This is a genomic window from Agromyces sp. NSFZ (assembly GCF_056156205.1).
Map to the genome: position 1 here is coordinate 3,768,245 of NZ_CM149585.1, position 109,924 is coordinate 3,878,168.

Consider the following 109,924-nt stretch of genomic DNA (forward strand, 5'->3'; position numbering starts at 1 on the left):
CCTCGTCGACGAGCACCTCGCCGCGAGCGGTGGGCACCCCGACGATCTCGGCTTCGAAGCGCCCGGCCTCGATGGCCGCGACCGCCCGCTGCTGCGAGAGCAGGGCGAACGCGTCGGCCTCCTCGCGGGTGATGCCGTCGAGCCGGGCGACCTCCTCGGCCGTCTCGGGCATGGAGTAGGTCGCCTTGTCGCGGGCCAGGAGCTTCGGGTTCGGGAAGCGCCAGCCGATCGACGTGTCGTACGCGGCGCCAGGCTTCGCCCACGCCTTCTCGGGCTTGGCCTGCACCCACGGCGCGCGAGTCATCGACTCGACGCCGCCGGCGACGATGAGGTCGGCATCGCCCGCGCGGATCGCCTGCGCGGCCATGGTGATCGCCGACATGCCCGAGGCGCAGAGGCGGTTCACCGTGATGCCGGGCACCGTGTCGGGAAGCCCAGCGAGCAGTACCGACATCCGGGCGACGTTGCGGTTGTCCTCGCCGGCCTGGTTCGCGGCGCCGAGGATGACCTCGTCGATCGCGCCGGACGCGATCTCATCGGTATCGAGGCCCGCGCGGCGCAGCGCCTCGCCGACGACGAGCGCCGCCAGGTCGTCTGGTCGCACGCTCGCGAGCACGCCGCCGTAGCGACCGACCGGAGTCCGCACTCCACCGACGAGGTAGGCCTCCGCCATGTTCCACTCCTGACCGCGTTGTCCGTGATGGATCGATCACGCCCAGACTAGGCGTTCGCCCGCAATCCGGGCAGGAATTAGTGACCGACCGTTCAGGAGGTAATTATGGCAAACGGATGCCCCGACCGCCACTCGGCCGGGGCATCCGTGTCATCCGTTCCGGTGGATCGCCGCGCCGCTCAGCCGGCGCTGGCCAGCCGCTCGTCGGCCGTGCCACGAACTGCGCCGCCCACCGCAGCGTCCCACACCGACGTCAGCGCAGCGTACTCCTCGGCGGTGAGTTCGGCCTCGAACGAACGCGCCAGCCCGGTCCACCACAACGCCGTGATGGCCGGGAGCTGCTCACCGCTGTACCCGCTGTCGCGGATCGACTCCAGCACCGCCTCGCGGATCATGATGCCGACGGCGCCGCCGTCGTCGAGGCGCGTGAGCTTCTCGCGCGCTGCCCGATACGCAGGATCGCGACGAAGCCGCCGCGTGTCGGTCTGCGCCTGGGCGAGTCGTGCGAAGTCGTCCGCGTCGAGCGTCCGCAGTTTCCGAAGGAATCCTTCCATCGTTGCGACCTTCCTTTCACGTGACCCACCAGAATAGCCCAGATCGGAGAAAATCTCCCGGTCAGGCAGGAAATGACTTTCCGGCGCGAGTGGGCTATGGTCGAGGGTTCATGTCGGACGAGCGGGCCGCGAAGCGCGAGAAGGCGCAGAAGCGAGAGAAGGCGCAGGAGGGCGTCCTCCGCCCCCGCGAGGGTGCCTGAGCCCGAGTGCCCGCTCCTCGGAGGAGCGGGCATTCGGACGATCAGCTGAGCGGATGCCTCAGACGGCGAGCTGCTCGTCGGCCGATGCGGCGACGGCGAAGGGGTCGTCGCCGAGCGCGACCCGCTCGAACGCCACATCGATCTCGGCCCGACCGAGCAGGTCGGTCATCCGGCGCTGGCGGTTGCCCGGGATGAGCGTCACGACACGACCCTCCTTGCCGGCGCGACCCGTGCGACCCGCGCGGTGCAGGTACGTCTTGTACTCGTCGGGCGCGTCGGCCTGGATGACGAGATCGATGTCATCGACGTGGATGCCGCGGGCCGCGACATCCGTGGCCACCAGCACGTTCACCCGACCGCTCGTGAGCTGCTGCAGGTTGCGCGTTCGGCGCGACTGGTTGAGGTCGCCGTGCAGGGCGACCGCACGGATGCCGTAGTCCTCGAGGTGCTCGGTGAGGTCCTCGGCGAAGGCGCGCGTGCGGCTGAAGACGAGCGTCTTGCCCTCGCGGTTCGCCAGCTGGGCGACGATGTCGCGCTTCTCGCGGTTCTCGATGATGAACACCCGGTGCTCGATCGTCGAGGACGCCTGGTCTTCGCCAGCGACCTCGTGCACCGCCGGGTCGACGAGGAACTCGTCGACGAGCTCGGCGACTCCCGTGTCGAGCGTGGCCGAGAAGAGCAGCTTCTGGCCGCCGTCGGCGGTGCGGCGCAGGATGCGCTGCACGGGCTCGAGGAAGCCGAGGTCGCACATGTGGTCGGCCTCGTCGACCACCGTGACGACGACCTCGGAGAGGTCGAGGCGGCGCTGCTCGATGAGGTCTTCGATGCGGCCGGGGGTGCCGATCACGATGTCGACGCCGCGCTGCAGTGCGCCCACCTGACGGCCCTGGGGCACGCCGCCGTAGATCTGCGTCGTGAAGAGGCCGACGCTCTGCGCGATCGGCTGCACCGTGCGATCGATCTGCAGCGCGAGCTCGCGGGTCGGCGCGAGGATGAGCGCCCGGGGCTTGCGGCCCATCTGGCGCTTCACGCGACCGCCCCCTGAGCCTGCCGAAGCGCCCGACTCGGCCCAGAGCTGCATGAGCCGCTCGACCGTGGGGGCGCCGAACGCGATGGTCTTGCCCGAACCGGTCCTGCCGCGACCGAGCACGTCACGACCCTCGAGAACGACGGGGATCGTGGCAGCCTGGATCGGGAACGGCGACTCCGCGCCGAGCTCCTTCAACGCGCGCACGACGTTGCCGCCGAGACCGAGGTCGGCGAACGTCACGCCGTCGACCTCTTCGGCCTGGATGGCCTCGGCCTCGAGGCGCTCGAGCACCACGTCGTCGGCGGGCGAGGAGCGGGCCTGGTCCTTGGCGGGGTAGAAGTCGGACGCGCGGCGGCCCGACTCGTTGAAGCCGGGACGGTCGAACTCGCGACGAGGCGCACGGTCGTCTCGGTCGTACCGACGGGCGGGGCGGTCGGTGCGAACGGGGCGGTCGGTACGAGCGGGGCGATCGTTCCGGTCGTACGAGCGCGCGGGGCGGTCGTCGCGGTCGCGACGGGGCGCACGGTCATCGCGGTCGAAGGAGCGGGTGGGCCGGTCCTCGCGGTAGTGCGGGCGCGCCGGGCGGTCACCGCGGTCGAACTCGCGGCGAGGGGCGCGATCGTCGCGGCCGTACGCGCGGGGGGCGCGGTCGCTCCGGTCGTTGCGGTCGTTGCGGTCGCCACGGGCCGCGCGGCCGTCACGGTCGTCGCGACGAGCGGGGCGCTCACCCGCACGGACGTCACGGCCGTCGCGATCGGCCCGGTGCGGCGTGCGGCCGGCGGCGACGCGCTCGTCACGCGTCCAGCGCTCCTTGCGCGGGACGTCCGTCTCCTCGGGGCGGTAGCCGCGGTGACCGGCGCTGCGCGAACCGGGCTTGGCCGATCCGGCGCGAGCCGGGCCGCCCTTCGAACCGCCCTTCGCGTACGAGGGGTCGAAGTTGCGGGCAGGGCGTCCGCCTGCGGGCTTCTTGTTCTTGGGCATGGTCGTGCTTCCTGGGTTGTACTCGTGTACATGGCAGTACCGCTGCGGGCGCAGCACACTGAGAACCCGGAACATCGTCGACCGGGGCCGTTCACATACGGTGACTATCCGAGGCCGCTGCCTCGGAACCGGCCCTTCAGACTCACAAACCCATCCGCGCACTGCGCGGTGTCCAGAACCGACTCGGCTACGATACCCGATCCCGGCTGGGAAAGCGCCCGGCGACCCGAACGTGAGGTAGCATCACTCCACCCCTGAACCCGGAGCCGGTGTGACCTCGACCCGAATCGCAGGCGGCACCGGCATCCGCGCCAGGCGGATCACGGCGGCCGCGCTCGCCGTCATCGCTGCCGTCGTCGGCATCGGCGCGCTCTCGGGATTCCACCTGCCGCTGCGCGAGATCGACCCGCAGGGCCCCGATGTCGCGAGCGAGATCGCGAGCGCGCAGACCATCGGCATCCGCACGTTCACCGCCCCGGCGGGGCTCGACGTGCAGGCCGACCTCGAGTACGGCGCTCGCCAGGACGGCACGCTCCTCACCCTCGACGTGTGCGCACCGCCGGCCGAGGCGCTCACGCCGTCGCGTCCTGCGGTGGTGTCGATCCACGGAGGCAGCTGGGCACGCGGCGACAAGGCGAACGCCGACTGGCGGAACGTCTGCCTGTGGCTGGCCAGCGAGGGCTTCGTCGCGGCATCCGTCAACTACCGGCTCGTGCCCGACGTGCGATTCCCGGCCGCGATCGAGGATGTCGCGCTGGCCGTGGAGTGGCTGCGGGCGCCCGAACAGGTCGAGCGGTTCGGCATCGACCCGGCGCATATCGGCGTGTTCGGGGGGTCAGCCGGAGGCAACCTCGCTGCGCTCCTCGGCACCACGGGCGAGGGACCCCTCGATGTGGGATCGCGCGTTGCCGCGGTCGCCGAACTCTCGGGCCCCGTCGGGCTCACTCCGGCCGAGCTCGTGGCCGACGGCGCCACGCCGTGGCTCCTCGGCATCGTCGGCGACTACCTCGACTGCGAGCCGGGCGCGAGCCTCGAGGTGTGCCCCCAGGCTGCGGATGCCTCGCCGTCGACGTTCCTCGATCCGACCGACCCGCCCGTCTTCATCGGGCACGCCGAGCAGGAGGCGGTGCCGATCGGGCAGTCGCAGCGCTTCGCGTCCGCCCTCGCACTCGCCGGTGTGCCGGTGGAGCTCGCGATCGTGCCGGGCGACGAGCACTCGATCGGCATCCTCGACGAGGCGCTCCGCGCACGGGTCGCCGCGTTCCTGCACGCGCACCTCGGCTGAGGCATCCGCAAGCCCTGCCGCAGAAGGCGACGACGGTCATAGGCTCACGTCAGGACCCACCCGGAGGCACCATGTCCGAACCCGATTCCCCGGTGCAGCTCTCGCGCGAGGACTGGCGGGTGATCCTCACCCGCACGCTGCACGAGTACCGCATCCACCAGGTGATCGACCTCGCGTCCGCGCTCACCTACTCGGTCGTACTGGCGACCTTCCCGGCGCTCATCGCGCTCCTCGCCCTGATCGGCATCGTGGGCAGTGCGGAGGAGGTCGCGTCCGAGGTGCTGAAGGTCATCGACACGCTGGCCGTCGCCTCCGCCATGGGGCCGCTCCGCGAGATCGTCGAGCAGCTGCTGGATGCCTCGCACGCGGCCACCGCGTTCGTGATCGGCGTGCTCGGCGCGGTGTGGGCGACCTCGGGCTTCATCGGGGCATTCGGACGCGGCATGAACCGCATCTACCGCGTCGAGGAGGGCCGGAGGTTCTGGCTCATGCAGCTCAAGATGGTCGGTGTCGCCGCGGTCGTGCTCGTGCTGATGACCGTCGTGGTGCTCGCCCTGCTGCTCACGGGCCCGGCCGCCGACTCCGCGGCCCGTGCGCTCGGCCTCGACGAGGGCATCGTGTTCTGGTGGGATCTCGGAAAGGTCCCGGTGCTCGCCGTCATCGGCATCGTCGTCATCGCACTGCTCTACTGGGCCGCCCCCAACGTGAAACGGGGTCACCTGCGCTGGTTCAGCGTCGGCGCGGGCGTGGCGCTCCTGTCATGGGTCGGCACGACGACCCTCTTCGGCGCCTTCGCGTTCACCTTCGGCACCTTCGAGGGCACCTACCGCGGCCTCGGCGTCGTGGTGGCGTTCCTGCTCTGGATCTGGCTCTCGAATCTCGCGCTGCTGTTCGGCGCCGTGCTCGACACCGAAGTCGAGCGCGCACGGCAGCTCCGTGCCGGCATCGCGGCGGAGGAACGGGTTCAGCTCCCGCTCCGGAGCGAGCGACGCATCGAGCGGAACCGCGCCCAACGAGCAGCGGACATCGCGGCATCCGCCGGGATGCGGGCCGCGGCCGAACGGGAAGCGGCGGAGGACGCCGGGCGGCCCGGCGGAACGGATGTCTCGCACCCCGTACCACGGTAGGGATCGCGGATGGCTCCGCAGGGGGATGCACCCGCGAGGCACGCGTGACAGGCTGCTGCCACCATGGACGACCAGCACCGGAACCAGGATCAGCGCGAGCGGGTGACACCTGCGCCCGTACCGCCCCCCGCGCCGCGGCCGGCACAGGCCTCACGGCCGAAGGCGCCGACGCCGGCGCCGACCCCTGCCGACGAGCGGCAGTTCCGCGCCTGGATGTGGGTCGCGACGTCGTTGCTCGCGGTCCTCCTCGTGGCGGTGTCGGTGCCCCTCGCGGCGACCCTGTACGGCGTGCACCTGCTCGCCGCGTTCGCCACGAGCCTCATGCTGGCCGGCGCACTGCCGCTCGCGGTGCGTTGGCCCTGGATCGCGGGAGCTGTGGCGACCGCCGGCCTGCTGTGGTTCGCGATCCTCTCGGCCGGCTCCGCGGGGGCCCCGTGGCCCTGGCCGGTGACCACGATCATCTCGCAGGGCGCACTGCTCATCGTGCTCGGCCTCATGCGCGCCTGGTGGGTGGGCCTCTCGGTCTGGATCGCCGGAGTCGTCGTCTCGACGCCGTTCGCCTTCGCCGACCTCGGCGCGGCAGCGAACCTCGTCACGGCCAGCGCGGTCACTGCGCTCGCCTTCGCGGTGGCGCTGCTCGTCGCCCAGCGCCGGCTCATCGGCGAGGAGCTCTTCCGCGCACGTGCCGACACCGCGTCCGAGCAGCAGCGGCGCGTGCTCGTCGAGGAGCGCAATCGCATCGCCCGGGAATTGCACGATGTCGTCGCGCACGGCCTGTCCATCATCCACGTGCAGGCGACGAGTGCGCCGTACCGCGTCGCCGGCCTGAACGACGCGGCGAAGTCGGAGTTCGCCGAGATCGCGGCCTCCGCCCGCTCGGCAATGACCGAGATGCGGCAACTCCTCGGGGTGCTCCGCAGTGCGGAGGCGGCACCTGACACCGCGCCGCAACCGGGCTTGCGGGAGCTGCCCGCGCTCGTGGCATCCGTCGAACGCGCCGGGGTCCCCGTGACGCTCGAGCTCGGCGGCGGGCTGCCCGAGTCGGGGCTCGCCGCGACGAGCGCCTACCGCATCGTGCAGGAGGCCCTCTCGAACGTCGTGCGCCACGCCCCCGGTGCGACCACCCACGTGACCGTCGAGGTGCTCGCCGACGACCTCGTCGTCGCGGTCGAGAACGAGCCGGCGACGGACGCTCCGGCGCCCGACGCGACCGGCGGAGGCCACGACCTCGTCGTCGCGGTCGAGAACGAGCCGGCGACGGAGGCTCCGGCGCCCGACGCGACCGGCGGAGGCCACGGCCTCGTCGGCATCGGCGAGCGCGCGACGCTCCTCGGCGGCAGCGCCGAGTACGGGCGTACGGCGGGTGGGGGTTACCGTGTTCTCGCGACCCTTCCACTCGGGCCGGACGGAGGTTCCACGTGACGATCACGGTGCTCGTCGCCGACGACCAGGCGATGGTGCGTGCCGGGTTCGCGGCGGTGCTGGCCGCCCAGCCCGGCATCGACGTCGTGGGGCAGGCCGGCGACGGCGCCGAGGCGGTGGCGCTCGCGCACGAGCTGCGTCCCGACGTCGTCGTCATGGACGTGCGGATGCCGCAGCTGAACGGCATCGAGGCGACCCGCGCCCTGCAGACGCCGCCGCGCAGGTCCGACTACGTGCCGCGCGTGCTCATGCTCACGACGTTCGACATCGACGAGTACGTGTACGAGGCGCTCCGCGCGGGTGCGAGCGGATTCCTGCTGAAGGACGCGACGCCCGAGGAGCTCACCGCGGCCGTGCGCGTCGTCGCGGCTGGCGACGCCCTGCTGGCGCCGAGCGTGACCCGGCGGCTCATCGAGGACTTCGCCCGATCGGCTCCGCGGCCTCGGCCGTCGACCACACGGCTGGGCGACCTGACCGAACGCGAACGCGAGGTGCTCACGCTCGTCGGCCGTGGCATGTCGAACAGCGAGATCGCCGCGGCGCTCTTCATCGCCGAGCAGACGGTGAAGACCCACGTCTCGAAGATCCTGCAGAAGCTCGGCCTGCGCGACCGCGTGCACGCCGTGGTGCTCGCGTACGACACCGGGCTCGTCCAGCCCGGCGGCTGATCCGTCCGCCGGGACCCGTACCCCGGTATGGGTCCGGAACGACCCCACCGGGTGATGTGCCGTCCGGAACCGCGTCCGTAACCTGCCCCCACATGGCGGAGGGACCGCCCGGATGGAGCACGATCATGACCGACACCCTGGCACGTCCGGCAGGGGCATCCGCTCGCGACGAGGCATCCGATCGGCCGCGTTCCGGAGTCGCGCGCGATGCGAGCGTCGACGCGATCCGCGTCGTGCTGCTCGTGGTCGTGTTCGCCCTGCACGCCATGATGTTCGGCGTGACCATGGGCCCCGACGGGCCCGTGCTCGAGAACGCCCTCGAGCGCCAGGCGTGGTTCGGCCCGGTGAGCTGGGTCGTCCAGATCATGCCGCTCTTCTTCATCGCCGGCGGCTTCTCGAGCTTCCACCACTGGCGATCGATGCGCTCGCGCGGTGCCACGCCGGCCGACTACGTGCGTGGCCGCCTGGGCCGGTTGGTGCGTCCGCTGATCGCGGTCGTGGTCGTGGTCGCGACGGGACTCGTCGCGCTCTCGCTCGCCGGGGTGCCGGCGGAGGTCGTGGCCACCGCGGGATTCCGCATCGGCCAGCCGCTGTGGTTCCTCGCCGTGTACGTCGCGATCTCGGCCTTGGTGCCGGTCATGGTGCGTGCCCACGAACGAGCGCGCGTGCTCACCCCGCTCGCGCTCCTCGCCGGGGTCGTCGCCGTCGACGTCGTGCGACTCTCGACGGGCATCGAGGCGATCGGCCTCGCGAACCTCCTTCTGGTGTGGCTGCTCGTGCAGCAGCTCGGGTTCCACCTCGCCGACGGCGGACTCGACGGGCTCGCGCGCGGCACGCTCTGGGGCATCGCGAGCGGTGCGCTCGCGCTCCTCGCCGTGCTCACGGTCGTCGGGCCCTACTCGGTCGACATGTACGAGAACCTCAACCCGCCGACCGTCGGTCTCGTCGTGCTCGGCGTCGCGCAACTCACGCTCTTCCAGCTGGCACGTCCGCGCATCCGTGCCTTCGTCGAGCGGGCGGATGCCTCGCGCGCCATCGCCGCGGTCGGCGAGCGTGCCATGACCGTGTACCTGTGGCACATGCCCGTGCTCGTGGCGCTGGCCGGTGTGCTGCTCATCTCGAACGCGACGTTCGGATTCGCGCTTCCCGAACCGCTGAGTTTCGCGTGGTGGGCGTCCCGTCCGCTCTGGCTCGGGGTGGGCGCGGCCGTCGTGGTGCCCGTGGTACTCGTGTTCGCGCGGTTCGAGCGGGGTCGGATGCCCCGGGCCCGGTCGACCGCGGCATCCGTCGTGTCGCCCGTGGCATCGGGGCCGACCGGCAACTCCGCGTGGTGGACCGCGCTCGACGCCATGTGCGGCGTAGCCGGCGTGGCCGTCGTCCTGGCCATGGGATTCGGGCCGCTGCAGGCGATCACCGCGCTCGTGCTGCTCACGATCGCGCTGCAGGGCAGCCGCGCGATGCTCACCGCGGTTCAGCGGAGGTCGCGCCGCAGCGGGATGGCGATGGCCAGCCACGCGGCCGCGGCAGCGTAGCCCAGGAGGACGAGCGCGCCACCGAGCGGCCCGATCGTCGCCGGATCGCCGACCGGGAGTTGTGAGGCGATCGCATCGCCGAGGAACGTGAAGTCCGTCAGCGCGGCGGTCGCACCGCCCGGGAGGAAGCCGTGGATCAGGTTGACGCCCGGGATGATCAGCAGCACATGCTCGAGGAAGTAGAAATATCCGAGCACGATGCCGACGGCGAGGAGCTGGTGCCGGGCGAGGGCGCCGATGGCGACGCCGAGGAGCATGTAGACGACGGCGGCCAGTGCCGATCGGGCGAGCAGCGCGACGACTGCGAGGACCGGGACGCCGAGTTCGACGCCCTGCACGGCCGCGCCGGCGACGACGGCGAGTCCGGCGAATGTCGATGCCACGAACCCGTAGGCAGCGCCGAGTGCGCCGAAGACGAGGAGCTTCGCGGCCAGCACGCGTCCGCGGCGCGGCGCGGCGAGGAAGGTCGTGCCGATGGTGCGATGCCGATACTCGCCGGTGACGGCGATGGTGCCGATCAGGGCCGGTACGAACAGCAGCAGGCCGCCCATGCCGACGATGATGCTGACGCCCTCGGCGGTGTCGAGTCCGGGCAGCGGCGGTGTCGCGTTCTCAGGTCCGACGAGCGCGAGCAGACCGGTGAGGCCGCCGCCGCAGCAGGCGGCGAGGATCAACGTCCGACCCGGCAGGCGGGTCGCGAAGAGCTTGGCGAACTCGCCGCGGATCAGCCGGGTCATGGGTGCGCTCCTTCGGCTCCGGTGGTCAGTTCGAGGAATGCGGCCTCGAGGCTCGCGCCGCGCTCGGTGAACTCGGTGAGGGGGCCGGTCCAGGTGACTCGCCCTCGGTCGATGAGCACCAGGTCGTCGATGCCGTGCTGCAGCTCGGTGAGGACGTGGCTCGAGAGGAGCACGGTGCCTCCGCGTGCCGCGAACTCGCGGAGGAACGTGCGCAGCCAGACGATCCCGGCCGGGTCGAGCCCGTTGGAGGGTTCGTCGAGCACGAGCGCGACGGGGTCGCCGAGCAGTGCCGTGGCGAGCGACAGCCGCTGCCGCATGCCGGTGGAGAACGAACCCACCCGGCGATCGAGGTACGCCGAGATTCCGGTGAGTTCGGCGACCCGGCTCACCCGGTGGCGGTCATGGCCGCCGAGGGCGCAGAAGGTGCCGAGGTGTCCACGGGCCGTCATCGCCGGGTGGGCCGCGGCGAGATCGAGTACCGCTCCGACCGTTCCGGTGGGGTCGGGGAGGTCGCGGTAGGGGATGCCGCCGATGAGCGCCGTCCCGGTATCGGGCCGCGTGAGTCCCAGCAGCATCCGGAGCGTCGTGGACTTGCCGGCGCCGTTCGGGCCGAGGAAGCCGGTGACCCTGCCCGCCCGCGCGACGAAGGTGACGTCACGCACGGCGTCGACGTCGCCGATCCGCTTGGCGAGACCGGCCGCCTCGATCGAGATGCCGGTCATCGGCGGGCCTCGCGCCCGAGCGCGCCGAGCACGGAATGCGGGTCGGCGACGCTCAGGAGCAGCTCGTCGAACTCCTCCCCGGCCGCGCGTCCCGTCAACCCGATGCGCAGCAGGGGAATGCCGCGGCGCATGGCGACGAGTCGATGCACACCCGACGGATGACGGAAGGTGCCGAGCTTGATGCTGCCCGAGACGACCAGCCCCGAGCGCAGGCCGAGCATCTCGGAGCTCCATCCGGGGAGGAGCTCGACGGCGGTGATGGCGCGGCGGTCGATGCTCAGGCGCGAGCGCCCGGTCATCCACGCCTCCCAGCCGGGGAAGTCGACGTGCACAGCGGAGGCGTCGACGTGGATCGTGGTCATGGAGACGGGTCCCTTCGGTGGCATACTCGGTACACCCATTGAGAATGTTCTCATCATGAGAATAGTCAGGACGGAGGACGATGCGCAAGTCATCACTGGTCGCCGACGTCGTCATGCACCCCGTGCGGCTGCGGATCATCCAACAGGTGGGCGCTGGTGAGGCCACCACATCGGAACTCCGTCGCGCACTGCCCGACGTGTCCCAGGCCACGCTCTATCGGCATGTCGCCGCACTCGTCGATGCCGGCATCCTCTCGGTCGTCGAGGAACGTCGGGTGCGCGGCGCCATCGAGCGCACCCTCGCCCTCGGCGAGCGCATGGCGCACGTGGATCATGCGGAGCTGAGCGCGATGGACGCCCGCAAACTGCAGCAGGCGTTCCTCACCTTCCTCGGGCACCTCGGCGAGACCTTCGATCGGGCGACCGCCGCCGGCGATCCGGCCTTCCGCGACTTCCTGGGCTTCGGGGCGGTGCAGTTGCGCGTCACGACCGAGGATCTCGCCGACATCCAGACGCGACTCGGCGAGTTGCTCGCTCCCTACATGGCCGCCGACGGCGACGAGCGGCGAACCGTCACCCTCGCCACCATCCTCATTCCGGAGGGGTGACGCGACCGGGTCGGCTCTGGAAGCCGTGCTCCCGGTCGGCTCAGGGAATGAGCACGATCTTCCCGCGCGGGTGACCCGCCTCGCTCTCGCGCTGCGCGTCGGCCGCCTGGGCGAGCGGGTACCTGGAGGAGATCTCGACGTAGAACCGGCCCTCGGCCGCGAGCCGTGCCGCCTCGGCGACCCCCTCGGCGCGCAGTCGCCGCTCCTCGGGGCCCATGGTGGAGGGGATCGCGCTCGACCAGGTGCGGATGCCGAGTGCGTCGGCGTCGGCCATGCGCACGATCGTCGCGATGCGCGAGTGGTCGGGAACGAGTTCGAGGCACGCCTCGATGGCCTCGTCCGTGCCGGCCGCGTCGAGTGCGACGTCGTAGCCGTCGAACGCGGACGAGCGCAGGCGGTCCAGCAGGCCCGGCCCGTAGGTCACGGGCACCGCGCCGAGCCGGCGCAGCAGCTCGTGGTTCGCGGGAGACGCCGTGGCCACGACGCTCGCCCCCCATTCCTGTGCGAACTGGATGGCCGCCATGCCGACCGCACCGGCTCCGGCGTGCAGGAGGAGCGTCTCGCCCTCGCGCAGCCCGAGCGAACGCAGCACCTGATAGGCGGTGCCCGCGGGGATGCCGAGCGCCGCGGCCTCCTCGAATCCGAGTCCCGACGGCATCGGCAGGAACTTCTCTGGCGTCACCACGACATGGCTCGCGTACGTGCCCGAGGCGCCGTGCACGACGACGGCATCGCCCACCTGCACCCCCTCGACACCGTCGCCGACCTCGACGACCACGCCTGCGGCGTCCGCTCCGATGCCGACCGGCTCGCTGAAGTCGAGGCTTCCGCGCGTGCCGCTGCGGATCTTGGAGTCGACCGGGTTCACGCCGGCGGCACGTACCTCGACGACCACGGCGCCGGCGGGCGCCTCGGGCACCGGACCCTCGACCAGGGTGAGCACCTCGGGACCACCGTGCTCGCTGAATCGGATGAACCGGGCCATCGTCGCCTCCTCGTCGTGTCGCCGTCGCGCCGTCGCGCCGGGTTTCAACGCTAGCCCGTTTCGCGCGCAGGGGCCGCCGTGCGGTGGGATGGACCCATGGGCGAACCGATCACCGTCTCGATCCGCCGCGAGGTCGACCCCGAGCGCATCGCCGAGGCGACGGCATGGGTGCAGACCGGGGTGAACCTCGCGAGCACGTACCCGGGCTTCCTCGGCTCGGGCTGGGTGCGCGCGGGCGAGACGTCGCACGTCTGGCACATGCTCTACCGCTTCGCGAACGAGCGCGCCCTCGAGTCGTGGGAGCAGTCGTCGGAACGCGCGTGGTGGCTCTCGATGGGCGAGGGCTTCGTGCGCTCCGAGCGCAGCCGTCGTCGCACCGGCATCGAGGGCTGGTTCGACGATCCCGCGACCGGATCGGTGCCCGCGACGGATGCCGCGGCATCCGGTTCAGCGGGCGGAACCGAGGTCTCGGCCGCGCCGCCGCGCTGGAAGCAGGCGATCACGATCTGGCTCGGATTCTTCCCCGCGAACCTGCTCTTCGCCTACCTCGTCGCCCCCGTGCCCGGATGGAGCGAGCTGCCGATCTGGCTGCGCGCGCTCGGGACGACGGTCGTGCTCACGCCGATCATGACGTACTGGGTGCTCCCGTGGATCACGCGGGCGCTGCGCGACTGGTTGCACCGGCCGCGCTGACGCTCCGGCCCCGATCGGGCGCGGATCGGGGGCGCTGCGCCACGCCGCGCTCTCGCGCGCCGAGGATCCGCTTCGAGAGGGCCGCCGCCGCCTCCTGCACGGCCGGCACGACGAGCGGCTGCAGCTCGGACGACGACTCCTCGGGATACGTCACCGCGATGGCCGCCGCGGGCCAGCCCAGGTGGTCGAGCACGGCGACGCCCACCGAGCCGAGCCCCTCGGTGACCTCGCCGTGCTCTCCGGCCCAGCCCTGCTCGCGCACCGTCGCGAGCACGCGCTTGAGCCGGCCGTAGCTCCACTCGTCCTCGGCGTCCGCCTCGGGCTGCGGATGCCGCGACGCGAACGCCGCCCGATCGGGATACAGCGCGCGCAGCTGGGCCGCGGGCAGGGCGGCGAGCATCGCGCGACCGGTCGCCGTGAGGTGAGCGGGCAGCCGCACCCCGACGTCGGTCACGAGCGACGGACGGCGGGGCGCTCGCTCCTCGACGAGGTAGAGCACGTCACGTCCGTGCAGCACCCCGAGGTGGCCGGACTCGCCCAACCGGTCGACGAGCCCGGCCACGAGCGGGCGCCCGAGCCGCGCGAGCGGTTGCTGACGGCTGAAGCCGCTCGAGAGCTCGAACGCGGCGATGCCGAGGCCGTACCGGCGCTCCTCGGGGAGGTGCACCACGAAGCCGCGGTCCTGCAGCACCGCGAGCAGGTGGTACACGGTCGAGCGGGGCAGGTCGAGCGCGCTCGCGATGGTCGCGGCGGGCACCGGCCCGCGCTGCGCCGAGAGGTGCGTGAGGATCGCGAGCGCCTGGTCGGCCGCCGGCACCTTGGACACCTGGGCCTCCTGTGCTTCCCCTCTCCGGCGCGGTCGTCCGTGCACGCGGTGGAGGGACGGGACCAGCCTACCCGCGTGGTCTGGGATCCCGGACGGATGCCTCGGGCGCGGCGTTCCCCGAGCGGTCGGCGCGGTGTGGAATCGGAGGCATGAGCACCAGCGCGCCCACGCCCGCCCGCGCCGTCGCGGCATCCCTTCGACAGGCTCAGGACATCGCCGTCACCGTCGGCACCGGGCCGCTCACGATCGACGACGTCGTCGCCGTGGCCCGGCACGGGGCATCCGTCACCCTCGACCCGGCCGCCCTCGACGGCGTCGCCGCCAGCCGCGCGATCATCGAGGGTCTGGCCGCCGACCCCGAACCGCACTACGGCATCTCGACCGGATTCGGGGCCCTCGCGACGACGTTCATCGCCGAGGACCGCCGCGCCCAGCTGCAGGCGAGCCTCGTGCGCTCGCACGCCGCCGGATCGGGCGCGGAGGTCGAGCGCGAGGTCGTCCGCGCCCTCATGCTGCTGCGGCTCTCGACGCTCATGACCGGCCGCACGGGCGTGCGCCGCGAGACGGCGGAGACGTACGCGGCGATCCTCAACGCCGGCATCACGCCGGTCGTTCGGGAGTACGGCTCGCTCGGCTGCTCGGGCGACCTCGCGCCGCTCGCGCACTGCGCGCTCGTGGCGATGGGCGAGGGCGAGGTGCGGGTGGCTTCGCTCCCAGAGCCCGTCGAAGGGAGCACCGGCGCTTCCCAGCCGGTCGCTTCGACAGGCTCAGCGACCGAGGCGACCGTCCCCGCGGCTGAGGCCCTCGCCGCCGCCGGCATCACGCCGCTGCGGCTCGGTGAGAAGGAGGGCCTCGCCCTCATCAACGGCACCGACGGGATGCTCGGCATGCTGGCGCTCGCGATCGACGACCTGCGAATGCTCCTCACGACCGCCGACGTCGCGGCCGCCATGAGCGTCGAGGGGCTGCTCGGCACCGACGCCGTGTTCGCCGAGGACCTGCATGCGCTCCGCCCGCAGCGCGGGCAGGCGGCATCCGCATCGAATCTCCGGCGGCTGCTCGCCGTGTCGCCCATCGTCGCGAGCCACAAGGGTCCGGAATGCACGCGTGTGCAGGACGCCTACTCGCTGCGGTGCGCGCCGCAGGTGCACGGCGCCGCGCGCGACACGCTCGCGCACGCGGCATCCGTCGCCGAGGCCGAGCTGGCGAGCGCGATCGACAACCCGGTGCTCACGCTCGACGGACGCGTCGAGTCCAACGGCAACTTCCACGGCGCACCGATCGGGTACGTGCTCGACTTCCTCGCGATCGCGGTGGCGGATGTCGCGAGCATGAGCGAGCGGCGCACCGACCGGTTCCTCGACCGCGGGCGCAACCAGGGGCTTCCGCCGTTCCTGGCGCACGAGGTCGGCGTCGACTCGGGGCTGATGATCGCGCAGTACACCGCGGCCGGGATCGTGTCGGAGCTGAAGCGACTGGCCGTGCCGGCCTCCGTCGACTCCATCCCCTCATCGGCGATGCAGGAGGACCACGTGTCCATGGGCTGGGCCGCGGCGCGCAAGCTGCGGCGGGCGATCGACGGACTCACGCGCGTGCTCGCGATCGAGGTGATGACGGCGGCGCGCGGGCTGCAGCTGCGGGCGCCGCTGTCGCCGGGCCGATCCACGGGCGCCGTCGTCTCGCTCGTCGAGGGGGTCGGCGGCGTGCCCGGCCCCGACCGATTCCTCGCGCCCGAGATCGAGGCGATCGGCGGACTGGTGGCATCCGGTGACGTGGTCGCGGCAGCGTCGGCAGCCGTCGGCGAGCTCGCCTGAGCGGTTCGCTCGAGCCCGCGTGCCCCGAAGAGGGGCCGGATTCCCCGGACGCTGGGGTGTTGTCTCGCTCGGGGCCCGGTGCAAGACTGGACGGGATCGACTCCCGGGTCGACCGCCGAACGGAATATATGACGCCCGATCGCATGCACTTCGCCCCACAACGCCCGTGGTACTCACGCGGCGCTCGGCGAGGCGCGGTCGTGGCCACCGTCACCGCGGTCGCACTGTTCGGCTTCTGCGGCGTGAGCCCCGCCTACGCCGAGGAAGTCCTGCCGACCGATCCTGCGGCCACCACGGAGCCCGCACCGACCACCGAGCCGACGCCGACCGAGGAGCCGACGCCGACTGAGGAGCCGACGCCGACCGAGCCCACGCCGACCACCGAGCCGACGCCCACCGAGGAGCCGCCGCCTCCCACCGAGGAGCCGCCACCGCCGACCGAGGAGCCGCCGCCGACGGAGCCTCCGCCGACCGAGCCGCCACCGACGGAGCCCCCGCCGACCGAGCCGCCACCGGCCACGGGCGAACCCACGCCACCGCCCGCGACGAGCACCCCGCTGCCGAGCGCGCCCCTGACCTTCTCCGGTGACGGACCAGTGGTTCGCGCGACCACGCGCGCCAGTGTCCCGAAGGTGGAGTCCGCGGCCCTCGCCGCCGCTCGCGCCAAGCTCGATCGCGCCGTGGCCGCGCTCCGCGAGGCGGAGGCCGCCCTCGCCGACGCACGCTCCACGCGGGAGGCCGCTCGCGCGGTGGCCGAGGTCCTGCAGGAGGCCGCCGACGAGGCGCAGCATCGAGCCGACGCCGCGGGCCGCGTGTACTTCGCCGCCGCGCAGGGCGACGGCACCACCATCTCGTCGATGGACGCCGTCTTCGGCGCCGGCAACGATCTGCTCGCCGGCCTCGGCGGAGTCGCACGCGTCGCCCAGGTGCACGGTGATGCCGAGAAGCTCCTCGAGATCGCGGAGTCACGCGCGAAGGAGGCCGACGCTGCGCAGGAGCGCGCCGACTCGGCCATGGCCGCGGTGGACGCGGTGCCGGTCGAAGCCCTCGAGGCCGAGGTGACGGAGGCCGAACGCGAGGTCGCCGAGGCCCGGCGGGCCCTCGCCCAGGCCCAGTCGCAGGTCGCCGACCAGAGCCGGCTCGCCTCGAGCGGCGACACGTCGCTGATCGCCTCCCTGCCGACCGACGCCGGGCAGCTCAGCGACCAGGGCTGGGCGCTTCCGGTCGCGGGCCGGTTGACCGACGGCTTCGGCCCGAGGCCGAACAAGCCGATCGCGGGCGTCAACGACTTCCACCGCGGCACGGACCTCTCGGCCTCGTGCGGCTCGCCGATCTTCGCCGCGACCAGCGGCACCGTCGTGCAGGCCGGTCGCAACGGCACCTACGGCAACTGGGTCCTGATCGACCACGGATCGAACGTCTCGACCGGGTACGCGCACCTCATCGAGGGCGGCATCGCCGTCTCCCCCGGCGAGAGCGTCGCGGCCGGGCAGTTGATCGGCGCCGTGGGGTCGACGGGCGCATCGACCGGATGCCACCTGCACTTCGAGGTGCGCCTCGGCGGCATCGCGGTCGACGCGATCCCGTTCATGGCCGCCCGCGGCATCACCCTCGGCTGAGCGCACCCCGCTGGTTGAGGAGCGCCGACGAAGCCGCGCGACTCGAAACCCGCGCGTCTCGGGCACGAGGTTTCGAGACGGCGCTGCGCGCCTCCTCAATCCGCGAGCGTCTGGGATCCCGGACGCCCCGCCCGCGACATCCGTTGTCGCCGGATGCCTCGTGCGATGTGATCGAGGCATGACCGACGCACCCACCGCACCCGCGCCCGCTCGCACCGAGCCACGGCGAAGCGTGCGCGCCGCCCGCGGCTCGCAGCTGACCGCGAAGAGCTGGCAGACCGAGGCTCCGCTGCGCATGCTCATGAACAACCTCGACCCCGAAGTGGCCGAGCGCCCCGAGGAGCTCATCGTCTACGGCGGCACCGGCAAGGCCGCCCGCAACTGGGAGGCGTACGACGCGATCGTGCGCACGCTCGAGGGACTCGAGCCCGACGAGACGCTGCTCGTGCAGTCGGGCAAGCCCGTCGGCGTGTTCCGCACGCACGAGTGGGCGCCGCGAGTGCTCATCGCGAACTCCAACCTCGTCGGCGACTGGGCGACGTGGCCCGAGTTCCGCCGGCTCGAGGCGCTCGGGCTCACGATGTACGGGCAGATGACCGCCGGCTCGTGGATCTACATCGGCACCCAGGGCATCCTGCAGGGCACCTACGAGACGTTCGGGGCCATCGCGCGCGCCCGCTTCGGCGGAAGCCTCCGCGGCACGCTCACGCTCACCGGCGGTTGCGGTGGCATGGGCGGGGCGCAGCCGCTCGCGGTCACCATGAACGAGGGCGTCGTGCTCATCGTCGACGTCGACGAGACCCGGCTCGCCCGCCGCGTCGACCACGGCTACCTCGACGAGATGACCCACGACCTCGATGACGCGGTCTCGCGGGTGCTCGCCGCGAAGGCCGACCGTCGTCCGCTCAGCGTGGGGCTCGTCGGCAACGCGGCGACGGTGTTCCCCGAGCTCCTCGCGCGAGGTGTCGCCGTCGACATCGTCACCGACCAGACGAGCGCGCACGACCCGCTGTCGTACCTGCCCGAGGGCGTGACGGTCGACGAGTGGCACGAGCTCGCGGCATCCGACCCCGAAGGCTTCACCACGCGGGCCCGGGCGAGCATGGCCGAGCACGTCGAGGCCATGGCGGGCTTCATGGAGGCGGGCGCCGAGGTGTTCGACTACGGCAACTCGATCCGGCGCGAGGCCGAACTCGGAGGACTCGCGCACGAGCGCGCGTTCGCCTTCCCCGGCTTCGTGCCCGCGTACATCCGACCGCTGTTCGCCGAGGGCAAGGGACCCTTCAGATGGGCGGCGCTCTCGGGCGACCCCGCCGACATCGCCGCGACCGACCGTGCGATCCTCGAGCTCTTCCCCGAGAACGAGCACCTGCGACGCTGGATCACCCAAGCCGGCGAGAAGGTGCACTTCGAGGGGCTGCCCGCGCGCATCTGCTGGCTCGGATACCAGGAGCGGCACCTCGCCGGGCTGAAGTTCAACGAGATGGTCGCCTCCGGCGAACTCAGCGCGCCCGTCGTCATCGGACGCGACCACCTCGACTCGGGCTCGGTGGCTTCGCCGTACCGCGAGACCGAGGCGATGGCCGACGGATCCGACGCGATCGCCGACTGGCCGCTCCTGAACGCGCTGCTCAACACGGCGTCCGGCGCGACCTGGGTGTCGATCCACCACGGCGGCGGCGTGGGAATCGGGCGCTCGATCCACGCCGGCCAGGTCGTCGTCGCAGACGGCACCGACCTCGCGGCCGAGAAGATCGCGCGCGTGCTCGTCAACGATCCCGGCACGGGCGTCATGCGTCATGTCGACGCGGGTTACGAGCGCGCCATCGAGGTCGCTCGGGAGCGTGGGCTGCGCGTGCCGATGACGGAGGGATGACGGATGCCGCGAGCCACGCTGATCACGAACATCGGCGAGCTCGTCACGAACGATCCGGGGCCCGGACGGGAGGGCGGTGCGCTCGGCATCATCCGCGACGCGGCCGTGCTCCTCGACGGCGATCATGTCGAGTGGGTGGGTCGGGCGTCGGACGCATCCGGCACCGATGCCCGCCCCGAGGTCGTCGATGCCGAGGTCGTCGATGCCGGCGGGCGAGCCGTGATCCCCGGCTTCGTCGACTCGCACACCCACCTCGTGTTCGGTGGTGACCGCGCCGAGGAGTTCGCCGCGCGCATGGCGGGGCGGTCGTATGAAGCCGGCGGCATCCGTTCGACCGTCGCGGCGACCCGGTCCGCCTCCGACGACGAGTTGCGCGCACGACTGGCCGGCTTCGTCGCCGAGCTGCACGCGCAGGGCACGACGACCTTCGAGGTGAAGAGCGGGTACGGCCTCTCGGTCGACGACGAGGAACGGCTCGTGCGGCTCGCTCGCGAGGTCACCGACGAGGTCACATTCCTCGGCGCGCATGTGGTGCCGGCCGAGTACGCCGGCGTCGACGGCGGCCCCGATGCCTATGTCGACCTCGTGGTCGGCGAGATGCTCACCGCCTGCGCGCCGCACGCTCGATGGATCGACGCCTTCTGCGAGCGCGGCGCGTTCACGCCCGAGCAGTCCCGCCGCGTGCTCGAGGCGGGCGCCGCGGCCGGGCTCGGGGTCCGAGTGCACGGCAATCAACTCGGTGAGGGTGACGGAGTTCGCCTCGCCGTCGAGCTCGGCGCGGCCTCCGTCGACCACTGCACCTACCTCGGCGAGGCGGATGTCGCGGCGCTCGCGGCATCCGACACCGTCGCGACCCTGCTGCCCGGCGTCGAGTTCTCGACCCGCCAGCCGTACCCCGATGCCCGGCGGCTCCTCGATGCCGGCGTGACGGTCGCGCTCGCGAGCGACTGCAATCCGGGCTCGAGCTTCACGAGCTCGATGCCGTTCTGCATCGCCGTCGCCGTGCGCGACATGGGGATGACCTCGGCCGAGGCGGTGTGGGCGGCGACCGCGGGCGGCGCGGCGGCCCTGCGGCGAACGGATGTCGGAGCGATCCGCCCCGGCGCGCGCGCCGACCTCGTGCTGCTCGACGCGCCGAGCCACGTGCACCTGGCATATCGGCCGGGTGTGCCGCTCGTGCGGCGCGTGTGGAAGGACGGTGCGGTCGTCGCCGCAGCGGCCGACTAGCGGCCCTTCGACAGGCTCAGGGAACGCGGCCCTTCGACAGGCTCAGGGACCGCGTTCAGTCGTCGTCGCCGCGCCGCATCCGCCGACGCGCCGAGAGCAGGGTGACGTCGGGCCGGGCGGCCACGAGCCGTTCCGCGCGATCGAGCACGTCGGTGACCCGGTCGGCGCCCGATGCGACCACGCCGACGCCGATTGCCGCACGTCGGTGCAGGTCCTGGTCACCGACTTCTGCGACGGATGCCTCGGTCGCCCTGCGCAACTCGGCGAGGATGGGGCGGAGCACGGCTCGCTTGCCCTTCAACGAGTGCACGTCGCCGAGCAGCAGGTCGAACTCGATCCAGCCGATCCACATGGTTCCAGCCTCCCAGATGCCGGGGATGTCGTCCGGCTCGCTCATGTCGGGCCCGCCTCACGACCGGTGCCGAAGCACTTCCGAGTTCGTCATGTCGATTCCGCCCCACAAGAGGCAGTTCTCACACGACGGAATCGGCAAACCGTTCCGCGAACGCCCGACCATCTCCGGGCGGCGGAGGCAGGCGACGCTCGACGGTTCAGGCCCCCGAAGACTCCCGCCGCACCTCGATCGTGCTCAATCCGCTGAACCCGATCCAGGCTCGGTCATCCGACTCCACGAGGGTCGCGAGCACCTCGTCGCACGAGCCGCACCGAACGACCATGCCCGCCCGGCTCGGGTAGACCATCGCCCGGGCGAGTTCGGCGACCTCGCCGCATCCGCCGCACCGTGCCCGGGCCATCGTGACGTCGAACGTGAAGAACTCCGCGAGCGGGCCGGCGAGCGAGTTGCCGTCGAGGTGCTCCATCACGTGCCTCCGTAACGCTCGGTGCGGATCGATCGGGCCTCGTGGCCGAGCTCGACGAGCCAATCGGCGACGCGTTCGACGAACCCGGTGGAACCGCAGACGTAGACGAGCGGACGCTCGTCGGCTGGGATCACCGCCGACCCCAGCATCTCCCGGGTGATGCGGCCTGCCGGCGTCGACCACTCCGCCGGGGTCCGCCGCGTGTAGACGAGGTCGAGCCGGAACGGGGCGGATGCGCCGACGAGCTCGCGCAGCTCGCCGGCGAAGTACACGTCGTCGGGCGTGCGCACGGAGTACAGCAGCCGGAACGGCGTGGGATCGCCGGCATCGCCGTGCGCCCTGGCGATCGCGTAGAGCGGCACGACGCCCGAGCCGCCCGCGATGAGCTGCACCGGGCGCGAGGCGCTCGGTTCCGGGTCGGGCCGCCACACGAAGTACGCCCCGAGGGGCCCGTGCAGCTCGAGCATGTCGCCGGCGCGCACCTCGTCGACGAGGAACGGCGACACCTCGCCGTCTGGCAGCTTGTCGACCGCGAGCACGACCCGCGACGACGGTCCCGACGACGCGATCGAGTACGACCGGGTCGCCGTGTACCCGTCGGGGGCGGTGAGCCGCACGTCGAGGTGCTGGCCGGGGTCGTTGCCGGGCCACCCGGCGACCTCGAGTTCGAGCCGCGTCGCGTTCGGAGTCTCCCGACGCGTCGCGGCGACCGTGGCGGCGTGCCAGCCGGCGCGGGGAACGGCCCGCGTCGCAGGCGAAACCACCGAACCGACCGCGGCGTCGTTCACCAGTACCGCTCCTCCTTCCACGGATCGCCGTGGAGGTGGTACCCGTTCTGCTCCCAGAAGCCGGGTTCGTCCTGGTCCATCATCTCGAGCCCGCGGACCCACTTCGCGCTCTTCCAGAAGTAGAGGGCGGGCACGAGCAGCCGTGCGGGTCCGCCGTGCTCGGGATCCAGCGGTTCGCCGTCGAACTCGAACGCGACCCATGCCTTGCCGTCGAGCAACTCGTCGAGGGGGACGTTCGTCGTGTAACCCCCATAGCTGTGCGCCATGACGTACTCCTGCTCGGTCTCGACGTCGGCGAACAGCGTGTCGAGCGACACGCCCCGCCAGCTCGTGCCGAGCTTCGACCAGTGCGTCACGCAGTGGATGTCGGTCGACACGTCCTCGATGTCGAGTGCCATGAACTCGTCCCAGTTCCAGCGGTGCTCGCCCGATTCGGTGCGGATCGTGAACTCCCAGTCGGCCGTGTCGACATCGGGCGTGGGACCCGCCGACAGCACGGGGAAATCGTGCACGAGCGTCTGGCCCGGGGGCAGGCGATCGTCGCGCTCCCGACTGCGCCCGCTGAATCCTCGAGTGATGAATGACATCGCGGCTCCTCCCGTTCGGGCTGCGCTTCGCGCTACACACTAGTGACGTCGGCGCCTGCTGTCACGGGTCGGCGACTAGCGTGGAACCCATGTCGGCGTTCCAGTCGGCGCCCGACGACGTGGCGCCCCTCGTTCCGGTGTCGGCGCACCTCGAACGCATCCTCGCGACCGTCGCCCCCCTCCGCGATGTCGAGATCGTGCGACTCGCGGATGCCGCGGGACGCACGCTCGCGGGCCACGTCGACGCCCTCGTGGACCTGCCCTCTTTCGACAACTCCGCGATGGACGGTTACGCCGTGCGGCGAGCGGATGTCGCGGCCGCGACGGTCGCCGAACCGGTCGTGCTCGACGTGGTGGCCGACCTCCCGGCGGGCACCGCCGGAGACGTGACCGTCGGCCCCGGGCAGGCCGCCCGCATCATGACGGGCGCGCCCATCCCCGACGGCGCCGACGCCGTCGTGCCCGTCGAGCGCACGGATGCCGGCACCGGGCGCGTCGAGATCCACGCCGCGCCCCGGCAGGGCCACCACATCCGGCTCCGCGGCGAGGACCTCCGCGCCGGCGACCCGGTGCTCACCGCGGGCATGGAGCTCGACGCCCGCCGCGTGGCCGCGGCCGCCGCAGCCGGACTCGCCGAGCTCCCCGTGGTCGCGGTGCCGAGGGTGGCGGTCGTCGCCACCGGCAGCGAGCTCGTCGAACCGGGCGCGCCGCTCGCCCGCGGGCGCATCCACGACTCGAACTCGCTGCTGCTCGCCGCCCTCGTGGCCGAGGCCGGATGCGTCGTGAGCGAGGCACTGCGCCTCCCCGACGAGCCCGCCGAGCTGCGCGAGTGGCTCGACGCGCGCGCCGAGTGCGACGCGGTGGTCTTCTCGGGCGGCGTGAGCGTGGGCGCCTACGACGTCGTGCGGCACGTGCTCGACGAGCTCGGCACGGTCGACTTCCCGCGCGTGGCCATGCAGCCCGGCAAGCCGCAGGCGTTCGGATCCCTACCCGACGGCACGCCGGTGTTCGGCCTGCCCGGCAATCCGGTGGCCGTCGCGGTCTCGTTCGAGGCCTTCGTGCGCCCGGCGCTCCTGCGCATGGCCGGCCGCACGGCGGTACGACGCCCCACCTGGCGCGTGCCGGCCGAGGTCGGCTGGCGCTCGCCGTCGGGCCGCCGACAGTACATGCCCATCGCCGTCGGCGTCGGCGACGACGGCAACCCGGCCGTGCGCCCGGCGACCGGGGGCGGGTCGGGATCGCACCTGGTCGGCGGACTGGCCCTCGCCGACGGGTTCGCGATCGTCCCCGAGGACGTCGACGCGGTCGTCGCGGGCGACGTCGTCGAGGTGGCGATCACCCGATGAGCGAGCTCGACGCCATCATCCTCGCCGGCGGACGTGCCGCGCGTCTCGGCGGCGCATCGAAGCCCGACCTCGTCGTGGGCGGCCGGCGACTGCTCGACGTCGCCATCGAGGCGGCCCGGTCGGTCGGATGCCGCGAGGTCGTCGTCGTCGGTCCGGCCACGCTCGAGGCCGCCGGATGCCTCGTGGTGCGCGAGGACCCGCCGTTCGGCGGCCCCGTGGCCGGCCTCGCCGCCGGACTCGCCGCCCTCGACGAGGTGCGCATCGACGCACGCCCGGCCGACGTGCTCGTGCTGGCCTGCGACATGCCCGACGCGCCCGCGGCCGTGCACCACCTCGACGCGGCCCGCGACGCGCACCCGCGATCCGACGGCGTCTGCCTCGTCGACGACACGGGGCGCGAGCAGTGGCTCGCCGCGATCTACGCGCACGAGGCCCTGACGCGTGCGTTCGACACGCTGGGCGGCGACGTGGACGGCGCCTCGATGCGCCGGCTCGCGGCATCCGTCGACCTCATCCCCGTCGCCGACCACGGCACGACGCACGATATCGACACGTGGGACGACCTGTCCCGCGCCGACCGGCAGGAGCACACGCCATGACCGACCAGCAGCAGTCCCCCGAGACGCTCGACCGGTGGCTCGCCGCCCTCGCGAGCGAGCTCGGCATCGATCCCGCGGCCGTTCCCGTCGGCGCGGTCCTCGACCTCGCGCGCGACGTCGCGCACGGGGTGGCCCGGCCCGCGGCTCCCCTCAGCACGTTCGTCGTGGGGCTCGCGGTGGGCGCCGGCAAGGGCTCGCTCGCCGAACTGTCGGCGCGAGCCGGTGCGCTCGCCGAGGCGTGGTCGCCCGACGAGACGGCCTGACGCCCGACGCGGTCCCTCCGCCCTCTGCGCCAGTTCGCAGGCGTATGCGCCACCTCGGATGGCGCGGAAGGCGCCGAAGTGGAGCAGAGCCGGATGCTACTGCGCCGGCCGCGCGTCGCGCAGCATCCCCGCGACGACGAGCGCGAACGCGCCGACGAGCACGAGCAGCCACAGCCCGAGCGCATAGGAGTTCGTCTCTGGCGAGTACGTGGCGCCCATCACGAGGGGCGGGAAGTACCCGCCGAGTCCGCCCGCCGCGGCGACGACGCCCGTGACCGCGCCCACCTTGTCCTTCGGGGTCGACGGGCCGACCCACGCGAAGACCGCGCCCATGCCGAGGCCCATGGCCGCCGCCATCGCGATGAACGTCATGCCGGTGACGATGCCCTCGGGCGGCTGCTGGCCGACGACGTAGGCGAGCGCGACGATGCCGGCCAGCGAGACGAGCGAGACGATCTTCGGCCCGAACCGGTCGGAGAGCACGCCGCCGATCGGACGCGCGATCACCGCGGCCGTGGCGAACAACGCGGTGCGGGTGCCTGCGCCGATCGCGTCGACCTCGTCGGGGTAGATCGTGGTGAGGTACTTCGGCAGGAAGGTCGAGAACGCCACGAAGCCGCCGAACACGATCGCGTAGAGGAAGGACATCTCCCACGTGATGCGCAGCTTCAGCGCGCCCATGACCTTCGGGATGAGCGGCTGCCGGCTCGACGCCCAGGCGGGCGAGTCGCGCAGGAAGAACCACACCACGACGGCGGTCGCCACGATGATCGCCGCGATGAGCAGGTGCGTCGGCAGGTAGCCGATGCTCTCGGCGAGGCGGGGCGTGAAGAACGCCGAGACCGCGGTGCCGATCATCCCCATGCCGAACACGCCCGTCGCGAACCCTCGGCGCTTGGCCTCGTACCAGGCGCTCGAGAACGGCACGCCGACGGCGAAGATCGTGCCGGCGACACCGAGGACGAAGCCGGCCACAAGCAGCAAGGGGAAGCTCTTCAGCACGCCGGCAAGGGCCACGAGCAGCACGGGCGGCACGGCGCCGAGCAGCACGAAGGTGAACATCCTCCGTCCGCCGAACCGGTCGGTGAGGGCGCCGGTGACGATGCGGCCGAGCGCGCCGACCAGCACCGGCATGGCGAGCATGAGCGAGATCTGCCCCTCGTCGAGCCCCATCTCGGTCGCATAGGTCTTTTGCAGGGGCGCGATCACCATCCACGCCCAGAAGCCCATCGTCGACGCGAAGGTCGCCAGCAGGATCTGGCCGAGCTGGCCGCGCAGCCGGGTGTCCTCCGGGTGCGTCGGCGGTTGCGGTTCCGGTTGCGTCGACGTCGACGTCATGGTGCCCCCTCGCTCGGCGGAGACCCTTCCCGCCGGGTTGCCTGGAGCCGACGATATCCGCGAGCCGCGTGCTGCGCCAGCACCGTCGCGGGTTTCCTCCGGTGGATCGACGGTTCCCGGCGGGTTCGTTCCGCTGTGCACGCCCGCGGCGCATAATGGGCAGGAACTGCGGCAGCATCGCCGAGCTCCACGGTGATCCTCGCCGCCCGTTCTGAGGAGGCATCCGTGAGCCAAGCGCCCAGCACCTCGACCGAGCCGGCGACCGACGGACCGCTCGCCTCGGCACTGCTGAGCATGGGCCGGTTCCTCAGGCCCGGCGAGTTCTCCGAGGACCAGCGCTCGGTCTTCCTCGAGGGCGGACGACAGGGCGACTCGTTCTACCGCGACCGCTGGTCGCACGACAAGGTCGTGCGCTCGACGCACGGCGTGAACTGCACGGGGTCCTGCTCCTGGAAGGTGTACGTCAAGGACGGCATCATCACGTGGGAGACCCAGCAGACCGACTACCCGAGCGTCGGTCCAGACTCGCCCGAGTACGAGCCTCGCGGATGCCCCCGCGGCGCCGCCTTCAGCTGGTACACGTACTCCCCCACCCGCGTGCGCTACCCCTACATCCGCGACACGCTCGCCGCGGCCTATCGCGAGGCGAGGTCGCGGCTGGGGGACCCGGTGCTGGCCTGGGCGGAGATCACGTCGAACCCCGAGACCTCCCGCCGCTACAAGGCGGCCCGCGGCAAGGGCGGGCTCGTGCGCACCACCTGGGACGAGGCATCCGAGATCGTCGCGGCCGCCCACGTGCACACGATCAAGCAGTACGGGCCCGACCGCATCGCGGGCTTCTCGCCGATCCCGGCCATGTCGATGGTCTCGCACGGCGTCGGTGCCCGCTTCATCAACCTCATCGGCGGCACCATGCTGTCGTTCTACGACTGGTACGCCGACCTGCCGGTCGCGAGCCCCCAGGTGTTCGGCGACCAGACCGACGTGCCGGAGTCGGCCGACTGGTGGAACGCGTCGTACCTCATGATGTGGGGCTCGAACGTGCCCGTGACCCGCACGCCCGACGCGCACTTCATGACCGAGGCCAGGTACCGCGGCCAGAAGGTCGTGACGGTCTCGCCCGACTACGCCGACAACACGAAGTTCGCCGACGAGTGGCTCGCCCCGCACCCCGGCACCGACGGCGCCCTGGCCATGGCCATGGGGCACGTCATCCTCAAGGAGTTCCTCGTCGACCGTCGCACCGAGCGCTTCGTCGACTACCTGAAGCGGTTCTCGGATGCCCCGTACCTCATCTCGCTCGAACAGCGCGGCGATGCGTGGGTGCCGGGCAAGTTCGTCACCGCCGCCGACCTCGGCGGTTTCGGCGCGCGGGTCGCCAACGCGGCGTTCAAGACCGTGCTCCTCAACGTGGACAGCGAACCCGTCGTGCCCAACGGCTCGCTCGGCCATCGCTTCGACACCGAGCACCCGGGCGAGTGGAACCTCGATCTCGGCGGCGTCGACCCGCTGCTCTCGGTCGCCGACGGCGAGGTCTGGCGCGGGGCATCCGTCGCCGTCGACCTGCCGAGGTTCGACGTGGCCCCGGTTCCGGGCGCCGAGCACGAGGGCGGCGCGGGCACGGTGCGCCGCGGCGTGCCCGTCGCGCAGGTCGCCGGACGCACGGTGACGACGGTGTTCGACCTGCTGCTCGCCCAGTACGGCGTCGGTCGCGAGGGCCTGCCGGGGGAGTGGCCGACCGGCTACGACGACGCGAGCTCGCCCGGCACGCCGGCGTGGCAGGAGGAGATCACGTCGGTGCCGGCGGCCAAGGCCGAGCGCATCGGCCGGGAGTTCGCCGACAACGCCGAACGCTCGGGCGGTCGCTCGATGATCATCATGGGCGCGGGCACGAACCACTGGTTCCACGCCGACACGATCTACCGCACGTTCCTCGCGCTCACGACGATGACCGGATGCCAGGGCGTCAACGGCGGCGGCTGGGCTCACTACGTGGGGCAGGAGAAGGTGCGCCCCGTCACCGGGTCGAACCAGTACGGGGGCGCCGCCGACTGGGCGCGTCCGCCGCGCGCGATGATCGGCACCGCGTTCTGGTACCTCGCCACCGACCAGTGGCGCTACGACGGCCTGCCCGCCGACCAGCTCGCCTCGCCGCTCGCGAAGGGCCTCTTCGAGGGCCGTACCACGGCCGACTGCCTCGTCGAATCGGCGAAGCGCGGCTGGATGCCGAGCTACCCCACGTTCGACCGGAACCCCCTCGACCTCGTCGACGAGGCGGATGCCGCGGGTGTCGAACCGGCGCAGTACGTCGTCGACCGCCTGAGCGACGGCACGCTGCACTTCGCGGCAGAAGACCCCGACGCGCCCGAGAACTTCCCGCGCGTCATCAACATCTGGCGCGCGAACATCCTGGGCTCCTCCGGCAAGGGCAACGAGTACTTCCTCAAGCACCTGCTCGGTGCGGATGCCGCGGTGCTCGCGTCGGAGTCCGGTCCGGGCCGGCGACCGCGCGACGTGCGCTGGCGCGACGAGGCGCCCGCCGGCAAGCTCGACCTCCTCGTGACGAGCGACTTCCGGATGACGAGCACGACGCTCTTCTCCGACATCGTGCTGCCCGCGGCCACCTGGTACGAGAAGCACGACCTGTCGTCGACCGACATGCACCCGTTCGTGCACGCGTTCAACCCGGCGATCAAGCCGCCGTGGCAGACGCGCACCGACTTCGAGATCTTCCACACCATCGCCGCGAAGCTCAGCGAGCTCGCCGAAGTGCACCTCGGGGTGCGCCGCGACCTCGTCGCCGCGCCCCTCACGCACGACACCCCTGATGCCATGGCGACGCCGCACGGCACGGTCCTCGAGGACGCCCCGCTCGTGCCCGGCGTGACGATGCCGAAGCTCGTGGTGGTCGAGCGCGACTACCCCGCGACCGCCGCGCGACTCGGCTCGCTCGGCCCCCTCACCGCGAAGCTCGGCATGGTCACGAAGGGCATCACGTTCCAGCCCGAGCCCGAGCTCGCCGACCTCGCGCGGCGCAACGGCACGGTCGCCTCCGGCCCCGCGGCCGGCGCCGTCCGGCTCGACACCGACGTGCGCGTGTGCGAGATGATCCTCGCCCTCTCCGGCACCACGAACGGGCGGCTCGCGGTGCAGGGCTTCCGCCAGCTCGAGCAGCGGACCGGGCAGCGGATCGCCCAGCTCGCGCTCGACCACGAGGCATCCCGCATCACGTTCGCCGACGTGCAGTCGCGGCCGGTGAGCGTGATGACCTCGCCCGAGTGGTCGGGTTCCGAGCACGGCGGGCGCCGCTACACGGCGTTCTCGATCAACGTCGAGCACCTGAAGCCGTGGCATACCCTCACGGGCCGGATGCACTTCTACCTCGACCACGACTGGATGTGCGAGCTCGGCGAGCAGCTGCCGATCTTCCGCCCGCCGCTCGACCTGCACCGGCTGTTCGACGACTCCCCCGAGGTCGGGTCGACCGCCCCGAGCGGCGCTCCGAACTCCGCCGGCCACGCGGAGGTCGCCGTGCGCTACCTCACGCCGCACTCCAAGTGGTCGATCCACTCGGAGTACCAGGACAACCTCTTCATGCTCTCGCTCTCGCGAGGCGGGCCGACGATCTGGATGAGTCCGCAGGACGCCACGAAGATCGGCGTCCGCGACAACGAGTGGATCGAGTCCTACAACCGCAACGGCGTCGTCGTCGCCCGCGCGATCGTGTCGCACCGCATGCCTGAGGGCACGGTGTACATGTACCACGCGAAGGATCGCACGGTCGACGTGCCGCGCACCGAGACGAGCGGGATGCGTGGCGGCATCCACAACTCGCTCACCCGCATCCTGCTGAAGCCGAGTCACCTCATCGGCGGCTACGCGCAGCTCTCGTGGGCGTTCAACTACCTCGGCCCGACGGGCAACCAGCGCGACGAGGTCACCGTCATCCGCCGCCGCAGCCAGGAGGTCGAGTACTGATGAAGGGCGCAGTCTGATGAAGGTCATGGCGCAGATGTCGATGGTGATGAACCTCGACAAGTGCATCGGATGCCACACGTGCAGCGTCACCTGCAAGCAGGCGTGGACGAACCGCACCGGTGTCGAGTACGTGTGGTTCAACAACGTCGAGACCCGGCCGGGCATCGGCTATCCGCGCGGCTATGAGGACCAGGACGAGTGGCAGGGAGGCTGGGAGCTGAACCGCCGCGGGCGCTTGAAGCTCCGCGCCGGCGGCAGGCTGTCGAAGCTCTCGAAGATCTTCTCGAATCCGAAGCTCCCCGAGATCAGCGACTACTACGAGCCGTGGACGTACGAGTACGACATGCTGCTCAACGCGCCCGCGGGCGATCACACCCCCGTCGCGCGGCCGAAGAGCCTCATCACGGGCGATGACATGAACATCTCGTGGTCGGCGAACTGGGACGACAACCTCGGCGGGTCGACCGCGACCGCGGTCGACGACCCGATCCTCCAGCACATGAGCGAGCACGTCGCCATGGAGTTCGAGCAGACGTTCATGTTCTACCTGCCGCGCATCTGCGAGCACTGCCTGAATCCGTCGTGCGTGGCCTCGTGTCCGTCGGGCGCGATGTACAAGCGCGTCGAGGACGGCATCGTGCTCGTCGATCAGGACCGCTGCCGCGGCTGGCGCATGTGCGTGACCGGGTGCCCCTACAAGAAGGTCTACTTCAACCACAAGACCGGCAAGGCCGAGAAGTGCACGCTCTGCTACCCGCGCATCGAGGTCGGCCTGCCCACGGTGTGCTCCGAGACGTGCGTGGGGCGCCTGCGGTACCTGGGTCTCGTGCTGTACGACGCCGACAAGGTCGCGGCCGCGGCATCCGTGGAGGACGAGCACGAGCTCCTCGAGTCGCAGCGTGCCGTGTTCCTCGACCCGCACGACCCCGCCGTGATCGCGGCCGCTCGCGCCGAGGGGATCCCCGAGGACTGGATCGACGCGGCCCAGCGCAGCCCGATCTGGAAGCTCATCCAGCAGTACAGGGTCGCGCTGCCGCTGCATCCCGAGTACCGCACGATGCCGATGGTCTGGTACATCCCGCCGCTCTCCCCCGTGGTCGACGTCGTCGCCGACTCGGGCGCCGACGGCGAGGACGCTCGCAACCTGTTCGCGGCGATCGACAAGCTGCGCATCCCGATCGAGTACCTCGCGGGGCTCTTCACGGCGGGGGACGTGCAGCCGGTGCAGGCGACGCTCCGCAAGCTCGCGGCGATGCGCTCGTACATGCGCGACCTCAACCTGGGTGACGAGCCGAACGAGGCGATCGCGGCATCCGTCGGCATGACCGGTGCGGAGGTGCAGGAGATGTACCGGCTGCTCGCGATCGCGAAGTACGAGGACCGGTACGTGATCCCGACCGCGCACGTCGAGCAGGCCGAGGCGCTCGAGGAGCTCGCGTGCTCGCTCGACTTCGAGGGCGGGCCGGGAATGGGGGGCGCCGGGCCGTTCGGAACGTCGAGCGGACCCGCGGTGCCTGTGGCGGTCGAGACGTTCCACGCGCTCCAGAAGCGGCAGACGGCCGATCGCCCCTCGACGCCCGGCCGGGTGAACCTGCTCAACTGGGACGGGCTCGGGGATCCGCCGGAGGGGCTGTTCCCGCCGAAGTCGTCGGATCCGGAGAATCCGGCGTCCGGTTCCTCAGGGTCGACACCGTGAGCGGCATCCGGACCCCGCAGATCCGCGTGCGGCAGGCGCCCGAGCCGGTGCGGTCGGTGCGGATGTCGCCGGCCGAGCGCGCGACGACGCAGATGGCGGTCTCGCTGCTGCTCGACTATCCCGACGAGGCGTTCGATGCTCGGCTCCGGATGCTCCGCGCCGAGCTGTCGGCGCTGCCGGCCCCGGTGCGCGACGCGATCGTGGAGTTCCTCGACGCCCTCGAGCCGCTCGAGGTCGCCGAGCGCGAGCGCCGCTACGTCGCGACGTTCGACCTCAAGCGCAAGTGCTGCATGTACCTCAGCTACTACGCGGCGGGCGACACGCGACGGCGGGGCGCGGCGCTCGTCGCCTTCCACGAGGCGTATCGTGCGGCGGGCTGGGAGTTCGACGCCGACGAGCTGCCCGACTACCTGCCGGCCGTGCTCGAGTTCGCGGCGCGCAGCGGGTCGCCGATCGCCGACCGGCTGCTCGCCTCCCACCGTGAGGGCATCGAGGTGCTGCGGGCGGCGCTCGTCGCGGTGGGAAGCCCGTATGCGCGGCTCATCGAGGCGGTGGGGATGTCGCTCGCCGAGATCGACGAGCGCACGCGCGAGCGGTACCTGCGCCTCATCAACGAGGGTCCGCCGTCGGAGTCCGTCGGCATCGGCGGCCCGGTCGAACTGCCGCCGTTCATCCCGGTCGGTCGCGCCGCACAGGAGGTCCGCTGATGACACCGCTCGACATCCTCCTCTGGGTGGCGTTCCCGTATGCCGCGGCGGCGGTGTTCATCGTCGGCCACATCTGGCGGTACCGCTACGACCAGTTCGGCTGGACGACGCGGTCGAGCCAGGTCTACGAGAACCGGCTGCTGCGCATCGGGTCGCCGGCGTTCCACCTCGGGATCCTGTTCGTGCTCATCGGGCACGCGGGCGGCCTGCTGATTCCGGCCGAATGGCTCGAGGCGATCGGGGTGACGCACGAGATCTACCACATCGCCGCGACCGTGCTGGGCACGGCGGCGGCCGTGCTGACGATCGTGGGGCTCGTGATCCTCATCTATCGGCGGCGCACCACGGGGCCGGTCTTCCTCGCGACGACCCGCATGGACAAGACGATGTACGTGTGCCTCGGACTGACGATCGCGTTCGGCACCGCGGCGACCGTGCTGTACCAGGTCTTCGGCGCGGGCTACGAGTACCGGGGCACGGTGGGTCCCTGGACCCGGAGCCTCATCCTCTTCCAGCCGCAGCCCGAACTCATGGTGGACGTGCCGCTCGCGTTCCAGCTGCACGTCATCACGGCGACCGCACTGTTCGCCCTGTGGCCGTTCACTCGGCTCGTGCACGTGTTCTCGGCCCCGCTCGGCTACCTCTTCCGTCCGTACATCGTCTATCGGTCGCGAGACGGGGGCCGTGCGTCGCAGCCCGCACGTCGTGGCTGGGAGCCGATGGCACCGCCCGAGCAGCGCCAGCGCACGAAGGTGCGCCGCTGACGGCGACGGCACGACTCCGACTGGTGGAAACGCAGGACCAGTGCCCGCACCTGGCGCTTAGGGTGGAGGGATGACGACGCTCGCGCTCGGGATGCCGACGGTCCGGCGGTCGCCGATGGCGGCGCCGTCGATCGACGGTCGCCCCGACGTGCCGGGGCTGGTCGACCGCTTCGGTCGGGTCGCCCGCGACCTGCGGGTGTCGATCACGACCGCCTGCTCGTTGCGGTGCACGTACTGCATGCCGGCCGAGGGGCTGCCGCTCGTTCCGCGCGACGAACTGCTCTCCGCCGCCGAGATCGCCCGGCTGGTCGGCATCGCCGTCAACGACCTGGGCGTTCGCGAGGTGCGGTTCACGGGTGGCGAGCCGCTTACGCGCGCGGACCTCGTCGAGATCATCGCACTGAGCGCCGCGACCGCTCCCGGCACTCCGCTGGCGATGACGACCAACGGCATCGGTCTCGACGCGAAGGCCGATGCCCTCGTGGCGGCGGGCCTGACCCGCGTGAACGTCTCGCTCGACACGCTCGACCGCGAGCACTTCGCCCGGCTCACCCGCCGCGACCGGCTCCCACGGGTGCTCGCCGGCATCGCCGCCGCCCGCCGTGCCGGCCTCGGTCCGCTGAAGATCAACGCCGTCGCAATGCGCGAGACGCTGCACGATGCGCCCGCGCTGCTCGCTTGGGCGGTCGAGCACGAGTGCCGCCTTCGCTTCATCGAGCAGATGCCGCTCGACGCCGACGAGACCTGGGTGCGCGAGAACATGGTCGACGCCGAGGAACTGCTGCGCGTGCTCGGTGAGCGCTTCGCGCTGGAGCCGGTCGGCCGGGAGGATCCGTCGGCCCCTGCCGAGGAGTGGCTCGTCGACGGCGGACCGGCGACCGTCGGCATCATCGCGTCGGTGACGCGCTCGTTCTGCGGCGCCTGCGACCGCACGCGTCTCACGGCCGAGGGTTCGGTGCGGGCGTGCCTGTTCGGCGACGACGAGACCGACCTGCGGGGACTGCTGCGCGGCGGTGCCGACGACGCCGAGATCGCCGACCGCTGGCGGGCTGCCATGTGGGGCAAGAAGGCGGGGCACGGCATCGATGGCGAGGACTTCGTGCGCCCCGTTCGCTCGATGGGCGGGATCGGTGGCTGAGATGACGTCGGTGACCGTCCGGTACTTCGCCGCCGCGGCCGAGGCTGCCGGCGTCGAGGAGGAATCGTTCGCGCCCGAGGCCGTGGGCGGCACCGTCGGGGAGCTTCGCGACCTGCTGGTCGACCGCTACGGAGCCGCCATGGCCCGAGTCGTGGCGAACGGCTCGTTTCTCGTCGACGGCGTGGTGCAGCGTGACCCGGCCGCTCGGCTCGGCGGAAGCGTGGACGTGCTGCCGCCCTTCGCCGGCGGCTGACGCGCACGCCGCGCCGCTTCCCCCTCGTCGGCCGGGCGTCGACGCTCGCAATCCGAAGGACATTCCCTCCCGCGATCGCGGTGCCGAAGCACCCGAGAGCCGAAGTACCGAAGTCCCCAAGTGCCGGCGTGGCGAGGTGTCCGAGTGCCGAAGTCCTGAGGTGCCCGAGTGCCGAGGTACCGAGGTGCCGGCGTGGCGAGGTACAGAGGTGCCGGCGTGGCGAGGTGCCCGAGTGCCGAAGTACCGAGGTGCCCGAGTGCCGAAGTACCGCAGTATCGAAGTCCCGAAGTCCCGAAATCCCGAAGTCCTGAGGTGCCCGAGTGCCGAAGTACCGAAGTGCCGAAGTACCTAAGTCCCGAAGTACCGAAGTCCCGAGGTACCGAAGTACCGGGGTGCCGAAGTGCCGAAGTACCGAAGTGGACCGGGTTCGGGAAGGAAACTGTCGGTCGCGATTGTGGATGGCCGGTGCAAGCGCGAGAAGCGGGTTCGGCGCGAGGGTCGCCGGGCCGGGCCGGGCCGGGCCGGGCCGGGCCCGATCAGGTCAGAGGTTGACCCACTCCGTGGCACCGCCCTCGAGGTACTGACGCTTCCAGATCGGCGTCCGCTCCTTGATGCGATCGACGAGCAGCGCGCACGCGGCGAACGCCTCCGCGCGGTGCGGGGCTGCGACGCAGGCCACGAGCGCGACGTCGCCGATTCCGAGCGCCCCCACGCGATGCGCGGCTCCGACGCGGAGCCCGGTCTCTCGGGCGACCTCGACGCAGGTCTCGCGGAGGAACCGTTGCGCCTCGGGGTGCGCCTCGTAGTCGAGCGCGGTGACCGACTGGTCCCGATCGTGATCGCGGATCACGCCCTCGAACGACACGACCGCACCGTCCTGCCGAGTGGTGACGAACGACTCGATCGCCACGCGGTCGAGCGGCTCAATGGTGACGAGCGCGAAGACGTCTGGCTCAGGCATCCGGAACCTCCGAGTGTGCGGTGCGGGGCGCATGGTCTCCGCCCGCGAGTTGGTCGATGAGGTGCGGAAGCAGGTCATCGAGCACCGCGAGTCCGTCGCGGACGCCGCCGCGCGACCCGGGCAGGTTCACCACCACGGTGCGACCGGCGATCCCGGCCCGCGCCCGGCTCAGCGCGGCCGTCGGCGTGACGGCGCGTCCGGCCGCTCGGATCGCCTCAGCCACGCCCGGCAGCTCCTGATCGAGCACGGCGAGCGTCGCCTCGGGCGTCAGGTCCGTGGGACTCGCCCCGGTGCCCCCGGTCGTGATGAGCACCGCCGGGGTAGCGGCGACCGCCCGACGTACCGCGTCGGCGACATCGGCATCGGCGACGACGACGGGGTCGGCGGTCTCGAAGCCGCGCCGGCGCAGCCAGTCCGCGATGACAGGTCCGGTCGTATCCTCGGCGGCGCCCGCCGCCGCGCGCGTCGAGACCACGAGCACGAGCCCGGAGCGTGACGCGACCGTGGGCGAGGCACCGGCCGGCTGGGCATCGGTCGCAGCAGCGGGCGCAGGCTCGGCCGGGGCATCCGCTCGCCAGACCCCCCGTTTGCCGCCGCGCTTCTCGACGAGGTGGATGTCGCCGAGCCTGGCGGCCGGGTCGACGGCCTTCACCATGTCGTGCAACGTGAGTCCGGCGATCGCGACCGCCGTGAGCGCCTCCATCTCGATGCCGGTGCGTGCCGTCGTCGAGGCGGTCGCCCGGATCGTCACGGCCGCCTCCTCGAAGCCGAAGTCGATCGACACCGCGTCGAGCGGCACGATGTGCGCGAGCGGGATCAGCTCGCTCGTGCGCTTCGCCCCCGAGATGCCGGCGATGCGAGCGGTCGGCAGTACGTCGGCCTTCTTCAGCCCGTCGCTGCGCACGAGCGCGACGACTTCGGAGGTCGTCTCGAGCCGGCCCTCGGCGATCGCCACGCGCCTCGTGACCGGCTTCGCGCCGACGTCGACCATGCGCGCACGGCCGTCGTCATCGAGATGGGTGAGCGACGTCATAAGACCACGGTATCGACCAGGGCGCCGGCGTCGAGCTCCGTGACGTCCTCGGGCACGACGATGAGCAGGTCGGATGCCGCGAGCGCCGCGACGAGGTGCGATCCTGGTCCACCGACCACGACGGCCCGTCCGTCGTCGCCGCGACGTCCTCGCAGGAACTGCCTCCGGCCCGGCACCGAGACGAGCGGTTCGGCGAGCTCGAGCCGCTCCGTCGCGGCGCGCGGCAGGCCCGCGATGGCGCGCAGCGTGGGAGCGACGAACAGCTCGAACGAGAGCTGCGCGCTCACGGGATTGCCCGGGAACCCGATCACGGGCATGCCGCGGTACGCGCCCGTGGCCTGCGGACCGCCCGGCTGCATCGCGACGCTGCCGACCCAGCCGCCGGCTGGTTCGAGGAGCTCACGCACGACCTCGTACGCACCCTTCGACACCCCGCCGCTCGTGAGCACGAGCTCGGCGCCGGCCTCGAGCGCCGCGTCGAACTCGCCCCGCAGCCGGTCGACGTCGTCGCGCACCCGCCCCTCGTGCACGACGACCGCACCGGCCGCGCGCACGGCGGCGGCGAGCGCGACGCCGTTCGCGTCGGGGATCTCGCCAGGCCCGAGCGGCGCGCCGGGCGGCACGAGTTCGCTCCCCGTGCTCACCACGGCGACCCGTACGCGCTCGCGCACGAGCAGCTCCGTGAGCCCGGATGCCGCGGCCGCCGCGAGGTGCCGCGACGCGAGACGGAGTCCGGCGGGCAGCACGTCGTCACCGGCCGCGAGGTCGGACCCGGCCTCGCGCACGTACTCGCCGGCTGCTGTTGGATGCAGCACGAGCACGGCATCCACGTCGCCGCCGACGGGCTCCGTGTCCTCGACGGGCACCACCGCGTCCGCGCCCTCGGGTACGGCTGCTCCGGTCATGATTCGCACCGCCGTGCGCGGCGACAGCGGGGCGGGCGCCCCCGGCGCCGCGGCGACCTCGCCGACGACGGGCAGGCTCGCCGGGGCATCCGCCACGTCGACGGAGCGCACGGCGAACCCGTCCATCTGCGAGTTCCGGAAGGGCGGCAGCGCGATGGGCGACTCGACCGGCGAGGCGGTGATGCGACCGAGCGCATCGGCGAGCGCGACCCGCTCGGTGGGCCGGGCGCCGAGCCCGGCGAGCAGCGACCGTACGAAGGCGGCGTGCTCGTCGACCGGAACGCGCTCCCCCATCAGTACCTCGCCATCGCCGGGTCGACGGTGCGCGACCAGGCGTCGATGCCGCCTGCGAGATTGCGCACGTCGGCGAACCCGGTGCTCGCGAGCTGCTCGGCCGCGCGCTGCGACCGCACGCCGAGGTGGCAGTAGACGACGACGGATGCCTCGGGGTCGAGTTCACCGGCGCGATCGCCGAGCTCCCCGAGCGGGATGAGCACCGAGCCGGGCAGGGCGGCGATCTCGGCCTCCCAGGTCTCGCGTACGTCGAGGAGGATCGGCGGCGCGGCGGACGCGAGTTCGTCGGCGAGCGCGGGCGCCTCCACCGCCGCCACCGCCCCCGCCGTCGGTCGAGGCGGCGAGGCCGCGATCCGGACGGGGGCCGAACCCGCTCGCTGGTACCGGATCTCCCGCGTGCGCCCGCTGAGCGCGTCGTAGACGAGCGCGCGCCCGATGAGCGGTTCGCCGATGCCCGTGAGGAGCTTCAGCGCCTCGCCGGCCATCATGCCGCCCGTCACCGTGCAGACCGTCGGCAGGATGCCGTCGACCTCGCAGCTGAGACCGCCGTCGGCGGGCGGTTCGGGGAAGAGGTCGCGGTACGAGATGCCGCGTTCCTCCCACGAGACGCCGACCTGTCCCGAGAATCGCGCAGCCGAGCCCCACACGAGCGGAATGCCGGCGCGGGCGGCCGCATCGTCGGCGACGTACAGGGTGGGCAGGTCGTCGGTGCCGTCGATCACGAGGTCGGCGTCGGCGAGCAGTTCGTCGGCGTTCTCGGCGGTGAACCGGTACGGCACGGGCCGCACGTCCGTCTCGGGCGACAGGGCGGCCGCGGCATCCGTCGCCGACTCGACCTTGGTGCGACCGACGTCTGCGGGCGCGTGCAGCAGCTGACGATGCAGGTTCGTGACGTCTACGGTGTCGTCGTCGACGATGGTCAGGCGACCGACGCCCGCGGCCACCAGCACCGGCACGACCGCGCTGCCGAGCCCGCCGGCGCCGAGCACCACGACGTGGGCGTCGGCGAGCCGGCGTTGGCCCGCAGCCCCGAAGCCGGGCAGCACGCGCTGGCGTGCGTACCGCGGTGATGCGGGATCGATCATGTCGTCCATTCCTCGATTCTCGCAGGCGGCGATGGGGTCGAGGTCAGGTCCTCGGCTGCGATGCCGTGCGCTCGGCGCGATCACGGATGCCGCGGAGCATCCGCTCGGTCATCAGGAAGCTCACCATCTCGACCGGCTCGACCATCGCGGCGGCCCAGCCCGTGAGGTACGCGTACCGCTCCCTGACGACGAGACGGGTGGACCCGTCGGGGCGCGGCATGAGCACGAACGCCCACGTGAAGTCGTACGGCGCGCCTGAGCCCGTACCGTCGAGCGCCACCGCCCCGCGGAGCACGAGATGCCGATCCTCCTCGAGCGCCGCGACCGACAGGGCCACCTCGGGAGCGAGATTGACGACGTCACCGACGGCGTGCACGTGGAGTTCGGGGCGGATGCGGTCGGCCGAGCGGATGTCCACCCCGAGCAGGTTCTCCAGCCAGTCGTAGCTGTAGAAGCCGCCGCGGTTCTGCCCGAGCTGGGCGATCCACGGCCAGACCTCTGCCGGCGTCGCGTCGATGGAGATCGCCCGCGTGGCCTGCAGGTCGGGCCGGGGGAGCAGGTGATCCCCCGGCATCGTAATGCCCACCTCGTCGTCGCCCGCGCCCCAGCGCAACGACGTCCTCCGAAGCAGGACGACCATCCCTGTCACCGCCGCAGCGATCGCCGCACCCACCGCCATGCCTCGCATCATCCCCATCGGGCCAGTATCGCGACAGCCGGCGGAGCGGGCAACGGATGCGGGGTCAGAACGTGACCGGGCCGAGCGAAACCGTTCCGGTGGGGTCGAGCAGCGCCGCCGAGAGTCCGTACGCCTGCGCCCCGTAGAGGATGCTCAGCCCCTCGGCCGGGAAGCGCCCGTCCACCGTGCACTCGCTGCGCGTGGGAGCGTCGGCCATCACGAGCACGAGGCACACGTCCGCACCATCGAGGGTCCGCGCCAGGTAGGCCGCCGGCCCGTCCACCCGGGTCGCGAGCAGCCGTATCGAGGCGGGGTCGACGATCCCGACGACGCCCGCGACCTGCGCCGACGCCGCAGCCGGCGGCAGCCGGTCGAACACCGCGAGCAGGCCGGTGTCCTCGAGCGGTGTTCCGGGGCCTGCAGCCTCCGTCCGGGCCGACGGCGCCGGCAGGGCGGACTCGGTGGGGATCCGCTGCCCGGCGACCCAACCGAGCGCGGCACCGAGCACGAGGCCGACTCCACCAGCGCCGATGGCCCAGCGGGCGAGTCGCCCACGGCCTCCTGTGTTCGTGGTCACCGGTGCGGATGCCCCGTCATCGGGCTCGCGGCGAGGCGGGTCCTGCTCCACGGGGCCGGTGGCGAGCTCCGCAAGTTCGGCGGCCGCCCGCGCGCGCTCGGCGTCGGTCGCGTCGGCGCCGTATGCCAGGCGCTGAAGCGTGCCGATGCGGTCTTCGCTGGCGTCCACGTCGGTCCCCTTGCGCCAGCATGCACCCCCTCCCGTTCCTCGGCAAGCCGTGCATGGAGGCCGGATGACCCACGCACCGCATTCGCGGATAGGATCGATACATGCGAACGAATCTGCGGAGCAGAGCATGACCCAGTTCCGCATCAGCGAGGCCGCGGCACTGCTCGGCGTGAGCGACGACACCGTTCGACGTTGGGCCGACCAGGGCCGCCTCGCCACCACGCGCGGCGTCAACGGCATGCTGGTCGTCGAGGGCACCGACCTCGTGCCGCTGGTGGAGGAACTCGCATCGGGCGGAGCGCTCGCCGAAGCGTTCCCCCTCGCCCGGGCGTCGGCGCGGAACCGCTTCGTCGGTCTCGTCACGCGCGTGCGACGCGACGGCGTCATGGCCCAGGTCGACCTGCAGGCCGGCCCGTTCCGGATCGTCTCGCTCATGAGCGCGGAGGCGGCCGACGAGCTCGGCCTCGAGCCCGGCATGCTGGCCGCCGCGAGCGCGAAGGCCACCACGGTGTCGATCGAGCTGCCGCCGGGGGCGCAGCCGTGAGGCGATGGGCGGCCCGTGCGTCGATCCTCGCGCTCGCTGCGACACTGACCGGGTGCGCCGCCACCGATGCCCCTGAGGCAGGGTCGACGGATGCCGCCCCGGTGACCGTCACCGTCTTCGCCGCCGCCTCGCTCACGCACGTGTTCGAGACCCTCGCCGAGGAGTTCGAGACGAGGCATCCGGGTGCCGACGTCGTGCTGAGCTCGGGCGGAAGCGGCGCGCTGGCCCAGCAGATCGTGGCCGGCGCACCGGCCGACGTGTTCGCCTCGGCCGCCGAGGCCCCCATGCAGGCGGTCGTCGACGCCGGGCTCGCCGACTCGCCCGAGGTGTTCGCGACGAACACGCTCGAACTCGTCGTTCCGGCGGGCAATCCCGCAGAGGTGTCGGGTGTCGACGACCTCGCCAGGGCCGAGCTCGGGGTCGCCCTCTGCGACGCCTCGGTGCCGTGCGGTGCCGCAACCGCCGACCTGCTCGGGCAGGTGGGCGTCACCGCGGCTCCCGACACGCTCGAGGCCGACGTGACGAGCGTGATCACCAAGGTGATGCTCGGCGAGGTGGATGCCGCCATCGTGTACCGCACCGACGTGATCGCCGCGGGCGACGCGGTCGAGGGCATCGGCGTGCCGGGCGCGGCATCCGTCGTCAATCGCTACCCGATCGCGGTGACGACGGATGCCGCGAGCCCCGACACCGCCGCCGCGTTCGTCGCGTTCGTGTCGAGCGCCGACGGGCGCACCGCGCTCGACGCCGCCGGATTCGGCGCACCGTGACGACCTCGACCCGGCACCCGGAGCGCCACGAGCGTCGCCCGGCCCGACGCCCGCTCCGGCGCGCGAGCGGCCGTCTCGCGTGGCCGATCGCCGCCCTTGCCGTCGTGGCGCTCGCGCTGCTGGTGCTGCCGCTCGTCTCGCTCGTGCTGCGGGCCCCGTGGGCGGAACTGCCCGAGCTCCTCGCCCGCGAATCCGTGCTGCAGGCGCTCGTGCTCTCCTTCGTCACGGCGCTCACCGCGACGGCGCTGTGCCTCGTGCTGGGCGTCCCGCTCGCGGCCGTCCTCGCCCGGGCGAGCGGCTGGCCGACCCTGCCGAGGCGGTTCCTTCGGGCGGCGGTCACGGTGCCGCTCGTGCTGCCGCCCGTGGTCGGCGGCATCGCGCTCCTGCAGTTCCTCGGCCGGAGGGGCGTCGTCGGTGGCGCCCTCGAGACCTGGTTCGGCATCACCGTGCCGTTCACGACCGGCGCGGTCGTCATCGCGCAGGTCTTCGTGGCGCTGCCGTTCCTCGTCTTCGCCGTCGAGGGCGCGCTGCGCTCGACGGATCGGCGCACCGAGCTCGCGGCCTCGACGCTGGGAGCCTCGCGCTGGCAGGTGTTCCGGCATGTGACGCTGCCGCTCGTCGCGCCCGGCGTGGCGGCGGGCGCCGTGCTCTGCTTCAGCCGCGCGCTCGGGGAGTTCGGCGCCACGATCACGTTCGCGGGATCGCTGCCGGGCGTGACCCGCACGCTGCCGATCGCGAGCTACCTGGCCATGCAGTCGGACCCCGACGAGGCGATCGCGCTCGCGCTGCTGCTCCTCGCAGTGTCGATCGCGGTGCTCCTCGGCCTCCGCGATCGGTGGTTGCCGGGGGTGCGGGCGTGACCCGGGCATCGAACATGCCGCGGCCCGCCCTCCACGCCGACGTGCGCGTCGCGCGCGGCGACCAGGTGATCGCGGCCGCGTTCGACGTGGCGCCGGGGCATCCGCTCGCCGTCATCGGACCGAACGGATCCGGCAAGTCGACCGTGCTCTCGGCCATCGCCGGACTCGTGCCGCTCGAGTCCGGCCACGTGTCGATCGGAGACCGGACGGTCGACGCCGAGCCGCCCGAAGCGCGGCGCATCGGCGTCGTCTTCCAGGACTACGTGCTGTTCCCGCACCTGGACGTGCGCGACAACGTCGCCTTCGCCGCGCGCATGCGGGGCGGCTCGCGCGCCGCGGCTCGCGCCGCCGCGGAGCCGTGGCTCGACCGCTACGGGCTCGCCCCGCTCGCCGGCCGGTTCCCGGCCGAGCTGTCGGGCGGGCAGGCGCAACGCGTGGCCCTCGCGCGGGCCCTCGCCGCGGAGCCCGAGGTGCTGCTCCTCGACGAGCCCATGTCGGCCCTCGACGTCGAGGTGCGCGCCGAGATGCGGGCCGAGCTGGCGACCCACGTGCGCGAGTTCGGCGGCGCCACGGTGCTCGTCACCCACAGTCCGGCGGATGCCGCGGCCCTCGCCGATTCCGTGCTCGTGCTCGAGGCGGGGCGGGTGACCCAGCGCGGCACGCTCGACGAACTCCGCGCCGCCCCGGCGACGCCCTACGTGGAACGCATGCTCGCGGCATCCGCCGACTGACGCCGAGAACACATGAGAATCCGGGTCATACGGCCGCCACAGCGGGTATGGACGGGATTCTCATGTGTTTCTTCGCGACCGGCCGGCACCGCACTCCGAGGCGGATGCTAGGACCGCGGCGTCTCGAGGTGGACGTCGCGCACGAGCCCCTCATCGAGCTCGCTCCACGCGTCGGCGTCGAAGCGCAACTCGAGGGCCGCGCACGTGGGCAGGTGCCCGATCTCGTCGGTGAACCGCTGCGCGAGCGAGGTCATCTCCGGGTTGTGTCCGACGACCATCGCGGTCTCGACTGCGGCGTCGAGTTCGGCGATCGCCTCGAGGAGTCCGGTCGCCGACGTCGCATAGAGCCGCGCGTCGGCGATGATCCGCCCGGTGTCGAACCCCAGCGGGTCGGCCAGAAGCTCGGCCGTCGTCAGCGCCCGCACCGCGGTGCTCGAGAGGATCACGTCTGGCGCGAGCCCGCGACCGGCGAGCCGGCGCCCCATCCTCGGAGCATCGCGGAGGCCGCGCTCGTTGAGCGGGCGCTCGTGGTCGTCGAGGCCGGGGTGGTCCCAGCTCGACTTGGCGTGGCGCACCAGCACGAGGGTCTTCATGAGCCGCTCGCCTTCATCAGCGCGACCCCACCCCGGTCGCCACCTCGAGCACGCAGAGCGCCGCGAGCCGCACGGTGCGGCCGTCGGGCGCATCGGCCGTGGCATCCACCTCGGCGAGGTCGACCGAGGCCACCGCAGCGGATGCCCCGGCCGCGCGAGCGGCGACCCGCAGCTCCCACGCCGAGATCCCGCCCGGCATGGAGGCGGGGCATCCCGGCGCCACCGACCGGTCGCACACGTCGACGTCGAGGTCGACGTGGACGGGACCGCCGGCGGCCCCCGCGATCTCGAGCGCCTCGGCGAAGACGTCGGCCATCGGGCGCCGCTGCAGCTCGTCGCGGTGCACCACGGTGATGCCGAGCTCGTCGGCGCGGTCGGCGTAGTGCCGGGAGTTGGCGAAGTCGGCGATGCCGATCTGCACCACGCGGCGACCGTCGAGTCCGGCCTCGACGAGCCGCCGCACGGGCGACCCGTTGCTCACGCCGTCGCGCAGGTCGTAGTGGGCGTCGAGCGTGATCAGTCCGGCGGTCGTGATGCGGTCGCCCCAGACGCCGAGCGCCACCGGCACGGTCAGCGAGTTGTCACCGCCGAGCGCCATCACGACGCTCGATCGGGCCCCCGCCGCTGCGGCAGCCTCACGCGCTCGCGACTCCCCCTCCTCGCCGTCGGGCTCGTCGACGTCGCCGGCGTCGGCGAGCGTGAGCACGTCGAGGTCCTCGGGCGTGTCGCGCACCCCTCGGTCGGGCACGATGCCCGGACTGTACCGGGCGAGCGCTTCGCGGATCGCCGCCGGCGTCTCGTGCGCGCCGGTCGGCGAGAGCGACGTGCGCCAGGTCGGCACGCCGAGCAGGGCCAGGTCGGCCATCTCGCCGGGTTCGAGGTCGGCGAGCGCCGGCCATCCGCCCGCGCGTGGCCAGAGGGGATCGTGCGAGAGCGTCACCATGTCACGACGCTAGCAATGCCGGATGCCACGCGCCGAGGCATCCGGCGACGCCGAGGTCTGCGATTCCAGACGTTCAGCTGCGCGGCGGCGGGGCGGTCTCGTCGAGCGCACGGCGGATCTCGCGGTATTCGTCGGGCGTGATCTCGCCGCGGGCGAGCCGCTCCTCGAGGATCGCCCTGGCATCGCTCCGCGGCGGCTGCCCGTACGGCGGCGACCCCGGGGGCGAGCTCGAAGGCGGCCCGGCCGTGAACGATCGCACCACGAGCAGGATGAGCGCGGCGAGCGCGAGCAGCCCGAGAATGACCCACAGCCAGCCGAGCCCCATGCCGTAGCCGTAGTCCCACATCATGCAGCACCACCTCCGATGCCGACGGGAGCAGAGCAGCTCCTCGGCCTCATGGTACGCCCGACGCCGTGCCCGCCGTCAGGCTCCTGATCTCAGTCGGGGAGTCCGGCGAGCAGCTCACGCTCGCGCTCCGCCGTGAGACCGGCTCGGCGCTCGCGCTCGAGGCCCTCGGCGCGCTCCCACTCGAGCACGTCCTGGAGCAGGTCGTCGAGCGGGCGCAGCTGGAGGCCGGCCGCCTTGGCCGCCGCGTTCGACCGATCGAGGAAGGCGTGCCATTCGGGATCGGCGATCCAGAGCGGCAGCGATTCGGGCCCCGACCACTCGGCGACGCCGTGCTCCGACAACCACTCGGTCGGGGCGGCGACGACCTCGCCCCGGTGCCCGCCGATCGCCCGGGAGCGCTCGAGCCATTCCGCGAACGTGACCGGGTCGCCCACCGCGTTGAAGGCGCCCGTGAGCCCGCGCTCGATCGAATCGAGCGTGAAGCGCACGAGGTCGCCCACGTGGATGGACTGCACGGGAGCATCGAGGATGTCGGGTACGAGCATCGCTCCGTCGTCTCGCGCAGCTCGTGCCACCCAGTAGCCGCTGCGGCCGGACGCGTCTCCAGCGCCGGCGATGAGGCCGGGGCGGATGACGAGCAGCCGGTCGCCGACGGCCTCGCGGTAGGCGAGCTCGATCGCCGACTTCGCTTCCCCGTAGGTCTCGGGGGTCGACTCGTCGGCCTCGAGTGGCGGCCTGAGCTCGGCCGACTCGTCGGCACCGGCCTCGTCGTGGCGGGCGTACACGCTCGCGGACGAGATGAACGTCCAGTGCCGGGCGACCGGCCCGAGCGCGGCCGCGGCGCGCCGGGCGAATCCAGGCTCGCGGGTCACGTCGATCACCGCGTCCCATTGCTGCCCGGCGACCTCGTCGTAGGCGCCGGGCTGCGAGCGATCGGCGTGCACGAGCCGGGCTCCGTCGGCGACGTCTCCCGCCTCGCCGCGGGCCAGGCAGGTCACGCGGTGACCGCGGGCGAGCGTCTCCCGCGCGAGTTCGCGTCCGAGCCATTGCGTACCGCCGAGGATGAGCAGTTCCATGCCGCCATCCCAGCACGAGCCGGATGCCCCGCGTCCGCGTGTTCTCGCAGCGCGAACCCGGTCAGCCCGCCCGGCCCGCGGTGTCGGCTCGACGGCGCTCCAGCGCGCGGATGCCGAGCTTGCGCAGTTCCTCGAACCAGAGCACGACGGAGGCCATCCCCGCGCACACGAGCCAGTGCTCGAGGTCGAGCTCGCGGGTGCCGAACGCGACCTGCAGCGGCGGCAGCGACACGACCGCGATCTGCAGCAGCACCGCGAGCACCACCGCACCCCACAGCCAGCGGTTCGAGAACAGCCCTCGGAACGCGCTCGACGCGGCCGACCGGGCGTTGAACGCGGTGAACAGGCCCGCGAACACGAGCGTCGTGAAGCCCGCGGTGCGTGCCACCTCGAGCGTGTCGGTGCCGCCCGGAACGAGGCCGCCCGGGAGGAAGATGTCGATGGTGAGCAGCGTGATGATCGAGATCACCAGGCCGGTTACCCCGATGCCGATCCACATGCCGAGATCGATCGCACGGTCGTGGATGCCTCGGGGCGGCCGTTCCATGACGTCGTCGATCTCGGGATCGACACCCATGGCGAGCGCAGGCCCCGAGTCGGTGACGAGGTTGATCCAGAGGATCTGGGTGGCGAGGAGGGGGAGCACGAGTCCGTCGCCGCCCGCGCCGCTGAGCCCGAGGAGTCCGCCGAAGATGACGCCGAAGAACACCGTGAGCACCTCGCCCATGTTGGAGTAGAGCAGGTAGCGCAGGAACTTGCGGATGTTGTCGAAGATCACGCGCCCCTCGCGCACGGCGTGCACGATCGTGGCGAAGTCGTCGTCGGCGAGCACCATCTTGGCCGCCTCCTTGGTGACCTCGGTGCCCGTGATGCCCATGGCGATGCCGATGTCGGCCGACTTGAGTGCGGGCGCGTCGTTCACGCCGTCGCCCGTCATGGCGACGATCCGGCCATCGGCCTGCAGCGCGTCGACGATGCGGAGCTTGTGCTCTGGCGCCACGCGCGCGAACACCGACACGGTGCGCACGGCGTCGCGCAGCTGGCGCTCGTCCATGCCGTCGATCCGGGCACCGGGAAGCGCGATGCCCTCGTCGTCGATGATGCCGAGGTCGCGTGCGATGCGGGCGGCGGTCGCGGGATGGTCGCCGGTGATCATGATGACCCGGATGCCGGCGGCGCGGGCCTCGGCGATGGCCGGTCGCACCTCGGGGCGCGGCGGGTCGATGATGCCGACGACCCCCGCGTAGACGAGGTCCTCCTCGGAGGACTCGTCGAAGGATGCGGCATCCGCTCGACCTTCGCTCGCCGCGAGCTCGGGCGCCGGCCGGTAGGCGACGCCGAGGGTGCGGAACGCCTCCTCCGAGAGGGCCTCCATCTCGGCGAGCGCCCTGCGTCGCCGCAACGGGTCGAGGGGCACGATGTCGCCGCCGACCTGCATCCTCGTGCAGTGCCGCAGCAGCACGTCGGGCGCACCCTTGCTGAGCACGACGAGGTCGCCGCTCTCGTGGCGGTGCGCCGTGGACATCATCTTGCGCTCGGAGCTGAACGGCACCTCGCCGACGCGTCCGTAGTGCGCCGCCTCCTCGACGGTGCCCGCGAGCTTGCCTGCCGCGACGAGGAACGCGGCCTCGGTCGGATCGCCCTCGATCTCCCACACGCCGCTGCGCTCGATGAGCTGCGCGTCGTTCGCGAGCGAGCCGACGCCGAGCACGAGCTGCGCCTCCGTGCGCAGCGGGCCGTCGCCGAGTTCGACGCCCTTCGTGGTCACCGGACCGTACGGCGCATAACCGACACCGCCGAGATCGACGCTGCCCGACGCCGTGACGACCCGCTGGATCGTCATCTGGTTCGTCGTGAGCGTTCCGGTCTTGTCGGTGCAGATGACGGACGCCGAGCCGAGCGTCTCGACGCTCGAGAGCTTCTTCACCACGGCGTTGCGCTTCGCCATGCGCTGCACGCCGAGGGCGAGCACGAGCGAGAGGATCGCGGGAAGGCCTTCGGGGACCGCGGCGACCGCGAGCGAGACCCCGAGCAGCAGCACCGTCACGAGGTCGGCGGCCGAGCCGATGCCCTGCACGAGCGCGACCGTGATCATCACGACGATGGCGATCACGACGACGATGCGGCCGAGCATGCGGCCGAGGTGGTCGACCTCCTCCTGCAGGGGCGTCGGCTCCTCCACCGTCTCGTCGAGCATGGTGGCGATCGCCCCCATCTCGGTGGTCATGCCCGTGGCCGTCACGATCGCGCGCCCGGTGCCGCGACTCACGGCCGTGCCCTTGAAGACCATGTCGCGGCGGTCGCCGAGGGGCACCACCTCGTCGATCGTGTCGACGCGCTTCTCGACGGCCTCGCTCTCTCCCGTCAGCGAGGCCTCGGCGACCCGGAGCGAGTTCGCGCGGAACAGCCGGCCGTCGGCGCCGACCTGGTCGCCCTCGGCGAGCACGAGCACGTCGCCCGGCACCAGCTCGATGCTCGGCACGGTGCGGAGCTCGCCGTCGCGGATCACGGTCGACTGCGCGCGGGTCATCACGGCGAGCGCGGCGACCGCACGCTCGGCCCGCGACTCCTGCACGAGCCCGAGGACCGCGTTGAGCAGGATGATCGCGAGGATCACGACAGCGTCGACCGGCCACCCCTCGGCCCCCTCGACGATCCAGGCGATGAAGGAGATGACCACCGCAGCGAGGAGCAGCAGGATGAGCGGGTCGGTGAACTGCGCGACGACCCGGCGCCACAGCGGGTTGCGGGCCGTGCTGCGGAGCTCGTTCGGTCCGTGCTGGGCGAGCCGAGCGGATGCCTCGGCCGCCGTCAGGCCCCGGTCGACGTCCACGCCCATGGCGCGGGCGACCTCGGCGGCATCCGTCCGCACCGGATCGAACGCGGCGGCGGATGCATCGCGAGGGCTCGACATGCCTCCATCCTCGCAAGGTGCGCTCGGGCTCGCCGGAATTGCGGCGCCGGAGTGGGAACAGATCGCCGCAGTGGCGCGTTGTCGAGGAGTAGTGATACCTACCGGGGGTATTCGCGAACCGGGTGGCAACGGAGGAAGATCGATGAGCATGACCCGAGACGACATGCACGAGCACCACGGCGGGCGCACCGGGCACGAGGACCACGACGCGCACGCCGGACACGACGCGCACGCCGGACACGACGCGCACGCCGGTCACGACATGGCCGGGCACGAGGAGCACGGCGCGCATCCAGGTCACGACGCGCACGCCGGTCACGACATGGCCGGTCACGGCGCACACGGCGGTCACTCCGGCCATGGCGACCACGTCGGCCAGTTCCGCCGCCTCTTCTGGATCATGCTCGTCATCGCGATCCCGACCATCGTGTTCAGCCCGATGTTCGCCGGCATCCTGGGTTACCAGCTGCCCGACTCCCCGCTCATCGAATGGGTCTCCCCGGTGCTCGGCACGGTCCTGTACGTCTGGGGCGGAAAGCCGTTCCTCACGGGCGCCTGGTCGGAGCTCAAGGCCCGGAAGCCCGGCATGATGCTCCTCATCGGCCTCGCCATCACGGTGGGGTACTTCGCCTCGCTCGGCGCGACCCTCGGCATCCTGCCCCACCACCTCGACTTCTGGTGGGAGCTCGCGCTCCTCATCGTGATCATGCTGCTCGGCCACTGGATCGAGATGCGCTCGATCGCGGCGACCTCGTCGGCACTCGACGCGCTCGCCGCGCTGCTTCCCGACGAGGCCGAGCGCGTGGTCCCCGGCTCCGCCGACGGCCCTTCGACCGGCTCGGGGACCGAGGTCGTCTCGCCTTCCGACCTCCGAGTCGGCGACGTCGTGATCGTGCGTCCCGGCGGCCGCGTGCCGGCCGACGGCGACGTGATCGACGGCACGGCCGCCATGGACGAGTCGATGATCACCGGCGAGTCGCGCACCGTGAGCCGCGGCTCCGGTGACCACGTGGTCGCCGGAACCGTCGCCACCGACACGGCGATCCGGGTGCGCGTCGACGCGATCGGCGAGGACACCGCCCTCGCCGGCATCCAGCGGCTCGTCGCCGAGGCCCAGGCCTCGAGCTCCCGGGCGCAGCGCATCGCCGACCGCGCGGCGGGCTGGCTGTTCTGGTTCGCGCTCGGCGCCGCCGCGATCACCGCGGCCGTGTGGTGGGCCGTGGGGCTCCCCGACGAGGGCGTCATCCACACCGTCACCGTGCTCGTGATCGCGTGCCCCCACGCACTCGGCCTCGCGATCCCGCTCGTCGTGTCGATCGCCACCGAGCGTGCAGCCCGCGGCGGTGTGCTCGTAACCGACCGCCTCGCGCTCGAGACGATGCGCACCGTCGACGCCGTGCTGTTCGACAAGACCGGCACCCTGACAAGGGGCGAGCCCGCGGTGACGGATGCCGCGGCCGCGCCGGGTCACGACCTCGACGAGGTGCTCGGCCTCGCGGCATCCGCCGAGCGCGACTCCGAGCACCCGCTCGCGAAGGCCATCGTCGCCCACGCCGGCCACCGGCAGCTCGCGACCGTCGCGGCATCCGGCTTCGAGGCGTCAGCCGCCGTCGGCGTGCGCGCCGAGGTGGGCGGACGCACGGTGCACGTCGGCGGCCCGGGCATGCTCGCCCGCGAGGGCCTCGACGCGCTGCCCGAGTCGCAGGCGTGGGCCGAACGCGGCTCCACCGTGCTGCACGTCGTGGTCGACGGTGAGGTCGCCGGAGCGATCGCCCTGGCCGACGAGGTGCGGCCGGAGTCGAAGGAGGCCGTCGACGCGTTGCACGCCCTCGGCGTGCGCGTGGTGATGATCACGGGTGACGCCGAGCCCGTCGCCCGCACCGTCGCCGCCGAGCTCGGCATCGACCGCGTCTTCGCGGGCGTGCGCCCCGAGGACAAGGCGGCCAAGGTGCAGGAGCTCCAGCACGAGGGCCTCAGTGTCGCGATGGTCGGCGATGGCGTGAACGACGCTCCCGCGCTCGCGCAGGCCGACGTCGGCATCGCGATCGGCGCGGGCACGGATGTCGCGATCGCGTCGGCCGGCGTCATCCTCGCGTCGAGCGACCCGCGGTCGGTGATCTCGGTCATCGAGCTCTCGCGCGCGAGCTACCGCAAGATGAAGCAGAACCTGTGGTGGGCGGCCGGCTACAACCTCGTGTCGGTGCCGCTCGCGGCGGGCGTCCTCGCGCCGATCGGGTTCGTGCTCCCGATGTCGGTGGGCGCCATCCTGATGTCGCTCTCGACCGTCATCGTCGCGGCGAACGCGCAGCTGCTGCGCCGCCTCGACCTGCGGCCCGAGGCATCCACCCGGGCGGTGCTCGAGCGCGCGAGCTAGCCTCCAGCTCCTGCAGGAGAATGGGCCCCATCCCCCCGTCACGGCGGGGATGGGGCCCGTTCTCCTGCACTGGCTGAGTCTTGACTTGTCCTGCACTGGCTGGGCCTCGACGCCGCGGGCGGGTAGCGTGGCGTCATGGACGACTCGATCGCGGTGCTCGTCGCGGGCGCCGAGCGAAGGCTGCTGGAACCCGAGGTGCGCCGCGACTCCGAATCGCTCGGCGAGCTGCTGGACGACTCGTTCCGCGAGATCGGCAAGAGCGGCCGACTCTGGCGGCGCGACGAACTCATCGACGTCATGACGGGCTCCTACGCGGTGGAGCTGCAGTCCGCCGTCGTCACGGGCGAGCACGTCGAGATGGTGGCGCCGGACCTGGCGCTCTACACCTACACGCTCGACGCCAACGGCGAGCGCAGTCGCCGCAGCTCACTGTGGCGGATCGCCGACGGCCGTCCGCGGCTGGTGTTCCACCAGGGGACGCCGCTCGGCCCCGGCGTGGCCTGAGCGCCACGAGCATCAATTCGCAGGGAAGTACGCGGCGATGTCGATCCGACGACACCGCTGTTCGACGTTGCAGTGAAGGCGGGCATTCCGGCCCGCGCCGACCAGGGAGAAGACGATGAAGTACATGCTGATCATGCGGGCGGACGAGCAGGGCATCGAGGCGTACCAGGACATGGATTTCAACGAGGTCATCGCCGCGATGGGCCGCTACAACGAGTCGCTCATCAAGGCCGGCGTGCTCCTCGCCGGCGAAGGCCTCGCCGACGCCCAGGAGGGGTTCGTGGTCGACTTCGACTCGACGCCGCCCGTCGTCACCGATGGGCCGTACGCCGAGGCCAAGGAGCTCTTCAACGGCTTCTGGATCCTCCAGGTGTCGAGCAAGGAGGAGGCCGCGGAGTGGGCGAAGCGCTGTCCGCTCGGCCCCGGGGCGCGACTCGAGGTACGCCGAGTCAACGAACTCGAGGACTTCCCGCAGGACAACGAGTGGATCCAGAAGGAGGCCCAGTGGCGCGCAGACGCCGAGGCCGGCCAGCTGGCACGACCGGCTGAGTGATGCCGACGGATGCCCCGGGCGCGGTCGAGCCGGCGGATGACGCCGACGCCGACCGGGCCCGGCGCGCCCTCGCCGCCGTCTGGCGCATCGAGTCCGCCCGCATCGTGGCGACGCTGACGCGCTTCACGGGCGATGTCGGGCAGGCCGAGGATCTCGCCCAGGAGGCGATGCTCGAGGCGCTCCGGCAGTGGCCGTCCGAGGGTGTGCCGAACAACCCCGGCGCGTGGCTCACCGCCGTCGCGAAGCGGCGCGCCATCGACGGCTGGCGTCGCCGCGAGCGGCTCGACGACCGATACGCCGCGATGGCGCGCGAGCTCGAGCAGCGGGGCGGCGAGGCATCCGGCGACTTCTTCGACCCCGACACCATCGACGACGACGTGCTGCGCCTCGTCTTCGTGGCCTGCCACCCGGTGCTCTCACGCGAGGCGCAGATCGCCCTCACGCTGCGCATCGTCGGCGGCCTCTCGAGCGAGGAGATCGCTCGGGCGTTCCTCGTGCCGGTCGCGACCGTGCAGCAGCGCATCGTGCGGGCGAAGAAGACCCTCTCGGCGGCGAAGGTGCCGTTCGCGGTGCCCGAGCCGCAGGACTACGCCGAGCGCCTCGGCTCGGTGCTGAGCGTGATCTACCTCATCTTCAACGAGGGGTACCTGCCCGCGGCGGGGACGGAATGGGTGCGGCCGGATGTCTCGGCCGAGGCGTTGCGCCTCGCACGCATGGTGGCGAACCTCATGCCGCGCGAGCCCGAGGCGTGGTCGCTCGTGGCGTTGCTGGAGTTCCAGGCGTCGCGGTTCGCCGCCCGGGTCGGCCGGGACGGGACGCCGATCCCGCTCGACGAGCAGGACCGGAGCCGCTGGGATCGCGCACAGATCGAGCGCGGGCGCGTCGCCCTCGCTCGCGCCGACCGGATCGGCCGGGGTCGCGCCTCCTACGGACTGCAGGCGGCCATCGCCGAATGCCATGCCGTCGCTCCGACGGCCGCCGAGACCGACTGGGCACGCATCGTCGTGCTCTACGAAGCGCTCGGCCGCCTCGCGCCGTCGCCGGTCGTCGAGCTGAACCGAGCCGTTGCCGTCGCCATGGCCACCGGGCCCGCGAGCGCGCTCCGGCTCGTCGACGACCTGGAGCGCGGTGGAAGGCTCGCCGGGTACGCGGGCCTTCCGGCGGTGCGCGGAGAGCTGCTCGCTCGCGTCGGACGCACGGCGGAGGCGCTCGGCGAACTCGAGGCCGCCGCCCGTCTCACGGGCAACGAACGGGAACGGGCGGCGCTCCTCGCGAAGGCCGCGGCACTGCGCGCCGGTGCGGGCTGATCGGACGCTCGCGACATCCGATTCGGTCTGGCCACGTGCCCGGACACGTGATACCTTGCAGCTCTAGGTACCTTGGAGTGCAAGGTATCGGCGAGCGGCGATCGGAGCACGCATGCGGATCGGGAAGGACCTCGTGGCGGCGGCGGCCACCCCGGTGGTGCTCGGCATCCTCGCGGAGGGCGAGTCGTACGGCTACGCCATCCTGCAGCGGATCACCGAGCTGTCGGGCGGCGAACTCGAGTGGAGCGACGGGATGCTCTATCCGCTCCTGCACCGGCTCGAGCGGCTCGGTCATGTCGACTCCGAATGGCGCCAGTCGCCCGGCGGTCGCCCGCGAAAGCATTACCGGTTGAGCGCGCAGGGAGTGGCGACGCTGGCCGACCAGCGCCGGCAGTGGTCGGTCATCGGCGGAGTGCTCGACCAGGTCTGGCCAGGCGGGCCCGACGATCGCCGGCCCCGGATCGCGGTCGGGCTGGGCTGAGCGATGGCGACCGAGCACGCTCCCGCCCTCGACGAGCTCATCGCCTCCTGGCGCGACTGGATGGTGCGCCGCGACGCGCTCAGCACCGCCGATGTCGACGAGCTCGAATCGCACCTCCGCGACCGAGTCGACGCGCTGAAGGGCGCGGGACTCGCCGACGACGAGGCGTTCCTCATCGCGGTCAAGCGCCTCGGCAGCACGGACGAGCTGTCCCGCGAGTACGCCGCCGAGCACTCCGGCCGGCTCTGGAAGCAGCTCGTGCTCGACGGCTCGGCGGGAGACGGAGACACGGATGCCACGGGCGCCACGATCCCGTTCCTGGCACGCACAGGCGGTCTCGCCGTCGCCCTCGCGCTCGGCGTCGGGGCCGGCGTCGCGGTGAAGGCGACCGAGCTGCTCGCCGGCCCCGAGCTCGTGGTCCGGAACCTCGCGGTGCTCGTGCTGCCGTTCCTCGCGGCGTGGTTCGCCTGGCGGCGCCGGCCACCCCTCGCGACCCTGCTCGCCACCGCGGCGGCGTTCGCCGCCGTTGCCCTCGCCCTCAACCTCTACCCCTTCGACGGCGGATCCTCGACGATCACGGTCGCCGGGCAGAACTCCGCGACCGCCGTGCTCGCGACGCTCGGCTCGATCGCCGTGCTCTGGCTCGTCACGGGCATCGTCGACGCCCGCGGCGACTGGCGCAGCGACCGCGCGCGCATGGACTTCCTGCGCTTCAGCGGCGAGTGGCTCGTCTACTACGTGCTCATCGCGATCGTCGGCGGGGCGCTGAGCGGGCTCACCGTCGCCGTGTTCGCCTCGATCGGCGTCGACGTCCTGCCGTTCGTCGGCGAGTGGGTGCTGCCGTGCGGTGCGGCGGGCGCCGTGCTCGTGAGCGCGTGGCTCGTGGGCGCGAAACAGCGGGTGATCGAGAACATCGCCCCGGTGCTCACGAAGGTGTTCACCCCGCTCTTCACGCTCATGATGCTCGCGCTCATCGTCGCCGCCGTCATGCAGTGGAACCTCGTCGACGTCAGCCGCGACCTGCTCATCGCGTTCGACCTCGTGCTGCTCGTCGTCGTCGCGCTGCTCGTCTACTCGATCTCGGCACGGGACCCCGCGCTACCGCCGGGCTGGTTCGATCGCCTGCAGGTGCTCATGCTCGCCGCCGCACTCGTCGTCGACCTCATCGTGCTCGTCGCGATGATCGCGCGCACGGGCGAGTTCGGAGTCAGCCCGAACAAGACGGCCTCGCTCGGTCTCAACCTCATCCTGCTCGTCAACCTCGCGTGGGCCGCCCGACTGCAGTTCGGCTTCGTGCGCCGACGCGTTCCGTTCGGACGGGTCGAGCGCTGGCAGACCGGGTACCTCCCGATCTACCTCGGCTGGTCGGCGATCATCGTGTTCGCGTTCCCGCCGCTGTTCGGATTCGTCTGATCGGTGCGGCGACGCAGCGCCCGGCGCTCGCGAGCGCCCTCGACGAGGTGGTACAGCACGGGCAGCACGATGAGCGTGAGCGCGGTCGACGACACGAGGCCGCCGATCACGACGAGCGCGAGGGGCTGCGAGATGAAGCCGCTGTGCCCGGTGATGCCGAGCGCCATGGGCAGCAGCGCGAAGATCGTCGCGAGCGCGGTCATGAGGATGGGCCGCAGACGTCGGGACGCGCCGTGCAACAGCGCGTCGCGCACGGTCATGCCCCGGTCGCGGTACTGGTTCACGAGGTCGACGAGCACGATGGCGTTCGTCACGACGATGCCGACGAGCATGAGCACGCCCACGAGCGACGCGACGCCGAGCGGGATGCCCGTGATGACCTGCAGCGCGATCGCGCCGGTCGCCGCGAACGGCACCGACACGAGCAGCAGCAGCGGCTGCAGCAGCGACCGGAAGGTCGCGACCATGACGATGTACACGATGAGGATCGCCGCGAGCAGGGCGAGGCCGAGCTGCGAGAACGACTCGGCCTGGTCGGCCGACACCCCGCCGATCGAGGCGGTCGCCCCCGCAGGCAGGTCGGCACGCTGGATCGCCGCCGAGACCTCCGCGGTGGCCGAGCCGAGGTCCTCGTCGTTCGGCGTCGCCGACACCGTCGCGCTGCGGAGGCCCTGCACGGTGGTCACCGTCGACGGGCCGTCGACCTCGCGCACCGTGGCGAGCGAGTCGAGCCGCACGATCCCCGCCGGAGTCGGCACGTCCAGGGCCGACAGCTCCTCGATCGTCGCGGGCGGATCCTCGGCGGCGAGGTAGATGGTGAGGGTCTTCTCGTCGATGACGACCGAACCGGCCGACTGGGGCTGCATGGCGGCCGAGACCCAGCCGCCGAGCGCGACTTCGGAGTAGCCCGCGGCGGCGGCATCCGCTCGGTCCACTTCGACCGCGATGTACCGACGCGATTCCGACAGGTTCGAGGTCGTCTGGGCGAGCGAGTCGAGCTCGTCGAGCCCGTCGCGGACCGCCTCCGTGGCGTCCTCCAGGTCTTCGGCGTTCGACGCCGTCACGTCGACCTCGATGTCGGTCGACGCGCCGAACCCGCTCGACGCCGCGAGGGTGATCTCACCGGCGAGGTCGAGTGACTCGAGCTCCTCGCGCACCGACGCCTGGAGCTCCTCCTGGTCGGCGTCCTCGTCGGTGGTCACCGAGTAGGTGACCGTCGCACCGCCCCCGCCGCCGAGCACCGCCGCGAGACCGCGGCCACCCGCACCGATCGACGTCTGCACGGTCTCGACGCCCTCGGTGTCGCGGATGACCCGCTCGACCGGTCGCGACGCCTCGTCCATGGCCTCGAGGCTCGATCCGATGGGCAGTTGCTGCGTGACCTGGAACGTGTTCTGGCCCGACGAACCGAGGAAGTTCGTCTTCATGAACGGCAGGAGCGCGATGGTGCCCCCGAGGACGAGCACGGCGATCACGATGGTGACCACGCCGTGCCGCAGGGTCCACTCGATGATGGGAAGGTAGCCGCGCTGCAGGCGCGACGGGTGCTCGAGTTCGTCGACGGTCGCCGCGCCGGTCGACGCGGCCGCGGGGCTCGTCTCGTCGACGAAGGCGGCGGCCGCCGCGGCATCCTCGTGCTTGTGGATCTTCGCCGGCTTGAGGAACCAGTACGCCAGCACCGGCACGATCGTGAGCGAGACGAGCAGCGACGCGAGCAGTGCGATGGTGACCGTCAGCGAGAACGGCCGGAAGAGCTCGCCCGTGACGCCCTCGACGAGGGCGATCGGCAGGAACACCGCGACCGTGGTGATGGTCGAGGCGGTGATCGCCCCCGCGACCTCCCGCACCGCGTGGATGATCGTCGACGCCTTGTCGGAGCCCTCCACGAGGTGCCGTTTGATGTTCTCGATGACCACGATCGAGTCGTCGACGACCCGGCCGATCGCGATCGTCAGCGCCCCGAGGGTGAGGATGTTGAGCGTGTAGTCGGCGGCCTGCAGCCCGATGAAGGTGATGAGCACCGAGGTCGGGATCGAGATGGCGGTGACGAGCGTCGCCCGGATCGACAGCAGGAAGACGAGGATGACGAGCACCGCGAACAGGAGCCCGAGCATGCCCTCGGTCGCGAGCGACTCGATCGACTGCTGGATGTACGGCGCCTGGTCGAACACGACCGTGAACGTCGCGCCGGGATTCGTGGTGTCGAGCGACGACTCGAGATCGGGCAGCAGTGCCTTCACGGCGTTCGACACCTCGACCGTGTTGGCCGCCGGCAGCTTCGTGACCGAGATCGTGAGCGCCGGCTCGCCGTTCACGCGCGAGATGCTCGCCACGGGATTGTCGGTGAGGGCGACGGATGCCACGTCGCCGATGGTCGTCGCGGGGCCGCGGCCGATCACCGGAAGCGCCGCGATGTCGTCGACGCTGCCGAGCCGGGTCCCCGTCTGAACGGCGAACGTGGCATCGCCCTCGGTGATCGTGCCGGCAGGCAGGAGCACGCCGTTCTGCTGCAGCGCGTCGCGGATCGCCTGCTGCGTGAGGCCGCGTGAGGCGAGCGCGGCGGGGTCTGGCGTGATGGTCACGCGTTCGCCGATATCGCCGATGAGCGTCGCCTCGCGGACGCCGTCGACGTCGTTGATCTCGCCGAGCGTCGTGCGGGTGATCTCGTCGGAGAGCGCGCTCACGTCGTCGACTCCGGTCACGGCGACGGCGACGACCGGGAAGTCCTCGAGGCTGAGCGCGAGCACCTGCGGTTCGACGTCCTCGGGCAGGTCGGCGGCGATGCGATTCACCGCCGAGAGCAGCTTCTGCTCGGCGAAGGCGAGGTCGGTGCCGTACGTGAAGCTGGCCGTCACCCGGGAAAGCCCGGTCGAGCTCGTCGACGACGTGGTCTCGAGCCCGGTGATGCCCTGGATCGCCGTCTCGATCGGCGTGGAGACGTCGGCGTTCACGACGTCGGGCGAGGCGCCCGGGTAGGCGGTGACGATCGAGAGCTGCGGGAACTCGATCGACGGGGCGAGCTCCTGCTTGAGGTTCGTCAGCGAGATGCCGCCGAAGATGGCGACGACGACCGTGACGAGTGCGATGAGCGCCCGGTTCTTCATGCTGAGGGCGGCAAGCAGGTGCATGCCCACGATTCTGGCAGGGGCATGGCGGCCCGGATGTCACGGGCGGCTGTGAATCCGCCCGGCGCGGCTGCTGGACTCCGACGGCGCGTTCCCACTAGCTTCGGAACGGCATGGGGGTGAGCAGATGACGTCAGCGGTCGTCGCGCGACAGTCGCGCTGGCTTCGCTACGTCCTGCTCGGCGTCGCGTTCTCGGCGCTGTGGCTCGCGCTCAGCCTCCTCTCGTCCGCGTCGAGCGCCTCCGCGGAGGAGCAGGAGCCGAGCGGGCTGCTCGGTGCGGCGGGCTCCCTGCTCGGCGGCGTGACCCAGGTCACCTCGACGCTCGGCGACACGATCGACGAGGTCGCCGGCGCGGTGACGTCACCGGTCCTCGAGGCGGTCGCGCCGGTCGTCGACGCGGCGCCGGCGCCCGTGGCCGAGGTCGTCCCCCCGGTCGTCGAGGCGGCGACGGATGCCGCGAACGGCACGGTCTCCGGCGTGAATGCGACGGTGGCCGGCGCGGCGAACAGCCTCACGGGGCTCCTCGCCGACGCGGCGGGCGGCGGGACCGTCGGCGCGATCGCCGACCCGCTCACCGCCACCCTCGACGGGGTGGTCGGCGGCGTGCCGATCGTCGGCGACGTGCTCGGCGACGACACCCTGGGCAGCCTGGTCGACCCGCTGGCCGGCGCGGTGGACGGCACGCTCGCCGCCGCCGTCGGCTCGACGGGCGACCTGCCCACCGACGGCACCGGCGTGCTCCCCCACCTTCCCGACCTGCCGCTCCTGCCGGGCGGATCCGACCTCCCAGGCGAACCGGGCGGTCCCGGCGAACCGGTCGCGGTCGCGCCGGTGACCGGGAGCGGCGCCCCGCCGGGTGCGCTCCGGCCCGGTGCGCCCGATTCCATGGCGATCCTCGCGAGCGACCTCCCACCCGGCCCTGCCGGCACGATCCTGCCCGCCGACGGCGGCACGCCGCACCGCGGCGCCCTTCCGCCGACACCCGCGGCACCCACCGGTGGGTCCGGTACGGGCTCCGCCGGGCCGACCGGTGCGGGCGGGGCATCCGGAACCTCCGACGCGGCGTTCGCCGCCCTGGAGCTCGACGCGTTCGCGTCGCTGGTGCTGCACGCGATCGACGACGAACTGCCGTCGTCGCCCGTGCACGACACCGACACCACCCCTGACTGACGGGGGCCGCTCCGCCTGCACGCACCCGCGTGCATGCGGACACGGTCATCGCTCCCTGCCCGGGAGCGACCCTTCCCATCAGTCAGGAGGACTGGAACATGAAACGAGTACTGCTGAGGGCGCTCTACGCGACCCTCTTCACCGTGGGGCTCACGCTCCTCGGCGCCGGCGTGGCGCACGCCTCGGAGACGAGCGGCGACGACGGCATCCTGTCGGGCACCCAGATCGGGATCTCGATCGAGGCGCCGATCACGCTCGCGGGCAACGCGATCTCCGTCATCGGGGACTCGTCGAGCGAGGACGCAGGGACCTGGGTCGCCACCGGCGGCTCGGGCGACGGCGGCTCGGCCAAGACGAGCGGCGACGACTCGATCCTCGGCGGCACCCAGGCGATCGTCGACGTGTCGATCCCGGTGACCGTCGCGGGCAACGCGATCTCCGTCATCGGGGACTCGTCGAGCGAGGACGCGGTGACCGTCGTGGAGTCGGAATCCGGCTCGGGAGGCACCGACGCGACCACGAGCGGCGAGGACTCGATCCTCGGCGGCACGCAGGTGCTGCCGTCGATCGACCTGCCGGTCACGGTCGCCGGCAACGCGATCTCGGTGATCGGCGACAGCACGTCGTCGAACGCCGAGACGGTCGTCGTGGGGGGAACCGGGGGCGGTTCCGCGACGACGGACGGAACGGACGGGCTGCTCGGGGGAACACAGCTCATTCCGAACCTGTCCCTGCCGATCACGGTCGGCGGCAACGCGGTCTCGGTGATCGGCGACAGCCGCACGGACGGCTCGACGGTCATCGTCGGCCCGACCGGCCCGACGCACCCGACGCACCCGACAGACCCGACAGACCCGACGGACCCGACCGACCCGGGCACGCCGGGAACGTCCCCCGGCAACGGCTCGGGTTCGGTCTCGGCGGTCACGGCGGCGGCGATGCCGGCGGCGGCGGCGGCGGCGACGCCGCACGCGACCGCCCTCGCCTCGACGGGCCTCGACTCGGGATTCTGGGAGCGGCTCGCACTGATCCTGGTCCTGACGGGCCTGGCGCTCGGCGCGGCGCGGAAGGTCGCGTTCCGCCGTTGAGCTGACGAGTGCCCGGTGCCGCCCTACCGGCACCGGGCACTCGTCGCGGTCGAGTCGCCTACCCGGCGAACACCTCGGAGGCCGCGCCGAGGCGGAGGAACACCGTCTCGCCCGTCGCATCCTTCAGGCCGTCGTTGTCGGTGACCGCGTAGACGGCGCCGTCGGCCGCGATGATGAGGCCCTCGAGCTTCTCCTGCGTCCAGCCGTTCACGGCCCGTAGCGCGGGCAGCACGTCGATCGCGAGCGACTTCGCGAGCTCCGGCAGATCGCCGGGCGTGCCGAGCCCCGAAAGGCCCTCGACGCCGGCGAGATCGACGGCGTAGACCCGCTTCACGGCCGCGGCCGGCCCGTTGAGCTTGTCACGCTCGATCACGGCGAGCGTGTCGGCGTCGACCGCCACGATCTCCGAGAGGCCCATCCAGTCACCGTCGACCTCGGTCGAATCGAGCCGATAGCCGAACCAGGTCCACGCACCGGTCGCCACGTCGTAGCGTCCGATCCGCGTCACGCCCTCGCCGTCGACGGGGCCGGATGCCGCGACCGGGTCGGTCCACAGCGGGCGCTGCACCGCCACGTACACGGTCTCGGCGCCCGCGGCATCCGTCACCGCGGTCACGCCCTCGAGGCCCCACTTGCCGATGTGCGCCGCGATGTCGGACGGCAGGCTCACCGCCTCGACGATCGCGCCCGCGGCATCCGTGCGCAGCAGTCGGTTGCCCGCGCCGGTCGTGCCCTCGACGGCGAGCCAGTAGCCGCCCTGCGGCCGGGCGAAGAGGCCCTCCACGTCGACGTTCGCGGGCGTGCCGGCATCGGTCACCACGAGCGAGTCGGTGATCCGCGCGGGGGTGCCGGTGACGTCGACGGTGAAGATCGTCGACGGCTTCAGCGCCGAGTCGCTCGCCGCGTGGATCGCGCCGGCGTCGACGGGGTCGGCGGTGAGCGCGCCGAGGGCGAGCCAGCCGATGGCCTCGCCGCCGACCGAGGCGGACACGATGCCGGTCGGCGCCGCAGCACCCGCACCGAACTCGTACACGCTCACACTGGCACGCACGCCGGCCTCGGCGTCATCGGTCTCGCTCGAGACCACGAGCAGGTCGCGACTCGGGATCGGGAGGATGCCCTCGGGTCCGTCGGTGGCGAACAACATCTGCACGAACTCGGGCGACGCCGGATCGCTCAGGTCGTACACGGCGACGACGTTGCTGCGCTCGCTCGCGACGAACGCGTAGCGGATGCCGCCGAACTCGGCGATCGCCAGGCCCTCGGGCTCGGGGCCCTTCTTCGCGGCACGGTCGTCGTTGTAGACGCCGTGCGCGATGGCGAGCTGCTCGAAGGTGTTGCCGGCGTCCCACACGACGTCGCCCGTGCGGGCGTCGAAGATCGACCAGCCGCGGGTGCCGCCGAAGAGGTCGCCCTCGTTGGCGGTGGCGATGAGGTGGGCGTGACCCAGCCGACGGAGTCGGGCTCGCGCGGGACGTCCGTCAGCGAACCGGTCGCCGAGACGACCTTGTCCTTCTTCGTGTCGAACCCGCCGGCCGTGACCGTGCCCGTCGAGAAGACGTTGCGCACGGTGCCGCGCTTCGGGTCGATGACCGCGATCGCGTTGTTCTCCTGGAGCGAGACCGCGAGGGTGCCGTTCGGACTGAAGCTCACGTACTCGGGCTCGGGGTCGATGGCACCGTACACTCCGGCCTCGACGAACGAGGCGAGGGCCGTGCCATCGGGGTTGGTGAGCAGGATCGGCTCGGCCGTCCAGGACGCCGGGTCCTGCTTCGACACGTCGATCAGCTGGATGAAGCCGGCAGGCGCCTGCGGCAGGTCGCCCTCTTCATCGGAGCCTTCCGGCGTGAACTCCTCGTCGCGCTGGTTCTCGATCGCGATGGCCGCGAGCCTGCCGTTCTGCGAGATCGCGATCGAGTCGGGCTGGCCGCCGAGGTCGATCGACGCGACCCGCTCGCGGTCGGCGAGGCGCAGCACGTCGAGGCGGCCCTTGGGCGCCGTGAACTCGCCACCGGTCTCGTCGATGACGACGAGCACGAAGTCGCCCACGATCGACACCGACGTCGGCTGGTCGTCGGCGTGCCCGAGCTCGGCGAGCGACACGGTGCCGAGGCCCACGGGCGTCGACGCGTCGGTCACGTCGAGGAAGCCGATGCGCTTGCCGGCCGCGTCGGTGTAGACGACGGTCCTGCCGTCGGGTGAGGCCGCCGAGATCTCGGCGACGGTCTCGTCGGCCGGGTCGACGCCGGCCGGCACGTTCTGGAAGACGGGGTAGGTTGCGGTGCGCTGGAACGCCGGCGCGTCGTCGGCCGCGCTGGCCGGCATCGCTCCGAAGGCGCCGAGCGCGACGGCGGATGCCGCGAGCACGGCGGTGCAGCGCGCGAGGGAAGTCCGCTTCATGCGGGGGTCTCCTGTCGGGTGGGGGACATTCCCCGCAACAGTGCCCCGAGCGGGCGACGCGGCGGTGTCCGGCCGGTGAACGGCGTGCGCCGCCGGGGTCAGACGACGGAGGCGAGCAGCTCGGGCTCGGACTCCGCGACGGGCGCGTTGGCGAGCGACCGCCACGTGCGCGCCAGCGCCTGCACCGCGGCATCCGTCAGCTCGGGCGAGTAGCAGATGGGCAGGCGGATGAACCGCTCGAATGCCCCGTCGATGCCGAAGCGCGGCCCGGCCGCGACGATGAGGCCCTCGCGTCGTGCGGCGAGCGCGAGCTGCGAGCTCACGGGAGCACCGAGTCCCACCCACGTCACGATGCCGCCGTCGACGTGCGGCACGTCCCACTCGGGGATCGCGCTCGCCAGGAGCGATTCGAGGCGGTCGCGTCCGGCGCGCAGCTGTTCCCGGCGGAGGTCGAGGATCTCGTCCATGCGGGCGAGGGCGCGTGCGACGATGAGCTGCTCGAGGATGGGCGTGCCGAGATCGCCCGGTGAGCGCACGGCGAGCAGCCGACGGAGGAGCGGGCGTTCGGCGCGGATCCAGCCCACGCGCACGCCGCCCCAGATGGTTTTGCCGACCGAACCGATCATGACGGCCCGCCCGTCGGCGGCCATGGGCGGGAACTCGCCCACGCGGTCGATCGAGAGCTCGGCCGTGGTCTCGTCGGCCACGACGATCGTGCCCTGGCTGGCGGCAGCGTCGAGCACCCGCTGCCGGGCCGTGCGGCTGAGCGTGCGGCCGGTCGGGTTCTGGAAGTCGGGCATGAGGTAGGCCATGGCGGGGTTGGAGTGCCGGATCGCCTGCACGAGTGCCGCCGTCTCCTCGCGCTCGTCGGCGCCCGAGCCGCAGGGCGGCGCGGGCACTGGCACGAGCCGGGCGCCCGCCGCCCGCAGCGCCTCGTACGCGTGCGGGTACGTGGGCACCTCGATGAGGGCTCGGTCGCCTCGCCCGATGATCGCGCGGGAGAGCAGGGCGATGGCGTGCTGCGCGCCGATCGTCACCATGACCTGCTCGGGCGTGGTGGGCAATCCCCGCGCCGTGTACCGATCGGCGATCGCCGCGCGGAGGGCCGGCGTCCCGATCGGGTCGTAGCCCGCGTCGAGGAGATGCGCGGGCAGGTCGTCGGCCGCCTGCCGGGCGAGTTCCGGCAGCCAGGGCAAAGCGGGCGGCGCGGCCTTGGAGAAGTCGAGGTAGTCCGCCTCGAGTGGTGCGGGGAGCACCGCCGGAGCGCCCGGCAGGCGTGCGACGCTGCCGGACCCCCGCACGCTCTGCAGCAGCCCCTGCTCCCGCAGGTGCCGGTAGGCGGCGGTCACCGTCGTGCGGCTGAGTCCGAGACGCTGGGCGAGGTCGCGCTCGGCCGGAATCCTGGTGTCGACGGCGATGCGCCCGTCGAGGATGAGGAGGCGGATGCGCTCGGCGAGCGCCTCGTAGGCACTGCCGGCACCGCGCCAGTCGCCGAGCAGCAACTCGAGTGAGCGCGCCGTGAGCGTGAGATCCGCCATCAGGCCACTCTAGGCGAATTGGCTCCTTGCGAGAAGGCCAATTTGCGAATTGGATTGCACCATGCCCCGCCCCCTCGCTCGCCCGTCCGATCCCGCCCCGGTGCTCGCCCGTCGCCTCGTGCAGCTCTTCACCGGCCTGTTCCTCTACGGCATCGGCATCGCGCTCATCGTGCGCGGCGAGCTCGGCGTCGCCCCGTGGGATGTGCTCACGCAGGGCATCGCCAAGCAGACGGGGTGGACCTTCGGCCTCATCACCATCGTGACGAGTGCCGTGGTGCTGCTGCTCTGGATCCCGATCCGTCAGAAGCCGGGCTTCGGCACCGTGATGAACGCCCTCCTCGTCGGGCCGTTCGCCGACGTCGGTCTCTGGCTCATCCCGCCGGGCCTCGACCTGTGGGTCCGCGCGCTGCTGCTGCCCGCCGGCATCGTCGTGCTCGCGATCGCGACCGGCCTCTACATCGGCGCCCACTTCGGCCCTGGCCCGCGCGACGGCCTCATGACGGGCCTCCACCGGGTCACCGGCTGGAAGATCTGGATCGTGCGCACCGGCATCGAGGTCATCGTGCTCGCCGCGGGCTGGCTGCTCGGCGGCAACGTCGGCATCGGCACGCTGGCCTTCGCGTTGCTCATCGGCCCGCTCTGCGGGTACACGATCCCGCTCTTCGCGATCAAGCGCTCGCACCGGATGTCGCAGCCGGCCGCAGCGGGCGCGAGGGGCGCCGCCACGGTCGACGCGGATGCCTCCACGCCGACCGGCTCCGTGGCATCCGTCACCGCGGCCCCCTGACGACGATCGGTCCCCGTGGCGGGACACCACGGGGACCGATCGTGCTGCGCAGCCGCTACAGGTTGCGCTCGGCGTAGACGGTCATCGCGTCCCGCACGAACTCGGCACCGGCCTGGCCGCCGTAGTTCGCGCCGAAGCGCTCGTCCGCGACGTACATGTCGGCCAGGCCGAGGAAGTACTCCTTCGTCGGGCCGGCCGCGCCACCGCCGGGCGTGCCCGGGATGCCGCGCAGCCACTCGAACTGCCGCTGCGCGAGCGCCTGTGCCTCGTCGCCGGCGGGGTCGATGCCCCGCTCGAACGCCACGATCCAGTCGCTGCCGAGCCGGGCTGCTCGCTGCTGCCAGGCCGACTTCTCGTCGGCCGACATCGAGCGCCACCACGCGTCGCTCCTCGCGTACGCGTCGGTGCCCCAGCGCTCCTCGACCTCATCCTTGTACTGCGTGTGGTCGAAGCCGTCGAACATCTGCTCTGCCATGAGTCGTTCACCTCCCTCCAATGCTCCGATAGTCCGTTCGACCGACGCGATCTGCCGCGCCAGCCGGCTCTGCTCCTCCTGCAGCCACCCGAGGTGGGCACGAAGGGCGTGCGGGGCGTCCTCCTCGCGGTCGAGCACCTGCGCGATCACCGGCAGACCGAGTCCCAGCTGGCGGAGCAGCATGATGCGCTGCAGCCGCACGAGCGCCCGGTCGTCGTAGTACCGGTAGCCGTTGCCTCCGATGCGGGTCGGCGGGAGCAGCCCGATGTCGTCGTAGTGACGCAACGTACGGCTCGTGGTCCCGGCAAGCCTTGCGATCTCCTGGATCGACCAGTCCACGGCGTGCTCCTCTCGTCTCGGTCGCGGGACACGCGCGACGTTCGCGCCCCTGTGACAGCCACGGTAGAGGTTGACGTCACGTCAAGGTCAAGACGCTCGCGACATCCGCCGCCGTTCCTTCTGGCGGATATACGATCCGCCACCCGGGCGGAGCGACCGGATTTGCCGGCGCGCCGGATCGTATATCCGCAGCATCGAACAGTTGCGGTTGGGCCAAACGCGATATATCTTGAGTGTGATCGAAGACGCGATATATCGCGAGAAGAGGGGATACGAACCATGGCGATCGAGAAGTGGGTCATCGCACCCGGAGAGTCCCGGGTCATCGACCTCGAGCTCGTACGCAAGCTCAAGGTGAGCCTCATCGGCGGCAAGGTCGACGTCATCGCACACGACGAACCGGGTGCCCGTATCGAGATCCGGGGTGTCACCGGCAAGGACCTCAAGGTCCAGATCGACGGCGACGTGCTCGAGGTCGACCACCCGCAGCTCCGTTGGGACAACTTCATCGAGGCGTTCAAGGGCTTCGTCGGCAGCGCCAAGGCCGAGGTCTCGATCCTCGCGCCGCGCACGGTCGCGCTGAAGCTCGGCGTCGTCTCGGGCGACGCGCTCGTCTCGGGCTTCGCGGGCGACGCCAGGCTCAACACCGTCTCGGGCGACATCGTCGTCGACAGCCACGAGGGCGACGTCGAGCTCTCGAGCGTGTCGGGCGAGGTCTCGGCGGGCAACCACACCGGACGCATCACGGCGCACTCCGTCTCGGGCGATGTCGTCGCGACCGGCGACATCGTCTCGTTCAACGCCGACACCGTCTCGGGCAACATGATCGTCGACACCGAGGGCACGCCCGACCGCATCGACACGAACACGGTCTCCGGCGACCTCACGGTGCGCTTCGAGCCCGGCACCGGTGCGCGCTATCGCATCAACACCGTCGGCGGTACGGTGCTGCTCGACGACGTGACCATGAAGGGCATGCTCGGCAAGGGCTTCGAGCGCGTCGTCGGCGAGCTCGCCGGCCGCTGGCTCGACCTCGGCGCGAACAGCGTCTCCGGCAACATCTCGATCATGCGACGCGACGGCGCGAAGAGCCGGGCGACGGATGCCTCGGCCGGTGCTCAGGCGCAGGCGGGCACGTCGCAGACGCCCGGCACGACGCAGTCGCCGTACGACGCGAACGAGGGCGAGGCGTCGGCATGACCCCGCCCGTCTTCGCCCACGGCAACCTGCGCCTGTACCTGCTGGCGCTCCTCGAGGAGCGACCACGGCACGGCTACGAGCTCATCCAGGCGCTGTCCGACCGATTCGGCGGCACGTACAGTCCGAGCGCCGGCACGATCTACCCACGGCTCGCGAAGCTCGAGGAGGAGGGGCTCGTCACGAAGTCGACCGACGGCCGCAAGACCGTCTACGAGATCACGGATGCCGGTCGAGCCGAGCTCGACGCGCGGCGACATGAGCTCGACGCCATCGAGGACGACCTCACCGACTCGGTCCGCCGCCTCGCCGACGGCGTGCGCGCCGAGGTGAACGACGCCATGCGATCGTTGCGCGCCGAGCTCGCGTCGGCGGCCCGTGAGGCCAAGCGGCAGGCGACGAGCGCCACGGCGACCGCGACGGCTGCCGCCAACGCGGCGCACGTCGAGTCCGCCCGCGCGGTGCACGAGGCCGATCTCGTGATCAACGAGTTCCGGCAGCAGTTGCGCACCGACCTGCGCTCGCACGCCCACCAGGGCAGCCTCAGCTCCGAGTCGGTGGCGCTCTTGAAGTCGCGATTGGCGCAGGTGCGGGCCGACGTGCTCGCGACGCTCACGGGCCGCTAGTCGGGCTGCATTCCGCCGACTCCGGCACTGATGCGATTCCAGCATCAGTGCCGGAGCGGCGTACCGCGGTGTCGGCGGCTCGTGGTTGGATCGCCCCATGGTCGACATCACGCTTCGCCCGTGGTCGGTCGACGACCTCGACCTGCTCCGTCGCGCGAACACGCCCGAACTCATGGACCAGATGGGCGGCGTCGAGTCCGACGAGCAGGTGATCGCGCGCCACGAGCGGTACCTCCGCCTGCAGACCGAGGGCATCGGAGTGCAGTTCCGCATCGAGATCCCGGGCCACCCCGAGGGCGTGGGCGTCATCGGCTACTGGCACCACGACTACCACGGCGAGCCCGCACTCGAGGCGGGCTGGTCGGTCGAGTCCGCCTATCGCGGGCAGGGCATCGCGCCGGCCGCGGTCGCCGCGATGCTCGATCACGCACGCGCTGCGGGCGAGACCCTGCCGGTCTACGCCTACCCGCGCGTCGACAACCCGGCCTCCAACGCGGTCTGCCGCAAGGCCGGCTTCACGCTTCGAGGCGAGGAGGACTTCGAGGTGCGGCCCGGCCTCGTGCTGCACACGAACGTGTGGGTCGCCGAACTCGTCACCACGCCCGCCGCGTAGTCTCGAGGGGTGCGCGCCTACCTCGCCGTCGCGCTCGGCGGCCTCATCGGCACCGGCCTGCGTCTCGCCTCCGACCTCGCGTTCCCGCACGCCGACGGCGAGTTCCCGACCGAGACGCTCATCGTGAACCTCATGGGCTCGCTCGCGCTCGGCTGGCTCGTGGGCGGCCTCTGGACCCGCCCGTCGACGCCGCTCTGGCTGAAGGCGGGCCTCGGCCCCGGAGTGCTGGGTTCGTTCACGACCCTCTCCGCGGTGCTCGCCTCCGTCGTCGTGCTCACTCGCGTGGATGCGATCGGGCTCGCCGCCCTGTACCTCGGAGCCTCCGTGGTCGGTGGCCTCGCGCTCGCCGCCGCGGGGCTGCGGCTCGGGTCGCTCATCGCGCATCGGCCGATGCCGACCGAGGTGACGGATGCCGGGGAGACGCTGTGACCGGCGGCCTGACCCCGCTCGTCGTCGCGGCCGTGCTCGCGGCCGGTGCGGTCGGCGCGGTGCTCCGTTATGCGTTGTCGCGGGCGTTCCCCGTGCGCCCCGGACACCTCCCGGGCGGCATCCTCATCGTGAACGTGCTCGGATCGGGGCTCGCGGGCGCCCTCATCGCCCTCGCCGAACGAGCCGAGCTCGCCGGCGATCTCCGAATCGTCCTCGTCACGGGGTTCTGCGGGGGCCTCACGACCTTCAGCACGTGGACCGTCGAGACCATCGAGCTCTTCGACGGCGGCCGCTGGCGGGCGGCGATCCTCAATGTCGTCGTGACACTCGCGCTCGGTCTCGCCGCCGCCGCCGCCGCGTACCTCGCGGTCCGCTGAGCACCCGGCCGACGAGCAGGGCGGCGGATGCCGCGGCACGCCGCCGGGGCATCCGCCCACCGAACTCAGACGAGCGTCTCGCCGACGTACCCGCCTTCGGCGCATCCGGGCGGAATCGCGAAGACGGCCGAACCGATGGGCGTCGTCCATTGGTTCAGGAGGTCGGCTTCGTCGAGCCGTCGCTGGATCGGCACGAACTGCCGGTCGACATCGGCCTGGTACGAGGCGAAGAGCAGGCCCGCGTCCGACACGGAGGCCCCGATCGGCGCGTCGTCGTAGTTGTAGCCGCGCCGGAAGATCCGCTCGCCCGGAGCCGCGCTCCGCGAGCGTCGCAGGTGCGACACCTCGGAGATGACGGGGAAGCCGAGCTTCGTCACCGCATCGAAGTCGGGTGCGTCGTGCTCGGCCTCCCCCGTCAGCGGTGCGCCCGTGTCGAGCCGGCGACCGACGGAGAACTCGCGGCCGGGGCGGTCGATGCGATCCCAGCCGTCGAGGTCCATCGCGATGCGGCGCAGCACCATGCCGGTGCCGCCCTCGAGCCAGCGCGGGCCGTCGCCCACCCAGACGACCTCGTCGAAGTCCGGGCTCCCGGGCGCCGGGTTGACGGTGCCGTCGACCTGCCCGAAGAGGTTCCGCATCGTGGTCCCGGATGCCTCGGCGCCCGCCGCCCGCCGGAACCCCCGTTGCGACCATCGCACGGTGCCGAAGCTCCGCGCGTCCTTGAGGAGCATGCGCGCGGCATGCGCGAGCGTCACCGGATCGTCGGCGCCGAGCTGGAGCAGCAGGTCGCCGTCGCTCCACGTGGGCTGCAGCCGGTCGATGCCGAACGGCGGCAGCGGCCGCAGCCACGCCGGGGCCGACGCGCCGCCGGCACGGGTGACGAATCCCGGCCCGAACCCGAAGGTCACGGTGAGTCGGGCCGGTACCAGCGCGAGCTCCGGCTCGGTGTCGGCGAGCGCCGGCTCACCCCTCGTGAGCCGGGCTGCGTCGTCGCTGAGGATGCGCATCAGGCGTCGGAGGGCCGCCGCGTCGACCTCGGGCGCCAGGTCGAGCGCGACGAAGAGCGCGTGGGACTGGGGCGTGGTCTCGATGCCCGCCTGGTGCTCGCCGTGGTACGGCACCACGGCGTCGCCGACGGCGGTCGCCGAGGCGGGATCGACCGCGGTGGCGCCGGGCGCGCCCGACGCACCGTCGAGGGCGGCGGCGCGCCAGGCGGCCTCGGCGCCGAGCGCCGTCGCCGCGCCGACGCCCGCGGCGGCGGCTCCCCCGAGGAGGAGCTGCCGACGCGAGAACCCACCGCCGGCGGATTCACGAGCCGCCATCAGTGCGCCTCGTGCTCGCCGCCGTCGTAGCTCTCGTTGGCGCCGTCGTAGTCCTTCACGGGCACCGTGACCTCGAGGCTCGACCCGTCGTCGAAGGTGACGGTGACCGCGACCTCGTCGCCCGCGAGCAGCGGCGCGGTGAGACCGAGCAGCATGATGTGGTTCCCGCCCGGCTCGAGATGCAGGTGATCGCCGGCGGGCAGCGGGAACCCGCCGTCCTTCTCCCGCATGGTCATGGTGCCGCTGCCGTCGTCGACCATCTCGTGCAGTTCGGCCGACTGGGCCGCGTCGGTCTCGACCGCGACGACGACGAGGTCGTCGGAGCCGGTGTTCTCGAGCTCGCCGAAGACGGCGGTCATGCCGGTCTCGGCCGCCTTCGCCCAGCCGTCGGTGAGCGTGACAGGCGACTCCGCCCGCGCCGCTTCGGCGCTCGCGTCGGCGGCGCTCGCGTCGGCGGCGCTCGTGGCGGAGGTGGCGTCGGCGCCGGCGCACCCCGCGAGGGTGAGCGCGGCGGCGATGGCGGCGGAGATGGTGAGGGAACGCTTCATGGATCGCATGTCGATGGCTTTCAGGATGCGTCGCCGCGGCGACGAAGGGTACGGATGACGAGGATGGCGACGAGCGCGATCACGGCGAGCCCGCCGATCACGCCGCCGAGGATCGGCCAGGCGTCGGTCGCGGCCGGCGACGACGACTCGTCCTGGGATCCGGGCTCATCGGCGGACTCGCCTTGGTCGGAGAGCGTGGCGGGATACTCGCCGGTCGCATCCGCGCCGACGCCGAAGTCGATGGTCCCCTCGATGGGGTGGCCGTCGGCGGAGACGGCGCGCCAGCGCGTCTGGTACTCACCGTCTGCGATCTGCGCGGGCAGGGCTGCGGTCACCGTACGGCCCGAGATCACGGGCTCGCCGACCTCGAGCGGCTCGCCATCGGCGTCGACGACGATGATCGCCGTGCCCATCTCGATGATGTCGTTCGAGAACTCGAGCTCGATGGCGGTCGGGGCGGCGTCGAGCACCTCGCCGTGTTCGGGGCTCGAGCCGAGCAGGTCATCGTGCGCGAAGGCCGGTACGGCCTCCGCGAGTCCGACCGCCGTGGCGGCGAGCAGGGCGCTCGCGAGCAGGGTCGCTCGAAGCCGGTTCCGGGGAGCTGGCGGCGAGTCGGCGCCGACGGCGGCGATGGCGGATCGGTGGGTCATGTGGGTCATGTGGGTCATGTGGGTCATGTGGGTCATGTGGTCGTTCCTCGTCTTCGTGACGGATGCACGGGCGGCAGCGGGCACGCCCTTTCGGGGCATCCGGAATGCAGTGGATCGCCGCGATGCGCGGCGGGATCAGGCGAAGGCGACGAGGGCGGGCGGGCCGCGAGAGCGCAGCGTCGAGTCGAGCAGGCGTGAGCGTGGCGCGTGAGGGGCCGCATCGACCGGCAGCCGCGATGCGGTGACGACGACCGGCGCGACCGCGCCTGCGCCCGTGAGCCGGCCGACGAAGCGTCGGGCCACGACGCCGAGCGCGCGCCACACGGCGGCCTCGGCGAGGAGGAGGTAGACGATGGTGAGCACCGCGGCGAGCGCATGGGCCGCCAGCATGGCGACGTCGCTGTGCGCCGCGTGCGATGCGGCCGGCGTGGCACCCTCGACGAGGGTGACCACCTGGTGGTGGCCGGTGCCGCTCACGGCCAGGCCGCCGCCACCGCCGCCACCCACGCCGAAGAGCAGGTGGAACGCGCCCTGGCTCACGACCACGGCGAGCGCGACGCGCGACGGCGTCACGCGACGGCCGACGAAGGCCACGGATGCCGCGAGCGCGACGAGCGCGGCGAACACGAGCCCGACGCCTCCGGGCGACTCGCCGGCGGCGACGCCGTGCGAGAAGGCCGCGAGGAACAGGGCGATCGCCGCGGTGGTCGCGCCACGCATGAGCTGCGTCGCACGGTTCACGTCGGGGCCCCTCGTTCGGTCGGGATTCGCCTCAACTCTACCAACGGCCGACACCCTTCGATCATTGACAGGTAACCATCTGGTTGCCTATGCTGGCGGTCGTGGACGACGTGTTCCGGGCGCTGGCCGATCCGACGAGGCGCATCCTCATCGATGAACTCGCCGAGCGCGACGACCAGACCCTCTTCGAGCTGTGCACGCGGCTGATCATGCGTCACGGTCTCGAGGTGTCGCGCCAGGCCGTGGCGAAGCACCTCGACGTGCTCGAACGCGCCGGACTCGTCGAGGCCAGGCGTGACGGGCGCTTCCGCCGCCACACCCTGAACCGCGAGCCGCTCAGGGCGGCGTGGCGGGGATGGCTCCGGGCGCATGTCGACCACTCCGACCAGCACCTGCCCGATCCGGCGGATCCCGCCGAGGCGGCACCAGACGAAAGGCGATGACATGCGCATCAACGTGACGAGCGTCCTCGTGGACGATCAAGACAAGGCCCTCGACTTCTACACCCGGGTACTCGGCTTCGAGAAGAAGACCGACGTGCCGGCCGGCGAGTACCGCTGGCTCACCGTCGTCTCCCCCGAGGCCACCGACGGCGTCGAGCTCCTGCTCGAGCCCGACGAGCACCCTGCGGCCGGCCCCTACAAGCGGGCCCTCGTGGCCGACGGCATCCCGTACACCTCCTTCGCGGTCGACGACGTGAAGGCCGAGCACGCCCGGCTCGTCGCCGCGGGTGTCGCGTTCACCCAGCCGCCGACCGAGATGGGCCCGGTCACGACGGCCATCTTCGACGACACCTGCGGCAACCTCATCCAGATCGCGAGCATGGCCGGGTAGCGGCGTCCGGTCGTAGACTCGCGGCATGGCGACGGATGCCGCGGTGCGGGAGTTCCTCGATCGGGTCGAGCACCCGGTGCGCCGGCGCGATGCCGAGACCATGCTCGAGCTCATGACGCGCGCGACCGGCCGGCCCGCCGCGATGTGGGGCCGCTCCATCGTGGGCTTCGGCACGTATCACTACCGGTACGACAGCGGGCGCGAAGGCGACGCGCCGGCAGCCGGCTTCTCACCGCGCAAGGCCGCGACCACGGTCTACCTCAACGACGGCGTCGACGCGCACGCATCGCTCGTCGAGCGACTGGGCCCGCACACCACGGGCGTCGGATGCCTCTACCTCAAGGACCTCGAGCAGATCGACCTCGCGGCACTCGAGGAGATCGTCGCCGCCTCGTACCGCACGCTCACGTCGGGCACGTTCGGGCAGCGCGCACGCGAGGGCGGCGCCGGCTGAGGCATCCGCGCGGCCCGGTGTTCGGGTCGAATCCCTAGAGCATGGCCATGATCTGGCGCGCGATCATGCGGCCCGCCCGGCTCGCACCGATGGTCGAGGCCTGAGGTCCGTAGCCGGCGAGGAAGATGCGCGGGTCGTTCCAGGCCGCACCCTGCCCGACCTGCACACCACCCGCCTTCTCTCGCAGCTTCAGGGGTGCGAGATGGCGCAGCTCGGGGCGGAATCCGGTCGCCCAGATGATCGCGTCGGCGCGCGCCATGCCGCCGTCCGGGCCGTCCCACACGACGCGGTCGGCCTCGATGCGGTCGAACATCGGCCTCGCGACGAGGAGCCCGCGCTCGATGCCCGCGGCGATGCGGCGGCTCTTCGGCACGCCCGTGCCGCTCACGATGGAGGGCAGCGCCCGGCCCGAGCGCGCCGCCTCGTCCTGCCTGGCGACGGCGGCGGATGCACCCTCGAGATCGAGCTCCTGCCGGTCGAGCCAGTCGATCGGACGGCGCGACACCCACGTGAGCCCGGCCGCGACATCCTCGAGCTCCAGCATGAACCCGATCGCGGAGGTGCCGCCGCCCACGACCACGACGTGCTTGTCACGGAAGTCCTCGGCGCTCGTGTAGTCGGACGTGTGCACGTGCCGGCCCGCGAAATCGGCCATGCCCGGGTAGTAGGGCACGAACGGCGACCCCCACGTTCCCGTGGCGTTCACGAGGAACTGGGACGTGATCTCGTACTGCGGCTGCGGCGGCGGACCCGGCTCCTCGAAGGATCGGCGCCGGCGGAACAGCCCGCTGCGGGTCTTCGACTCCTCGACGGGCTGCGGCGTGAGGTCCTCGTAGTGCACGAGCAGGTCGACGCCGTCGTTCTCGACGGTGCGCACGTTCATGGGGCGGCGCACCCTCAGGTCGAAGTGCTCCTCGAATCGCCCGTAGTAGTCGGCCACGACCTCCTTGGCGGGAAGCGACCGGTCGGCGGTGTCGAAACTGAGTCCGAGCTCGGTCATTCCGGGCAGGTCATTCACCCGGTGCGCCGTGCCGAGCCGCAGCGACGACCAGCGATGCTGCCAGGCCCCGCCGGGCCCCGGAGCCCGGTCGAGCATCACGAAGTCCTCGTCGGCGACGAGCTCGAAGCGTCGAAGATAGTAGGCGACGGACAGTCCGGCCTGCCCGGCGCCGATCACCACGACCTTCACGCGCTCTGGGCTCGACATCACGTCATCATCTCAGCACGTCCGGCTGTACGCACGCAGAACGGGAATGCGCGGAACGGGTCGACTGCGCGCGTTGTGGATGACGCCGGAGTGCTCGATGGGCGGTGCTAAACTTGCCTTCGGACGAATTTCATTTATCAGATGAGCGCCGGGTGAAGACCATCCCACCCGGCCAGATGTCGTAAGGGGGTCACGCATGGGGCGCGGCCGTCAGAAAGCCAAGCACACCAAGGTCGCACGGGAGCTGAAGTACTTCAGCCCGAACACCGACTACACGGCGCTTGAGCGAGAGCTCACCGGCTCGAAGCATGACGAATACAGCGACGAGGCGGCGAAGTGGGCGGAGTACGCCGCCGACGACGACGACACCTACGTCACGGGCGACGAACAGCGCGCCTGACCACCGCCTCCCTGCCTCAGGGTGCACGACGCCCGTCACGGTGCTCGCCGACGCGGATGTGACATCCGACGCAGTCCCAGGCCGGTGATCACGGCGACCGTCGTCGCCATCAGCACGCCGCCGACCGCGAACAGCGCGAACGTGATCCAGCCCGGCGTGGACTCGTCGACGAACGGCGACGGCAGGAACGTGAAGACGAGTCCGACCAGCCACGCCCCCATGTTCAGCGGGATCCACCGCCACGCCCGCGGCACGCTGCGGGCGAGCACGGGCCACTGCGCCACCGGGATGGTCGCGAGCAGCACGAGCCCGGCCACCCCGACGACGACCCAGGTGAGCGGGGCACCCCAGTCGATCTCGACGCCGAGGTCGGCGAGCGTCGTCGGCAGCATCCCGATGGACCAGGCGACGGATGCCGCGACGGCCGTCACGGCGACCCAGCGCCCCACCGGCACCGCAGCGCTCGAGCCGCGCAGCGCGAGGGATTGACCGAGCCCGAGGAGCGCCCCCTCTCCGGCCCCCATGACGACGAGGAGCGCCCACGCCGCCCATGCCTCGAGCCCGAGGGCGGCTGCGAGCGCGAACCCCGTGACGGGGACGAGGAAGCCGACGCTCTCGCCGGCGACCATGAGGCCGACCCATCGACCGAGGCGCGGCGGGGCCTCGAGTCGCTCGAGCCGATCACCGGTCATGGGCACACGATAGCGGTCCTGGCAGCGACGTCGCGGCGGATGCTACCGGGCGGCCCGCCAGCGCGCGGTGTCCTCGACGAACCGCTCGAGTTCGGCGAGCGACCCCGTCGGAGTGACGGCGCGCAGCACGACCTCGTCGACCACGTCGTAGGTCGGCAGGTCGGACGGGGCGGTGATGGTGGTGTCGATCGGCCGCACGCCGAGGCGCTCGAAGTTCGCGGCGTACGAGGGCACGCGCGCATAGCGGTCGGCCTCGCGTTCGAGCGCGGGGCGCGCGGCGGGCTCGGCGATGGTGCGTACATACAGGACCCCGCGCACGGCTCGGCCGGCGGCCGCATCGTGCAGCTCCGACATCGCCTCGGTCGCCGCCGTCGGCGTGAGCCAGTTGTACAGCACGCCGTCGGCGTGCTCGGCGGCCAGACGCCGCATGCGCGGACCGAGCGCACCGACGACGATCGCGGCATCCGTCGCCCGACGCAGGACTTCGATGCCGTCGCGCACGAGCGCGAGCGGATGCGGCGCTCCGCCGGATCCGATGCCGATCGTGGTGCGGTCGCTCGGAAGTCCGGCGAGGTCGAGGGTGTGGGCCGGGCGTCGATCGAGCGGGATCACGCCCGTCGCGAGGTGCAACCGCACGGTGGTCGCCGCGGCGGTGCGGAGCGCGACGAGCGAGTCTCCGCCCGGAACGTCGTTGATCCACAGCGCCGAGAAGCCGTGCCGCTCGATGCGCGGCGCCAGCGCCCGGATGATCTCGGGGTCGGTCGTGCCCGTGAGCCCGATCGAGAGGTCGGCGCGCACGAGGTCAGCTCGCGTACGAGCCCACGAGCCGCACGGCACCGCCGTCGACGCCCTTGGCCCCCTGCTCGAAGCCCGAGAGCTCGCGGTCGCCGATGACGACGGTGCCGACCTGCCACGCGGGCAGGCCGAGCGTGTCGAGCTCGGCGACGATGGCGGCCGCGGCATCCGCCGCCACCACGGCGAAGAAGCCGATGCCGAGGTTCCAGGTGCCCTCGGTCGACTCGAGCGTGGTGCCGGCGAGTCCGTTCAGCACCCGGAAGACCGGCGCAGGCGACCACGTCGAGCGATCGACCTCGACCCACGACCCGCGCGGCAGCACGCGCGCGAGGTTCGCGGCGATTCCCCCGCCGGTGACGTGCGAGAGGGCGTGCACGGATGCCGCGAGCCGCTCGTGCTCGAGGAGCCGCACGAGCGGCCCCGTGTACAGCCGCGTCGGCTCGAGGAGCGCCTCCCCCCAGCTGGTGCCGAGGTCGGGCGCGGCATCCGAGTAGGCCAGGCCGGCCTTCTGCAGGATGTGGCGCACGAGCGAGAACCCGTTGGAGTGCAGTCCGCTCGACGCGATCGCGAGCACGGCGTCGCCGTCGGCCACGCGCTCGGCGCCGAGCAGGCGGTCGGCCTCGACGACCCCGACCGCCGCTCCGGCCACGTCGTAGTCGTCGACGCCCATGAGTCCCGGGTGCTCGGCCGTCTCGCCGCCGACGAGCGCGGTTCCGGTCTCGGCGCACGCACGCGCGATGCCGGTGACGATCGCGGCGATGCGCTCGGGCACGACCTTGCCGCAGGCGATGTAGTCGGTCATGAACAGCGGCTTCGCACCGACCACCACGATGTCGTCGACGACCATGCCGACGAGATCCTGGCCGATGGTGTCGTGGAGGTCGAGCGCCTGCGCGATGGCGATCTTGGTGCCGACGCCGTCGGTGGAGGTCGCGAGCAGCGGCCGCTCGTACGCCTTCGCGAAGGAGAGGTCGAAGAGGCCGGCGAAGCCGCCGACTCCGCCGAGCACGTTCGGCCCGTGGGTCTTCGCGACCGCCGCCTTCATGAGCTCGACGGCGAGGTCGCCTGCCGCGGTGTCGACTCCGGCGGCGGCGTAGGACGAGTTCGCGGTCACCCGTCAAGCGTACCCGCGGCCCGCGCGGCGGACGGTGGTGCCCGAGTGACGCGGGACTAAAATGGGGTCATGTCGGGGGCCACGCCGTCGTGGGTGATTCGCGAGAACGCGAGTCGCTCGGTTCTCCTCGCCCTCTACCTCCGCGAGGTGCTCGGCGTCGCATCGCCCGTCGAGCTTCCCCGCCTCCGGGATGTCGGCCGCGTCGGCGCACGACTCGAGATGGACGACCACGACCTGCTCGAGCGCCAGTGGCGCGCCTGGTGGGCGATGACCGTCGAGCCCGAGGCGCATCCGTCGCCCGTGCCGCTCGAACTCGTCGAGGCGTACGAGACCGACGTGGCACTGCCCGTCTCCGACGCCGAACTGCTCGCCGCGGCGATCGTGCCGCACGCCGAGGCGGCTCGGGCGTGGGCCGAGTGGGCGCATCAGGCCTACCGTTCAGCCTCGGCCGCGCGCCGCGGCGATTCGTATCGCGCCTACGCGGGAACCATCGCCGAGCACGAGCGCGAGGTCGGCCGGCGCGCGCACTCCTTCGAGCTCAACGTCGAGGTCGTGCCCTTCACCGCTCCCGGCGTCTGGTGGATCGGAGCCATGACCGTCGCCGTCACCGACTCGCTGCGATCGGATGCCTCGGCCTTCGACGACGCCATCCATCCGATCATCGCCGAACTGGCGTGAGGTACGGGTCATGCCAGACTCGACCGCATGAGCATCTGGTTCGGCGAACCCTCCGTCGAGTGGGCGAACTCCCGCTGCGACGGCACCGCGATCCGCGCGCTCGGCATCGAGATGACCGAGTTGACGGATGATTCCCTGAGGGGTCGCATGCCCGTCGACGAGCGCACGCGCCAGCCCGGCGGCGTGCTGCACGGCGGGGCATCCGTGCTGCTCGCCGAGACCCTCGCGAGCTGGGGCGCGAGCTTCACCGTGGACCCCGACGCGAACTACTGCGTCGGCATGGAGATCAACGCGAACCACCTGCGACCCGTCGCCGACGGCTGGGTGACCGGCGAGGCGCGCCCGGTCTCGCGCGGGCGCACGACGCAGGTGTGGGACATCCGCATCACCGACGAGCAGGGAAAGCTCGTCTGCATCTCGCGGTGCACCATGGCGGTGCTCCCGAAACCGTCGGAGTACTGAGCGCACCTGCACGCGTATCGTGGGGCCGTGAAGCCGTTCGTCCTCCTCGCCACTCGTGCCGAGGACATGCCCGCCGACGAGGAGTACGCCCTCTTCCTGCGCGGCACCGGCCTCGACGAGCGCGACCTGGTCCGGGTGCGGCTCGAAGCCGGGCCCATGCCGAAGCTCGACCTCGACGCGCTGTCGGGCATCTTCGTCGGCGGCGGCCCGTTCAACGCGTCGGACCCGCCCGAGCGGAAGTCCGCCGTGCAGCACCGGGTCGAAACCGAGTTCGCGGCGCTCCTCGACGAGGTCGTCGCGCGCGACTTCCCCTTCCTCGGCGCCTGCTACGGCGTCGGCACCGTCGGCGTGCACATCGGCGCGACGATCGACGGCACCTTCGGCGAGCGCATCGGCGTCGTGCCGGTGACCCTGACCGAGGCGGGGGCCGCCGACCCGCTGCTCGCCGGACTGCCGCCCACGTTCAACGCCTTCGTCGGGCACAAGGAGGCGATCCGCACGCTTCCCGGCGCGGCGACCCTGCTCGGGTCGTCGCCCGAGTGCCCCGTGCAGGTGTTCCGGGTCGGCCGCAACGTCTACGCGACGCAGTTCCACCCCGAGCTCGACCTCGAGGGCATCATCGTGCGCATCCACGCGTACGCGCGCCACGGCTACTTCGCCCCCGACGAACTCGAGCTCACGGTCGCCGCGGCGCGGCGGGCCGTGGTCTCGGAGCCGAGCCGCATGCTCCGCACCTTCGTGGAGTTGCACGCCCGGTAGCGGCCGCCGGGCCCCGCGGTCACGGCATGAAGACCCCGGCGTGCCGCGGCCATGCCTCGGCCCGCACGTGCACGGGCACGCGATCGAGCGGCACGGCCGAGTGCACGAGCGCCCCGCCCGCCTGCCGCTCGCCCGTCCACGCATCGACCCAGTCGCCCGGCGGCAGGGCCGTCTCGTGCTCCTGCTCGCCCTCGACGACGACCGGCGAGACGAGGAGGTCGCGGCCGAGCATCCACTGGAGCGGATGCGTCCACGCCGTCGCGGTCGAAGGGTGGTCGAAGTACACCGGCCGCATGAGCGGCGACGAGGTTCGGATGCTCTCGGCGGCCTCGGCCGCGAGGTACGGCACCAGGCGCTCGCGCAGCTGCGCGAAGGCGCGGAACACCGGGATCACGCGATCGTCGCCCGTCTGCTCGGCGAGGTTCCACGGCGTGCGGTCGCGCGACGGGGTGCGGTGGTGGTTGAACTCCGAGTGGTACTGCATGATCGGCACGAACGTCGACGCGGCGGTCGACCGCAGGTACAGCTCGGCGCTCGGGAGCGGACCCGAGAAGCCGGCGAGGTCCCAACCCCAGTAGAGGATGCCGCACGCCGCCGCCGAGAGTCCCGCGAACATCGACCAGCGGAACGCCTCCCACGTCGAGTTCTCATCGCCCGCCCAGAACGCGCCGTGCGCCTGCGATCCGGTGAAGCCGGCACGGCTGAAGGTCACGGGAGCCTTGCCGGCCGAGCGGAGCAGGTCGCCGTAGGCCTTCGCGTAGGCGACCGGGAAGGTGTTGTTGCCCTCGTCGCCGTGCGTGCCGTCGAGGTAGACGAGTTCGCGGCCCCAGGCGTGCTCGCCGCCGTCGGTCTTGAAGCCGTCGATGCCGACCTCCTCGACGAGGTAGCGGCGCTTCTCGGTCCACCAGCGCGCGGCACGCTCGTTCGTGAGGTCGGGCATGGTCGACAGCGGGAACCACCAGCCGCGGTTGCGATACGCGTGCAACGCGCCGCGCGCGTCGGGCTCGCGGATGAGCACGCCCTCCCGCGCCGCGGCGAGCGCGTCGGCCCTCGCCTGCCCGGTGGGGTGGGGCCTCGCCTTCAGGAGCGGGATCTGCCAGAGGTGTACGCGGATGTCGCGGGCGTGGAGCTCGTCGACCATGCCCCTGGGGTCGGGCCACGCGCCGTCCGGCGGGAACTCGAAGTCGGCGAGCCGGTGCGGCGCGCCGTCTTCCGTGACCGCGTACCGCGCGTCGCGGAACGCCGTGAACGTGCGCTCGTCGCTCCACGCCTCGATGACGACCGACCCCACGGGCACGTCGTGCTCGCGGTGCAGGTCGACCTGGCGCATGACCTCGGCCTGCGTGTTCCACTCGTTGCCGCTCGCCCAGAGCCGGAACACCCAGTCGGGCAGTTCCTCGGGACGACCGACCTCGTCGAGGAACGCATCGAGCACGGCGGTCGGCGAGCCGTCGTAGCACGCGACGGTCACGGCGGGCTCGCCGGCCGTGGCATCCATCTCGACCTCCACGACGATCGCGTCGGGCTCGCTCGAGCCGACGTCGAACCACACCCGTCGCGACGTGCGCACGTGGAAGCCCCAGCCGTCGCCGCCGACGACGTGCGCGAACGGCATCGGCAGATAGGTCTTGCGCTCGGCGCCCTGGCTCTTGTACTGCTCGAAGACCACCGAGTCGAGCGTCGTGCCACGGTGGTCGAGCGCGTCGAAGCGCTCGCCGAAGCCGGTCACGTGCTCGCCGCCGGCGAGCGGCAGGGCGAAGCGGATCCGGCGCACGCGCTCGCCGTCGGTGAGCACCGAGACGCTGCCGGAGACGACCCGGCTGCGGCCCGACGTCGCGACGGTCTCGTCGGGCGCGGGCGTCCACGCCGAGCTCCGGGTCTCGAACCAGCGCGTGCGCTGCGTCGCCCCCTCGGCGGTGCGGCCGACCAGGCGGTACCGGATGTCGCTGCCGGCGGGCGGCGCATCGAACGTGACCGCCCAATCGCCGGCCGAGCGCGCGAGGCGCGCCTGCGCGGAGGCGAGGTGGCCGCCGTCGATCGCCTGGCCGCGCGAGGTGCGGGCGACGCGGGCGAGCGGCATCCGGCGCTCGTGCCTCGCGCCATCGGCGAGCGTGATCTCGACCTCGGCGTCGACCTCGACGACGTCCGGCGTCGTCCGCGCCCCGAGCGTGAGCGGCTCGCCGGCGACGGGATCGACCGGCTGACGCTGCTCGGTGTCGACCGAGTACGGGTGGCCGGAGCCGTTGGGACGGTGGCGGATCATTCGGTTGCGTCTCCATCGCTCGGGGTGCCGGCGCCGTCGAGTTCGACGGCGAGGCGGATGAACATGGCGTGGCTCCAGAGCAGCGGCTGCGCGACCGGCCCCCAACGCTCGACCCATTCGTCGACGCGCTCGGGCGCGAGCAGGTGCCCGCCGACCTGCTCGGGCAGCGAGCCGTCGGCCGCGGCCGTCGACGCGGCCCAGTCGAGGAGCTCCCTGGCCCGGGCGACGTCGCCGGCACGTGCGTGGGCGACGCCGAGCATGCACGACAGCAGTGGCCAGCGTCCGCCGCCGAAGAACGTGTCGCCGAGGTAGCGGTGCACGCCGCCGCCGACGGTGAGGTCGCGCTCGATCGCCTCGATGGTCGCACGACCCGGGCCGGATGCCGCGGGCACGACCCCGAGGAGGCCAACGACCGAGGCGAGGCTGGCGTCGACGGCGCTCGAGCCGATCCACTTCACGAGGTGGCCGTCGGCCAGGCCTTCGGCGTGGATCGTCTGGACGATCTCGGCTTCGGCCTCGGCGGCGGATGCCTCGAGGCCGGCGTCGAGCACGCCGAGCGCGACCGCCTCGCGGAGGCCGGCCGCGATGCATCCGAGCGTCGAGACGTGCACGTGCATCGCGTGCTCCTCCCACCAGTCGAAGCACGGGCGCCGCCATGACGAGCACAGGTACTCGACGCTGAGCTCGATGGCGCGCGCCCAGCGTGCGGCATCCCTGCCGTGGCGCCGCACGTGCTCGCCGACCGCCCAGAGCCACGTACCGTAGCCGTCGAGCTGGAAGTCCCACCATTCGTCGAGGCCCGCTCGACCGTCGAACCTGAAGCGCGTCGGCAGCATGGCGCCGTCGGCGACGGGTCGCCCGTCGGCGGCCGCGGCCGTGATCGCGGCGATCTCCTCGGCGCGCGCCTCGAGCACCCGTGCGCACCAGTCGAAGAAGCGCTCTGCCGACTCGGTCCTGCCGTAGCTCGACATGCCATCGGCGATGAAGGCGCCGTCGCGGAACCAGCTGTATCCCGCGTACGCGGAGAACGTCGGGCTCGCGGGGTAGGCTCCGTCCGCGTCCTGAAGGGCGGCGATGAGGGCGGCGCTCGACTCGGCGAGTGAGGCGATCGATCTCGGTCGGTCGATCTCGGGCAGGGTCATCCGTCTGCTGCTTTCGTGGTCGTGCGGTGGTGGCGGGTGACGGGGCCGGGCGATCGCCCGGCCCCGATGATGGGCTCGGCCCGGCTGGTCAGCCGCCGATGGCGGCGTTGATGCGCTCCTCGGCGGAGGCGAGCGCCTCCTCGACGGTCTTGCGACCGGACTGCGCCTCGACGAGCTCCTCGGTCATGATGTCCTGCATCTCCTGCTGGCCCTCGGCCACCACGGGCGGCAGGGCGATGCCGTCGAGCGAGTCGAACACGGCCTGGCGGTTCTCCGGGGTGCCCTTTTCGAGGTAGGTGGCGAGCGCCGCCTCGTCGGAGATCGGCGGGAGCTCCCAGCCGGCGTCGAGACGCGTCTGCACCATCACGTCGCTCGAGGTGAGGAACTCGGCGAACTTCGCCGCGGCCTCGGGGTGCTTCGAGCCCGAGGAGACGCCGACCGCGTTCGAGAACACGGCGCTGGCCTGCTGCGTGTTGCCCGGCTCGACCGCGATGTCCCAGCCGAACGGCACATCGGCGACGGATCCGAACACCCAGATGCCGGTGTGCATCATCGCGAGCTTGCCGTCCTTGAACAGGTTCGTGTCGAAGTCGGGCGTGCCCTGGCCCTGCTCGATGGTCGGCATCACGGTGCCGCTCTTGCCGACGAGCCACTGCGCGGCCTCGATGCCCTCCGGCGTGTTGAACGCGACCTCGGTGCCGTCCTCGTTCAGGAACTCGCCACCGTTCTGGGCGAGCACCTTGTAGAACTCGTAGAAGCTCACGGGCTGGTGGTCGCCCCAGACGCCGGCGGCGGCATCCGTCAGCTTCTCGGCCGCGGCCTGCTCGTCGGCCCAGGTCCAGTCGGACGTCGGGTGCTCGAGTCCCGCCGCGTCGAACAGGTCGGCGTTGTAGTAGAGCACCACCGTCGAGAACGAGCTCGGCAGCGCGTACTGGGTGCCGTCGGTCTGGTACGCCTCGAGCAGGCTCGGCCGATAGGCGTCGGGGTCCGCGACGGGCAGTTCGGCGAGCACGCCGTTGGCCTGGTACTGCGCGTAGTTCGCGTACTCGATGTCGAAGACGTCCGAGACGGTGCCCGCGGCGAGGTCGGTCTGCAGCGCCGTGCCGTAGTCGGCGTAGGGCAGCGTCGTCACCTCGACGGTGATGCCGGGGTTCTCCTCCTCGAACGCGTCGACGATGGCCTGGAGGTTCTCCTCGTTGCCGTCGTTCGAGATGAAGTTCGTGTAGGTGATGGTCACCTGGCCGTCATCGGCAGCGTCGCCCGCGGCGCAGCCGCTCAGGGCGAGCGCCGCGGCGGCGGCGATGCCGACGGCGGCGAGTGCTGTGCTCCTCATGGTGGGTATCTCCTTCGATCGGGGTGAGGGGGTGATGGATGGGATGGTTGGGATGGTTGGGATGGGTGGAGTGCGTGGTGGAGGGATGGGATGCGCGGCGCCGCGGCGCCCCGGGCCTACTTCAACCCGGTGTTCGCGACGCCTTGGATGACGTACTTCTGGGCGAAGAGGTAGATGGCGAGCATCGGCAGGATGCTGATGACCGAACCCGCCATGACGACGTCCCACTGCGTCGTGTACTGCCCCTGCAGCCCCGCGAGCGCGACGGGCAGGGTCTGCACCTCGGGCGAGCGCAGCACGACGAGCGGCCAGAGGAAGCTGTTCCAGCTGCCCATGAACGCGAACACCGCGAGCGTGGCCAGCGCGGGCCGGATGTTCGGCAGCACGACCGTCCAGAAGATCCGGAAGTGTCCCGCGCCGTCGATCGCGGCGGCCTCGTCGAGCTCGACGGGCACCTGGTTCATGGCCTGACGCAGCAGGAAGATGCCGAACGCCGCGGCGAACGTCGGCAGCAGCGCGCCGAGGTAGGTGTCGACGAGCCCGAACGCCCGGAGCTCGGCGAACAGGGGCACCACGAGCACCTGCAGCGGGATCATCATGGTCGCGAGGTACACGCCGAACACCACCGTGCGACCGCGGAACGGCAGTCGGCTGAAGGCGTAGGCGGCCGTGGCGCTCGTGAACAGCTGCACGATGGTGGTGATGGTCGCGAGCATCAGGCTGTTGCCGACGACCCGTGCGAAGGGGACCTCCGAGAACAGCTGCGTGTACGCGTCGAGTCCCGGCTGCGCCGGCACGAGCTGCGGCGTCGAGCTGAGTCCCGCGCCCGGGCTGAACGACGTGACGAGCGTCCAGTAGAACGGGAAGAACATCGCGAGTGCGCCGAGCACCATCACGACGTGCAGGACCACGCTCCTGGTGAGGGCGGAACGCGCCGCGGGCGTGCGACGCGTGGTCGCCGACGTCGTGCCCGTGTCGATCGCCTGGTCAGCCATAGTTCACCCACCTCCGTTGTCCGCCGATCTGAACGACGGTGACGGCGAGGATGACCACGAACAGCAGCCAGGAGAGCGCGGATGCCTCGCCGGCCCTGCCGTAGCGGAACGTGAGGTCGTAGATCTGCTGCACGACCACCTGCGATGCGCCGCCCGGGCCTCCCCCGGTCATCGCGTAGACCTGGTCGAATACCTGGAACCCGTTGATGAGCGAGATCACGACGACGAAGAAGGTGGCCGGCGAGAGGAGCGGCAGCGTCACCGAGAACAGGCGGCGCCACCAGCCCGCGCCGTCGACGCGTGCCGCGTCGAGGAGCTCGGGATCGATGGCCTGCAGGCCGGCGAGCAGGATGACCATGACGAAGCCGAGGTCCTTCCACGCCGACGCGAGGATGATCGAGGGCATCGCCCAGGCGGGGTCGCTCCACCATCCCGGGCCGTCGATGCCGAAGAACCCGAGCACCGTGTTGACGACGCCGTTCGACGGATTGAGCAGCCACCGCCAGACCAGCGCGACGACGATCCAGCTCGTGATGACCGGGAGGAAGTACACGCCGCGCAGCACCGTGCGGCCGCGCAGCGCGGCGTTCAGCCCGAGCGCGATCGCGAGGCCGCCGACGTAGACGATCGGCAGGTAGCCGACGATGTACGTCACCGTGTGCAGGAAGATGTCGGCCGTCTCGGGGTCGGTGAGCAGCCTCGCGTAGTTCTCGAGCCCGACCCACTTCGCGGGGGCGAGCAGGTTCCACTCGGTGAGGCTGATCCAGGCGGCCGCGACCATGGGCCCGAGCACGAACAGCGCGAGCGGGATCGCGCTCGGCAGCAGGAATGCGAGCACGGTGAGGGTGTACCGGATGCGTCGGGCGCGATGCCCGCTCGGACGTGGGGGCGACACCGCGCGCGGGGCACGTGCGGGTTCGGCGACCGCCGCGGCGGTCTCGCCGACGAGGGCCGTCATGGCCGGGCCGCCTGCTCCACCAACCGGGCGCGGATCAGCCGGCCCTGGTCGCCGGCGTCGCCCGCCGCGTCGAACGGCGTCGCGAGAACGAGCGCCGCCGCGCCCTGCGCCCAACTCTCGTCCTGCCACGTCTCGACCTCGACGGGAATGCTGCGGCGGTGCCGCAGGAGGTGCGAGCGGAACGCCGGCTCGAAGCCGTACGACCAGTGCCGCCAGGCCGTCGTCCCCTCGCCGAGCACCACGACGAAGGCGGGATCGATGGTGTGCACGACGCCGGCGAGCGTGCGTCCGAGCAGGGTGCCGGCCTCGCCGTAGATGCGCGCGGCCCGCTCATCCCCGGCCTCGGCCGCCGCCTGCAGCGCGGCGATGCCGGCGGTGCCGGAGATCACGCCCTGTTCGCGGGCCCGGAACACGAGGGCCGCCTCGCCGATGTACGCCTCGAGGCATCCGTCGTTGCCGCAGCTGCAGCGCGGACCGTCGTCGGTGACCGGGATGTGCCCGATCTCGCCCGCGCCGCCCGAGGCCGCACGCAGCACGCTGCCTTCGACGACGATGCCGGCCCCGATGCCGGTGCCGATGGTGACCACGAGGAAGTTGTCGTGCGAGCGGCCGAGCCCGAAGAGCCGCTCGGCCACGGCGAGCGCGTTCACGTTGTTCTCGACGATGACCGGCAGTCCGAGCGCCCGGCGCAGCCCGGCGCCGAGCTCGACGCCGCTCCAGCCGAGCTGGGGCGCGTCGACGACGCCGCTGCCGGGCAGGTCGACGCTGCCCGGCACGCCCACGCCGACGCCGAGCAGGGTCTCACCCGTACCGCCCGAGATGAAGTGGCGGATGCGGTCGACGAGCTGCGTGAGGAAGGTGCTCGACGCGGCGTCGTACGGCTCGCTCGCCGAGCGCAGCACGCGCCCGTCGATGCCGACCTCGACGAACGCGACGTGATCGGCGACGACCTTGACGCCGATCGCACGGCTCGACGATGCCGCGAGGCCGAGCATGCGGGCGGGGCGTCCGCCGTTCGACGGTGCCTGATCGAGTTCGACGAGCAGGCCGTCGGCGATGAGGTCCTTCACGAGCTGCGTCATGAGCGCGGGGGAGACGCCGAGCACCCGGGCGAGATCGGCGCGGGAGGCCGGTCCGTTCGCGCCGAGCTGGGCGAGGATGGCCGAGCGGTTGACGTCGGTGCGGGAGTTGGAGCGGATCGCCATTGATGCCTCGGGTCGTGTGCTGGGGACTCGCTTAATTTAGTACTAAATAAACGTCAAAAGCAAGACCCCGCCACAGATTTCCGAGTCGTCAGTGCGGCGGCCCGCGGACGGGTACAGGCAGCCATCACCGACGACTCGAGGAGTCGCATGCGGCCGCGGGGGCGGCAGCGCCGTCAGGCGCCCGCGGTCACGAGCGACACGACGGTGGCCGCGACCACGCGATCGGCCTCCGCCTCGGCGAGCCTGCCCGCGCGCAACTCCGCCGCGGCGGCGTGCAGCAGCGCGGTGTGGCAGCTCGTGAGCCATTCGGCGCTGAGGTCGCGCCGCATCGACCCCTCGCGCTGGCCTCGCTCGATCAGGGCGCGCACGCGCGCCATCGGCTCGGCGTGGTGGGCCACGATGCGCTCGTTCGAGAGCGCATCCTCGGCCGCACCGAGCAGCCGATGGAACGTGTCGACGATGCGCCAGGAACGGCGCACCAGCCGGTCGAGGGCCGCGATCGGGTCGCCGTCGAGGTCGAGTTCGGCGAGTTCGGCCTCCGAGCGCTCGATGGTGCGGACGAGCACCGCCTCGATGAGGTCCTCACGCGAGGCGAAGTGCCCGTAGATGGTGACCCGCACCACACCGGCGGCCTTCGCGATGTCGGCCATGCTCGCGCCCGGATCCTCGCTCAGGCGCACCACGGCGGCGTCGAGGATGGCGTCGCGGTTCCGCAGTGCATCGCTGCGCGTCGATCGGGTGCTCGTCATGCCTTGATCTTATCGGCGACAGGGGTGTATAAGTTAATACCTTGACAGCCGTGTAAAAGATCGGAGCCGCAGATGACACGCACGCACGCCCATACCCGACCCGCCGCGCCGGCGAGACGTCCCGACCGCCTCGACGATGTCGCGCTCGTCGTGCTCGCGCTCGCGCAGGCGATGCTCGTGCTCGATGTCACGGTGGTGAACGTCGCATTGCCGGTGATGAGCGCCGAACTCGGGCTGGCGCCGGCCCTCGCCGCGTGGGCCGTCGCGGCCTACGCCGTCCCGTTCGGCGGCCTGCTGCTGCTCGGCGGTCGCCTCGCCGACGTCTTCGGGAGCCGACGGATGCTCCTCGCCGGCCTGCTGGCGTTCACGCTCGCCTCCCTGGCCGCCGGGCTGGCGACGAGTGCCGAGTGGTTCCTCGCCGCGCGAGCGCTGCAGGGCGTCGGCGCCGCGCTCCTGTCGCCCGCCGCCCTCGCCACTCTCCTGCACCGGTTCCACGGCAGGTCGCGCCACCACGCGCTCGCGGTCTGGGGTGCCGTCGGCGGTGCCGGCGCCGCGGTCGGCGTGCTCCTCGGCGGCCTCCTGACCGGCGGTCCGGGCTGGCGCTGGATCTTCTTCGTCAACGTGCCCGTCGGCGTCCTCGTCGCCGTCGCCGTCGTCGCCTTCGCGGTGGCGCCTCGTGTCGCCCGTCGGCGGGAACGCGTCGACCTCGCCGGCGCGCTGCTCGCGACCGCGGGCATCGGCGGCCTCGTGGCGGCGCTGTCGGCGACGTCCACGGGCGAGGCGATGCTGTCCGCGGGGCTTGCCGCCCTCGGCATCGGGCTGCTGGTCGCATTCGTCGCCGTCGAGCGTCGCTCGGCGCAGCCGCTCGTGCGGCTCGGGCTCGTGCGCTCGCGTCCGGTCGCGACGGGGTCGCTGCTCATGCTCGTGGCGACGGGCCTCCTCGTCGGCGGACTGTTCATGTTCTCGTTCGAGCTGCAGGCTGGGGCGGGCTGGTCGTCGATCGCGACGGGGCTCGCCTTCCTCCCCGTCTCGGTCGCGATCGTCGCCGGCTCGCACACCGCCGGCCGGCTGGTCGGACGTCTCGGCCCCCGCATCGTGGGCTCCGCAGGCCTGGTCGTCGCCGCGGCAGGCCTCGGGCTCGCCGCGGCGGCGATCACGGCCGTCTGGCCCGAGACCGCTGCGATCGCCGGCATGACCGTGGCGGCCGTCGGCCTCGGCGCGGCGTTCGTGTGCGCGAGCACCACCGCGCTCGGCGGCGTCGACGAGACCGAGGCCGGCGCGGCATCCGGCCTGCTGAACTCCTTCCACGAGCTCGGCAGCGCGACCGGCGTCGCCGGCCTCGGGGCCGTCGCGGCATTCGGCATTGGCGTCGGGTTCCAGGTCGGCGCGGTCGCGGCGATCGTCGCCGCGGTCTTCGCCGCGGCCCTCATCTCCCCCGGCGTCCCGCGCTCGAGCGGTCGCTTCGTGCACTGATGCCTCGCGCCGGCCGCCGGCCGTAGGGGCATCCGCTCACGTGCGCACCGGCGGCCACTCAGGCGGCTCACACGCGCAGGTATGGGATGATGGATCGTCCAGCTCGGACGCTTCCCCACCCCACGAGGAGCCATCGCTCGCATGTGCGGCATCGTCGGCATCGTCTCCACCGAGCCCGTCAACCAGCAGATCTACGACAGCCTGCTCCTCCTGCAGCACCGCGGCCAGGACTCCACGGGCATCGCGACCGCCGACGGGCCGGTGTTCCACATGGCGAAGGCACGCGGGCAGGTGCGCGAGGCGTTCCGCACCCGCGACATGCGGTCGCTGCTCGGCAACATGGGCCTCGGCCACGTGCGCTACACCACGAAGGGCGCCGCCGAGCGCGAGGAGGAGGCGCAGCCGTTCTACGTGAACGCGCCCTACGGCATCATCCTCGTGCACAACGGCAATCTCACGAACACGCGCGAGCTCTCGGAAGACCTGTTCCGCATCGACCGGCGTCACGTGAACTCCACGAGCGACACCGAGATGCTGCTCAACGTGCTCGCCACCGAGCTGCAGGGTCGGATCACGGGCCTCGAGCTCGACCCCGACCAGGTCTTCCGCGCCGTCGAGCTCGTGCACGAGCGCGTCGAGGGCTCCTACGCGGTGATCGCGATGATCGCCGGCTACGGCCTGCTCGCGTTCCGCGACCCCTTCGGCATCCGACCGCTCATCCTCGGCAAGCGCACCACGGAGTCCGGCAAGACCGAGTGGATCGTGGCATCCGAGTCGCTCGTGCTCGAGAACGGCGACTACGAGATCGTGCGCGACGTCGAACCCGGAGAGGCGATCTTCATCACGCTCGACGGCGAGATGGTGTCGCGGCAGTGCGCCCGCAACCCCCGGCTCGTGCCGTGCTCGTTCGAGTACGTGTACCTCGCGCGGCCCGACTCCGTCATGAACGGCATCTCGGTGTACGAGGCCCGCCTGCGCATGGGCGACCGGCTCGCCACGACGATCGAGACCCACATGGACAAGGGCGACATCGACGTCGTCATGCCGATCCCCGACTCGTCGCGCCCGTCCGCCATGCAGGTGGCGCAGAAGCTCGGCATCGAGTACCGCGAGGGCTTCTACAAGAACCGCTACGTCGGCCGCACGTTCATCATGCCCGGACAGGCGCAGCGCCGCCGCTCGGTGCGCCAGAAGCTCAACGCCATGGGCACCGAGTTCAAGGGCAAGAACATCCTCATCGTCGACGACTCGATCGTGCGCGGCACGACGTCGAAGGAGATCGTCGAGATGGCGCGAGCCGCGGGCGCCAACAAGGTCACCTTCACCTCGGCGGCGCCCCCCGTGCGCTACCCCCACGTGTACGGCATCAACATGCCGAGCCGGCAGGAACTCGTGGCGCACGACCGCAAGATCCCCGAGATCGCCCGCGAGCTCGGCGCCGACCACATGATCTACCAGGAGGTCGCCGACCTGCAGGCGGCGATCACCGAGGGCACGTCGATCGAGCAGCTCGACATGTCGTGCTTCACGGGCGAGTACGTCACCGGCACCGTCACCGAGGAGTACCTGGGCTGGGTGGAGAAGACCCAGCTGAGCTGAGGCGCGCACGCGAACCGAGCGGATGCCTCGTGCCGCCGTGACAGCAGCCGTTCTTCGCCGCGGCGGTCCGACGTCGAGCCGCCTGTGCGAGGTGGGGCCGCCGCGGCTCGGTGCGCAGGACCTCGCGTGCTACTCGTCGACGTGGTGGGTGGACTCGTGCTCGGCGATGCCGGCCTCGGCGCGCCGGGCGAGGGCGCGGTCGATGATGAGCGCCACCACGGCGCCGACCCCGACGCCCACCGCGCCGCAGAGCAGCAGCAGGAAGCCGAAGACCTGGCCCTTGTCGAACTGCACGAGCTCGTTCTCGGGAGCCTGGCCGTCGAACGCGAACGTGAGGATGAGCGCGACGATCGCACCGAGGATCGCCCCGAGGATGATGAACCTTCCGTAGCGGGGGGAGCGGCGCACCATGACCGTGTCGCTGGTGACCTCGGTCTCGACGGGCTCCACGTGCTCGATGCCGGCACCCGCGTCGGCGGGGCTGCCGGCTCCGACGGCGGGCGGCCGCACGCCGTCCGCACCGAGGCCCGCCGCGGAGAGGGGCTCGGGCTTCTCGGGGGAGTTCTGCGTGTCGCTCACCCCTCCATTGTCCCGCACGGCGGGCTCGGCGGCATCCGCCGCCCGCTTCTCAGCCGAGCGCGACGATCAGCGCCAGCACCGCGAGCACGACCGTGACGGGCGTCATCGTGTACCGCTCGGGCCTGCTTCGCGAGATGGCGTTCATCACGATGCCGAGCACGAAGTAGCCGAAGATCACCCAGGCCGCGACGTCGACGACGATCTCGGGCAGCACGAGCGGCGCGAGGCCCGCCCGCATCAGGAAGATCCACGCGAACACGGCGTAGAGCACGATCGAGACGACGCTCCCGACGCGCTTCGACGTCGGCAGCACCCGGTCGGCGCCGCCCCACGCGTAGTGGCCGAGCGGAGCGCCGAGGATGAGGGCGAGCTGGAAGACGGCGAGGACGCCGAGCAGGACGCAGAGGGCGATGGCGGCGAAGGCTGCGAGAGTCACGGTCGGAGCCTAGAACGGAGCGCCGACTCAGGGAATGCGCAGCACCGGCAGTTGGCCGTCGAGATCCGCACGTTGGCCGGATGCATGCACTCGACCCGACGCCCGGGCCTCGGCCCAGGACAGGTCGCCCACCGCCAGGGCGAGCCAGGTGGCGGCATCCGTCTCGACGACGTTCGGCGGCGTGCCGCGCGTGTGCTTCGGGCCCTCGATGCACTGCACCGCGCCGTGCGGCGGCACGCGCACCTCCACCGTGCCGCCCGGCGCCTGCTCGGCGAGCAGCTGCAGCGTGTAGCGCACCGCGATGGCGAGCGTGGAGCGGTCGACGGCGATGCCCTGAGGCTCTCGAGGGGATGCCCCGCGCCCCGCGCCTGCGTCCTCACCGTGTTGCGCGGCGATCGCCCGCACCGTGCTCACCGCCGCCCGCCCCAACCCGTCGTCGATCCGCGCTCGTGCCATGCCTCCATCCTCCCGCACGCATTGCCGACGCCGGTCGGAATTCAGGAGGGCGGCGCGCCACCCGCGCGGTGGGAGCGGCATTCCGCGACTGGACCCGCGGACTCGCGACATCCGTTCCTGAATTGCGGGCGGATGCGACGGGGTAGCCTGAACCGGTGAGAATCCTCGTCCTCGGCTCGGGCGCGCGCGAGCACGCCATCATCCTCGCGCTCCTCGACGAGGAGGCCGGTCACGAGATCATCGCCGCGCCGGGCAACGCCGGCATCGCGGCATCCGCCACCTCATCGGCACGCGGCAGCGTGACGACGATCGCGCTCGACCCGACCGACCCCGTGCTCGTCGCCGACTACGCGTTCGACAACGACATCGAGCTCGTCGTGATCGGCCCAGAGGCGCCGCTCGTCGCCGGGGTCGCCGACGCCCTGCGTCCGCGCGGCATCGCCGTGTTCGGGCCGGGCAGGGCGGCGGCAGCACTCGAGGGCTCGAAGACGTTCGCCAAGCGCATCATGGAGGCCGCGGGCGTGCCCACCGGGCGAGCGAGGCTCGCCGACACGCTGGCCGAGGTCGAGGCGACGCTCGACGACTTCGGCGCGCCCTTCGTGGTGAAGGCCGACGGCCTCGCGGCCGGCAAGGGCGTACTCGTCACCGACGACCGCGACGCGGCGGTCGCGCACGCCACGCACTACCTGCAGCAGGGCCCCGTGCTCGTCGAGGAGTTCCTCGAGGGCCAGGAGGTCTCGCTGTTCCTCCTCTCCGACGGCACGAACGTCGTGCCGCTCTCGCCCGCACAGGACTACAAGCGACTCCACGACGGCGACCGGGGACCGAACACGGGCGGCATGGGCGCATACTCGCCGCTGCCGTGGCTCGCCGACCGCTTCGGCAGCGAGCGGGCCTTCGTCGACGAGGTCATCGAGACCATCGCGAAGCCCACCGTCAAGCAGCTCGCCGAGGAGCAGACCCCGTTCATCGGGCTGCTCTACGCGGGCCTCATCCTGACCTCGCGCGGCATCCGGGTCATCGAGTTCAACGCGCGCTTCGGCGACCCCGAGACGCAGGTCGTGCTGCCCCGCCTCGAGACCCCGCTCTCCGGGCTCCTCTTCGCTGCGGCGACGGGCGCGCTCGCCACGACGCCGCGTCCGGTGTTCCGGTCGGATGCCGCGGTCACGGTGGTGCTCGCGAGCGAGGGGTATCCCGAGTCCCCCGAGACGGGTCGCGTGATCGAGGGCGTCGATGCTGCGGCATCCGTGCCCGGCGTGCACCTCGCGCACGCCGCGACGGCCATCGGCTCGCCCGCCGAGCCCGGTGCGACGGCGCCGCTCGTGGCGACCGGCGGACGCGTGCTCAACGTCGTCGCGATCGGCGCCGACTTCGCCGAGGCCCGGCGGCGTGCGTACGATGCGCTCGGCCGCCTGCGCCTCGAGGGCGGGCAGTACCGCACCGACATCGCCGCGCGCGTCGCGGAGTGAGGGGAGTCCGATGAGCAGCGACGCGAGCGAGCTGGCCGGCTGGACGCACGTCTACTCCGGCAAGGTCCGCGACCTGTACGTGCCCGCGACGACCCCCGACGATGACGACGACTGGACCGGCGACCCGCTGCGCCGTTCGCGCGTCGTGCTCGTGGTCGCGAGCGATCGCGTCAGCGCGTTCGACCACGTGCTGGAGCCCGCGATCCCCGGCAAGGGCGCCATGCTGACCAGGCTCACGCGCTGGTGGTTCGACCACCTGCCCGGGGTGCCCAACCACCTCGCCTACGCCGAGGACGACCGGCTGGCCGACATCCCCGAGATCCCGGCACAGGTCGCCGAGCGGGCGACCCTCTGCCGCACGCTCGACATGTTCCCCATCGAGTGCGTGGTGCGTGGCTACCTCACGGGCGGCGGCTGGAAGGAGTACCAGGAGACCGGGGCCATCGGCGGCATCCCGCTGCCCGACGGTCTCTCGAACGGCGACCGGCTGCCCGAGCCGATCTACACGCCCGCGTGGAAGGCGCCGCTCGGCCAGCACGACGAGAACATCTCGTACGAGCGCACCGTCGAGCTCGTCGGCGAGACCGTCGCCGAGCAGCTGCGGGCCCTCTCGCTCGAGATCTTCGCGCACGCCTCCGACGTCGCCGAGAGCCGCGGGGTGATCCTCGCCGACACGAAGTTCGAGTTCGGCGCCGACCGCGACACCGGCATCGTGACGCTCGCCGACGAGGTGCTCACGAGCGACTCGAGCCGGTACTGGGATGCCGAGGCGTATCTCACGGCCGCAACGCCCGACCTGCGCATGGCGAGCTTCGACAAGCAGATCGTGCGCGACTGGCTCGCCGCGAACTGGGACGAGCACGAGCTCGAGGAGCCGCCGACGCTCCCCCACGAGATCGTCGAGCGCACCGCCGAGCGCTACCGAGCGCTGCTCGAGCGACTCACGCTCGGGCTCTGAGGCCGGTGCCGCGGGGCGCGTCGACGTCGCGGCCGTGCGCGCCAGGCGTCACGAGTTCCGCGCCGGAGTCACCGCCGGCCCGCCCCGGCTACGACGAGATCGCCTTCGCGATCTCGTCGCCCCCTTCGTCGATCGCCTTCTGCAGCGCCTCGTAGTCGTTCCGGTCGATCGCCTTGTCGATCTTCCTGAGCGCCTTCGACAGCGCCGCGTCGATGCGGTCGAGATAGCGGTCGTCGATCACCGCGACGATGGCCGATGAGCCCTTCGGCAGGGTCTCCTCGAGGTCGACGCCGATCTTCTTCTCCTCATGGCGCTCCGCGAGCTTGCCGGCGATCGCACCGACGCCCGCGCCGACGGCGGTCGCCGCCAGGAGCGGGGGTGCGAAGAGCCCGAGCACGAGGCCGGCGCCTCCGCCGATCAGCGCGCCGCCCTTGACATGCCCCGTGCCGTGCTCGTCGACACTGACACGTCCGTCCTCATCGCGGTGCATCACCACCGACTGCACGACCTCGAGATCGGCCTCTTCGGCAGCCTTGAGCGCCGTGTAATCGGCAGCAGCGGCGTCAGCGTCCTCGTACGTCGCCACGTACAGCAGCAGGTTGTCCATCCCCATGGTCGCTCCTTCGACGTGGGCGCCCGAGGGCCTCGGCGCCGATGACCACCCCACCGTACGCAGCACCTGGGCGGCCGACCCGGGTCTTTCGTCCCGCTGGGTTCCCATCACGTCTCCCGCGATCGCCTCGACGGGGCACACCGGCACCAGTGCGGAAACGCACTGGGCGATGGGCATCGGCGGCATCACCTCTGAGGGATCACGGGCACAAGGCCGCGCTCGACCGGCCGGCGGCCGACTGCCGACTCACTTGGCCGGCGAGAACCCGGCCGCGATGATGGCGTCGGCGTAGGCGAGGTACCCGGCGTCGTTCGGGTGGAACGCCTCCGCCGACGGCGGGGCGATGATCCACTCATCCGTGGAACCGATGCCATGTCCCGCGAACGACTGCGTCACGTCGACGTAGACGAAGCCCGAGCCGGCTGCCGTGACGGCGGCCTGGATCACCCCGTTGAGCGCCATGATGCCCTGGTTGACCACCGCGATGATCGACGGATCCACGGGCGCCGTAGGCGCGAGCAGCAGCGGGTAGCCGGTGACGTAGACCGTGGCGTTCGGGGCCGCCTCGCGGATGGCGGCCAGGGTGGCCGCCAGGTCGGTCGCGAGCTGAGGCAGGAGCGCCTGCGCCTGGGCCACGGCGAGGAGGCACTGCTCCTGCGTGCCGGTGAGGCAGGTGCCGGCCAGCGCCGCGACGCCCAGATGGTTGGCGCCGACGGTCAGCGTCACGGACTTGGTGCGGTGATCGAGCCCCCCGAGCTGGGTGTCCACGACGACGTCGGTCGTGGCGCCGATGCAGCCGCGGAGGTCGGTGTGCGCCTGGCCCGGCTCGTCGGCGAGGAGGGCTGCGTACCCGTCCGGGCTCGTGAAGCAGGGGTCGCCCGGGGTGTAATCGCCGCCACCGAAGCCGGCGGCGTAGGAGTCGCCGAGAGCGACATACGAGACCTTGACGTTGGCGGCATGTTCGGGCGGACCGCCGGCGACCGCTTGTGCCGGCCCGGCGGCGAACGTCGTCGAGAGGGCGGCGATCATCAGGGCGCCGAGGAGCGACGCCCGCTTGCGAGGTGTGGTCAAGGCGCTCATGCGCCGGACCATACTCTCCGCATGCCGATGCCGCCACCCCTCGGGGAATGATCGGCTGCCCGTCAGAGTTATCATTAGTTGTGACTACAACCAATGGGCTCCCCTCGACGGGTCTCGCCGCCGATACCGGCATGGGCGCCGTGACCCTGAAGGTCGGCGACCTCGACGCGATGATCCGCTACTACCGCGACGGTGTGACGCTCGAACTGCTCCGCCACGACGGCCCGGTCGCCGTGCTCGGCCGCGGCACGACGCCCGTCGTGATCCTCGAATACGCGCCCGAGCTGAAGCACGCCGGCCCCCGCACTGCCGGCCTGTTCCACACCGCGATCCTCTTCGACTCGCGCGCGGCGCTGGCATCCGCCGTCTACTCCGTGGCGCTGAAGCATCCGGGCACCTTCACCGGCAGCTCCGACCACCTCGTGAGCGAGGCGTTCTACTTCAACGACCCCGAGGGCAACGGCGTCGAGCTCTACTTCGACCGCGACCGCTCGCAGTGGAGCTGGACGCACGGCCAGATCGAGATGTCGACGCTGTTCCTCGACCCGAACCGGTACCTCGGCGAGCACCTCACGCAGGACGCCGCGGATGCCGCGACCGCCGGCACCGGCCTCGGCGACGCGATCGTCGGCCACGTGCACCTCTCGGTGGGCGACATCGCGAGCGCGCGCGAGTTCTACGTCGACCGCCTCGGCTTCGACCAGACCACGACGTACGGCAGCCAGGCCCTCTTCGTCTCGGCCGGCGGCTACCACCACCACATGGCCATGAACACGTGGAACAGCGCCGGCGCAGGCCGGCGCGGCCCGGCGCTCGGGCTCGGCAAGGTCGAGATCGTCGTGCCCGGCGCCGACGACCTCGGCGAGATCGGCGAGCGGATGTCGCACTACGGCGTCGCGACGCGCGACGACGGTCGCACCCTCGCCTTCGACGACCCGTGGGCGAACCTCATCGAGGTGCGTCCGGCGGTCTGATGCTCGCCCGGCGCGCGGCGACGATCAGGACTCCGGCGCGGGCCGCGGCCCCTTCTGGTGCGACATGTCGTGGAACGCCTCGAAATCGAGGCCGGCACCTGGCACCGGCGTCAGGTCGGGCCGCGCGCGCAGGCCGTCGAGGACGACGACCAACTGCCTGCGCCAGTAGGGCAGGTAGGTGCCGCCGTATTGTCCGAGCGAGCCGAGCATGTCGACCAGCACGGCGAGGTCGACCGCGGTGACGTCCGAGCGCAGCGACCCCTCCGCCTGGGCGCGGGCGACGATCCCCTCGACGGGTTCGGCCCACTCGGTCCCCGGTCGATGGTCGGGCTCGATCTCCGCCATCCGACGCATGACCGCCGGAACATACGGCGCCGCGGCGAGCCACGCGGCGAGCCGCTCGAGGCAGAGCTCCACCGACCTCCATCCGGTCTCGGCGGCGATGATCTCGGGAAGGAGGTCGCGGACCTCGCCGACGCCGAGGTCGTACAGTTCGCGCACGAGGGCCTCGCGGTTGGGGAAGTGCCGATACACCGTGCCCGCCCCGACACCCGCGCGAGTGGCCAGTTCATCGAGGGGCGCGTCGATGCCGCGTTCGGCGAACAGGACCCTCGCCTCGGCGAGGAGTCGCTCGTGGTTGCGCCGGGCATCCCGCCGCGGCGACGTGGGCGGGTTCACGGGATTCAGCCTACCCGTCGATTCATCCGGTAGTATTCGGAGGGTCAACTCCGTTTCGATTCCGGACCGGCGGCGACCGCCCTCTTGGGGGAGAGGGACGCGGTGCGGCGGGCGAATGGGTCGGTGCGTCCGGCCGGGGGCCGCCCGCCGCATCCCGACCGGACCCGACCGAACCCGGCACGATCGGCCCATGGGGCGCGCGACTAGGCTGAGCGGGTGGCCGACACCGATCAGCACGAGCAGCCCGTCACCGACAACACGCGTCGAATCGAGGCATCCGTCGTCACGGACTTCCGCGACCGGATGAGCTACGGCGGCTACCTCGACCTCGACACCCTGCTCTCGGCGCAGCGGCCGATCTCGCGGCCCGAGCACCACGACGAACTGCTCTTCATCATCCAGCACCAGACCACCGAGCTCTGGCTGAAGCTCGTGCTGCACGAGCTGGAGACGGCCTGCGAGCTCATGCGCGCCGACGACCTCGCGCCGGCCCTCAAGTGCATCGCGCGCGTCAAGCACATCCAGAAGACGCTCACCGAGCAGTGGTCGGTGCTCGCGACGCTCACGCCGACCGAGTACGCGCAGTTCCGCGGCGTGCTCGGCAACGCCAGCGGGTTCCAGTCGTACCAGTACCGTGCGGTCGAGTTCGTGCTCGGCAACAAGAACGCGAAGATGCTCCAGGTCTTCGAGGCGGATGCCGCAGCCGGGGCGATCGTGCGGCGAGCACTCGAGGCGCCGAGCCTCTACGACGAGTTCCTCCGGCTGCTCGCACGAGCCGGCTACGACATCCCCGCCGACGTGCTCGAACGGGACGTGACCCGGGCTTGGACGTTCCGGCCCGAGCTCGTCGAGGTGTTCACCCGCATCTACGCCGACCCCGAGCACAACTGGGCCGCCTACGAGACCTGCGAGGAACTCGTCGACCTCGAGGACAACTTCCAGCTCTGGCGGTTCCGGCACCTGAAGACGGTCGAGCGCATCATCGGCTCGAAGACCGGCACGGGCGGGTCGAGCGGAGCCCCCTTCCTGAAGCGCGCCCTCGAGCTCACGTTCTTCCCCGAGCTCTACGCCGTGCGCACCGAGATCCCCGGTTGACGGATGTCGCACGCCGCCTCGTCCCCTGAGCCTGCCTCGGTCCCTGAGCCTGTCGAAGGGCCACGCGTCGCGTCGGCCTCGACGGGCTCGGCGGACGGACTCCTGCTCGACCTCGGCCCGCTCGCCGCGCCCGTCCGCCGCTCGATGAACGGCGAGCACCCCGGCGAGATCGGCACCATGCTGCCGCCACTCGTCGATCACCACGTGCACCTCATGATCGTGGGCGCTCACGCGCTCGCCGACACCGCGCTCGCGGGCGTGGTCGACCTCGGCGCCCCGCTCGACCTGCTCACCGAGCGACGCGCACACGACGGACTGCCGCGCGTCGAGTTCGCGGGCACGTTCCTCACGGCCCCCGGCGGCTACCCCGTCGGTCGTTCGTGGGCCGTGCCGGGCTGTGCGCGGGAGGTTCCCGCAGCCGCGGGCGACGGGCGTGGCTCGCTTCCGAGCCCAGCCGAGACGGCCGTGTCGGAGCAGCACCGGTTCGGGGCGTCCGTCATCAAGGTCGCGCTCAACGCCGCGGCAGGGCCGGTGTTCGACCGCACGACGCTCGACGCCGTCGTGGCCGCCGCGCACGAACGCGGCATGTCCGTGGTCGCCCACGTCGAGGGCGACGGGATGACCCGGCTCGCGATCGACGCGGGCGTGGACGTGCTCGCGCACACGCCCTTCACCGAGCGACTCGACGACGAGCTCATCACGCGCGCCGCGGCAGCGGGCCAGCGCTGGATCTCGACGCTCTTCGTCACGAGCTACGGCGCGGCGTCGGAGCCGTCGCCGGAGCGCGACCTCGCCCTCGACACCCTGCGCCGGTTCCACGCCGCGGGCGGCCGGGTGCTCTACGGTACCGACCTCGGCAACGGCGACCAGCCGCTCGGCGTGAACCCGGTGGAGGTGGCGCTGCTCACGATGGCCGGCCTCGAGGCATCCGAGGTGCTCGCCGCGGTCTGCGACCCGTGGCCGCGCAGCGAGCGCGACGAAGCCGTCGCGACCTTCGTGCCCGGCCCGCCGCCCGGCGCGCTCGACGAACTCGCAAGCTGGCTCGCAACGGCCTGCCTCGTGCCGGCCGAGGAACTGGAGGTCCGGTGACCCTCGATCCCCACCTCGCCTATGCCCGCCGCATGGATCGCGCCGACGGGCTCGCGCATTACCGCAAGCGGTTCGCGGGCGCCGACACCGACCTCGTCTACTTCGACGGCAACTCGCTCGGTCGGCCGCCGCTGTCGGCGATCGCGCGCATGGAGGGGTTCCTGCGCGACGAATGGGGCGGGCGGCTCATCCGCGGATGGGACGAGTCCTGGATGCAGCTGCCGTTCGAGGTCGGCGACCTGATCGGGCGTGCCGTCATCGAGGCGAAGGCCGGTCAGACCGTGGTCGGCGACTCGACGACCGTGCTCCTCTACAAGCTCGCGCGCGCGGCGGTCGACGCACAGCTCGTGCGCGATCCGGCCCGGCGCGAGATCATCGTCGACAGCGACAACTTCCCGACCGACCGATTCGTGATCGAGGGCATCGCCCGCGAACGCGGCATGCACGTGCGGTGGATCCGGGTCGACACCGCCTCGGGCGTGACGAGCGAGCAGCTCGCCGAGAAGGCCGGCCCCGAGACGGCGCTCGTCGTCATCAGCCACGTCGCGTACCGGTCGGGCTACCTCGCCGACGCACAGGAGCTCACGCGCATCGCGCACGATGCCGGCGCGCTCGTCCTGTGGGACCTCTGTCACTCCGCCGGGTCCGTACCCGTGCACGCCGATCGGTGGGAGTTCGACCTGGCCGTCGGATGCACCTACAAGTACCTGAACGGCGGTCCGGGCTCGCCCGCCTTCGCGTACGTGCGCGACGACCTGCAGGACGTGCTCGCGCAGCCGATCCAGGGCTGGATGGGTGCCGCGGACGTCTTCGCGATGGGGCCCGAGTACGTGCCGGCGCGGGGCATGCGTCGCTTCCTCAGCGGCACGCCGCCGATCGTGGGCATGCTCGCCATGCAGGAGACGCTCGCCATGATCGCGGAGGCCGGCATGCCCGCCATCCGCGAGAAGTCCGTAGCACTCACGGAGTTCGCCATCTCGATCGCTGAGGAGTGGCTCGCGCCGCTCGGCGTCACGCTCGCCTCGCCGCTCGACCCGGCCCAGCGGGGCGGCCACGTCACCCTGCGGCATCCGGCCATGCGCGAGGTGACGGCCCGGCTGTGGCAGCAGGACGTGATCCCCGACTACCGCGACCCGAGCGGCCTGCGCATCGGGCTCTCGCCGCTCTCGACGAGCTTCGAGGAAGTGCACCGGGGACTCGCGGCCACGCGCGACACCCTGCGCACCGTGCTCACCGAGCGGGCCGGGCTGGCCTAGGCGGTGCGGCTCGACCTGTCAACGCCCTCGACTCGAGAGGAGAACGGGGTGAGACTGCTCCGTGTGGCGCCCCCTGACCCCTGGAGGCGCGCCGATCGAAGGAGCGACGAGCATGAGCGACGAGCAGACGACACGCACCGACGCCGAGAAGACGACCGGAGGCGCGACCACCGTGCCGCCCACCACGCCCGTGGACTCCGAGTCCGCAACGGGTGCGACGAGCACCACCCCGACGACCTCCGCGACCTCGACGGGCGCATCGACCACCCCATCGACGAGCGGGACGACCGGCACGACCGGCACGACCACCGGCTCGACCGGCTCGACCGGCTCGACCGGCACGACCACCGGCTCGACCGGCACGACCCCGGGCTCGCCGTTCGACAAGGCCATCGACGCCGCCACCGACACCGCGAAGAAGGCCAGTGCCCGCCTCAGGGAGGCGGCCGAGAACGCCGACCTCGATCACTTCGCCAATGAGGCGAAGCGCGTCACGGGCAATTGGAGCGAGCGCATCAGGGCGGAGTACGAGCGCCGTCCCGGCGTCGTGATCGGCGCTGCGGTCGCCGGTGCCGTGGTGCTCGGTGCGATCGCCCGTGCGCTGGGACGCCGGCGATGAGCGACGTCGGCGCAGCCGACGACATGGGCGGTTCGGACGGTACGGAGCAGGCCGGCCGACCGAAAGGTACGAGCGGCTCCTACGGCGCACCCGGTCGCACCGTGCCCGATCCGAAGCAACCGGTGACCTCGATGGATGCGGCAGCTGCCGACGCGGAAGCCGACTCCCCCGAGGACCCGGCGGCCCACGGCGGTCCCGAGCTGCACGACCTGCCCTCCACCGAGACGGGCGTGGTGACCGATGACGCGTCGAAGGACCACGGAGTGGGGCCTGCCTGACATGCGCGCCGACGACGAGCGGCAGGTCGAACCGGCGATCGGCGAGGCGAAGGCCGCGGCCGACCGGGCGTCGCGCGCGACGGAGGAGACGCTCGATGCGATGCGGGCGGCTGCCGTGGATGCCGCCTCGCGTGGCGCGGAGGCGGTCTCGGCGGCATCCGCCAAGGTCGAGGCGGTCACCGAGGACGCACTGGATGCCGCCGAGGGCGCACTGGACGCCACCGAAGACCTCGCCGAGGACGCGGCGGAATGGCTCGAGCAACAACGTCGGGAGCACCCGGCGCTCGCGATCGCCGTGGCCGCGGCGGCGGCCGCAGCCCTACTCGCCGCGATCGCCGCGATCGCCCGAACCCTGTTCCGGCGGTAGTCTCGCCCCCGTGAGCAACCCTGCACCGCCACGGCGCGCGGGCCTGCGTGCGTGGTCGATGGTGATCGGGCTCGGCTTCGTGAGCCTCGCCATCGACATGGTGTCCGACGGCGCGATCTCGGTGAGCGGCGCGCTGCTCGAGGAGCTTGGCGCGTCCGCCGTGCTCGTGGGCACGGTCACCGGCACGGCGACGGCGATCGCCCTCGTGCTGCGCCTGGTCACCGGCCCGTGGGCCGACCGGAGTCGCGCGTACTGGGCGTTCACGATCGTCGGCTACGCCATGAGCGCGGTGAGCGTGCCGCTCCTGGCCCTCACGCCCGTGCTCGGGTCGGTGTCCCTCGCCGCAGCGAGCGCGTTGCTCATCACCGAGCGCACCGGCAAGGCCGTGCGCGGACCGGCGAAGACCGTGCTGCTGGCCGACGCTGCGGGCGCGGTCGGACGCGGCAGGGGCTTCGGCGTGCACAAGCTGCTCGATCAGGTCGGCGCCTTCGCCGGACCGCTCGTGGTGGCCGGCGTGGCCGCGGTCACGGGCGCGCTGTGGCCCGCGTTCCTCGTGCTGATCATCCCCGCCGCCGTGGCGATGGTGCTGTTGTCCTGGCTGCGGGCGCGGGTGCCCGACCCGAGCGTCTACCGCGTCGCCGGCGTCGCGCCCGAGGCGGCGGCAACGGCCGAGGCATCCGCTGCACCGGTGCGGATGTCGCTCGCCGCCCGCCTGTCGGGCCTCGCCGCGATCCCAGGCCACGTGCGGACGACCTTCGTGCTGTTCGCCGCCTTCGCGGCGATCACGACGTTCGGCCTGCTGAGCTTCGGAATCGTGTCGTACCACCTCGCCGCCGCCGACCTCGTGCCGATCGCGGCCGTGCCGCTCGTGTACGCGGCCGGCATGGCCGCGGCCGCCGTCGGCGCCCTCCTCACCGGGTGGGCGTACGACCGCATCGGAACCTCGGTGCTGCTGGGGGTGCCGGTGCTCACGGCGTTCGTCCCGGGCCTCGCGCTCGGCGGAGGCGTCGCGCTCGTGTCGGTCGGCGTCCTGATCTGGGGGCTGGCGACCGGCGTGCAGGATTCGACCGTGAAGGCGCTCGTCGCCGACCTCGTGCCGGCCGACCAGCTCGGTTCGGCGTACGGATGGTTCGCCGTGTTCCAGGGGCTCGGGGCGCTCGCCGGAGCCGTGGTCGCCGGCGCGTTGTACGAGGACCTGCCACTGCTCGTGGCGCTCGTGGTGGCGCTGCAGCTCGTGGCATCCGTACTGCTCGTGGTGGTGCTGCGGCGTCACCGGAGCGAGCGGCCGGCGCACCTCGGGTGACGCGCCCGAGCAGGCAGCTCACGCGAGCGCGGCGATGCGCGCGAACTGCTCGCGCATCGTGCCGGCGAACACGTCGGCCGGCAGCGCATCGGCGTCGCAGTGCACGCCGCACCGGAGCATGCCGTCGTACGAGAGCGCCGCGACGCCGAGCCGCACGTTCCCCTGGAGCGCGCCGACCGGCCACACGCGTTCGAGCGGTGCTCCGGCGAGGGCGAGCGGATGCCGCGGGCCCGGCACATTCGACACGAACACGACGATCAGCCGTTGGTAGCGCACGAACCGCTTGAAGAGCCGGGAGCCGAACCGGGTCCTGGTGAGTTCGTACTGCCCGCGGGCGCGGGCGTCCTCCTTGCGCACACGGGTGAGCTCGGCGATGCGCCGCAGGCGTGCCGCGGGATCCGCCTCGCCGGTCGGCAGCGGCACGAGCATCACGCCGACCGCGTTGCCCGACCGTCCGCGTTCGCGCAGCGCGACGGGCACGCTCGCGGGCAGGGCCGGCGGCACGGGCTCCCCGCGAGCGCGGAGCGCCGCCTCCGCCGCCGCGACGGCCGCCGCGAGCAGCGCGTCGTTCACGGTCGCACCCACCGTCGCGGCTCCCGCCGCAAGGGTGTCGAGCGGAGTGTCGACGAAGGCCACGCCCCGGCGCGGTCCGATCCGCCCGAGCAGGACGGTGCGAGGCACCGCGCGGTGGAACACGGCCACCGTTCGCACCCATCCCGACGCCAGCATGCGGAGCCTCGCGCGCAGGCCGCGGCGCGACGCGGCGGGGGCCGGCGCGGGCGCTCCGGGCGCGGGGGCTCCGGGCGCGGTGGCGTCCGGAGTGGGTGCCGCCGCGGCATCCGGTCGGCTCGTCGCATCCGTCGCGGTCGTCGCGTGCGGACCCAGCAGCTGCTCGACGAGCCGCACGGCGGCCACGCCGTCGGCCATCGCGTGGTGGATGCGCAGGACCATGCCCGCGCGCCCCGGCGCGACGCCCGGCACCACGAGCACCTCCCACAGCGGGCGGTCGATCGGGAACGGGGTGACCATGAGCCGCGCGCACAGCGCCTCGAACCCGGCCCGCCCGTCGACCGGTTGCAGTTGCCGCACGTGCCGTTCGAACTCGATGGGGGCCGACTCCCAGACCAGGACCCGTCCAGCGGGAACCACCCGCTGCGCCATTCGGGGGATCGCCGCGACGTGCTCGCCGAGCGCCGAGCGCAGGGCTGCGAGGTCGACTGTGCCGTCGGGCGCCACCGGCCCACCGGGTGCGAGCACTCCGGCCATCAGGAACGCGTTCACCTGGTCGGGCGCGTCAATCTCGATGTTCGAGGCATCGGCGGCGGAGAGCCGCTCCCGCCTCCCCGCCGGGTCGGTCATGGCGGCAGTCTACGTACGACGACATCGCGCCGCCGGGTGCCCGGTAGAATCGAGGCATCCACCCCCTCGACACCGGACGGAGAACCTCGGTGCCCACCATCGTCGTCGACGTGATGCCCAAGGCCGAACTGCTCGACCCCCAGGGGAAGGCCGTCGCCGGAGCCCTCGCCCGCACCGGACATTCCGGCTTCACCGGCGTGCGCATCGGCAAGCGCTTCGAGCTCACCGTCGATGGTCCCGTCGACGACACGCTCCGTGCCGGCGTGAAGCAGATCGCCGAGGAGATCCTGTCGAACTCGGTCATCGAGGACGTCGTGGGCATCCACTACGTGGAGTCGAACGCCGAGCTCGCCGAGGAGGCCACCCACGTGGCACCCGAGCACGGCGACGAGGGCTATGTGGCCCCGGCCGGCGAGACGCACTGAGAGGCCATCGCATGCGCATCGGCGTCATCACCTTCCCCGGCTCGCTCGACGATCGCGATGCGCAGCGCGCCGTGCGACTCGCGGGCGCCGAGCCCGTGGCCCTCTGGCACGGCTCGCACGACCTCGAGGGCGTCGACGCCCTGATCCTGCCCGGCGGCTTCAGCTACGGCGACTACCTGCGTTGCGGCGCGATCGCCTCGCTCAGCCCCATCATGAGCGAGGTCACGGATGCCGCGAACAAGGGCATGCCCGTGCTCGGCATCTGCAACGGCTTCCAGATGCTCACCGAGGCGCACCTGCTCGAGGGCGGGCTGATCCGCAACGACCACGGCTCGTTCATCTGCCGCGACCAGAAGCTGCGCGTCGAGAACACCTCGACCGACTGGACGACCGGGTTCGAGCAGGGCCAGGAGATCACCATCCCGTTGAAGAACGGCGAGGGCGGCTTCATCGCGTCCGACGAGACCCTCGACCGGCTCGAGGGCGAGGGGCGCGTGGTGTTCCGCTACGTCGACGTGAACCCCAACGGCTCGCTCCGCGACATCGCGGGCATCTCGAACGAGCGCGGCAACGTGGTCGGCCTGATGCCGCACCCCGAGCACGCCGTCGAGCCGGGCTTCGGCCCCGACACCGCGGCCGCCATGCGGTCGGGCGTCGACGGGCTCGGGTTCTTCACGAGCGTCGTGCGCCGCGCCCTGGTCGAGGCGTAGCGCCCGCCGTACCGGATCCCACTCGTTTGCGCCGTCATCGCGGCACCGTGATGCTTGGCATGTGACGACGGAGCGCATCGGCATCATCGGCGGCGGGATCATCGGCGTCGCCCTCGCCCGTGAGCTCGCGCTGCGCGGGCTCGGCGAGGTGACGGTGTTCGAGAAGGAGCGCCGGCTCGCCGAGCACCAGACCGGTCGCAACTCGGGGGTCGTGCACGCCGGGCTCTACTACCAGCCCGGCTCGCTCAAGGCGGAGCTCTGCGCTGCGGGCCGCGTGGCGATCCGGGCGTTCTGCGAGGAGAAGCAGCTCCCCTACCGCGAGCTCGGCAAGCTCGTGGTCGCCGTCGACGAGTCCGAGCTCCCGGCCCTCGCCGAGATCGAACGCCGCTCGATCGCGAACGGCGTGCCCGACCTCGCCAGGATCGACGACGCCGCCCGGCTTCGCGAGATCGAACCGCACGTGGCCGGCGTCGCGGCAGTGCACTCCCCGCACACGGCGGCGGTCGACTACGTCGAGATCACCGAGGCGATGGCGCAGGATGTCCGCGCCGCCGGCGGCGACATCCGCCTCGGCCAGGAGGTCGTCGGCCTCGACGTCGAGCACGGTCGCGTGCGCCTGCGCACCGAGGTCTCGGAGCACGTGTTCGACCGGGTCATCGCGTGCGCCGGCCTGCAGTCCGACGTCGTGGCGCGGATGGTGGGCGCCGATCCGTCGCCGAAGATCCTCCCGTTCCGCGGCGAGTACTGGGCGCTCGCGCCCGAGCGCGCCCACCTCGTGAACGGCATGATCTATCCGGTGCCCGACCCGAGGTTCCCGTTCCTCGGCGTGCACTTCACGCGGGGAGTGTACGACGACGTGCACGTGGGCCCGAACGCCGTGCCGGCGCTCGCACGCGAGGGATACGGATGGCTCACGATCTCGCCGCGCGACACGTGGGAGTCGCTCAGGTGGCCTGGCGCCGGCGCACTCGCGCGGCAGCATTGGCGCATGGGGGTCGATGAGATCAGCGCATCGCTCCTCAAGTCGCGCTACTTCCGCAAGGCCCGGCGCTTCGTCCCCGAACTGTTGCGCTCCGATCTCGTCGCGAAGACGGCCGCGGGCGTGCGCGCGCAGGCCTGGGGACGCGACGGCGCGCTCCTCGACGACTTCGCCGTCGATCAAGTGGGACCCGTGACGCTGCTGCGCAACGCGCCGTCGCCGGCCGCCACGTCGTCGATCGCGATCGCACGGTACGTGGTCGAGCACCAGCTGCGCGAGCACTAGCGGGGGAAGTCACGACCGCCCCGGGTCGAGAAGTCGCGTTTGCAG

The 109,924-nt window shown here is 72.0% G+C and carries 110 protein-coding genes (1 of these 110 only partly in view); 60 read left to right on the forward strand and 50 right to left on the reverse strand.

What is annotated here, in order from left to right:
* The 3 genes from ACVFI9_RS17860 to ACVFI9_RS17870 all read right to left on the reverse strand — a co-directional run.
* Positions 1–673, reverse strand: the 5' portion of a protein-coding gene (locus tag ACVFI9_RS17860; protein WP_474763519.1) for a thiolase family protein. The gene continues 527 nt to the left of window position 1, outside the view; the window shows 673 of its 1,200 coding nt (coding positions 1–673); the start codon lies at positions 671–673; the stop codon falls past the left edge of the window.
* A gap of 179 nt (positions 674–852) precedes the next feature.
* Positions 853–1,227 carry a hypothetical protein gene (locus ACVFI9_RS17865; protein ID WP_474763520.1) on the reverse strand — a complete coding sequence of 125 codons (375 nt, stop codon included), beginning with the start codon at positions 1,225–1,227 and terminating at the stop codon, positions 853–855.
* Between the two features lie 258 nt (positions 1,228–1,485).
* Positions 1,486–3,438, reverse strand: coding sequence for a DEAD/DEAH box helicase (locus ACVFI9_RS17870; protein ID WP_474763521.1), 1,953 nt, complete (start codon positions 3,436–3,438; stop codon positions 1,486–1,488).
* A 271-nt stretch (positions 3,439–3,709) separates the two neighbouring features.
* Here ACVFI9_RS17870 and ACVFI9_RS17875 point away from each other — a divergent pair, with 271 nt between their 5' ends.
* From ACVFI9_RS17875 to ACVFI9_RS17895, 5 genes are all read left to right on the forward strand, one after another.
* The gene (locus ACVFI9_RS17875; protein WP_474763522.1) at positions 3,710–4,723 is read left to right on the forward strand and encodes an alpha/beta hydrolase; all 1,014 of its coding nucleotides are present in this window, start codon (positions 3,710–3,712) and stop codon (positions 4,721–4,723) included.
* 71 nt (positions 4,724–4,794) lie between these two features.
* Positions 4,795–5,850: a YihY/virulence factor BrkB family protein gene (locus ACVFI9_RS17880; protein ID WP_474763523.1), complete on the forward strand. Its 1,056-nt coding sequence runs from the start codon at positions 4,795–4,797 to the stop codon at positions 5,848–5,850.
* Between the two features lie 63 nt (positions 5,851–5,913).
* Positions 5,914–7,272, forward strand: coding sequence for a sensor histidine kinase (locus ACVFI9_RS17885; RefSeq protein ID WP_474763524.1), 1,359 nt, complete (start codon positions 5,914–5,916; stop codon positions 7,270–7,272).
* Entirely contained in the window at positions 7,269–7,940 is a 672-nt protein-coding gene (locus ACVFI9_RS17890; RefSeq protein ID WP_474763525.1) for a response regulator, read from the forward strand. The genes ACVFI9_RS17885 and ACVFI9_RS17890 overlap by 4 nt, the downstream gene beginning before the upstream one ends.
* 125 nt (positions 7,941–8,065) lie before the next feature.
* The gene (locus tag ACVFI9_RS17895) at positions 8,066–9,472 is read left to right on the forward strand and encodes an acyltransferase family protein (protein WP_474763526.1); all 1,407 of its coding nucleotides are present in this window, start codon (positions 8,066–8,068) and stop codon (positions 9,470–9,472) included.
* Here the strand turns inward: ACVFI9_RS17895 and ACVFI9_RS17900 are convergent.
* From ACVFI9_RS17900 to ACVFI9_RS17910, 3 genes are read right to left on the reverse strand one after another with little or no spacing between them, the layout of a single operon-like run.
* Positions 9,412–10,209: an ABC transporter permease gene (locus ACVFI9_RS17900; RefSeq protein WP_474763527.1), complete on the reverse strand. Its 798-nt coding sequence runs from the start codon at positions 10,207–10,209 to the stop codon at positions 9,412–9,414. The genes ACVFI9_RS17895 and ACVFI9_RS17900 overlap by 61 nt on opposite strands.
* Positions 10,206–10,931 carry an ABC transporter ATP-binding protein gene (locus ACVFI9_RS17905; protein ID WP_474763528.1) on the reverse strand — a complete coding sequence of 242 codons (726 nt, stop codon included), beginning with the start codon at positions 10,929–10,931 and terminating at the stop codon, positions 10,206–10,208. Before ACVFI9_RS17905 ends, ACVFI9_RS17900 begins: the two co-directional genes overlap by 4 nt.
* Positions 10,928–11,293 (reverse strand): hypothetical protein, encoded by a 366-nt coding sequence (locus ACVFI9_RS17910; protein ID WP_474763529.1) that lies wholly within the window; start codon positions 11,291–11,293, stop codon positions 10,928–10,930. The genes ACVFI9_RS17905 and ACVFI9_RS17910 overlap by 4 nt, the downstream gene beginning before the upstream one ends.
* Positions 11,294–11,373: 80 nt before the next feature.
* Between ACVFI9_RS17910 and ACVFI9_RS17915 the strand changes: the two genes are divergently transcribed.
* Entirely contained in the window at positions 11,374–11,901 is a 528-nt protein-coding gene (locus tag ACVFI9_RS17915) for a helix-turn-helix domain-containing protein (RefSeq protein WP_474763530.1), read from the forward strand.
* Positions 11,902–11,941: 40 nt separating this feature from the next.
* On the opposite strand, the gene ACVFI9_RS17920 is transcribed toward ACVFI9_RS17915, so the two are convergent.
* Positions 11,942–12,886 (reverse strand): NADP-dependent oxidoreductase, encoded by a 945-nt coding sequence (locus ACVFI9_RS17920; RefSeq protein ID WP_474763531.1) that lies wholly within the window; start codon positions 12,884–12,886, stop codon positions 11,942–11,944.
* 96 nt (positions 12,887–12,982) lie between these two features.
* Between ACVFI9_RS17920 and ACVFI9_RS17925 the strand changes: the two genes are divergently transcribed.
* A complete protein-coding gene (locus ACVFI9_RS17925; RefSeq protein WP_474763532.1) occupies positions 12,983–13,579 on the forward strand; it encodes an antibiotic biosynthesis monooxygenase in 597 nt (198 codons plus the stop codon).
* On the opposite strand, the gene ACVFI9_RS17930 is transcribed toward ACVFI9_RS17925, so the two are convergent.
* Positions 13,539–14,405, reverse strand: coding sequence for an IclR family transcriptional regulator (locus ACVFI9_RS17930; protein WP_474763533.1), 867 nt, complete (start codon positions 14,403–14,405; stop codon positions 13,539–13,541). The genes ACVFI9_RS17925 and ACVFI9_RS17930 overlap by 41 nt on opposite strands.
* Before the next feature lie 149 nt (positions 14,406–14,554).
* Here ACVFI9_RS17930 and hutH point away from each other — a divergent pair, with 149 nt between their 5' ends.
* From hutH to hutI, 4 genes are all read left to right on the forward strand, one after another.
* Positions 14,555–16,219, forward strand: coding sequence for a histidine ammonia-lyase (gene hutH / locus ACVFI9_RS17935; protein ID WP_474763534.1), 1,665 nt, complete (start codon positions 14,555–14,557; stop codon positions 16,217–16,219).
* 200 nt (positions 16,220–16,419) lie between these two features.
* Complete coding sequence (locus ACVFI9_RS17940) at positions 16,420–17,838, forward strand: M23 family metallopeptidase (RefSeq protein ID WP_474763535.1); 1,419 nt, start codon at positions 16,420–16,422, stop codon at positions 17,836–17,838.
* Positions 17,839–18,016: 178 nt separating this feature from the next.
* Positions 18,017–19,714 carry a urocanate hydratase gene (gene hutU / locus ACVFI9_RS17945; protein WP_474763536.1) on the forward strand — a complete coding sequence of 566 codons (1,698 nt, stop codon included), beginning with the start codon at positions 18,017–18,019 and terminating at the stop codon, positions 19,712–19,714.
* Between the two features lie 3 nt (positions 19,715–19,717).
* Positions 19,718–20,941 carry an imidazolonepropionase gene (gene hutI, locus ACVFI9_RS17950; RefSeq protein ID WP_474763537.1) on the forward strand — a complete coding sequence of 408 codons (1,224 nt, stop codon included), beginning with the start codon at positions 19,718–19,720 and terminating at the stop codon, positions 20,939–20,941.
* A 55-nt stretch (positions 20,942–20,996) separates the two neighbouring features.
* Here hutI and ACVFI9_RS17955 read toward each other — a convergent pair whose 3' ends face one another.
* From ACVFI9_RS17955 to ACVFI9_RS17970, 4 genes are all read right to left on the reverse strand, one after another.
* A complete protein-coding gene (locus ACVFI9_RS17955) occupies positions 20,997–21,293 on the reverse strand; it encodes a DUF503 domain-containing protein (RefSeq protein ID WP_474766306.1) in 297 nt (98 codons plus the stop codon).
* 199 nt (positions 21,294–21,492) lie between these two features.
* Positions 21,493–21,762, reverse strand: a complete 270-nt coding sequence (locus ACVFI9_RS17960; protein ID WP_474763538.1) for a DUF6510 family protein — start codon at positions 21,760–21,762, stop codon at positions 21,493–21,495.
* Positions 21,762–22,550, reverse strand: coding sequence for a ferredoxin reductase (locus ACVFI9_RS17965; RefSeq protein ID WP_474763539.1), 789 nt, complete (start codon positions 22,548–22,550; stop codon positions 21,762–21,764). The genes ACVFI9_RS17960 and ACVFI9_RS17965 overlap by 1 nt, the downstream gene beginning before the upstream one ends.
* A complete protein-coding gene (locus ACVFI9_RS17970) occupies positions 22,547–23,137 on the reverse strand; it encodes a sulfite oxidase-like oxidoreductase (protein ID WP_474763540.1) in 591 nt (196 codons plus the stop codon). Before ACVFI9_RS17970 ends, ACVFI9_RS17965 begins: the two co-directional genes overlap by 4 nt.
* A gap of 89 nt (positions 23,138–23,226) precedes the next feature.
* Between ACVFI9_RS17970 and ACVFI9_RS17975 the strand changes: the two genes are divergently transcribed.
* From ACVFI9_RS17975 to ACVFI9_RS17985, 3 genes are read left to right on the forward strand one after another with little or no spacing between them, the layout of a single operon-like run.
* The gene (locus ACVFI9_RS17975; RefSeq protein WP_474763541.1) at positions 23,227–24,483 is read left to right on the forward strand and encodes a molybdopterin molybdotransferase MoeA; all 1,257 of its coding nucleotides are present in this window, start codon (positions 23,227–23,229) and stop codon (positions 24,481–24,483) included.
* A complete protein-coding gene (mobA, locus tag ACVFI9_RS17980; RefSeq protein WP_474763542.1) occupies positions 24,480–25,082 on the forward strand; it encodes a molybdenum cofactor guanylyltransferase in 603 nt (200 codons plus the stop codon). The genes ACVFI9_RS17975 and mobA overlap by 4 nt, the downstream gene beginning before the upstream one ends.
* A complete protein-coding gene (locus ACVFI9_RS17985) occupies positions 25,079–25,345 on the forward strand; it encodes a DUF6457 domain-containing protein (RefSeq protein WP_474763543.1) in 267 nt (88 codons plus the stop codon). The genes mobA and ACVFI9_RS17985 overlap by 4 nt, the downstream gene beginning before the upstream one ends.
* Before the next feature lie 96 nt (positions 25,346–25,441).
* Here ACVFI9_RS17985 and ACVFI9_RS17990 read toward each other — a convergent pair whose 3' ends face one another.
* Entirely contained in the window at positions 25,442–26,683 is a 1,242-nt protein-coding gene (locus tag ACVFI9_RS17990; protein WP_474763544.1) for a nitrate/nitrite transporter, read from the reverse strand.
* A gap of 294 nt (positions 26,684–26,977) precedes the next feature.
* Here ACVFI9_RS17990 and ACVFI9_RS17995 point away from each other — a divergent pair, with 294 nt between their 5' ends.
* The 6 genes from ACVFI9_RS17995 (at position 26,978) to ACVFI9_RS18020 (ending at position 35,219) form a co-directional block, all read left to right on the forward strand.
* The gene (locus ACVFI9_RS17995) at positions 26,978–30,661 is read left to right on the forward strand and encodes a nitrate reductase subunit alpha (RefSeq protein ID WP_474766307.1); all 3,684 of its coding nucleotides are present in this window, start codon (positions 26,978–26,980) and stop codon (positions 30,659–30,661) included.
* A gap of 16 nt (positions 30,662–30,677) precedes the next feature.
* Positions 30,678–32,357, forward strand: coding sequence for a nitrate reductase subunit beta (narH, locus tag ACVFI9_RS18000; RefSeq protein WP_474763545.1), 1,680 nt, complete (start codon positions 30,678–30,680; stop codon positions 32,355–32,357).
* Positions 32,354–33,064, forward strand: a complete 711-nt coding sequence (narJ, locus tag ACVFI9_RS18005) for a nitrate reductase molybdenum cofactor assembly chaperone (RefSeq protein WP_474763546.1) — start codon at positions 32,354–32,356, stop codon at positions 33,062–33,064. The genes narH and narJ overlap by 4 nt, the downstream gene beginning before the upstream one ends.
* Positions 33,064–33,828 carry a respiratory nitrate reductase subunit gamma gene (gene narI, locus ACVFI9_RS18010; protein WP_474763547.1) on the forward strand — a complete coding sequence of 255 codons (765 nt, stop codon included), beginning with the start codon at positions 33,064–33,066 and terminating at the stop codon, positions 33,826–33,828. The genes narJ and narI overlap by 1 nt, the downstream gene beginning before the upstream one ends.
* A 70-nt stretch (positions 33,829–33,898) precedes the next feature.
* Positions 33,899–34,966 (forward strand): GTP 3',8-cyclase MoaA, encoded by a 1,068-nt coding sequence (gene moaA, locus ACVFI9_RS18015; protein WP_474763548.1) that lies wholly within the window; start codon positions 33,899–33,901, stop codon positions 34,964–34,966.
* Between the two features lies 1 nt (position 34,967).
* Positions 34,968–35,219 carry a MoaD/ThiS family protein gene (locus ACVFI9_RS18020; RefSeq protein WP_474766308.1) on the forward strand — a complete coding sequence of 84 codons (252 nt, stop codon included), beginning with the start codon at positions 34,968–34,970 and terminating at the stop codon, positions 35,217–35,219.
* 541 nt (positions 35,220–35,760) lie between these two features.
* On the opposite strand, the gene ACVFI9_RS18025 is transcribed toward ACVFI9_RS18020, so the two are convergent.
* Genes ACVFI9_RS18025 through ACVFI9_RS18050 form a run of 6 tightly spaced genes read right to left on the reverse strand, consistent with a single transcriptional unit; the run spans position 35,761 to position 40,921 of the window.
* The gene (locus ACVFI9_RS18025; protein ID WP_474763549.1) at positions 35,761–36,180 is read right to left on the reverse strand and encodes a molybdenum cofactor biosynthesis protein MoaE; all 420 of its coding nucleotides are present in this window, start codon (positions 36,178–36,180) and stop codon (positions 35,761–35,763) included.
* A complete protein-coding gene (gene moaCB, locus ACVFI9_RS18030; protein ID WP_474763550.1) occupies positions 36,173–37,213 on the reverse strand; it encodes a bifunctional molybdenum cofactor biosynthesis protein MoaC/MoaB in 1,041 nt (346 codons plus the stop codon). The genes ACVFI9_RS18025 and moaCB overlap by 8 nt, the downstream gene beginning before the upstream one ends.
* Complete coding sequence (locus ACVFI9_RS18035; RefSeq protein ID WP_474763551.1) at positions 37,210–38,412, reverse strand: molybdopterin molybdotransferase MoeA; 1,203 nt, start codon at positions 38,410–38,412, stop codon at positions 37,210–37,212. The genes moaCB and ACVFI9_RS18035 overlap by 4 nt, the downstream gene beginning before the upstream one ends.
* Positions 38,412–39,506, reverse strand: a complete 1,095-nt coding sequence (locus tag ACVFI9_RS18040) for a HesA/MoeB/ThiF family protein (RefSeq protein ID WP_474763552.1) — start codon at positions 39,504–39,506, stop codon at positions 38,412–38,414. The genes ACVFI9_RS18035 and ACVFI9_RS18040 overlap by 1 nt, the downstream gene beginning before the upstream one ends.
* Positions 39,507–39,540: 34 nt before the next feature.
* Complete coding sequence (locus ACVFI9_RS18045; RefSeq protein WP_474763553.1) at positions 39,541–40,194, reverse strand: SRPBCC family protein; 654 nt, start codon at positions 40,192–40,194, stop codon at positions 39,541–39,543.
* 46 nt (positions 40,195–40,240) lie between these two features.
* Entirely contained in the window at positions 40,241–40,921 is a 681-nt protein-coding gene (locus ACVFI9_RS18050) for a hypothetical protein (protein WP_474763554.1), read from the reverse strand.
* A 127-nt stretch (positions 40,922–41,048) separates the two neighbouring features.
* On the opposite strand from ACVFI9_RS18050, the gene ACVFI9_RS18055 reads away from it, so the two are divergent.
* Genes ACVFI9_RS18055 through ACVFI9_RS18070 form a run of 4 tightly spaced genes read left to right on the forward strand, consistent with a single transcriptional unit; the run spans position 41,049 to position 43,826 of the window.
* The gene (locus ACVFI9_RS18055) at positions 41,049–41,465 is read left to right on the forward strand and encodes a TOBE domain-containing protein (protein WP_474763555.1); all 417 of its coding nucleotides are present in this window, start codon (positions 41,049–41,051) and stop codon (positions 41,463–41,465) included.
* Positions 41,462–42,235 carry a molybdate ABC transporter substrate-binding protein gene (gene modA / locus ACVFI9_RS18060; RefSeq protein WP_474763556.1) on the forward strand — a complete coding sequence of 258 codons (774 nt, stop codon included), beginning with the start codon at positions 41,462–41,464 and terminating at the stop codon, positions 42,233–42,235. Before ACVFI9_RS18055 ends, modA begins: the two co-directional genes overlap by 4 nt.
* Positions 42,232–43,095: an ABC transporter permease gene (locus ACVFI9_RS18065; protein ID WP_474763557.1), complete on the forward strand. Its 864-nt coding sequence runs from the start codon at positions 42,232–42,234 to the stop codon at positions 43,093–43,095. The genes modA and ACVFI9_RS18065 overlap by 4 nt, the downstream gene beginning before the upstream one ends.
* The gene (locus ACVFI9_RS18070) at positions 43,092–43,826 is read left to right on the forward strand and encodes an ABC transporter ATP-binding protein (protein ID WP_474763558.1); all 735 of its coding nucleotides are present in this window, start codon (positions 43,092–43,094) and stop codon (positions 43,824–43,826) included. The genes ACVFI9_RS18065 and ACVFI9_RS18070 overlap by 4 nt, the downstream gene beginning before the upstream one ends.
* A gap of 107 nt (positions 43,827–43,933) precedes the next feature.
* On the opposite strand, the gene ACVFI9_RS18075 is transcribed toward ACVFI9_RS18070, so the two are convergent.
* From ACVFI9_RS18075 to ACVFI9_RS18095, 5 genes are all read right to left on the reverse strand, one after another.
* Positions 43,934–44,419, reverse strand: coding sequence for a SixA phosphatase family protein (locus ACVFI9_RS18075; RefSeq protein WP_474763559.1), 486 nt, complete (start codon positions 44,417–44,419; stop codon positions 43,934–43,936).
* A 16-nt stretch (positions 44,420–44,435) separates the two neighbouring features.
* Entirely contained in the window at positions 44,436–45,362 is a 927-nt protein-coding gene (locus ACVFI9_RS18080) for an arginase family protein (RefSeq protein ID WP_474763560.1), read from the reverse strand.
* A 73-nt stretch (positions 45,363–45,435) separates the two neighbouring features.
* Entirely contained in the window at positions 45,436–45,711 is a 276-nt protein-coding gene (locus ACVFI9_RS18085) for an SHOCT domain-containing protein (protein WP_474763561.1), read from the reverse strand.
* 89 nt (positions 45,712–45,800) lie between these two features.
* The gene (locus ACVFI9_RS18090; protein WP_474763562.1) at positions 45,801–46,787 is read right to left on the reverse strand and encodes an NAD-dependent epimerase/dehydratase family protein; all 987 of its coding nucleotides are present in this window, start codon (positions 46,785–46,787) and stop codon (positions 45,801–45,803) included.
* Positions 46,788–46,848: 61 nt separating this feature from the next.
* Positions 46,849–49,701, reverse strand: coding sequence for a cation-translocating P-type ATPase (locus ACVFI9_RS18095; RefSeq protein WP_474763563.1), 2,853 nt, complete (start codon positions 49,699–49,701; stop codon positions 46,849–46,851).
* Between the two features lie 148 nt (positions 49,702–49,849).
* On the opposite strand from ACVFI9_RS18095, the gene ACVFI9_RS18100 reads away from it, so the two are divergent.
* From ACVFI9_RS18100 to ACVFI9_RS18125, 6 genes are all read left to right on the forward strand, one after another.
* Complete coding sequence (locus ACVFI9_RS18100; RefSeq protein WP_474766309.1) at positions 49,850–52,075, forward strand: heavy metal translocating P-type ATPase; 2,226 nt, start codon at positions 49,850–49,852, stop codon at positions 52,073–52,075.
* 135 nt (positions 52,076–52,210) lie between these two features.
* A complete protein-coding gene (locus ACVFI9_RS18105; protein WP_474763564.1) occupies positions 52,211–52,579 on the forward strand; it encodes a nuclear transport factor 2 family protein in 369 nt (122 codons plus the stop codon).
* 115 nt (positions 52,580–52,694) lie between these two features.
* Complete coding sequence (locus tag ACVFI9_RS18110; RefSeq protein ID WP_474763565.1) at positions 52,695–53,132, forward strand: YciI family protein; 438 nt, start codon at positions 52,695–52,697, stop codon at positions 53,130–53,132.
* On the forward strand, positions 53,132–54,439 hold the full coding sequence (locus tag ACVFI9_RS18115) for an RNA polymerase sigma factor (RefSeq protein WP_474763566.1): 1,308 nt from the start codon (positions 53,132–53,134) through the stop codon (positions 54,437–54,439). Before ACVFI9_RS18110 ends, ACVFI9_RS18115 begins: the two co-directional genes overlap by 1 nt.
* Before the next feature lie 112 nt (positions 54,440–54,551).
* Positions 54,552–54,920 carry a PadR family transcriptional regulator gene (locus ACVFI9_RS18120; RefSeq protein WP_474763567.1) on the forward strand — a complete coding sequence of 123 codons (369 nt, stop codon included), beginning with the start codon at positions 54,552–54,554 and terminating at the stop codon, positions 54,918–54,920.
* 3 nt (positions 54,921–54,923) lie between these two features.
* Positions 54,924–56,333, forward strand: a complete 1,410-nt coding sequence (locus ACVFI9_RS18125; protein ID WP_474763568.1) for a permease prefix domain 1-containing protein — start codon at positions 54,924–54,926, stop codon at positions 56,331–56,333.
* Here ACVFI9_RS18125 and ACVFI9_RS18130 read toward each other — a convergent pair.
* Complete coding sequence (locus tag ACVFI9_RS18130) at positions 56,273–59,461, reverse strand: efflux RND transporter permease subunit (protein WP_474763569.1); 3,189 nt, start codon at positions 59,459–59,461, stop codon at positions 56,273–56,275. The genes ACVFI9_RS18125 and ACVFI9_RS18130 overlap by 61 nt on opposite strands.
* 124 nt (positions 59,462–59,585) lie before the next feature.
* On the opposite strand from ACVFI9_RS18130, the gene ACVFI9_RS18135 reads away from it, so the two are divergent.
* Both ACVFI9_RS18135 and ACVFI9_RS18140 read left to right on the forward strand, forming a co-directional pair.
* Positions 59,586–60,629: a hypothetical protein gene (locus ACVFI9_RS18135; protein WP_474763570.1), complete on the forward strand. Its 1,044-nt coding sequence runs from the start codon at positions 59,586–59,588 to the stop codon at positions 60,627–60,629.
* 98 nt (positions 60,630–60,727) lie between these two features.
* A complete protein-coding gene (locus ACVFI9_RS18140; protein WP_474763571.1) occupies positions 60,728–61,717 on the forward strand; it encodes a chaplin family protein in 990 nt (329 codons plus the stop codon).
* A gap of 58 nt (positions 61,718–61,775) precedes the next feature.
* Here ACVFI9_RS18140 and ACVFI9_RS18145 read toward each other — a convergent pair whose 3' ends face one another.
* Positions 61,776–63,071: an esterase-like activity of phytase family protein gene (locus ACVFI9_RS18145; RefSeq protein ID WP_474763572.1), complete on the reverse strand. Its 1,296-nt coding sequence runs from the start codon at positions 63,069–63,071 to the stop codon at positions 61,776–61,778.
* 1,144 nt (positions 63,072–64,215) lie between these two features.
* Positions 64,216–65,655, reverse strand: a complete 1,440-nt coding sequence (gene yczR, locus ACVFI9_RS18150; protein ID WP_474763573.1) for a MocR-like transcription factor YczR — start codon at positions 65,653–65,655, stop codon at positions 64,216–64,218.
* A 61-nt stretch (positions 65,656–65,716) separates the two neighbouring features.
* Here yczR and yczE point away from each other — a divergent pair, with 61 nt between their 5' ends.
* Positions 65,717–66,442: a membrane protein YczE gene (gene yczE, locus ACVFI9_RS18155; protein ID WP_474763574.1), complete on the forward strand. Its 726-nt coding sequence runs from the start codon at positions 65,717–65,719 to the stop codon at positions 66,440–66,442.
* A gap of 55 nt (positions 66,443–66,497) precedes the next feature.
* Here yczE and ACVFI9_RS18160 read toward each other — a convergent pair whose 3' ends face one another.
* A complete protein-coding gene (locus ACVFI9_RS18160; protein WP_474763575.1) occupies positions 66,498–67,256 on the reverse strand; it encodes a MerR family transcriptional regulator in 759 nt (252 codons plus the stop codon).
* A 279-nt stretch (positions 67,257–67,535) separates the two neighbouring features.
* On the opposite strand from ACVFI9_RS18160, the gene ACVFI9_RS18165 reads away from it, so the two are divergent.
* The 5 genes from ACVFI9_RS18165 to crcB all read left to right on the forward strand — a co-directional run bounded on the left by ACVFI9_RS18165 (position 67,536) and on the right by crcB (position 70,498).
* Positions 67,536–68,456 carry a DUF4097 family beta strand repeat-containing protein gene (locus ACVFI9_RS18165; protein ID WP_474763576.1) on the forward strand — a complete coding sequence of 307 codons (921 nt, stop codon included), beginning with the start codon at positions 67,536–67,538 and terminating at the stop codon, positions 68,454–68,456.
* The gene (locus ACVFI9_RS18170) at positions 68,453–69,079 is read left to right on the forward strand and encodes a PadR family transcriptional regulator (RefSeq protein ID WP_474763577.1); all 627 of its coding nucleotides are present in this window, start codon (positions 68,453–68,455) and stop codon (positions 69,077–69,079) included. Before ACVFI9_RS18165 ends, ACVFI9_RS18170 begins: the two co-directional genes overlap by 4 nt.
* A 97-nt stretch (positions 69,080–69,176) precedes the next feature.
* Positions 69,177–69,692, forward strand: a complete 516-nt coding sequence (locus ACVFI9_RS18175; protein ID WP_474763578.1) for a GNAT family N-acetyltransferase — start codon at positions 69,177–69,179, stop codon at positions 69,690–69,692.
* Between the two features lie 9 nt (positions 69,693–69,701).
* Positions 69,702–70,121 carry a fluoride efflux transporter FluC gene (locus ACVFI9_RS18180; protein ID WP_474763579.1) on the forward strand — a complete coding sequence of 140 codons (420 nt, stop codon included), beginning with the start codon at positions 69,702–69,704 and terminating at the stop codon, positions 70,119–70,121.
* On the forward strand, positions 70,118–70,498 hold the full coding sequence (gene crcB, locus ACVFI9_RS18185; RefSeq protein ID WP_474763580.1) for a fluoride efflux transporter CrcB: 381 nt from the start codon (positions 70,118–70,120) through the stop codon (positions 70,496–70,498). Before ACVFI9_RS18180 ends, crcB begins: the two co-directional genes overlap by 4 nt.
* Before the next feature lie 65 nt (positions 70,499–70,563).
* On the opposite strand, the gene ACVFI9_RS18190 is transcribed toward crcB, so the two are convergent.
* The 4 genes from ACVFI9_RS18190 to ACVFI9_RS18205 all read right to left on the reverse strand — a co-directional run bounded on the left by ACVFI9_RS18190 (position 70,564) and on the right by ACVFI9_RS18205 (position 73,759).
* A complete protein-coding gene (locus ACVFI9_RS18190; RefSeq protein WP_474763581.1) occupies positions 70,564–71,820 on the reverse strand; it encodes a Dyp-type peroxidase in 1,257 nt (418 codons plus the stop codon).
* Positions 71,820–72,368, reverse strand: coding sequence for a copper chaperone PCu(A)C (locus tag ACVFI9_RS18195; protein WP_474763582.1), 549 nt, complete (start codon positions 72,366–72,368; stop codon positions 71,820–71,822). Before ACVFI9_RS18195 ends, ACVFI9_RS18190 begins: the two co-directional genes overlap by 1 nt.
* Positions 72,369–72,388: 20 nt before the next feature.
* Positions 72,389–73,054 carry a copper resistance CopC family protein gene (locus ACVFI9_RS18200; protein ID WP_474763583.1) on the reverse strand — a complete coding sequence of 222 codons (666 nt, stop codon included), beginning with the start codon at positions 73,052–73,054 and terminating at the stop codon, positions 72,389–72,391.
* A 99-nt stretch (positions 73,055–73,153) separates the two neighbouring features.
* Positions 73,154–73,759 (reverse strand): hypothetical protein, encoded by a 606-nt coding sequence (locus ACVFI9_RS18205; protein WP_474763584.1) that lies wholly within the window; start codon positions 73,757–73,759, stop codon positions 73,154–73,156.
* A 101-nt stretch (positions 73,760–73,860) separates the two neighbouring features.
* Here ACVFI9_RS18205 and ACVFI9_RS18210 point away from each other — a divergent pair, with 101 nt between their 5' ends.
* From ACVFI9_RS18210 to ACVFI9_RS18220, 3 genes are read left to right on the forward strand one after another with little or no spacing between them, the layout of a single operon-like run.
* Complete coding sequence (locus ACVFI9_RS18210; RefSeq protein ID WP_474763585.1) at positions 73,861–74,202, forward strand: ArsR/SmtB family transcription factor; 342 nt, start codon at positions 73,861–73,863, stop codon at positions 74,200–74,202.
* 1 nt (position 74,203) lies between these two features.
* Positions 74,204–74,593, forward strand: coding sequence for a VOC family protein (locus tag ACVFI9_RS18215; RefSeq protein WP_474763586.1), 390 nt, complete (start codon positions 74,204–74,206; stop codon positions 74,591–74,593).
* 25 nt (positions 74,594–74,618) lie between these two features.
* On the forward strand, positions 74,619–75,047 hold the full coding sequence (locus ACVFI9_RS18220) for a DUF1801 domain-containing protein (protein WP_474763587.1): 429 nt from the start codon (positions 74,619–74,621) through the stop codon (positions 75,045–75,047).
* A gap of 34 nt (positions 75,048–75,081) precedes the next feature.
* On the opposite strand, the gene ACVFI9_RS18225 is transcribed toward ACVFI9_RS18220, so the two are convergent.
* Complete coding sequence (locus ACVFI9_RS18225; protein WP_474763588.1) at positions 75,082–76,254, reverse strand: NAD(P)-binding domain-containing protein; 1,173 nt, start codon at positions 76,252–76,254, stop codon at positions 75,082–75,084.
* Positions 76,255–76,450: 196 nt separating this feature from the next.
* Between ACVFI9_RS18225 and ACVFI9_RS18230 the strand changes: the two genes are divergently transcribed.
* On the forward strand, positions 76,451–76,654 hold the full coding sequence (locus ACVFI9_RS18230; RefSeq protein WP_474763589.1) for a DUF3073 domain-containing protein: 204 nt from the start codon (positions 76,451–76,453) through the stop codon (positions 76,652–76,654).
* A gap of 35 nt (positions 76,655–76,689) precedes the next feature.
* Here the strand turns inward: ACVFI9_RS18230 and ACVFI9_RS18235 are convergent, their stop codons facing one another.
* From ACVFI9_RS18235 to purM, 3 genes are read right to left on the reverse strand one after another with little or no spacing between them, the layout of a single operon-like run.
* Positions 76,690–77,346, reverse strand: coding sequence for a hypothetical protein (locus ACVFI9_RS18235; RefSeq protein WP_474763590.1), 657 nt, complete (start codon positions 77,344–77,346; stop codon positions 76,690–76,692).
* A 42-nt stretch (positions 77,347–77,388) separates the two neighbouring features.
* Complete coding sequence (locus ACVFI9_RS18240; RefSeq protein ID WP_474763591.1) at positions 77,389–78,144, reverse strand: LLM class flavin-dependent oxidoreductase; 756 nt, start codon at positions 78,142–78,144, stop codon at positions 77,389–77,391.
* Between the two features lie 4 nt (positions 78,145–78,148).
* Entirely contained in the window at positions 78,149–79,255 is a 1,107-nt protein-coding gene (gene purM / locus ACVFI9_RS18245) for a phosphoribosylformylglycinamidine cyclo-ligase (RefSeq protein ID WP_474763592.1), read from the reverse strand.
* Between the two features lie 69 nt (positions 79,256–79,324).
* Between purM and ACVFI9_RS18250 the strand changes: the two genes are divergently transcribed.
* Genes ACVFI9_RS18250 through ACVFI9_RS18260 form a run of 3 tightly spaced genes read left to right on the forward strand, consistent with a single transcriptional unit; the run spans position 79,325 to position 81,154 of the window.
* On the forward strand, positions 79,325–79,933 hold the full coding sequence (locus ACVFI9_RS18250) for a zinc-binding alcohol dehydrogenase (protein ID WP_474763593.1): 609 nt from the start codon (positions 79,325–79,327) through the stop codon (positions 79,931–79,933).
* Positions 79,934–79,960: 27 nt separating this feature from the next.
* Positions 79,961–80,395, forward strand: coding sequence for a hotdog fold thioesterase (locus tag ACVFI9_RS18255; RefSeq protein WP_474763594.1), 435 nt, complete (start codon positions 79,961–79,963; stop codon positions 80,393–80,395).
* A 27-nt stretch (positions 80,396–80,422) separates the two neighbouring features.
* Positions 80,423–81,154 carry a glutamine amidotransferase gene (locus ACVFI9_RS18260; RefSeq protein ID WP_474763595.1) on the forward strand — a complete coding sequence of 244 codons (732 nt, stop codon included), beginning with the start codon at positions 80,423–80,425 and terminating at the stop codon, positions 81,152–81,154.
* Between the two features lie 19 nt (positions 81,155–81,173).
* Here ACVFI9_RS18260 and ACVFI9_RS18265 read toward each other — a convergent pair whose 3' ends face one another.
* The 7 genes from ACVFI9_RS18265 to ACVFI9_RS18295 form a co-directional block, all read right to left on the reverse strand.
* A complete protein-coding gene (locus ACVFI9_RS18265) occupies positions 81,174–83,417 on the reverse strand; it encodes a glycoside hydrolase family 31 protein (protein WP_474763596.1) in 2,244 nt (747 codons plus the stop codon).
* Positions 83,414–84,559, reverse strand: a complete 1,146-nt coding sequence (locus tag ACVFI9_RS18270) for a glycoside hydrolase family 15 protein (protein ID WP_474763597.1) — start codon at positions 84,557–84,559, stop codon at positions 83,414–83,416. The genes ACVFI9_RS18265 and ACVFI9_RS18270 overlap by 4 nt, the downstream gene beginning before the upstream one ends.
* Before the next feature lie 88 nt (positions 84,560–84,647).
* On the reverse strand, positions 84,648–85,892 hold the full coding sequence (locus tag ACVFI9_RS18275) for an ABC transporter substrate-binding protein (RefSeq protein ID WP_474763598.1): 1,245 nt from the start codon (positions 85,890–85,892) through the stop codon (positions 84,648–84,650).
* A 116-nt stretch (positions 85,893–86,008) separates the two neighbouring features.
* The gene (locus tag ACVFI9_RS18280; protein ID WP_474763599.1) at positions 86,009–86,887 is read right to left on the reverse strand and encodes a carbohydrate ABC transporter permease; all 879 of its coding nucleotides are present in this window, start codon (positions 86,885–86,887) and stop codon (positions 86,009–86,011) included.
* Positions 86,880–87,845 (reverse strand): carbohydrate ABC transporter permease, encoded by a 966-nt coding sequence (locus ACVFI9_RS18285; RefSeq protein WP_474763600.1) that lies wholly within the window; start codon positions 87,843–87,845, stop codon positions 86,880–86,882. The genes ACVFI9_RS18280 and ACVFI9_RS18285 overlap by 8 nt, the downstream gene beginning before the upstream one ends.
* Positions 87,842–89,050 carry an ROK family transcriptional regulator gene (locus ACVFI9_RS18290; RefSeq protein ID WP_474763601.1) on the reverse strand — a complete coding sequence of 403 codons (1,209 nt, stop codon included), beginning with the start codon at positions 89,048–89,050 and terminating at the stop codon, positions 87,842–87,844. The genes ACVFI9_RS18285 and ACVFI9_RS18290 overlap by 4 nt, the downstream gene beginning before the upstream one ends.
* Before the next feature lie 173 nt (positions 89,051–89,223).
* Positions 89,224–89,799 carry a TetR/AcrR family transcriptional regulator gene (locus ACVFI9_RS18295; protein ID WP_474763602.1) on the reverse strand — a complete coding sequence of 192 codons (576 nt, stop codon included), beginning with the start codon at positions 89,797–89,799 and terminating at the stop codon, positions 89,224–89,226.
* 72 nt (positions 89,800–89,871) lie between these two features.
* Here ACVFI9_RS18295 and ACVFI9_RS18300 point away from each other — a divergent pair, with 72 nt between their 5' ends.
* Both ACVFI9_RS18300 and purF read left to right on the forward strand, forming a co-directional pair.
* Entirely contained in the window at positions 89,872–91,272 is a 1,401-nt protein-coding gene (locus ACVFI9_RS18300; protein WP_474763603.1) for an MFS transporter, read from the forward strand.
* Between the two features lie 141 nt (positions 91,273–91,413).
* Positions 91,414–92,871 carry an amidophosphoribosyltransferase gene (gene purF / locus ACVFI9_RS18305; protein WP_474763604.1) on the forward strand — a complete coding sequence of 486 codons (1,458 nt, stop codon included), beginning with the start codon at positions 91,414–91,416 and terminating at the stop codon, positions 92,869–92,871.
* Positions 92,872–93,000: 129 nt separating this feature from the next.
* Here the strand turns inward: purF and ACVFI9_RS18310 are convergent, their stop codons facing one another.
* Genes ACVFI9_RS18310 through ACVFI9_RS18320 form a run of 3 tightly spaced genes read right to left on the reverse strand, consistent with a single transcriptional unit; the run spans position 93,001 to position 94,342 of the window.
* A complete protein-coding gene (locus ACVFI9_RS18310; protein ID WP_474763605.1) occupies positions 93,001–93,450 on the reverse strand; it encodes a hypothetical protein in 450 nt (149 codons plus the stop codon).
* Positions 93,451–93,499: 49 nt separating this feature from the next.
* Complete coding sequence (locus ACVFI9_RS18315) at positions 93,500–93,886, reverse strand: hypothetical protein (RefSeq protein ID WP_474763606.1); 387 nt, start codon at positions 93,884–93,886, stop codon at positions 93,500–93,502.
* 27 nt (positions 93,887–93,913) lie between these two features.
* Positions 93,914–94,342 (reverse strand): sterol carrier family protein, encoded by a 429-nt coding sequence (locus ACVFI9_RS18320; protein ID WP_474763607.1) that lies wholly within the window; start codon positions 94,340–94,342, stop codon positions 93,914–93,916.
* A 155-nt stretch (positions 94,343–94,497) separates the two neighbouring features.
* On the opposite strand from ACVFI9_RS18320, the gene purD reads away from it, so the two are divergent.
* Both purD and ACVFI9_RS18330 read left to right on the forward strand, forming a co-directional pair.
* Complete coding sequence (gene purD, locus ACVFI9_RS18325; RefSeq protein ID WP_474763608.1) at positions 94,498–95,811, forward strand: phosphoribosylamine--glycine ligase; 1,314 nt, start codon at positions 94,498–94,500, stop codon at positions 95,809–95,811.
* 10 nt (positions 95,812–95,821) lie between these two features.
* Positions 95,822–96,769 carry a phosphoribosylaminoimidazolesuccinocarboxamide synthase gene (locus ACVFI9_RS18330; RefSeq protein WP_474763609.1) on the forward strand — a complete coding sequence of 316 codons (948 nt, stop codon included), beginning with the start codon at positions 95,822–95,824 and terminating at the stop codon, positions 96,767–96,769.
* A gap of 88 nt (positions 96,770–96,857) precedes the next feature.
* Here the strand turns inward: ACVFI9_RS18330 and ACVFI9_RS18335 are convergent, their stop codons facing one another.
* Complete coding sequence (locus ACVFI9_RS18335; protein WP_474763610.1) at positions 96,858–97,382, reverse strand: DUF1269 domain-containing protein; 525 nt, start codon at positions 97,380–97,382, stop codon at positions 96,858–96,860.
* A gap of 246 nt (positions 97,383–97,628) precedes the next feature.
* The gene (locus ACVFI9_RS18340; RefSeq protein WP_474763611.1) at positions 97,629–98,462 is read right to left on the reverse strand and encodes an SGNH/GDSL hydrolase family protein; all 834 of its coding nucleotides are present in this window, start codon (positions 98,460–98,462) and stop codon (positions 97,629–97,631) included.
* A gap of 131 nt (positions 98,463–98,593) precedes the next feature.
* On the opposite strand from ACVFI9_RS18340, the gene ACVFI9_RS18345 reads away from it, so the two are divergent.
* Complete coding sequence (locus ACVFI9_RS18345) at positions 98,594–99,436, forward strand: VOC family protein (protein WP_474766311.1); 843 nt, start codon at positions 98,594–98,596, stop codon at positions 99,434–99,436.
* 24 nt (positions 99,437–99,460) lie between these two features.
* Here ACVFI9_RS18345 and ACVFI9_RS18350 read toward each other — a convergent pair whose 3' ends face one another.
* The gene (locus tag ACVFI9_RS18350; RefSeq protein ID WP_474763612.1) at positions 99,461–100,114 is read right to left on the reverse strand and encodes a TetR/AcrR family transcriptional regulator; all 654 of its coding nucleotides are present in this window, start codon (positions 100,112–100,114) and stop codon (positions 99,461–99,463) included.
* 303 nt (positions 100,115–100,417) lie between these two features.
* Between ACVFI9_RS18350 and kynA the strand changes: the two genes are divergently transcribed.
* The 7 genes from kynA to ACVFI9_RS18385 all read left to right on the forward strand — a co-directional run bounded on the left by kynA (position 100,418) and on the right by ACVFI9_RS18385 (position 106,121).
* Complete coding sequence (gene kynA, locus ACVFI9_RS18355; protein ID WP_474766312.1) at positions 100,418–101,209, forward strand: tryptophan 2,3-dioxygenase; 792 nt, start codon at positions 100,418–100,420, stop codon at positions 101,207–101,209.
* 3 nt (positions 101,210–101,212) lie between these two features.
* On the forward strand, positions 101,213–102,298 hold the full coding sequence (locus ACVFI9_RS18360; protein ID WP_474763613.1) for an amidohydrolase family protein: 1,086 nt from the start codon (positions 101,213–101,215) through the stop codon (positions 102,296–102,298).
* 32 nt (positions 102,299–102,330) lie between these two features.
* On the forward strand, positions 102,331–103,554 hold the full coding sequence (locus ACVFI9_RS18365; RefSeq protein WP_474766314.1) for a kynureninase: 1,224 nt from the start codon (positions 102,331–102,333) through the stop codon (positions 103,552–103,554).
* 112 nt (positions 103,555–103,666) lie between these two features.
* Entirely contained in the window at positions 103,667–104,173 is a 507-nt protein-coding gene (locus tag ACVFI9_RS18370) for a hypothetical protein (protein WP_474763614.1), read from the forward strand.
* The gene (locus ACVFI9_RS18375) at positions 104,170–104,451 is read left to right on the forward strand and encodes a hypothetical protein (RefSeq protein WP_474763615.1); all 282 of its coding nucleotides are present in this window, start codon (positions 104,170–104,172) and stop codon (positions 104,449–104,451) included. The genes ACVFI9_RS18370 and ACVFI9_RS18375 overlap by 4 nt, the downstream gene beginning before the upstream one ends.
* A 1-nt stretch (position 104,452) precedes the next feature.
* A complete protein-coding gene (locus ACVFI9_RS18380) occupies positions 104,453–104,818 on the forward strand; it encodes a hypothetical protein (RefSeq protein ID WP_474763616.1) in 366 nt (121 codons plus the stop codon).
* Positions 104,819–104,828: 10 nt separating this feature from the next.
* Positions 104,829–106,121 (forward strand): MFS transporter, encoded by a 1,293-nt coding sequence (locus tag ACVFI9_RS18385; protein WP_474763617.1) that lies wholly within the window; start codon positions 104,829–104,831, stop codon positions 106,119–106,121.
* 18 nt (positions 106,122–106,139) lie between these two features.
* Here the strand turns inward: ACVFI9_RS18385 and ACVFI9_RS18390 are convergent, their stop codons facing one another.
* Positions 106,140–107,480 carry a wax ester/triacylglycerol synthase domain-containing protein gene (locus tag ACVFI9_RS18390; RefSeq protein ID WP_474763618.1) on the reverse strand — a complete coding sequence of 447 codons (1,341 nt, stop codon included), beginning with the start codon at positions 107,478–107,480 and terminating at the stop codon, positions 106,140–106,142.
* Positions 107,481–107,569: 89 nt separating this feature from the next.
* Between ACVFI9_RS18390 and purS the strand changes: the two genes are divergently transcribed.
* The 3 genes from purS to lhgO all read left to right on the forward strand — a co-directional run bounded on the left by purS (position 107,570) and on the right by lhgO (position 109,879).
* Complete coding sequence (gene purS / locus ACVFI9_RS18395) at positions 107,570–107,905, forward strand: phosphoribosylformylglycinamidine synthase subunit PurS (RefSeq protein WP_474763619.1); 336 nt, start codon at positions 107,570–107,572, stop codon at positions 107,903–107,905.
* An 11-nt stretch (positions 107,906–107,916) separates the two neighbouring features.
* Positions 107,917–108,615 (forward strand): phosphoribosylformylglycinamidine synthase subunit PurQ, encoded by a 699-nt coding sequence (gene purQ / locus ACVFI9_RS18400; protein ID WP_474763620.1) that lies wholly within the window; start codon positions 107,917–107,919, stop codon positions 108,613–108,615.
* A gap of 61 nt (positions 108,616–108,676) precedes the next feature.
* Positions 108,677–109,879 carry an L-2-hydroxyglutarate oxidase gene (gene lhgO, locus ACVFI9_RS18405; protein WP_474763621.1) on the forward strand — a complete coding sequence of 401 codons (1,203 nt, stop codon included), beginning with the start codon at positions 108,677–108,679 and terminating at the stop codon, positions 109,877–109,879.
* The last annotated feature ends 45 nt before the right edge of the window (positions 109,880–109,924 follow it).

Excerpts from the sequence above, each read along its gene's own strand:
- ACVFI9_RS18200 (WP_474763583.1), bottom strand. The coding sequence starts at position 73,054 with ATGACCCACATGACCCACATGACCCACATGACCCACATGACCCACCGA.
- mobA (WP_474763542.1), top strand. The coding sequence starts at position 24,480 with ATGAGCGAGCTCGACGCCATCATCCTCGCCGGCGGACGTGCCGCGCGT.
- ACVFI9_RS18285 (WP_474763600.1), bottom strand. The coding sequence starts at position 87,845 with ATGACGGCCCTCGTCGGCGAGACCGCCGCGGCGGTCGCCGAACCCGCA.
- ACVFI9_RS18080 (WP_474763560.1), bottom strand. The coding sequence starts at position 45,362 with ATGGTGACGCTCTCGCACGATCCCCTCTGGCCACGCGCGGGCGGATGG.
- ACVFI9_RS18365 (WP_474766314.1), top strand. The coding sequence starts at position 102,331 with ATGGATCGCGCCGACGGGCTCGCGCATTACCGCAAGCGGTTCGCGGGC.
- ACVFI9_RS18375 (WP_474763615.1), top strand. The coding sequence starts at position 104,170 with ATGAGCGACGTCGGCGCAGCCGACGACATGGGCGGTTCGGACGGTACG.
- ACVFI9_RS18220 (WP_474763587.1), top strand. The coding sequence starts at position 74,619 with ATGGCGACGGATGCCGCGGTGCGGGAGTTCCTCGATCGGGTCGAGCAC.
- ACVFI9_RS17865 (WP_474763520.1), bottom strand. The coding sequence starts at position 1,227 with ATGGAAGGATTCCTTCGGAAACTGCGGACGCTCGACGCGGACGACTTC.
- ACVFI9_RS17920 (WP_474763531.1), bottom strand. The coding sequence starts at position 12,886 with ATGGCCCGGTTCATCCGATTCAGCGAGCACGGTGGTCCCGAGGTGCTC.
- ACVFI9_RS18095 (WP_474763563.1), bottom strand. The coding sequence starts at position 49,701 with ATGTCGAGCCCTCGCGATGCATCCGCCGCCGCGTTCGATCCGGTGCGG.
- moaCB (WP_474763550.1), bottom strand. The coding sequence starts at position 37,213 with ATGACGTCGCTCACCCATCTCGATGACGACGGCCGTGCGCGCATGGTC.
- ACVFI9_RS18025 (WP_474763549.1), bottom strand. The coding sequence starts at position 36,180 with ATGCCTGAGCCAGACGTCTTCGCGCTCGTCACCATTGAGCCGCTCGAC.
- ACVFI9_RS18290 (WP_474763601.1), bottom strand. The coding sequence starts at position 89,050 with ATGGCGATCCGCTCCAACTCCCGCACCGACGTCAACCGCTCGGCCATC.
- ACVFI9_RS18300 (WP_474763603.1), top strand. The coding sequence starts at position 89,872 with ATGACACGCACGCACGCCCATACCCGACCCGCCGCGCCGGCGAGACGT.
- ACVFI9_RS17870 (WP_474763521.1), bottom strand. The coding sequence starts at position 3,438 with ATGCCCAAGAACAAGAAGCCCGCAGGCGGACGCCCTGCCCGCAACTTC.
- ACVFI9_RS18250 (WP_474763593.1), top strand. The coding sequence starts at position 79,325 with ATGTCGGGGGCCACGCCGTCGTGGGTGATTCGCGAGAACGCGAGTCGC.
- yczR (WP_474763573.1), bottom strand. The coding sequence starts at position 65,655 with ATGGCGGATCTCACGCTCACGGCGCGCTCACTCGAGTTGCTGCTCGGC.
- hutH (WP_474763534.1), top strand. The coding sequence starts at position 14,555 with ATGAGCACCAGCGCGCCCACGCCCGCCCGCGCCGTCGCGGCATCCCTT.
- ACVFI9_RS17900 (WP_474763527.1), bottom strand. The coding sequence starts at position 10,209 with ATGACCCGGCTGATCCGCGGCGAGTTCGCCAAGCTCTTCGCGACCCGC.
- ACVFI9_RS17910 (WP_474763529.1), bottom strand. The coding sequence starts at position 11,293 with ATGACCACGATCCACGTCGACGCCTCCGCTGTGCACGTCGACTTCCCC.
- ACVFI9_RS18215 (WP_474763586.1), top strand. The coding sequence starts at position 74,204 with ATGCGCATCAACGTGACGAGCGTCCTCGTGGACGATCAAGACAAGGCC.
- ACVFI9_RS18120 (WP_474763567.1), top strand. The coding sequence starts at position 54,552 with ATGCGGATCGGGAAGGACCTCGTGGCGGCGGCGGCCACCCCGGTGGTG.
- ACVFI9_RS18345 (WP_474766311.1), top strand. The coding sequence starts at position 98,594 with ATGGGCGCCGTGACCCTGAAGGTCGGCGACCTCGACGCGATGATCCGC.
- narH (WP_474763545.1), top strand. The coding sequence starts at position 30,678 with ATGAAGGTCATGGCGCAGATGTCGATGGTGATGAACCTCGACAAGTGC.
- ACVFI9_RS18040 (WP_474763552.1), bottom strand. The coding sequence starts at position 39,506 with ATGGACGACATGATCGATCCCGCATCACCGCGGTACGCACGCCAGCGC.
- ACVFI9_RS18190 (WP_474763581.1), bottom strand. The coding sequence starts at position 71,820 with ATGGCGGCTCGTGAATCCGCCGGCGGTGGGTTCTCGCGTCGGCAGCTC.
- ACVFI9_RS17925 (WP_474763532.1), top strand. The coding sequence starts at position 12,983 with ATGGGCGAACCGATCACCGTCTCGATCCGCCGCGAGGTCGACCCCGAG.
- ACVFI9_RS18255 (WP_474763594.1), top strand. The coding sequence starts at position 79,961 with ATGAGCATCTGGTTCGGCGAACCCTCCGTCGAGTGGGCGAACTCCCGC.
- yczE (WP_474763574.1), top strand. The coding sequence starts at position 65,717 with ATGCCCCGCCCCCTCGCTCGCCCGTCCGATCCCGCCCCGGTGCTCGCC.
- ACVFI9_RS18165 (WP_474763576.1), top strand. The coding sequence starts at position 67,536 with ATGGCGATCGAGAAGTGGGTCATCGCACCCGGAGAGTCCCGGGTCATC.
- moaA (WP_474763548.1), top strand. The coding sequence starts at position 33,899 with ATGACGACGCTCGCGCTCGGGATGCCGACGGTCCGGCGGTCGCCGATG.
- ACVFI9_RS18390 (WP_474763618.1), bottom strand. The coding sequence starts at position 107,480 with ATGACCGACCCGGCGGGGAGGCGGGAGCGGCTCTCCGCCGCCGATGCC.
- ACVFI9_RS18270 (WP_474763597.1), bottom strand. The coding sequence starts at position 84,559 with ATGACCCTGCCCGAGATCGACCGACCGAGATCGATCGCCTCACTCGCC.
- ACVFI9_RS17990 (WP_474763544.1), bottom strand. The coding sequence starts at position 26,683 with ATGACGTCGACGTCGACGCAACCGGAACCGCAACCGCCGACGCACCCG.
- ACVFI9_RS18295 (WP_474763602.1), bottom strand. The coding sequence starts at position 89,799 with ATGACGAGCACCCGATCGACGCGCAGCGATGCACTGCGGAACCGCGAC.
- hutU (WP_474763536.1), top strand. The coding sequence starts at position 18,017 with ATGACCGACGCACCCACCGCACCCGCGCCCGCTCGCACCGAGCCACGG.
- ACVFI9_RS17975 (WP_474763541.1), top strand. The coding sequence starts at position 23,227 with ATGTCGGCGTTCCAGTCGGCGCCCGACGACGTGGCGCCCCTCGTTCCG.
- ACVFI9_RS18135 (WP_474763570.1), top strand. The coding sequence starts at position 59,586 with ATGACGTCAGCGGTCGTCGCGCGACAGTCGCGCTGGCTTCGCTACGTC.
- ACVFI9_RS18320 (WP_474763607.1), bottom strand. The coding sequence starts at position 94,342 with ATGGCACGAGCGCGGATCGACGACGGGTTGGGGCGGGCGGCGGTGAGC.
- ACVFI9_RS18230 (WP_474763589.1), top strand. The coding sequence starts at position 76,451 with ATGGGGCGCGGCCGTCAGAAAGCCAAGCACACCAAGGTCGCACGGGAG.
- ACVFI9_RS17885 (WP_474763524.1), top strand. The coding sequence starts at position 5,914 with ATGGACGACCAGCACCGGAACCAGGATCAGCGCGAGCGGGTGACACCT.
- ACVFI9_RS17880 (WP_474763523.1), top strand. The coding sequence starts at position 4,795 with ATGTCCGAACCCGATTCCCCGGTGCAGCTCTCGCGCGAGGACTGGCGG.
- purF (WP_474763604.1), top strand. The coding sequence starts at position 91,414 with ATGTGCGGCATCGTCGGCATCGTCTCCACCGAGCCCGTCAACCAGCAG.
- ACVFI9_RS18090 (WP_474763562.1), bottom strand. The coding sequence starts at position 46,787 with ATGGAACTGCTCATCCTCGGCGGTACGCAATGGCTCGGACGCGAACTC.
- ACVFI9_RS18195 (WP_474763582.1), bottom strand. The coding sequence starts at position 72,368 with ATGAAGCGTTCCCTCACCATCTCCGCCGCCATCGCCGCCGCGCTCACC.
- ACVFI9_RS17905 (WP_474763528.1), bottom strand. The coding sequence starts at position 10,931 with ATGACCGGCATCTCGATCGAGGCGGCCGGTCTCGCCAAGCGGATCGGC.
- ACVFI9_RS18175 (WP_474763578.1), top strand. The coding sequence starts at position 69,177 with ATGGTCGACATCACGCTTCGCCCGTGGTCGGTCGACGACCTCGACCTG.
- ACVFI9_RS18280 (WP_474763599.1), bottom strand. The coding sequence starts at position 86,887 with ATGGCTGACCAGGCGATCGACACGGGCACGACGTCGGCGACCACGCGT.
- ACVFI9_RS18055 (WP_474763555.1), top strand. The coding sequence starts at position 41,049 with ATGACCCAGTTCCGCATCAGCGAGGCCGCGGCACTGCTCGGCGTGAGC.
- ACVFI9_RS18170 (WP_474763577.1), top strand. The coding sequence starts at position 68,453 with ATGACCCCGCCCGTCTTCGCCCACGGCAACCTGCGCCTGTACCTGCTG.
- ACVFI9_RS17960 (WP_474763538.1), bottom strand. The coding sequence starts at position 21,762 with ATGGAGCACCTCGACGGCAACTCGCTCGCCGGCCCGCTCGCGGAGTTC.
- ACVFI9_RS18020 (WP_474766308.1), top strand. The coding sequence starts at position 34,968 with ATGACGTCGGTGACCGTCCGGTACTTCGCCGCCGCGGCCGAGGCTGCC.
- ACVFI9_RS18125 (WP_474763568.1), top strand. The coding sequence starts at position 54,924 with ATGGCGACCGAGCACGCTCCCGCCCTCGACGAGCTCATCGCCTCCTGG.
- ACVFI9_RS18380 (WP_474763616.1), top strand. The coding sequence starts at position 104,453 with ATGCGCGCCGACGACGAGCGGCAGGTCGAACCGGCGATCGGCGAGGCG.
- hutI (WP_474763537.1), top strand. The coding sequence starts at position 19,718 with ATGCCGCGAGCCACGCTGATCACGAACATCGGCGAGCTCGTCACGAAC.
- ACVFI9_RS18370 (WP_474763614.1), top strand. The coding sequence starts at position 103,667 with ATGAGCGACGAGCAGACGACACGCACCGACGCCGAGAAGACGACCGGA.
- ACVFI9_RS18075 (WP_474763559.1), bottom strand. The coding sequence starts at position 44,419 with ATGAAGACCCTCGTGCTGGTGCGCCACGCCAAGTCGAGCTGGGACCAC.
- ACVFI9_RS17895 (WP_474763526.1), top strand. The coding sequence starts at position 8,066 with ATGACCGACACCCTGGCACGTCCGGCAGGGGCATCCGCTCGCGACGAG.
- ACVFI9_RS18140 (WP_474763571.1), top strand. The coding sequence starts at position 60,728 with ATGAAACGAGTACTGCTGAGGGCGCTCTACGCGACCCTCTTCACCGTG.
- narI (WP_474763547.1), top strand. The coding sequence starts at position 33,064 with ATGACACCGCTCGACATCCTCCTCTGGGTGGCGTTCCCGTATGCCGCG.
- ACVFI9_RS17985 (WP_474763543.1), top strand. The coding sequence starts at position 25,079 with ATGACCGACCAGCAGCAGTCCCCCGAGACGCTCGACCGGTGGCTCGCC.
- ACVFI9_RS17915 (WP_474763530.1), top strand. The coding sequence starts at position 11,374 with ATGCGCAAGTCATCACTGGTCGCCGACGTCGTCATGCACCCCGTGCGG.
- ACVFI9_RS18265 (WP_474763596.1), bottom strand. The coding sequence starts at position 83,417 with ATGATCCGCCACCGTCCCAACGGCTCCGGCCACCCGTACTCGGTCGAC.
- ACVFI9_RS17970 (WP_474763540.1), bottom strand. The coding sequence starts at position 23,137 with ATGTCATTCATCACTCGAGGATTCAGCGGGCGCAGTCGGGAGCGCGAC.
- ACVFI9_RS18235 (WP_474763590.1), bottom strand. The coding sequence starts at position 77,346 with ATGACCGGTGATCGGCTCGAGCGACTCGAGGCCCCGCCGCGCCTCGGT.
- ACVFI9_RS18340 (WP_474763611.1), bottom strand. The coding sequence starts at position 98,462 with ATGAGCGCCTTGACCACACCTCGCAAGCGGGCGTCGCTCCTCGGCGCC.
- ACVFI9_RS18105 (WP_474763564.1), top strand. The coding sequence starts at position 52,211 with ATGGACGACTCGATCGCGGTGCTCGTCGCGGGCGCCGAGCGAAGGCTG.
- ACVFI9_RS18275 (WP_474763598.1), bottom strand. The coding sequence starts at position 85,892 with ATGAGGAGCACAGCACTCGCCGCCGTCGGCATCGCCGCCGCCGCGGCG.
- ACVFI9_RS17955 (WP_474766306.1), bottom strand. The coding sequence starts at position 21,293 with ATGTGGATCGGCTGGATCGAGTTCGACCTGCTGCTCGGCGACGTGCAC.
- ACVFI9_RS18110 (WP_474763565.1), top strand. The coding sequence starts at position 52,695 with ATGAAGTACATGCTGATCATGCGGGCGGACGAGCAGGGCATCGAGGCG.
- ACVFI9_RS18045 (WP_474763553.1), bottom strand. The coding sequence starts at position 40,194 with ATGGGGATGATGCGAGGCATGGCGGTGGGTGCGGCGATCGCTGCGGCG.
- ACVFI9_RS18115 (WP_474763566.1), top strand. The coding sequence starts at position 53,132 with ATGCCGACGGATGCCCCGGGCGCGGTCGAGCCGGCGGATGACGCCGAC.
- ACVFI9_RS18085 (WP_474763561.1), bottom strand. The coding sequence starts at position 45,711 with ATGATGTGGGACTACGGCTACGGCATGGGGCTCGGCTGGCTGTGGGTC.
- ACVFI9_RS18035 (WP_474763551.1), bottom strand. The coding sequence starts at position 38,412 with ATGGGGGAGCGCGTTCCGGTCGACGAGCACGCCGCCTTCGTACGGTCG.
- ACVFI9_RS18330 (WP_474763609.1), top strand. The coding sequence starts at position 95,822 with ATGAGCAGCGACGCGAGCGAGCTGGCCGGCTGGACGCACGTCTACTCC.
- ACVFI9_RS18100 (WP_474766309.1), top strand. The coding sequence starts at position 49,850 with ATGACCCGAGACGACATGCACGAGCACCACGGCGGGCGCACCGGGCAC.
- ACVFI9_RS18335 (WP_474763610.1), bottom strand. The coding sequence starts at position 97,382 with ATGGGGATGGACAACCTGCTGCTGTACGTGGCGACGTACGAGGACGCT.
- ACVFI9_RS18225 (WP_474763588.1), bottom strand. The coding sequence starts at position 76,254 with ATGTCGAGCCCAGAGCGCGTGAAGGTCGTGGTGATCGGCGCCGGGCAG.
- purQ (WP_474763620.1), top strand. The coding sequence starts at position 107,917 with ATGCGCATCGGCGTCATCACCTTCCCCGGCTCGCTCGACGATCGCGAT.
- ACVFI9_RS18130 (WP_474763569.1), bottom strand. The coding sequence starts at position 59,461 with ATGCACCTGCTTGCCGCCCTCAGCATGAAGAACCGGGCGCTCATCGCA.
- ACVFI9_RS18360 (WP_474763613.1), top strand. The coding sequence starts at position 101,213 with ATGTCGCACGCCGCCTCGTCCCCTGAGCCTGCCTCGGTCCCTGAGCCT.
- kynA (WP_474766312.1), top strand. The coding sequence starts at position 100,418 with ATGAGCTACGGCGGCTACCTCGACCTCGACACCCTGCTCTCGGCGCAG.
- ACVFI9_RS17995 (WP_474766307.1), top strand. The coding sequence starts at position 26,978 with ATGGGCCGGTTCCTCAGGCCCGGCGAGTTCTCCGAGGACCAGCGCTCG.